Source organism: Chitinophaga rhizosphaerae (assembly GCF_003958645.1).
Lineage (GTDB): Bacteria > Bacteroidota > Bacteroidia > Chitinophagales > Chitinophagaceae > Chitinophaga > Chitinophaga rhizosphaerae.
Genome location: NZ_RXLO01000009.1, coordinates 1 through 115343, shown reverse-complemented (window position 1 = coordinate 115343; position 115343 = coordinate 1). Strand labels below are relative to the sequence as shown.

Annotated in this window: 112 protein-coding genes and 1 tRNA gene (1 of these 113 running past the window's edge); 59 read left to right on the top strand and 54 right to left on the bottom strand. The window is 55.2% G+C overall.

Annotated elements, in window-relative coordinates:
* A protein-coding gene (locus EJ361_RS19930) for a vWA domain-containing protein (protein WP_126247547.1) crosses the window boundary here: on the top strand, positions 1-1156 show its 3' portion. Its footprint begins 608 nt before the window's first position; the window shows 1156 of its 1764 coding nt (coding positions 609-1764); the start codon falls outside the window, past its left edge; its stop codon occupies positions 1154-1156.
* Positions 1157-1160: 4 nt separating this feature from the next.
* Here EJ361_RS19930 and EJ361_RS19925 read toward each other — a convergent pair whose 3' ends face one another.
* From EJ361_RS19925 to EJ361_RS19910, 4 genes are all read right to left on the bottom strand, one after another.
* Positions 1161-2552 (bottom strand): sodium:solute symporter family protein, encoded by a 1392-nt coding sequence (locus tag EJ361_RS19925; protein ID WP_126247545.1) that lies wholly within the window; start codon positions 2550-2552, stop codon positions 1161-1163.
* Between the two features lie 6 nt (positions 2553-2558).
* Positions 2559-3515: a class I SAM-dependent methyltransferase gene (locus EJ361_RS19920; RefSeq protein ID WP_240646688.1), complete on the bottom strand. Its 957-nt coding sequence runs from the start codon at positions 3513-3515 to the stop codon at positions 2559-2561.
* Between the two features lie 98 nt (positions 3516-3613).
* The gene (gene dnaJ, locus EJ361_RS19915) at positions 3614-4780 is read right to left on the bottom strand and encodes a molecular chaperone DnaJ (protein ID WP_126247543.1); all 1167 of its coding nucleotides are present in this window, start codon (positions 4778-4780) and stop codon (positions 3614-3616) included.
* 79 nt (positions 4781-4859) lie between these two features.
* Entirely contained in the window at positions 4860-5426 is a 567-nt protein-coding gene (locus EJ361_RS19910) for a nucleotide exchange factor GrpE (protein ID WP_240646687.1), read from the bottom strand.
* Positions 5427-5551: 125 nt separating this feature from the next.
* On the opposite strand from EJ361_RS19910, the gene EJ361_RS19905 reads away from it, so the two are divergent.
* On the top strand, positions 5552-6724 hold the full coding sequence (locus EJ361_RS19905; RefSeq protein ID WP_126247541.1) for a class I SAM-dependent rRNA methyltransferase: 1173 nt from the start codon (positions 5552-5554) through the stop codon (positions 6722-6724).
* Positions 6725-6870: 146 nt separating this feature from the next.
* Here EJ361_RS19905 and EJ361_RS19900 read toward each other — a convergent pair whose 3' ends face one another.
* The 4 genes from EJ361_RS19900 to EJ361_RS19885 form a co-directional block, all read right to left on the bottom strand.
* Positions 6871-7233, bottom strand: a complete 363-nt coding sequence (locus tag EJ361_RS19900; RefSeq protein ID WP_126247538.1) for a T9SS type A sorting domain-containing protein — start codon at positions 7231-7233, stop codon at positions 6871-6873.
* A gap of 162 nt (positions 7234-7395) precedes the next feature.
* Complete coding sequence (locus tag EJ361_RS19895; RefSeq protein WP_126247536.1) at positions 7396-8436, bottom strand: PorP/SprF family type IX secretion system membrane protein; 1041 nt, start codon at positions 8434-8436, stop codon at positions 7396-7398.
* Positions 8437-8440: 4 nt separating this feature from the next.
* Positions 8441-11278: a PKD domain-containing protein gene (locus EJ361_RS19890; RefSeq protein ID WP_126247534.1), complete on the bottom strand. Its 2838-nt coding sequence runs from the start codon at positions 11276-11278 to the stop codon at positions 8441-8443.
* A gap of 69 nt (positions 11279-11347) precedes the next feature.
* Positions 11348-16204: a PKD domain-containing protein gene (locus EJ361_RS19885; RefSeq protein WP_126247532.1), complete on the bottom strand. Its 4857-nt coding sequence runs from the start codon at positions 16202-16204 to the stop codon at positions 11348-11350.
* A gap of 203 nt (positions 16205-16407) precedes the next feature.
* Between EJ361_RS19885 and EJ361_RS19880 the strand changes: the two genes are divergently transcribed.
* From EJ361_RS19880 to EJ361_RS19870, 3 genes are all read left to right on the top strand, one after another.
* Positions 16408-17013: a methyltransferase domain-containing protein gene (locus EJ361_RS19880; protein WP_126247530.1), complete on the top strand. Its 606-nt coding sequence runs from the start codon at positions 16408-16410 to the stop codon at positions 17011-17013.
* Positions 17014-17077: 64 nt separating this feature from the next.
* Positions 17078-17818 (top strand): rhodanese-like domain-containing protein, encoded by a 741-nt coding sequence (locus EJ361_RS19875; RefSeq protein ID WP_126247528.1) that lies wholly within the window; start codon positions 17078-17080, stop codon positions 17816-17818.
* An 81-nt stretch (positions 17819-17899) separates the two neighbouring features.
* Positions 17900-18577 carry a rhodanese-like domain-containing protein gene (locus tag EJ361_RS19870; protein ID WP_126247526.1) on the top strand — a complete coding sequence of 226 codons (678 nt, stop codon included), beginning with the start codon at positions 17900-17902 and terminating at the stop codon, positions 18575-18577.
* Between the two features lie 90 nt (positions 18578-18667).
* On the opposite strand, the gene EJ361_RS19865 is transcribed toward EJ361_RS19870, so the two are convergent.
* A complete protein-coding gene (locus EJ361_RS19865; protein ID WP_126247524.1) occupies positions 18668-20185 on the bottom strand; it encodes a carboxypeptidase M32 in 1518 nt (505 codons plus the stop codon).
* 81 nt (positions 20186-20266) lie between these two features.
* Between EJ361_RS19865 and EJ361_RS19860 the strand changes: the two genes are divergently transcribed.
* From EJ361_RS19860 to EJ361_RS19840, 5 genes are all read left to right on the top strand, one after another.
* Positions 20267-21361, top strand: a complete 1095-nt coding sequence (locus EJ361_RS19860; protein WP_126247522.1) for a Nif3-like dinuclear metal center hexameric protein — start codon at positions 20267-20269, stop codon at positions 21359-21361.
* 3 nt (positions 21362-21364) lie between these two features.
* Positions 21365-22117, top strand: coding sequence for a zinc ribbon domain-containing protein (locus tag EJ361_RS19855; RefSeq protein ID WP_126247520.1), 753 nt, complete (start codon positions 21365-21367; stop codon positions 22115-22117).
* 76 nt (positions 22118-22193) lie between these two features.
* Positions 22194-23681, top strand: a complete 1488-nt coding sequence (locus EJ361_RS19850) for a tetratricopeptide repeat protein (protein WP_126247518.1) — start codon at positions 22194-22196, stop codon at positions 23679-23681.
* A gap of 20 nt (positions 23682-23701) precedes the next feature.
* A complete protein-coding gene (gene recN, locus EJ361_RS19845) occupies positions 23702-25354 on the top strand; it encodes a DNA repair protein RecN (protein WP_126247516.1) in 1653 nt (550 codons plus the stop codon).
* Between the two features lie 48 nt (positions 25355-25402).
* The gene (locus EJ361_RS19840; RefSeq protein WP_126247514.1) at positions 25403-26215 is read left to right on the top strand and encodes an enoyl-ACP reductase FabI; all 813 of its coding nucleotides are present in this window, start codon (positions 25403-25405) and stop codon (positions 26213-26215) included.
* 126 nt (positions 26216-26341) lie between these two features.
* On the opposite strand, the gene EJ361_RS19835 is transcribed toward EJ361_RS19840, so the two are convergent.
* Positions 26342-26563: a DUF2795 domain-containing protein gene (locus tag EJ361_RS19835; protein ID WP_012794455.1), complete on the bottom strand. Its 222-nt coding sequence runs from the start codon at positions 26561-26563 to the stop codon at positions 26342-26344.
* 97 nt (positions 26564-26660) lie between these two features.
* On the opposite strand from EJ361_RS19835, the gene EJ361_RS19830 reads away from it, so the two are divergent.
* Positions 26661-27314 carry an ABC transporter ATP-binding protein gene (locus tag EJ361_RS19830; protein WP_126247512.1) on the top strand — a complete coding sequence of 218 codons (654 nt, stop codon included), beginning with the start codon at positions 26661-26663 and terminating at the stop codon, positions 27312-27314.
* A 4-nt stretch (positions 27315-27318) separates the two neighbouring features.
* Here the strand turns inward: EJ361_RS19830 and rfbD are convergent, their stop codons facing one another.
* Genes rfbD through EJ361_RS19800 form a run of 6 tightly spaced genes read right to left on the bottom strand, consistent with a single transcriptional unit; the run spans position 27319 to position 33219 of the window.
* Positions 27319-28167 carry a dTDP-4-dehydrorhamnose reductase gene (gene rfbD, locus EJ361_RS19825; protein WP_126247510.1) on the bottom strand — a complete coding sequence of 283 codons (849 nt, stop codon included), beginning with the start codon at positions 28165-28167 and terminating at the stop codon, positions 27319-27321.
* 11 nt (positions 28168-28178) lie between these two features.
* Complete coding sequence (rfbC, locus tag EJ361_RS19820; RefSeq protein ID WP_126247509.1) at positions 28179-28739, bottom strand: dTDP-4-dehydrorhamnose 3,5-epimerase; 561 nt, start codon at positions 28737-28739, stop codon at positions 28179-28181.
* Positions 28739-29794 carry a dTDP-glucose 4,6-dehydratase gene (gene rfbB / locus EJ361_RS19815; RefSeq protein WP_126247507.1) on the bottom strand — a complete coding sequence of 352 codons (1056 nt, stop codon included), beginning with the start codon at positions 29792-29794 and terminating at the stop codon, positions 28739-28741. The genes rfbC and rfbB overlap by 1 nt, the downstream gene beginning before the upstream one ends.
* Positions 29795-29809: 15 nt before the next feature.
* Complete coding sequence (locus EJ361_RS19810) at positions 29810-30757, bottom strand: UDP-glucuronic acid decarboxylase family protein (RefSeq protein WP_126247505.1); 948 nt, start codon at positions 30755-30757, stop codon at positions 29810-29812.
* Positions 30754-32085 carry a UDP-glucose dehydrogenase family protein gene (locus tag EJ361_RS19805; protein ID WP_126247503.1) on the bottom strand — a complete coding sequence of 444 codons (1332 nt, stop codon included), beginning with the start codon at positions 32083-32085 and terminating at the stop codon, positions 30754-30756. Before EJ361_RS19805 ends, EJ361_RS19810 begins: the two co-directional genes overlap by 4 nt.
* A 6-nt stretch (positions 32086-32091) precedes the next feature.
* A complete protein-coding gene (locus tag EJ361_RS19800; protein WP_126247501.1) occupies positions 32092-33219 on the bottom strand; it encodes a DegT/DnrJ/EryC1/StrS family aminotransferase in 1128 nt (375 codons plus the stop codon).
* A 104-nt stretch (positions 33220-33323) separates the two neighbouring features.
* Between EJ361_RS19800 and EJ361_RS19795 the strand changes: the two genes are divergently transcribed.
* The gene (locus EJ361_RS19795; RefSeq protein WP_126247499.1) at positions 33324-34577 is read left to right on the top strand and encodes a 3-deoxy-D-manno-octulosonic acid transferase; all 1254 of its coding nucleotides are present in this window, start codon (positions 33324-33326) and stop codon (positions 34575-34577) included.
* Here the strand turns inward: EJ361_RS19795 and EJ361_RS19790 are convergent.
* Complete coding sequence (locus EJ361_RS19790) at positions 34547-35377, bottom strand: hypothetical protein (protein ID WP_126247497.1); 831 nt, start codon at positions 35375-35377, stop codon at positions 34547-34549. The genes EJ361_RS19795 and EJ361_RS19790 overlap by 31 nt on opposite strands.
* A gap of 115 nt (positions 35378-35492) precedes the next feature.
* Here EJ361_RS19790 and EJ361_RS19785 point away from each other — a divergent pair, with 115 nt between their 5' ends.
* On the top strand, positions 35493-36068 hold the full coding sequence (locus EJ361_RS19785; RefSeq protein WP_126247495.1) for a thymidine kinase: 576 nt from the start codon (positions 35493-35495) through the stop codon (positions 36066-36068).
* Here EJ361_RS19785 and EJ361_RS19780 read toward each other — a convergent pair.
* Positions 36044-36568 carry a GtrA family protein gene (locus EJ361_RS19780; protein WP_126247493.1) on the bottom strand — a complete coding sequence of 175 codons (525 nt, stop codon included), beginning with the start codon at positions 36566-36568 and terminating at the stop codon, positions 36044-36046. The two genes, EJ361_RS19785 and EJ361_RS19780, sit on opposite strands and share 25 nt — an antisense overlap.
* A gap of 81 nt (positions 36569-36649) precedes the next feature.
* Positions 36650-38140: an acetyl-CoA carboxylase biotin carboxylase subunit gene (gene accC / locus EJ361_RS19775; protein ID WP_126247491.1), complete on the bottom strand. Its 1491-nt coding sequence runs from the start codon at positions 38138-38140 to the stop codon at positions 36650-36652.
* Positions 38141-38212: 72 nt separating this feature from the next.
* Between accC and EJ361_RS19770 the strand changes: the two genes are divergently transcribed.
* The 4 genes from EJ361_RS19770 to EJ361_RS19755 all read left to right on the top strand — a co-directional run bounded on the left by EJ361_RS19770 (position 38213) and on the right by EJ361_RS19755 (position 41430).
* A complete protein-coding gene (locus tag EJ361_RS19770; RefSeq protein WP_240646686.1) occupies positions 38213-38875 on the top strand; it encodes a heme exporter protein CcmB in 663 nt (220 codons plus the stop codon).
* A gap of 136 nt (positions 38876-39011) precedes the next feature.
* Complete coding sequence (ccsA, locus tag EJ361_RS19765; RefSeq protein WP_126247489.1) at positions 39012-39677, top strand: cytochrome c biogenesis protein CcsA; 666 nt, start codon at positions 39012-39014, stop codon at positions 39675-39677.
* Entirely contained in the window at positions 39670-39927 is a 258-nt protein-coding gene (locus EJ361_RS19760; RefSeq protein ID WP_126247487.1) for a CcmD family protein, read from the top strand. The genes ccsA and EJ361_RS19760 overlap by 8 nt, the downstream gene beginning before the upstream one ends.
* A gap of 66 nt (positions 39928-39993) precedes the next feature.
* Positions 39994-41430: a Glu/Leu/Phe/Val family dehydrogenase gene (locus EJ361_RS19755; protein WP_126247485.1), complete on the top strand. Its 1437-nt coding sequence runs from the start codon at positions 39994-39996 to the stop codon at positions 41428-41430.
* A 73-nt stretch (positions 41431-41503) separates the two neighbouring features.
* Here EJ361_RS19755 and EJ361_RS19750 read toward each other — a convergent pair whose 3' ends face one another.
* Entirely contained in the window at positions 41504-41974 is a 471-nt protein-coding gene (locus tag EJ361_RS19750) for a type I restriction enzyme HsdR N-terminal domain-containing protein (protein ID WP_126247483.1), read from the bottom strand.
* A gap of 64 nt (positions 41975-42038) precedes the next feature.
* Between EJ361_RS19750 and EJ361_RS19745 the strand changes: the two genes are divergently transcribed.
* The 4 genes from EJ361_RS19745 to EJ361_RS19730 all read left to right on the top strand — a co-directional run bounded on the left by EJ361_RS19745 (position 42039) and on the right by EJ361_RS19730 (position 46401).
* Positions 42039-42809 carry an AMP nucleosidase gene (locus EJ361_RS19745; protein WP_126247481.1) on the top strand — a complete coding sequence of 257 codons (771 nt, stop codon included), beginning with the start codon at positions 42039-42041 and terminating at the stop codon, positions 42807-42809.
* The gene (locus EJ361_RS19740; RefSeq protein WP_205687059.1) at positions 42806-44533 is read left to right on the top strand and encodes an ABC transporter ATP-binding protein; all 1728 of its coding nucleotides are present in this window, start codon (positions 42806-42808) and stop codon (positions 44531-44533) included. Before EJ361_RS19745 ends, EJ361_RS19740 begins: the two co-directional genes overlap by 4 nt.
* Positions 44534-44599: 66 nt before the next feature.
* On the top strand, positions 44600-45649 hold the full coding sequence (gene queA, locus EJ361_RS19735) for a tRNA preQ1(34) S-adenosylmethionine ribosyltransferase-isomerase QueA (protein ID WP_126247479.1): 1050 nt from the start codon (positions 44600-44602) through the stop codon (positions 45647-45649).
* Positions 45650-45726: 77 nt separating this feature from the next.
* Positions 45727-46401, top strand: a complete 675-nt coding sequence (locus EJ361_RS19730; RefSeq protein WP_126247477.1) for a 2-C-methyl-D-erythritol 4-phosphate cytidylyltransferase — start codon at positions 45727-45729, stop codon at positions 46399-46401.
* Here EJ361_RS19730 and EJ361_RS19725 read toward each other — a convergent pair whose 3' ends face one another.
* From EJ361_RS19725 to EJ361_RS19710, 4 genes are all read right to left on the bottom strand, one after another.
* The gene (locus tag EJ361_RS19725; protein ID WP_126247475.1) at positions 46402-46740 is read right to left on the bottom strand and encodes a hypothetical protein; all 339 of its coding nucleotides are present in this window, start codon (positions 46738-46740) and stop codon (positions 46402-46404) included. It abuts the gene before it with no gap.
* 27 nt (positions 46741-46767) lie between these two features.
* On the bottom strand, positions 46768-47043 hold the full coding sequence (locus tag EJ361_RS19720; protein WP_164714334.1) for a hypothetical protein: 276 nt from the start codon (positions 47041-47043) through the stop codon (positions 46768-46770).
* Positions 47044-47266: 223 nt separating this feature from the next.
* A complete protein-coding gene (locus EJ361_RS19715; RefSeq protein ID WP_126247471.1) occupies positions 47267-47614 on the bottom strand; it encodes a hypothetical protein in 348 nt (115 codons plus the stop codon).
* A gap of 53 nt (positions 47615-47667) precedes the next feature.
* Entirely contained in the window at positions 47668-48642 is a 975-nt protein-coding gene (locus EJ361_RS19710; protein ID WP_126247469.1) for a Gfo/Idh/MocA family protein, read from the bottom strand.
* Positions 48643-48870: 228 nt separating this feature from the next.
* On the opposite strand from EJ361_RS19710, the gene EJ361_RS19705 reads away from it, so the two are divergent.
* A complete protein-coding gene (locus EJ361_RS19705) occupies positions 48871-50766 on the top strand; it encodes a T9SS type B sorting domain-containing protein (RefSeq protein ID WP_164714333.1) in 1896 nt (631 codons plus the stop codon).
* Positions 50767-50881: 115 nt separating this feature from the next.
* Here EJ361_RS19705 and radC read toward each other — a convergent pair whose 3' ends face one another.
* Positions 50882-51631 carry a RadC family protein gene (radC, locus tag EJ361_RS19700; RefSeq protein WP_240646685.1) on the bottom strand — a complete coding sequence of 250 codons (750 nt, stop codon included), beginning with the start codon at positions 51629-51631 and terminating at the stop codon, positions 50882-50884.
* A 19-nt stretch (positions 51632-51650) separates the two neighbouring features.
* Positions 51651-51797 carry a hypothetical protein gene (locus EJ361_RS25665; RefSeq protein WP_164714332.1) on the bottom strand — a complete coding sequence of 49 codons (147 nt, stop codon included), beginning with the start codon at positions 51795-51797 and terminating at the stop codon, positions 51651-51653.
* Here EJ361_RS25665 and EJ361_RS19695 point away from each other — a divergent pair.
* The 4 genes from EJ361_RS19695 (at position 51796) to EJ361_RS19680 (ending at position 54856) form a co-directional block, all read left to right on the top strand.
* Positions 51796-52746, top strand: a complete 951-nt coding sequence (locus EJ361_RS19695; protein WP_126247465.1) for a ribose-phosphate pyrophosphokinase — start codon at positions 51796-51798, stop codon at positions 52744-52746. The genes EJ361_RS25665 and EJ361_RS19695 overlap by 2 nt on opposite strands.
* 36 nt (positions 52747-52782) lie before the next feature.
* Entirely contained in the window at positions 52783-53373 is a 591-nt protein-coding gene (locus tag EJ361_RS19690) for a 50S ribosomal protein L25/general stress protein Ctc (RefSeq protein WP_126247463.1), read from the top strand.
* A 99-nt stretch (positions 53374-53472) separates the two neighbouring features.
* Positions 53473-54048: an aminoacyl-tRNA hydrolase gene (gene pth / locus EJ361_RS19685; protein WP_126247461.1), complete on the top strand. Its 576-nt coding sequence runs from the start codon at positions 53473-53475 to the stop codon at positions 54046-54048.
* Between the two features lie 196 nt (positions 54049-54244).
* Entirely contained in the window at positions 54245-54856 is a 612-nt protein-coding gene (locus tag EJ361_RS19680; RefSeq protein WP_126247459.1) for a fumarylacetoacetate hydrolase family protein, read from the top strand.
* Between the two features lie 87 nt (positions 54857-54943).
* Here the strand turns inward: EJ361_RS19680 and EJ361_RS19675 are convergent, their stop codons facing one another.
* A complete protein-coding gene (locus EJ361_RS19675) occupies positions 54944-55378 on the bottom strand; it encodes a MarR family winged helix-turn-helix transcriptional regulator (protein WP_205687058.1) in 435 nt (144 codons plus the stop codon).
* Positions 55379-55456: 78 nt separating this feature from the next.
* Here EJ361_RS19675 and EJ361_RS19670 point away from each other — a divergent pair, with 78 nt between their 5' ends.
* Complete coding sequence (locus tag EJ361_RS19670; RefSeq protein WP_240646684.1) at positions 55457-57538, top strand: alpha-ketoacid dehydrogenase subunit alpha/beta; 2082 nt, start codon at positions 55457-55459, stop codon at positions 57536-57538.
* Positions 57539-57541: 3 nt separating this feature from the next.
* Here EJ361_RS19670 and EJ361_RS19665 read toward each other — a convergent pair whose 3' ends face one another.
* The gene (locus EJ361_RS19665; protein WP_126247457.1) at positions 57542-59917 is read right to left on the bottom strand and encodes an ABC transporter permease; all 2376 of its coding nucleotides are present in this window, start codon (positions 59915-59917) and stop codon (positions 57542-57544) included.
* Between the two features lie 186 nt (positions 59918-60103).
* Entirely contained in the window at positions 60104-60481 is a 378-nt protein-coding gene (locus EJ361_RS19660; protein ID WP_126247455.1) for an SWIB/MDM2 domain-containing protein, read from the bottom strand.
* Between the two features lie 254 nt (positions 60482-60735).
* Between EJ361_RS19660 and EJ361_RS19655 the strand changes: the two genes are divergently transcribed.
* Entirely contained in the window at positions 60736-61575 is an 840-nt protein-coding gene (locus EJ361_RS19655) for an oxidoreductase (protein ID WP_126247453.1), read from the top strand.
* Positions 61576-61709: 134 nt separating this feature from the next.
* Here the strand turns inward: EJ361_RS19655 and EJ361_RS19650 are convergent, their stop codons facing one another.
* Complete coding sequence (locus EJ361_RS19650) at positions 61710-64235, bottom strand: phosphocholine-specific phospholipase C (protein ID WP_126247451.1); 2526 nt, start codon at positions 64233-64235, stop codon at positions 61710-61712.
* Between the two features lie 217 nt (positions 64236-64452).
* Between EJ361_RS19650 and EJ361_RS19645 the strand changes: the two genes are divergently transcribed.
* The 6 genes from EJ361_RS19645 (at position 64453) to EJ361_RS19620 (ending at position 74375) form a co-directional block, all read left to right on the top strand.
* Positions 64453-64998, top strand: coding sequence for an RNA polymerase sigma factor (locus tag EJ361_RS19645; RefSeq protein ID WP_126247448.1), 546 nt, complete (start codon positions 64453-64455; stop codon positions 64996-64998).
* A 49-nt stretch (positions 64999-65047) separates the two neighbouring features.
* Entirely contained in the window at positions 65048-66130 is a 1083-nt protein-coding gene (locus EJ361_RS19640; protein WP_164714331.1) for a FecR domain-containing protein, read from the top strand.
* A 106-nt stretch (positions 66131-66236) separates the two neighbouring features.
* Complete coding sequence (locus EJ361_RS19635; protein ID WP_126247444.1) at positions 66237-69650, top strand: TonB-dependent receptor; 3414 nt, start codon at positions 66237-66239, stop codon at positions 69648-69650.
* Between the two features lie 18 nt (positions 69651-69668).
* The gene (locus EJ361_RS19630) at positions 69669-71492 is read left to right on the top strand and encodes a RagB/SusD family nutrient uptake outer membrane protein (protein ID WP_126247442.1); all 1824 of its coding nucleotides are present in this window, start codon (positions 69669-69671) and stop codon (positions 71490-71492) included.
* A gap of 29 nt (positions 71493-71521) precedes the next feature.
* Positions 71522-72832 carry an SMP-30/gluconolactonase/LRE family protein gene (locus tag EJ361_RS19625; RefSeq protein ID WP_164714330.1) on the top strand — a complete coding sequence of 437 codons (1311 nt, stop codon included), beginning with the start codon at positions 71522-71524 and terminating at the stop codon, positions 72830-72832.
* Positions 72833-72839: 7 nt separating this feature from the next.
* Positions 72840-74375: a right-handed parallel beta-helix repeat-containing protein gene (locus EJ361_RS19620; RefSeq protein WP_126247439.1), complete on the top strand. Its 1536-nt coding sequence runs from the start codon at positions 72840-72842 to the stop codon at positions 74373-74375.
* Positions 74376-74380: 5 nt separating this feature from the next.
* On the opposite strand, the gene EJ361_RS19615 is transcribed toward EJ361_RS19620, so the two are convergent.
* On the bottom strand, positions 74381-74644 hold the full coding sequence (locus tag EJ361_RS19615; RefSeq protein WP_126247437.1) for a hypothetical protein: 264 nt from the start codon (positions 74642-74644) through the stop codon (positions 74381-74383).
* Between the two features lie 99 nt (positions 74645-74743).
* Here EJ361_RS19615 and EJ361_RS19610 point away from each other — a divergent pair, with 99 nt between their 5' ends.
* From EJ361_RS19610 to EJ361_RS19595, 4 genes are all read left to right on the top strand, one after another.
* A complete protein-coding gene (locus EJ361_RS19610; RefSeq protein WP_126247435.1) occupies positions 74744-75505 on the top strand; it encodes an NIPSNAP family protein in 762 nt (253 codons plus the stop codon).
* A 122-nt stretch (positions 75506-75627) separates the two neighbouring features.
* A complete protein-coding gene (locus EJ361_RS19605) occupies positions 75628-76773 on the top strand; it encodes an MFS transporter (protein WP_126247433.1) in 1146 nt (381 codons plus the stop codon).
* 124 nt (positions 76774-76897) lie between these two features.
* A tRNA-Met gene (locus EJ361_RS19600) sits at positions 76898-76971 on the top strand.
* Between the two features lie 109 nt (positions 76972-77080).
* A complete protein-coding gene (locus EJ361_RS19595) occupies positions 77081-77314 on the top strand; it encodes a hypothetical protein (protein ID WP_126247431.1) in 234 nt (77 codons plus the stop codon).
* A 142-nt stretch (positions 77315-77456) separates the two neighbouring features.
* Here EJ361_RS19595 and EJ361_RS19590 read toward each other — a convergent pair whose 3' ends face one another.
* Complete coding sequence (locus EJ361_RS19590) at positions 77457-77873, bottom strand: ADP-ribosylation/crystallin J1 (RefSeq protein WP_126247429.1); 417 nt, start codon at positions 77871-77873, stop codon at positions 77457-77459.
* 267 nt (positions 77874-78140) lie between these two features.
* Here EJ361_RS19590 and EJ361_RS19585 point away from each other — a divergent pair, with 267 nt between their 5' ends.
* Complete coding sequence (locus tag EJ361_RS19585) at positions 78141-79547, top strand: B12-binding domain-containing radical SAM protein (RefSeq protein WP_126247427.1); 1407 nt, start codon at positions 78141-78143, stop codon at positions 79545-79547.
* 53 nt (positions 79548-79600) lie between these two features.
* Here the strand turns inward: EJ361_RS19585 and EJ361_RS19580 are convergent, their stop codons facing one another.
* Positions 79601-79996 (bottom strand): ribosomal maturation YjgA family protein, encoded by a 396-nt coding sequence (locus EJ361_RS19580; RefSeq protein WP_126247425.1) that lies wholly within the window; start codon positions 79994-79996, stop codon positions 79601-79603.
* A gap of 274 nt (positions 79997-80270) precedes the next feature.
* On the opposite strand from EJ361_RS19580, the gene EJ361_RS19575 reads away from it, so the two are divergent.
* Positions 80271-81062, top strand: coding sequence for a DUF2231 domain-containing protein (locus tag EJ361_RS19575; RefSeq protein ID WP_126247423.1), 792 nt, complete (start codon positions 80271-80273; stop codon positions 81060-81062).
* A 1-nt stretch (position 81063) separates the two neighbouring features.
* Here the strand turns inward: EJ361_RS19575 and EJ361_RS19570 are convergent, their stop codons facing one another.
* On the bottom strand, positions 81064-81675 hold the full coding sequence (locus EJ361_RS19570) for a hypothetical protein (RefSeq protein WP_126247421.1): 612 nt from the start codon (positions 81673-81675) through the stop codon (positions 81064-81066).
* Between the two features lie 58 nt (positions 81676-81733).
* Positions 81734-82090 (bottom strand): hypothetical protein, encoded by a 357-nt coding sequence (locus tag EJ361_RS19565; protein WP_126247419.1) that lies wholly within the window; start codon positions 82088-82090, stop codon positions 81734-81736.
* A 156-nt stretch (positions 82091-82246) separates the two neighbouring features.
* Here EJ361_RS19565 and EJ361_RS19560 point away from each other — a divergent pair, with 156 nt between their 5' ends.
* Positions 82247-82531 carry a hypothetical protein gene (locus EJ361_RS19560; protein ID WP_126247417.1) on the top strand — a complete coding sequence of 95 codons (285 nt, stop codon included), beginning with the start codon at positions 82247-82249 and terminating at the stop codon, positions 82529-82531.
* On the opposite strand, the gene EJ361_RS19555 is transcribed toward EJ361_RS19560, so the two are convergent.
* Positions 82528-82968 carry a YqgE/AlgH family protein gene (locus EJ361_RS19555; RefSeq protein ID WP_126247415.1) on the bottom strand — a complete coding sequence of 147 codons (441 nt, stop codon included), beginning with the start codon at positions 82966-82968 and terminating at the stop codon, positions 82528-82530. The genes EJ361_RS19560 and EJ361_RS19555 overlap by 4 nt on opposite strands.
* Before the next feature lie 75 nt (positions 82969-83043).
* On the opposite strand from EJ361_RS19555, the gene EJ361_RS19550 reads away from it, so the two are divergent.
* Both EJ361_RS19550 and EJ361_RS19545 read left to right on the top strand, forming a co-directional pair.
* A complete protein-coding gene (locus tag EJ361_RS19550) occupies positions 83044-83388 on the top strand; it encodes a DUF488 domain-containing protein (RefSeq protein WP_205687057.1) in 345 nt (114 codons plus the stop codon).
* An 83-nt stretch (positions 83389-83471) separates the two neighbouring features.
* Positions 83472-83861, top strand: coding sequence for a hypothetical protein (locus tag EJ361_RS19545; protein ID WP_126247414.1), 390 nt, complete (start codon positions 83472-83474; stop codon positions 83859-83861).
* 143 nt (positions 83862-84004) lie between these two features.
* Here EJ361_RS19545 and EJ361_RS19540 read toward each other — a convergent pair whose 3' ends face one another.
* Positions 84005-84457 (bottom strand): DUF4265 domain-containing protein, encoded by a 453-nt coding sequence (locus EJ361_RS19540; RefSeq protein ID WP_164714329.1) that lies wholly within the window; start codon positions 84455-84457, stop codon positions 84005-84007.
* A gap of 71 nt (positions 84458-84528) precedes the next feature.
* Here EJ361_RS19540 and EJ361_RS19535 point away from each other — a divergent pair, with 71 nt between their 5' ends.
* Together EJ361_RS19535 and EJ361_RS19530 are read left to right on the top strand one after the other, a co-directional pair.
* A complete protein-coding gene (locus EJ361_RS19535; protein WP_205687056.1) occupies positions 84529-85332 on the top strand; it encodes an aminoglycoside phosphotransferase family protein in 804 nt (267 codons plus the stop codon).
* Positions 85333-85535: 203 nt separating this feature from the next.
* A complete protein-coding gene (locus tag EJ361_RS19530) occupies positions 85536-86984 on the top strand; it encodes an IPT/TIG domain-containing protein (protein WP_164714328.1) in 1449 nt (482 codons plus the stop codon).
* Positions 86985-87066: 82 nt separating this feature from the next.
* On the opposite strand, the gene EJ361_RS19525 is transcribed toward EJ361_RS19530, so the two are convergent.
* The 3 genes from EJ361_RS19525 to EJ361_RS19520 all read right to left on the bottom strand — a co-directional run bounded on the left by EJ361_RS19525 (position 87067) and on the right by EJ361_RS19520 (position 89190).
* Positions 87067-88194 (bottom strand): multinuclear nonheme iron-dependent oxidase, encoded by a 1128-nt coding sequence (locus EJ361_RS19525; protein ID WP_126247406.1) that lies wholly within the window; start codon positions 88192-88194, stop codon positions 87067-87069.
* 24 nt (positions 88195-88218) lie between these two features.
* Positions 88219-88386 (bottom strand): chryseobasin-related MNIO class RiPP peptide, encoded by a 168-nt coding sequence (locus tag EJ361_RS25660; protein ID WP_164714327.1) that lies wholly within the window; start codon positions 88384-88386, stop codon positions 88219-88221.
* Positions 88387-88500: 114 nt separating this feature from the next.
* A complete protein-coding gene (locus tag EJ361_RS19520; RefSeq protein ID WP_126247404.1) occupies positions 88501-89190 on the bottom strand; it encodes a GNAT family N-acetyltransferase in 690 nt (229 codons plus the stop codon).
* Between the two features lie 496 nt (positions 89191-89686).
* Here EJ361_RS19520 and EJ361_RS19515 point away from each other — a divergent pair, with 496 nt between their 5' ends.
* The 3 genes from EJ361_RS19515 to EJ361_RS19505 are packed head-to-tail and all read left to right on the top strand — an operon-like array spanning position 89687 to position 92789.
* Positions 89687-90625: a geranylgeranylglycerol-phosphate geranylgeranyltransferase gene (locus EJ361_RS19515; RefSeq protein ID WP_126247402.1), complete on the top strand. Its 939-nt coding sequence runs from the start codon at positions 89687-89689 to the stop codon at positions 90623-90625.
* Positions 90622-91650, top strand: coding sequence for a class 1 isoprenoid biosynthesis enzyme (locus EJ361_RS19510; RefSeq protein WP_126247400.1), 1029 nt, complete (start codon positions 90622-90624; stop codon positions 91648-91650). The genes EJ361_RS19515 and EJ361_RS19510 overlap by 4 nt, the downstream gene beginning before the upstream one ends.
* Positions 91647-92789, top strand: a complete 1143-nt coding sequence (locus EJ361_RS19505; RefSeq protein WP_126247398.1) for a hypothetical protein — start codon at positions 91647-91649, stop codon at positions 92787-92789. The genes EJ361_RS19510 and EJ361_RS19505 overlap by 4 nt, the downstream gene beginning before the upstream one ends.
* An 80-nt stretch (positions 92790-92869) precedes the next feature.
* On the opposite strand, the gene EJ361_RS19500 is transcribed toward EJ361_RS19505, so the two are convergent.
* Positions 92870-94210 (bottom strand): ABC1 kinase family protein, encoded by a 1341-nt coding sequence (locus EJ361_RS19500; protein WP_126247396.1) that lies wholly within the window; start codon positions 94208-94210, stop codon positions 92870-92872.
* An 8-nt stretch (positions 94211-94218) separates the two neighbouring features.
* Positions 94219-94845 carry a TetR/AcrR family transcriptional regulator gene (locus tag EJ361_RS19495; RefSeq protein WP_126247394.1) on the bottom strand — a complete coding sequence of 209 codons (627 nt, stop codon included), beginning with the start codon at positions 94843-94845 and terminating at the stop codon, positions 94219-94221.
* Positions 94846-95058: 213 nt separating this feature from the next.
* Here EJ361_RS19495 and EJ361_RS19490 point away from each other — a divergent pair, with 213 nt between their 5' ends.
* Positions 95059-95439, top strand: a complete 381-nt coding sequence (locus tag EJ361_RS19490; RefSeq protein WP_126247392.1) for a VOC family protein — start codon at positions 95059-95061, stop codon at positions 95437-95439.
* 52 nt (positions 95440-95491) lie between these two features.
* Here the strand turns inward: EJ361_RS19490 and EJ361_RS19485 are convergent, their stop codons facing one another.
* From EJ361_RS19485 to EJ361_RS19470, 4 genes are all read right to left on the bottom strand, one after another.
* On the bottom strand, positions 95492-96751 hold the full coding sequence (locus EJ361_RS19485) for an MFS transporter (protein WP_126247390.1): 1260 nt from the start codon (positions 96749-96751) through the stop codon (positions 95492-95494).
* A 42-nt stretch (positions 96752-96793) separates the two neighbouring features.
* Positions 96794-97039, bottom strand: coding sequence for a hypothetical protein (locus EJ361_RS19480; protein ID WP_126247388.1), 246 nt, complete (start codon positions 97037-97039; stop codon positions 96794-96796).
* Positions 97040-97075: 36 nt separating this feature from the next.
* Positions 97076-97669, bottom strand: coding sequence for a TetR/AcrR family transcriptional regulator (locus EJ361_RS19475; protein ID WP_126247387.1), 594 nt, complete (start codon positions 97667-97669; stop codon positions 97076-97078).
* A gap of 492 nt (positions 97670-98161) precedes the next feature.
* Positions 98162-98509, bottom strand: a complete 348-nt coding sequence (locus EJ361_RS19470; protein WP_126247385.1) for a hypothetical protein — start codon at positions 98507-98509, stop codon at positions 98162-98164.
* Between the two features lie 130 nt (positions 98510-98639).
* Between EJ361_RS19470 and EJ361_RS19465 the strand changes: the two genes are divergently transcribed.
* The 6 genes from EJ361_RS19465 (at position 98640) to EJ361_RS19440 (ending at position 105666) form a co-directional block, all read left to right on the top strand.
* A complete protein-coding gene (locus EJ361_RS19465; protein WP_126247383.1) occupies positions 98640-99833 on the top strand; it encodes a PepSY-associated TM helix domain-containing protein in 1194 nt (397 codons plus the stop codon).
* A 42-nt stretch (positions 99834-99875) separates the two neighbouring features.
* Positions 99876-100370, top strand: a complete 495-nt coding sequence (locus EJ361_RS19460) for a cupin domain-containing protein (protein WP_126247381.1) — start codon at positions 99876-99878, stop codon at positions 100368-100370.
* 82 nt (positions 100371-100452) lie between these two features.
* Complete coding sequence (locus EJ361_RS19455) at positions 100453-101871, top strand: glycoside hydrolase family 125 protein (RefSeq protein ID WP_126247379.1); 1419 nt, start codon at positions 100453-100455, stop codon at positions 101869-101871.
* A 41-nt stretch (positions 101872-101912) separates the two neighbouring features.
* A complete protein-coding gene (locus EJ361_RS19450; RefSeq protein ID WP_126247377.1) occupies positions 101913-102269 on the top strand; it encodes a PadR family transcriptional regulator in 357 nt (118 codons plus the stop codon).
* Between the two features lie 15 nt (positions 102270-102284).
* Positions 102285-103775, top strand: a complete 1491-nt coding sequence (gene glpK, locus EJ361_RS19445) for a glycerol kinase GlpK (RefSeq protein ID WP_126247375.1) — start codon at positions 102285-102287, stop codon at positions 103773-103775.
* 343 nt (positions 103776-104118) lie between these two features.
* On the top strand, positions 104119-105666 hold the full coding sequence (locus EJ361_RS19440) for a glycerol-3-phosphate dehydrogenase/oxidase (protein ID WP_126247373.1): 1548 nt from the start codon (positions 104119-104121) through the stop codon (positions 105664-105666).
* Positions 105667-105676: 10 nt separating this feature from the next.
* On the opposite strand, the gene EJ361_RS19435 is transcribed toward EJ361_RS19440, so the two are convergent.
* Genes EJ361_RS19435 through EJ361_RS19420 form a run of 4 tightly spaced genes read right to left on the bottom strand, consistent with a single transcriptional unit; the run spans position 105677 to position 107769 of the window.
* Complete coding sequence (locus tag EJ361_RS19435; protein ID WP_126247371.1) at positions 105677-106252, bottom strand: nitroreductase family protein; 576 nt, start codon at positions 106250-106252, stop codon at positions 105677-105679.
* Entirely contained in the window at positions 106249-106689 is a 441-nt protein-coding gene (locus tag EJ361_RS19430) for an acyl-CoA thioesterase (protein WP_126247369.1), read from the bottom strand. Before EJ361_RS19430 ends, EJ361_RS19435 begins: the two co-directional genes overlap by 4 nt.
* Positions 106676-107263, bottom strand: a complete 588-nt coding sequence (gene rdgB / locus EJ361_RS19425; protein WP_126247367.1) for an RdgB/HAM1 family non-canonical purine NTP pyrophosphatase — start codon at positions 107261-107263, stop codon at positions 106676-106678. Before rdgB ends, EJ361_RS19430 begins: the two co-directional genes overlap by 14 nt.
* Positions 107264-107271: 8 nt before the next feature.
* Entirely contained in the window at positions 107272-107769 is a 498-nt protein-coding gene (locus EJ361_RS19420; RefSeq protein ID WP_126247365.1) for a hypothetical protein, read from the bottom strand.
* 126 nt (positions 107770-107895) lie between these two features.
* Here EJ361_RS19420 and EJ361_RS19415 point away from each other — a divergent pair, with 126 nt between their 5' ends.
* The 4 genes from EJ361_RS19415 (at position 107896) to rpsG (ending at position 110456) form a co-directional block, all read left to right on the top strand.
* Positions 107896-109005 (top strand): branched-chain amino acid aminotransferase, encoded by a 1110-nt coding sequence (locus EJ361_RS19415; RefSeq protein WP_240646683.1) that lies wholly within the window; start codon positions 107896-107898, stop codon positions 109003-109005.
* Positions 109006-109140: 135 nt separating this feature from the next.
* Positions 109141-109440, top strand: coding sequence for a hypothetical protein (locus tag EJ361_RS19410; RefSeq protein ID WP_126247363.1), 300 nt, complete (start codon positions 109141-109143; stop codon positions 109438-109440).
* 135 nt (positions 109441-109575) lie between these two features.
* Entirely contained in the window at positions 109576-109956 is a 381-nt protein-coding gene (gene rpsL, locus EJ361_RS19405) for a 30S ribosomal protein S12 (RefSeq protein ID WP_109698242.1), read from the top strand.
* 32 nt (positions 109957-109988) lie between these two features.
* Positions 109989-110456 carry a 30S ribosomal protein S7 gene (gene rpsG, locus EJ361_RS19400; protein ID WP_126247361.1) on the top strand — a complete coding sequence of 156 codons (468 nt, stop codon included), beginning with the start codon at positions 109989-109991 and terminating at the stop codon, positions 110454-110456.
* 371 nt (positions 110457-110827) lie between these two features.
* On the opposite strand, the gene EJ361_RS25910 is transcribed toward rpsG, so the two are convergent.
* The 4 genes from EJ361_RS25910 to EJ361_RS19385 form a co-directional block, all read right to left on the bottom strand.
* Entirely contained in the window at positions 110828-113143 is a 2316-nt protein-coding gene (locus tag EJ361_RS25910) for a beta strand repeat-containing protein (RefSeq protein ID WP_240646694.1), read from the bottom strand.
* Positions 113144-113196: 53 nt separating this feature from the next.
* Positions 113197-114033 (bottom strand): hypothetical protein, encoded by an 837-nt coding sequence (locus EJ361_RS26030; protein ID WP_262707081.1) that lies wholly within the window; start codon positions 114031-114033, stop codon positions 113197-113199.
* Positions 114034-114423: 390 nt separating this feature from the next.
* Complete coding sequence (locus tag EJ361_RS19390; protein ID WP_126247359.1) at positions 114424-114852, bottom strand: hypothetical protein; 429 nt, start codon at positions 114850-114852, stop codon at positions 114424-114426.
* Positions 114853-114888: 36 nt separating this feature from the next.
* The coding region (locus tag EJ361_RS19385; RefSeq protein ID WP_126247357.1) for a PorV/PorQ family protein at positions 114889-115343 on the bottom strand (455 nt) is incomplete at its 5' end.

Genomic DNA, 115343 nt, shown 5'->3' with positions numbered 1-115343 from the left:
GGATTCGCAGTTCGCCATGTACAGCCATTATACCGGTTGCCCCTGGGAACCCCGGCACAACCTGCTCCAGGTGGCCGTGCGGGCCCGGAAGATCGAGACCGACAGTTTGCCTGCCAGTAATCTCGTGTTCCTCATCGATTGCTCCGGCAGTATGGGCCCACCCAACAAACTCCCTTTGCTGCAGGCGGCTTTCCGGGTGCTGGTCAATAATCTTCGGCCGCGGGACAAAGTGGCCATCGTGGCCTATGCCGGCACGCCCGGCCTGGTGTTGCCCTGCACTCCGGGCAACCAGAAGGAAAAGATCCTCCACGCCATCGATTACCTGAGCGCCGGTGGCGCCACGGGAGGAGAAGCGGCCATCAAAATGGCGTATCACATCGCCGGCGAAAACTTCATCCCGGGCGGTAACAACCGCGTCATCATGGCCACAGACGGGGATTTCAACGTCGGGCAAACGAGCGACCAGGATATGGAAGACCTCATCGAGCAGCAGAAAGAAGGCGGCGTATTGCTGACCTGCCTCGGTTTCGGGATGAAGGATTACAAGGATTCGAAGCTGGAAACCCTCGCCAGTAAAGGCAACGGAAATTTTGCGTATATCGACGACCTGGAGGAAGCGAACAAGGTTTTTGCCCGGGAATTCGGCTCCACGCTGTTTACCGTGGCCCGTGAAGTGCACGCCCAGGTTACGTTTGACGCGCGTCGGGTAAAGGCTTACCGCCTGTTGGGCTACGAAAACAAAATCCTCAAGGAAGAGAACGGCGATAGTTTGAAAGTGGCCGGCGGAATTGTGGGGTCGGGGCATTGCGTGGTGGCGATGTACGAGATAGAACCCGCAAACCCCGAATCGGACGGGCCACTGGCAACCGTTTCGCTCACCTGGCGGCCGGATGGGGAAGCGCAGCAATATCAGCTGGAAAAGATGATCAGTTCCCCCGTCTCCAGTTTCGACGAAGCGCCCGACGACTGCCGGTTCGCGGCTTCCGTGGCGCTTTTCGGCATGTTGCTCCGCAAATCGCAATACGCCGGCAACGGGAGCGTGGAAATGGTAACACGCATCGCGAAGCGCTCGTTGGGCCCCGATCCCGGCGGTTACCGCGGAGAATTCCTCAAACTAATTAAACAACTGAAGAAGCATACCCCGTGGCTGAAGTAGCCATTTACGCAGCAGGTACATCCTGTGGCCCCGGCTTCCAGAACAGCGACCCGATCAGCATCCCCGCAATGCTCCACAACAATCCCACGAACAGCGGCGGCGTAGCGGTATCCATCCATTCCGAATAAATATAACCGGCCGTACCGAGCAAAATAGACAAATTGGCGCCGGCCTGGTTGGCGCGTTTCCAGTACAGCCCCGCCGTAAGCGGCACGAACAGCGAAACGAGGCTCAGCACGGAAGACGAAGCCACCAGCTCGTAAATGTCCTGGCTGGCGAAGGCCATGCCGATAGAAATGAGCGAAACCACCACCACCGAAAACCGGATGATGAGCAGGAACTTTTTATCGCTGATGTCTTTGAAAAACGGTTTAACGAGGTTTTCGCCCAGCACCGTGGCAGGAGCGAGGATGGCCCCGCTGGTGGTACTCATGATGGCAGACAGCAGTGCGCCGAAGAAGAGGATCTGTATAAAAAGATTGCCGTGCTGCATCACCATGTCGGGCAGGATGGTGGAAGTATCGGCTGCGCCAAGGCCGGGATACAACTGCTTCGCGCAAAGCACGATCAGCAGCGGCAACGAACCGATCACCAGGTACATCAGCGCGCCGAGGTACGAACTGTATTGCGCCACCCGCTCGCTTTTGGAGCTCATCAACCGTTGAAATACGTCCTGCTGCGGAATGGAGCCCAGGCCGATCGTGAACCACGCGGCCATATAATGCAGCCAGCTATGCCAATCGCGGTCGGGGAAGAAGCGGAATGTGCCCGCAGGTGCGCGTTCTACCACCGCAGTAACGCCGCCCGCCTCGTTCACCACCAAAAACGTGATGACGAGAAGGCCGATGATGATCATGATGGTTTGCATGAAATCCGTAATGGAAACCGACCACATCCCGCCCATGTACGTGTAGCCCATCACGATGAGCCCGCTGGCCACCATGGCCGTTTCCTGCGAAACGCCCATCACGGTATTGACTACGATCCCCATGGCTACGATCTGCGCCGCGATCCAGCCGAAGTAGGAGGGGATCATCAGCAGGGCCGATACGATCTCCGCTTTCTTCCCGAAACGCACCCGGAAATAATCGCAAAACGTCAGCACGTTGATGCGGTACAGTTTCCTTGCGTAAAATAAACCCACCAGCAGCAAACACAGCGATGCGCCGAACGGGTCTTCCATCACCCCGGGCAAACCATGCTGCGCAAACTCGCTCGTGGCGCCCAGCAAGGTTTCCGAACCGAACCAGGTGGCGAAGATCACGCAGGTACTGATGCCCAACGGAAGGCTTCGGCCCGCCACGATGAAATCGCCGGCGCTTTTCACCCGCCGCGCAGCCCAGCGGCCGATCAGAATGGTGATGAGCAGGTAGATCAGTACGAAGGCCGTAAGCATATACTGTTATTTGGTGATGCGGAAGCAATGCCGTTGCAGCTTCCCCTGGAAATCGAAAGGAATGGTTTGCGCTGTGATATTCCTGATGGAACTGGCTGCTATGGCGGGCTCGTCCAGCTCGAAACGGCGCAGGTTGTTGCTGAAATACAGCACGCCGTCTTTCTTCATCGCCATGAGCACCTTGTTGATCAGCGTTACGTGGTCTCGCTGGATGTCGAGGAAATCTTTCATGCGCTTGCTGTTGGAGAACGTGGGCGGGTCCATCACCACCAGGTCGAACGTATTGATCTTCAATTCGTCGACATATTGCAACACGTCTGCATGCACGTAATGATGCCTGGAAGGATCGTAGATGCCGTTGAGCTCCAAGTTGTCTTCCGCCCATTTGAGATAGGTTTTGGACAGGTCGGCCGACGTAACGGAAGCGGCTCCCCCGGCAGCGGCATACACGGAAAAAGATCCGGTGTAGCAGAACAGGTTGAGGACGTGCTTGCCCGCCGATTCCTCCCGTACCATATGCCGCGTGATGCGATGGTCGAGGAAAAGACCGGTATCGAGGTAATCGGAAAGATTGACTTTGAACGTCAGCCCGTCTTCCTTCACATGGATCTCCGCTTTCTCCAGGCTGAGTTTTTCGTACTGGCTTTGCCGGTCGGCCTTGCGCTGGCGGGTACGCAGGAAAATGTCTTCCCGCGGCACTTCCAGCACTTTCCCGACGGAAACCACGCTCTGCTCGAGCCACGCGTCGTACGCATCGTCGTCCATCCCGTGCGAGCTGATGTATTCGGCTACAGACACCTTGTCTTCATACAGCTCGATGATGAGCGGGAATTCCGGCAGGTCGCGGTCGTAAAGGCGGAAACAGGTGATCCCCTGCCGCCGGGCGGTCTTGGCCAGGTGCTTGTAGACCTTGGCCAGCCGGTTTTCGAACATCTGGTACTTATCGGACATAATCGTGTGCAAATATGCGATTTTCCTCCCGGATGCGCCAGCGGGCGGCCCAAAAAGCGACAGCCGGAACGAAGTCCGTTCCGGCTGCTGCCATATCGTATGCTGGAAAATCAGCTGAAGATGTCTTTCACTTTCTCGAAGAACCCTTTTTCGGATTTTTCGGGATTGGGTTTGAAATTGCCGGATTCCTGCATTTTTTCGAGCATGGCCTTTTCGTCGGCCGTGAGCGTCTGCGGCGTCCAGACATTCACCTGGATGAGCTGATCGCCTTTTTCGTAGCTGTTGACGGAAGGGAACCCTTTGCCTTTGAGCCGGAAAATTTTACCGCTCTGCGTTCCCGGCGGAACCTTGATCTTGGCCTTGCCGTCGATGGTCGGTACTTCGAGCTGAACGCCGAAAGCCGCGTCGGGGAAGGAGATGTGCAGGTCGAAGGCGACATTGAGGCCGTCGCGCTGCAATTCCGGGTGCGGTTCTTCTTCCACGAGAATGAGCAGGTCGCCCGGAGCGCCGCCGCGTTCGCCGGCATTTCCTTTTCCGCTCATGGACAACTGCATGCCTTCCATTACGCCGGCGGGAATGTCGATCGAAACGGTTTCTTCTCCATATTGACGGCCTTCTCCTTTACAGCTGGTGCATTTGTTGGTGATGATCTGTCCTTCCCCGTTACAGGTAGGGCAGGTGGTCACGGTTTGCATCTGGCCGAGGAAGGTCTGGGTCACTTTACGTACCTGGCCGGAGCCGTGGCAGGTGGTGCACGACTGGAAAGCGTTTTTGTCTTTCGCGCCGAGGCCGTTGCAGGTGTTGCAGGTGACGTGTTTCTTGACTTTGATCTTTTTATTGGTGCCTTTGGCGATCTCTTCGAAGTTCAGTTTGATCTTCACACGGAGGTTGCTGCCGCGGGTGCCCCGCTGCCTGCGTCCGCCGCCGCCGCCACGCTGGCCGCCGCCGCCGAAGAAGCTGCCGAAGATGTCTTCCCCGAAAATATCCCCGAAGTTGGAGAAGATATCGTCCATGTTCATGTGGCCGCTGCCGCCGAAGCCGCCGCGGTTGCCCATGCCGGCATGGCCGAAGCGGTCGTACTGGCCGCGCTTGTCGGGGTCGCTGAGCACTTCATATGCTTCCGCCGCCTCCTTGAATTTTTCTTCCGCTTCCTTATTGCCGGGGTTCCGGTCGGGATGGAACTGCATCGCCACCTTGCGGTACGATTTCTTGATTTCATCCTGGGAAGCGGTTTTGGCAACCCCTAATATTTCGTAATAATCTCTCTTGGTCGACATGTTTATACACTTGAAAAGCCCATTCCGGTGGAACAGGCTATGAAAATTCTATGGGACTGGCAAAACTGCTGTCACAACGTCATTTTCCGACTACCACGCGGGCATGGCGGATGATTTTGTCGTTGAGGTAATAGCCTTTTTGCAGTACATCGAGCACCTTGCCTTTCAGATCGTCTGTAGGGGCAGGGATTTCGGTCACGGCTTCGTGGAGGTCCGGGTTGAATTCCTCTTGCATGGCTTCCATGGGTTTAAGGCCCTTGGATTGCAGAATGTGCTGGAATTTGTTGAAAACCAGCATCACACCTTCTTTCACTGCGGTGGCTTCTCCCGATGTTTCCAGCTGTTTGGCGGCTCTTTCGGAATCATCGAGCACATCGAGTAGGGCAACGATCACTTCTTTGTTGGCAGTGTTGATCAGCTCGATCCGTTCTTTGGCGTTTCGCTTCCTGAAATTATCGAAATCCGCGTTCAGCAGGAGATATTTTTTACGTAGTTCGTCGAGGTCCGAACGGAGCTTGTCGGCCTCGTCCTCTTCCGGCAGCGCATCGTTCAAGTGGGAAGATCCGGCCTGGTTTTCATCGGAATTGATGTCCATTTCACGGGGTTCCTGCCCATTTGCCTGCATATCTTTATCTTTTTCTGTCATAATCGTACTTATTGTCTGCAAGTTACCCCTCGACAATAACTTTGCCAAGCGCCCGTTTCTGGACAATTTGGCAGGATCGGGAAGGATTCCCTGCATTTTGTACCTTTGCGCTCCAATAATAAACAATGACCAAGGTATTTCTCAAGAAAAAGATAGCGAACCGCGTATTGACGGGGCACCCCTGGGTTTTCGGCAACGAAGTGGGCCAGATCGAAGGGGAAGTGAACGCCGGCGATATCGTGGACGTGTTCACGCATAACGGTATTTTCGTTGGCCGGGGATACATCAACCCCCAATCCCAGATCCTCGTGCGGCTGCTCACCCGCGACCGGAACGAGACCATCGACGAAGGGTTCTTCCTCCACCGCCTCCGCAAAGCCTGGGAATACCGGAAAAAGCTCGGGTATGTGGAAAACTGCCGCCTCATCTTCGGCGAAGCAGACGATATGCCGGCCCTCATCATCGACAAGTTCAACGACTACTTCGTGCTCCAGACCATGGCCCTCGGCATCGACCGCTGGAAACCCGCCATCGTGAACGCCCTCCACGAAATCTTCCAACCCAAGGGCATCTACGAACGGAACGACGTGCCCGTGCGCGAACTCGAAGGCCTCGAACAAAAGAAAGGCTTCCTCAGCGATCCGTTCGACACCAATATCATCATCAACGAAAACGGCCTGAAATTCCATGTGGATATCGTGGGTGGACAAAAAACCGGTTATTTCCTCGACCAGCAGGATAACCGCCGCGCTATCCAGCACATCGTGAAAGGGGCAGACGTGCTCGAAGCGTTTTGCTATACGGGCACTTTCTCCTGCCATGCGGGGCATTACGGCGCCAAAAGCGTGCTGGGCCTCGATATCTCCGAGCACGCCGTGAACACGGCCCGCCGCAACGCGGAGCTGAACGGCCTGCAGGATATCTGTAAATTCCAGGCGGTGAACGCGTTCGACCAACTGAAACAATGGACCCGCGAAGAGCGCAAGTTCGACGTGGTGATCCTCGACCCGCCGGCCTTCACCAAAAGCCGTGAAAACATCCAGAAAGCGATCACGGGATATAAGGAGATCAACCTCCGCGGGATGAAGCTCCTGAAACCGGGCGGCTTCCTGGTAACGGCGAGCTGCACCAACCTGGTAGACCCGTCCATGTTCCTCGAAACGATCGACATGGCGGCGAAAGACGCGCGCAAACGCCTCCGCCAGGTTACGTTCCAGACGCAGGCGCAAGACCATCCCATCCTCTGGAACATCGAGAACACGACGTACCTGAAGTTCCTTATCGTGGAAGTACAATAATCCCGGTCCGGGAAAACGATAATCGAAAACGGCGCTCCCGGTCCGGGGGCGCCGTTTTTCATGGCATGCAAGAGAAAGAAAAAAGGCCGACGGTGCCTGTGCATCCTGTCAGCCTTTTATATCTTAAATATTCCTACTCGTAACGGTTATTTGACGACGTTGAACTTCCCCGATTCCACCAGCGTCCCGTCTTTTTCCCTTAACTGGAAAATGTAAAGACCGCTGTAATAATTGTCCAATGGAAGTTGCGCGCGGTTGGCAAGGTTCTTCAGGTGATCCACCTTCTTGCCCAGGAAGTTATATACAATAATCTCGTAAACCTTATCGTTATTACGCTGAATTTCGAAATAAATCTTGGTTGTAGCGGGATTCGGATAGGCCTTCACTACCTTACTCGTATTCTCGCCCTCGGGGAATGTTGAGGGATTGGTAGACTTGCTTTGGGACCATGCCGGTAACGACAGGGCGCAGAAGAAAGTAAATAGGATGAGAGTAACGGTTTTGTACATAGAACCCAAAGATATAAATTTTTTTAAATATTACCCAAATTTTTGCGGTTTGGTTGCTATATAAAGATAACAAACGGTCTGCCAAATTGTGCAATTTCCCTGCTCTTTTTTCTGAAATTTTAACGTTTTTAACAATTTTTTCCACAGCCGTCCGTTGCTCACTTAAAAACTCGGGCAGGTTACGCTGTTAAGCGTTGAATTCCATCGATTTAGGAAATTCTTGAAAACCATCGACACTTCGAACCCTCCCATGGCCTGGCTGGCCGTCCGCAGCCGGCTCACATTCACATCATAGCTCACCCCGATCTCCCAGGCCCCCATATCGAGGCGGAACATGGGCACAACGGCGTCGTTCCAACGGTAAAACAGCCCGCCGTACATCCCCCGGTCCGATTCCAGCCCGTCGTCCATCAACCCGTACCCCACGAACGCACCGCCGATGAACTCGGAATACGCCCCCTGGTGCACCTGGTTGTAATGCGCGATCACCCGCACCCTTTCAGACACCGGCACCGTAAAGCCCAGGTTGAAGCTCAGCTTGGGGTCGAGCGTCACTTTATCGTCGTCGTAAAAAGACACTTTCGGTTTGTTGAAATGGTAATACGCCGCACCCACGAACCAGTTGGTAGCCTCGCCCAGCACGCCGTTGTAACTCATCCCCACACCCGCGTCCCAGTATCCGTATCCGATCTTGCTCAGGCGGCCTTCCTCGCCGGTTGGCGCCGCGGGGTCGAAGCGCCCGCCGGTATATTGATTGTTGAACGTGAGATGCGCAGGGTTGAACTGCCGCTGCACATACCCGCCCATGAAGCCCACCGATAAAAAGCTGCTCTTGTCTTCGCTGAGGGATTTATGGTAATTGAGCGCCGGCAGGAACTGGACGGATTGCAGGTTGGACGAGCCCGCCCGGTCGAACGAAGCCTGTATCCCGGCCGTAACGTGGTCGTTATACTGCCCCACCGGGAACTTCATCTCCCCGCTGAGCGTGCCGGTCTGATACGGTATCGTGACGCTGTTCCACTGGTTCCGGTATACGCCCTGGAACCGCACATCGCCCTTGAAAAGCCCGATCAGCGCGGGATTGCGGAGGATAGGCGTTTCCATGAACTGAGACAGGTGGATGTCTTGCGCGCACAGCGGCAGCCCGATGCACGCGAGCATTCCGCTTAACCAGTATTTCTTCATGCTTTTCAGCGTTTTCATGTGATTATCGTAATAAGGTTACATTTCCTTGTAAGGTGAATCGATCGCCGGTATCGCAAACCGCGTCCAGCAGCCAGATGTAGACATCGGGCGCCAGGAGTTTCCCATTCTGCAAGCCTTTCCAGCCCGCAGCTGGATCGTTCATCTGGAAATTGCTCCTGCTGAACACTTCCTGGCCGCTCCTGCTGTAAATCCGGAAAGAATTGACGCTCCGCACGCCTTTGCCGCGGGGAAAGAAATCGTCGTTCATCCCGTCGTTGTTCGGGGAAAACCCGCTGGGGAGGAACACGTTGCCCTGGTCGCAGATCAGCCTGACATTCATCACGTCCGACTTCTTGCAACCTTCGTTATTGGTCACTTCATACGCGTAATCGATGCCGGAACGCGGCGTAGCCACGGTTTGCGGACAGGTTGCGCAATCGATCCAGGTATTGGGCTTCCATTCGCCGCGCACCACATCGGCGCTATACGAGGCTTCGAGCACTACGGTATTGCCGGCCACGAGCACCTGGTCTGGCCCGGCGTTCACGGTGGGCGTGGGTTTCACCGTCACCTTCACGGGCCGCGTTTCGGTGGGGCATGCGGGACCGTTGCCTGCGGTTACGGTATAAGTGGTGGTAACAGTAGGCGTAATGAGGGGCATCGCCGTGTTGCCGCCTTCGGTTACCGTCGGAGCCCAGTCATAATAAGCGGCGCCGCTCGCCCTGAGGCGGGCGCTGCTGCCGGCGCAGATCGCGGTATCGGGGCTCACGGTGAGCAATATTTTCGGAACTACGCGCAGGGAAAGGGTGTCTTTCACGGTACAGCCGAACGTATTGATGGCCGTTGCGATGTAGGATGTGTCTTCGGTAGGGGAGGCCACCGGGGTGGGACAATTGCTGCAATTCAGCTGCCAAGCCGGTTCCCAGGTAACGTTGCCGTTGGAAATGGCCTGGAGGTTGGAAGTGCCGCCCTCGCAGATTTTGACGGCAGATGCCTGAACGTTGAGGAAAGGCGTGGGATGGACGGCCACGTTGAACGTGATGGAATCCATACAGTTCCGCGCGTCGGTGATCACCAGTTTCACGGGGAAATTACCGCTGGAATTGAAGGTGGGCTTGTCGGGCGTCGATTTGTCGGACATGGCCACATTCCCGAATTCCCATTTCCAGGCGATCAGGGGGATGTTGGGTGTGGGGACGGATTGCTGGACGAACTGCACCGGTTGCCCCGCACAGGCGGAAGCGCCGGTTGCGAAGCGCGCTTCGGGCGCCATAACGGTGAGATGGTCTTTTTTGATGATCGTGTCCGGGCAAAGCGCGGCATCGTTGTAGAAGATGATGAGGGTGTCGGAGAAAACGCCTTTGGTGTTGACCAGTCTGCGTATATCCACATCCGTAGTTACGATCCGCTCGCCGTCTCCGAACCGCCAGTCGTAGTGGCGCACCAGTGCATGGGGCACCTGCACCACGCCGTAATGCACCTGGCTGTTGCGGCAAATGGAACCTACGCCGGTGTGGTAATCCGCTGCAAACACCTGGATGGTATGGTAAATGGTGCTCATGCAGGTCTGGGCCGCATTCCGCACAATGAGGCGGACGTTGTAGGTGCCGGGTTGGGAAAAAGTGTGGGTGGGATGGATGGTGTTGACGGACGGGGAATTGTCGTCGAAATTCCATTCATAGGTGTCGCTGGCCGTGGCGGTGGACGTGTTCATGAACGTGTACGTCATCCCCCCGCTCCCGCAATCCCTCGAAAACCTGAAATCCGCTACAGGACCGGTATTCGTTACCGTAACCGGTGCGGCATCGGTATAGCAGCCGTTGTTTCCGGCGCTCATCCTGACCGTCACGTTGCCGGCTGCACGAAACGCATGGTTGATATCGTTTTCCGGGCCTTCGTAGGTGGATCCGTCCCCGAAATCCCACCGGTACCGCGACGCATCCACCGCAGTGGCGAGCAACCGCGCCATGGTGCCGGCACAATCGTCTGGCCGGGAAACGGTGAAGCTCACATTTGATGGTTTGCTGCCGGTTTTTACTTGTTTCGGGAAAGTCTGCATCACGGCGCAACCCTGCTGAGTGGTAACGGTCAGCGTCACGTTGAAATCGCCGGCGGCCGTGTATTGATGGGTGATGACGGGCGTGGTGGAACTGGCCGTGGTATTGTCGCCGAACCCCCAGCTGTAGGAGACTGCGGGGTCGCCGGCGGGTGCCTGCACCGAAGCGTCGAACACGGCGGTGAACGGGAGGCAGCCTTCCTGCGGGGCGGAATTCATGGTGATGACGGGCGCGGAAACCATGATGAAATCGTTTTTCCGCAAAGTCTGCGTACAGCCGGTGGAATTGGTCACCGTTAAGGAGACATCGAATGTATCGATCTTGCTGAAGGTATGCTGAACGGTGGGCGCGCTCGAGGTCACGGGCGCCGATCCATCCCCGAAATCCCAGGTGCGGACGGTTGCGCCGGGCGTTTCGTCGGTGAAAGTGGCGGTATAAGTGCCGCAGGCTTTTTGTTTATCCACCTTGAATGCCGCCACGGGCACGGGATATATCGTGAAATTGGCGGTAGATGTGGCCGTGGCCGCGGTATAATATGCCGTGAGCTTGATGGAAACGGGGCCCGGTGTGTTGTAAGTCACCTTGGGATCGGTTTCCGTGGAACTTCTCCCGTCGCCGAAATCCCAGAGGTACGACGCCGCGCCTCCCGTGCTGGTATTTTTCAGCGTCACCGTGGCCGGCGCGCATTGCGACACCGGCGCCACCGTATAGGTAAACCCGGCCTGCTGGGCCGAGGCGCCCGCCGGCAAAGCCAGCAACGCCCACAACAATCGGATCAGGTTTTTCTTCTCAGGTGCTTTCATTTTTTCACAGGATATGGGAAAGTATAGGTTTATGGATTATACAAATTTATTATATTTTTTCCAATTCCCCTATCTCAGTAAAGTCACATTTCCTTTGAGGGTCATGGGCTCCCCGCTGTCGCACACGATTTCCGCATAGTAAACGAATACGTCCGGAGGAAGGGCTTGTCCGGCGAAACGCCCGTCCCATCCGCATCCCGGATCGTCCGACTGGCAATTCGCCCGTTCGAACACGAGTTGCCCCCAGCGGTTGAACACCCGGAACGATTTAATGGCCCTCACGCCGCGGCCGCGCACATAGAAAATATCGTTCTGGCCGTCGCCGTTCGGCGTGAAAGTATTGGGAATGAACGCAGTACTTCCGGAACAGAACAGTTTTACGGGCAGCAGAACGGTCGACTGGCAGCCGTACACGTTGGTGGCGGTGATCTGGTAGGTGACAAGCCCCTGCGTCTGCATTTCCGGCTGCGGACAGTCGTAGCAGCTGAGCCATTTCTCGGGATACCAGGCCCAGGTGATGATATCCGGGCTGCCGGTCACCGGCGCGGGCATCACGGTGCCGCTGGGAACGTTCAGGGTCTGCGGAACGGTGATCACAGGCGGTTGGTGCACGGTTACGGTCACGCGGGCGGTATCGGTAAAACAGGCGTCGTTGCCATACCCCACCACCCGGTATTGCGTGGTGGCTTGCGGTGTGGCCACGGGGTCCTGGAGGCCGGCGTCGCTCAATCCGTCTGCGGGGATCCAGCGGTAGCGGACGGCCCCGGTGGCGCGGAGGCGGGTTTGTTTGCCTTCGCAGATCTCGGCGTTGGAGGCATTGACCGTGAAAGGATGCGATACGCGGACGCGAAGGGAATCGACCGCGCGGCAGCCGTACTGGTTGACGGCGGACACGCGGTAAAGGGTGTCCAGCACCGGACTGATCACGGGGTTCTCGGCTGTGGCGCTGGAAATATTGTAAGGCGTCCAGTTGTATTGCGCAGGCCCGCCGTTGCTGATGACTTGCAGGGATTGGCCTTCGCAAACGAGCGCCTGGCGGGGCGTTACCGCGAGCGAAGGCAGCGGGTTCACCACCAGCCTGAATTCCGCCGTGTCTGGACAGGTGCCTTCGGAATTACGGATCACGAGGCTGACGTCGTGCAAGCCGGCCTGCTGGTAAACGAGGCGCGGGGGCAGGGAAGGGCTGTTGCCGGGTTGGCCGTCTACCGTCCACGTCCAGCTGGTGGCGGGCAGCCCGCGGTTCTCGGAGCCGGAGAACTGCACAGGCTCATTCACGCAAACGGGGCCTGCCGGCGCAATGGCGGCTTCGGGTTTCGGGTCGATCTTCAATGTCAGGAAAGCGGAATCCTCGCAACCATACCGGGTAATGGCCAAAAGTTTAACGCGGTAGTCGGCCGCGCCGGTGTAGGCGAAACGCGGGTGTTCGTCGGTGCTCACGTCGTCCGTTCTTGCATCCACCCCGAAATCCCAGCGGTATTGCATGGCATCGCCATGGCGTTCGGCAGACAGGGATGTGGAAGCATTGGTGAACAGCACATCGGCCTGGTCGCAGGCCGCGAGCGTGCTCATGGTGAAGCCGGCCGTGGCCCTGTCTACCACGATGCTGTCGGGCAGGCCCTGTGCGGGCACTTTGCATCCTTTCGCGTCTTCCAGCACCACACGGGGATAGTAAACGCCGGGCTGCGTGTATTCGTAGGAGAAAGTATTGGTATTGGTGGTGGTCACGGTGCCGTTGTCCATGTCCCAGGTGTATTTGGCGGTGTTTGGCGAACTGGCGCTGAAGGAGGTGGTATGCGGTGCGCAACCGATTTTATGAGTGATGGTCTTGGTGCCGATGGGGCCTTCGATGAAGATATCCTGCGTGGTAGTGCTCACGCAATCGCCGGCGGAATACACGTTCAGGGTAATGGTATAGTTGCCGGGAAGATTATACACGTGATCGGGCTCGTCGAGGTTGGAGCGGCTGTTGTCCCCGAATTCCCATACGGCGCGAGCGTAACCGGTACTTTGGTTATCGGGCGAAACGAGGGCCGGCGGGCACTGCGCCACCTGTCCCGGAACGGTGAATTTCGCCTGCGGATCAGGGACGGTGATGAACTGGTTTTTGGTTTCGGTGGATGTACATCCTTCATCGTCCGTTACCGTCAGTTTTACGGTGTAAATACCGGCGGTGGTAAACGTTTTCAGCGGATGGCGGTCGGTAGAGGAGGAGTTATCCCCGAAATCCCAAGCATATGTGAGATTGGTGCCGGTTGAGGTATTGCTGAACTGGAACCCGGTATTCTTGCAGGCAACCTGTGCCGGCGCCTGGAACCCAGCTTCCACGTCGCGCACGGTTACCGGCCGCGAAATCGAAGTGAGGCAGCCGGCCTGGTCTTTCACCTGGAGCACCACGTTGAAAGTGCCGCTGGATGCGAAAGCGTGTTTGTAATTGGTGGGTTTGGCTGTCACGGTTTCATCCGCCGTCCCGTCCCCGAAATTCCAGGTCCAGCTTTCGATCGCATGGCCGTGGAAGGAAGTGGACGCATCGTTGAACGTTTGCTCGTCTCCCTCGCAACGCCGGCCCGTCACCGCAAAATCCGCAGTGGAACCATTCACCTGGATGTCGAGCACGTTAGACGAAGTCACGCAGTTATTGCGGTCGGTCACGGTCAGCACTACGTTATAGCGCCCAGGTTGCGAGAAAACCTTGGCGATATTGTTGCCGCCAACCGGCGCATAAGTCCCGTCTCCCCAGTTCCATTCCCAGCGAACGATATTGTTTTCGTCCACATTGCTGCGAGAGAACACGAGCGGATTGGCGGCGCAGACTGCCGGAGCAGCGCTGATGACGGGCCGCTCGTCGATAATGTCTGCCACCTGCGTCATTTCCGATTCGCAATTCCCGTCGGTTACGACCAGCCGGACGCTGTACGTGCCGGGCGTAGCGTAAACATGTGTGGGCGATTGATCGGTGGATGTGTTTCCGTCGCCGAATTCCCATCTCCAGAACCGCGGCGTTCCGGGAATGGGGCCGAAGTCGGAGAGGTCGGTGAACGTTACGCGCATTTTATCGGAGCAGGGGTTGCTCATCCCGAAATTGGCGATGGGCGGGAGGATGCGGATGAAATCGGGCTTGGTGAGCGTGCGGCGGCAACCGAAGTTGTTAACGGTGAGGGTTACATCGTGCAGGCCGAGGTTGCGGAACCGGTACACGGGGTTTTCGGTGCGCAGGATCATCCCGCCGTCTTCCGGCAATACCCATTCCCATTCGGTGCCGCGGGGCTGGGAAAGGTTGGTGAAGCTCACCGGGTCCCTTTGGCAGGGCGCTTTCGGGGCCGCGTCGAACGCCACGACCGGGATGCGGCCAGCCCGGGCGGTGGTTTGCAGATCTACCCGGCAGGTCCCGTTCACCATGAGCACCAGGCGTACCGTATAGGCGCCTTCGTTATTATAGGTGTGCGATGGGTTGGGCGAGGTAGAGGTGTTGGCGGCGCCGGAAGCCGGGTCCCCGAAATCCCACTGGTAGCCGGTAATGACGCCGGCCGTCAGCAACCGGGCGCTGAATGCGGCAGTGTGGGGGATACAGCCCTCGGGGTCCGGCACGTCGATCACCGCCTGCGGCCGCTCGGCGATGATGAAATCGTTCAAGGAAAGCCGGTCGGTACAGCCAGCTGCATTGGAAACGTCGAGCGTTACGTCGAACTGGCCGAAGTTATTGTAGGTATGTAGCGGGGAAGGGCCGGTGCCGGTGGTGCCGTCGCCGAATGTCCATTGGTAGGTAGATGCCCCGGTAGAGGTGGAGGTAAACTGCACATCGAACGGTGCGGCGCAACTGGTCCTGGGCGTTGCCGTGAAACCCGCCGCGGGCCTTGGATGTACGGTAACCGCTTTGGTGACGGTTTCGAGGCAGCCCGGCCTGCCAGACGTCAGCGTAATGCTGTACGTTCCGGGCGCCGTAAAACTAAAAGAGGCGTCCCTGCCGGAAGATGTGCTCCCGTCCGGGAAAGTCCAGCTGGAAAGGGTGGGATTCGGCGAGGTGGTGTTCCGGAAGCGGGTGGGCGCGCCGATACAGGCGGTGCCGTCTACCACGAAGTCTGTCCGCGTGCGCTGGATCACTACGAACGCCGTTTTGGAAACGGTGTTCTCGCAACCTTCGGGCGTGCGGGCCCGCAGCGTGACGGTGTAGCTGCCTTCGTTGGCGTAGGTGTGCGAGGGGTGTTGCGCGGCGGAAGTGTTGGCGGTGCCGGAGGCCGGGTCCCCGAAATCCCAGGCATAGGTCAGCCCGCCGGGCCCGCTGCTGCGGAAGTTGACGGTGAGGGGCGTGGTGCAGGAAGTCTGCACGTCAGACACGAAATCGATCTGCGGTGTGCTGCCCACGCGGATATATTGGGGCAAGGTGAGGCCTTCCTTGCAGCCGAAGCTGTTTTCCACGATGGTGGAGATGGAGAAGGCGCCGTTGACGTTGAAGGTATGGGAAACATCGGCCCCGGAAGCGGAGTTGCCGTCGCCGAAATCCCAGGTGATGGAGCGGATGGTGCCCGATCCGGGAGCGGAAGCGTCGGTGAACCGGACGGCCATGGGCGTGCAGCCCGACAGTGGCGTGGCGGAGAACCTGGGCACGGGGTTCTGGTACACCGTGATGGTTTGCGTGGCCGTGCGGGTGCCGCCGGGGTACGTGGCCGTTAACCGGACGTGATAGGTTCCGGGCGCGGTAAATACCTTGGAAGCGTGCTGGTTGGTGGAATGCGCGCCCAGCTGGAAATCCCAGTCCCAGGTGGCGCCGGCGTCGGAAGTATTGGTGAAGGAAACGGTCAGCGGTGCGCAGCCGGCGGTAACGTCGGCGGAAAACGAGGCTTGTTGTGCACGGGCCGTGAACGAACAGAGAATGGTCAGGCAGCAGCATACGGCCGCAATATGGTTTTTCAGTTGGCGTCGGTTGATCATAGGTTTACCCGAAAATTGGAGGTATAACCCGCTCGGGGCTTTTGTGTCAAAGAGGTAAAAATAATATTTAAAAAAGAATTATCTGTTTATATTAACATTATGTTTTCATCGTGTTAAGCGATTAATTATTTATTTGCCCCCGTAACGGATGTGTAAGAAGTACATTTACTTGAATTTACGTCCGGATTCCAAACCAAATGGATATGGCTGAATTGGATAAAGCTTATTGGAATGCGCGCTATGAGCGCGGGGAAACCGAATGGGACATGGGAACCGTATCACCCCCTTTGCGGGACTATTTCGACCAGCTGCCCAACAAGAACCTCCGGGTGCTCATCCCGGGCGGTGGCAACAGTTATGAAGCCAAGTATTTGTGGGACAGTGGGTTCCGCGATATTACGGTGCTGGATATTTCTTCCGTGATCATCGACCGTTTGAAGCAGAAATTCTCCGGGACCGGGATCAAATTCGAAACGGGGGATTTCTTCGAGCATGAGGCGGAGTACGACCTGATCGTGGAGCAAACCTTCCTTTGCGCGCTGGACCCGGCCCTCCGGCAAGCCTACGCGCGGCATATGTACGACCTCCTCTGGGAAGAAGGCCGCCTCGTCGGGGTGCTCTTCAACCGCGAGTTCGACGAGCCCGGCCCCCCGTTCGGCGGCGGCATCAAGGTTTACCGCAGGATGTTCGAACCGTATTTCGCTTTCAAAACCTTTGCCCCCTGCTATAACTCGCATCCCGCAAGGTCAGGCAGGGAAGTGTTCATCAATTTCCGGAAGCTCGACAGCGTAGGCCGCCGCCGGTCGTAACGTTTCCTGCAGATTGTGTATCTTTATGGATTAGCCGTTAAAGACAAAACAATCAAGGAAACCGATGAAAAATTTCATAGCCATTGCCGCTTTGCTCTGTAGCGTAACCTTTGCCAACGCCCAACAGACCGTTTCGGCCGATATGTTTGAAAAAGGCCTCCGCCGGACAGACGTTCAGCTGCTCGACGTCCGCACCGCCAGGGAATTCAAGACCGGCCACCTGCCCAACGCGCTCCAGGCCGATTTTACCAACAAGGAAGAATTCGCCCATCGCGTCAAATCCCTCGACAAATCCAAACCCGTATTCGTATACTGCCTCGTTGGCGGCCGGAGCGGCGCTGCAGCCAAATGGCTGGCAGATAACGGTTTCAAGGACGTGACCGACCTTTCCGGCGGCATCAACGCCTGGAGAGCCGAAAGCAAGCCCATCGCCGGGGGCGAAAAAGTCCCGCAAATGCGTATGGACCATTACGAACAGGCCATCTCCGGCAGCCAGTGGATCCTTGTAGACGTTGGCGCCGAATGGTGCCCGCCCTGCCGCAAAATGGCGCCCGTCGTGAAACAGTTCACCGAAGAAAAGAAAATCAAAATACTGAACGTCGACGGCGGAAACGACACCGATGTCATGAAATCCATAACCGCGAGTTCGACGAGCCCGGCCCCCCGTTCGGCGGCGGCATCAAGGTTTACCGCAGGATGTTCGAACCGTATTTCGCTTTCAAAACCTTTGCCCCCTGCTATAACTCGCATCCCGCAAGGTCAGGCAGGGAAGTGTTCATCAATTTCCGGAAGCTCGACAGCGTAGGCCGCCGCCGGTCGTAACGTTTCCTGCAGATTGTGTATCTTTATGGATTAGCCGTTAAAGACAAAACAATCAAGGAAACCGATGAAAAATTTCATAGCCATTGCCGCTTTGCTCTGTAGCGTAACCTTTGCCAACGCCCAACAGACCGTTTCGGCCGATATGTTTGAAAAAGGCCTCCGCCGGACAGACGTTCAGCTGCTCGACGTCCGCACCGCCAGGGAATTCAAGACCGGCCACCTGCCCAACGCGCTCCAGGCCGATTTTACCAACAAGGAAGAATTCGCCCATCGCGTCAAATCCCTCGACAAATCCAAACCCGTATTCGTATACTGCCTCGTTGGCGGCCGGAGCGGCGCTGCAGCCAAATGGCTGGCAGATAACGGTTTCAAGGACGTGACCGACCTTTCCGGCGGCATCAACGCCTGGAGAGCCGAAAGCAAGCCCATCGCCGGGGGCGAAAAAGTCCCGCAAATGCGTATGGACCATTACGAACAGGCCATCTCCGGCAGCCAGTGGATCCTTGTAGACGTTGGCGCCGAATGGTGCCCGCCCTGCCGCAAAATGGCGCCCGTCGTGAAACAGTTCACCGAAGAAAAGAAAATCAAAATACTGAACGTCGACGGCGGAAACGACACCGATGTCATGAAATCCATCAACGCCACCGAATTGCCCACTTTCATCCTGTACAGGAATGGCAAGGAAGTCTGGCGGAAATCCGGGACCGTAACACCGGAAGAATTCCGCAAAGCGATGAAATAAATGAAAAAGGGGCACTTCATATTGAAGTGCCCCTTTTTTAATCTATCGGAATGATGATTTGAATGATCCTGTTTACTTCCGGAAGGAATTTCACGCCCCCAGATTATACATCTTCCCGTATTTCTCCTGCGCGTACGCCATGAAATGTTTGAAATTGAGCTTCTCGCCCGTCACTTTTTCACATAACTCGTTGGAAGTGTAATACCTGCCGTGACGGTGGATATTGTCCCGCAACCAAAGCAGCAGCCCGTTGTACCGGCCGTCGGCGATGGCATTGTCCAGCCCCGTGATCTGCTTGCGGGCGGCGGAAAAGAACTGCGCCGCATAAAAACTGCCGAGCGAATACGTAGGGAAGTATCCGAAGGCGCCGTGGCTCCAGTGAATGTCTTGCAGGACCCCGTGCATATCGTCCGTCACTTTCACGTTGAGGAAATCGAGATAGTATTGGTTCCAGATGTCGCGGAGGTCTTTGGTCCGCAATTCCCCGCCGATCAGCCCCTTTTCGATCTCGTATCGGATCATGATATGGAAATGGTAGGTGAGCTCATCGGCTTCGGTACGGATCAGCGAGGGCTGCACCTGGTTGATGGCTTTATAGAAATCCATGATGGGAACGGCTTGCAGGTTGGCGCGGAACAGCCCTTGCAGGTGGCCGTAATGTTTCTGCCAGAAAATGAGGCTCCTGCCTACATTGTTCTCCCAGAGCCGGCTTTGCGATTCGTGGATGCCCAGGCTGGCCGCTTCGCCGCAGGGAAGGCCATACTGTTCCACGGGCAAGCCCTGTTCGTACAGGGCATGGCCGCCCTCGTGGATGCAGCTCCAGGTCATATTGCCGAGGTCCTGCTCGTCGATGCGCGTGGTCACGCGGACGTCCAGCGGGTTGAAGCTCGTGGTGAAAGGGTGTTCGGACACATCCTGCCTGCCCGCCCCGAAATCGTAGCCCATGGCTTTGAGGATATCGATCCCGAATTGCCATTGCTGGTCTTTGGGGTAGAGCCGGTTCAGGAACTTCTTGTCTGGCGGGGTTTGGAGGGCAATTTGCTGCAGCAGGGGGTGGAGCGACTGGCGCACGTCCCGGAAGATGGCGTCGAGCATGGCTACGTCGGCGCCTTTTTCGTATTCATTGAGGAGCGCGTCGTAAGGGTGGCCGGTATATCCGAGGATGTCTGCCTCCTTTTTCTTCAGTTCCACCATTTTGGCCAGCAGCGGTTCGAACACGGAAAAGTCTTTTTCCTTGCGGGATTTGATCCAGGCATGATAGGCGGCGTTGGAGGCGGTAGAGAGCTCGGCTACGAAGGGACCGGGATATTTCCGCTGTTTTTCGAAGTCTTCGGCAGACAGTTCCACGTTGCGGCGCTGCACGTCGTCGAGGTCCTGGCGGTTTTTCAGTTCCTGCAGGAGATCGCCGAGGGCGGGGGCGGTAGACAGTTCGTGGGAGATGGTGCTGAGTGTGGTGATCTGGCGGCCGCGGAATTCCGCGCCTTTTTCGGGGAGGTAGGTTTCCTGGTCCCATCCGAGGATGGACACGGAATTGCGTACATCTGCGATTTGCTGCATCCGGGCGGTATAGTCCTGGTAAAGGTCTGCTGAAGTTTTTTGCACTGTCATGAAAAGCGGTTTATTTTACAAATCTAATCAACTAATCCGCGCCAGCAATTGCGGATGCGGAATGTTGACTATCTTGAAGATATGACGATTCAATCCATCATACAAGTGATCGAGCGGTTTGCGCCGCCGGCTTACCAGGAAAGTTATGATAATGCGGGGCTGTTGTTCGGCCATGCCGGATGGGAAGCGAAAGGCGTGCTCCTCACGCTGGACGTTACCGAGGCGGTGATCGACGAAGCCATCGAAAAGGGTTGCAACCTGGTGATCGCGCATCACCCGATCGTTTTCGGGGGACTGAAGCGCATCACGGGCCGCAATTACGTGGAAAGGGTGGCGATCAAGGCCATCAAGAACGATATTGCGGTGTATGCCGCCCATACGAACCTCGATAATGTGCGCGCCGGCGTCAGCGCCATGATGGCAAAGCAGCTGGGGCTGGAGAAAACCCGCGTCCTCGACCCGAAACCCGGCCTTTTGCGCAAGTTGTACACCTTTGTGCCGGCCGGGCACGCGCCGGCGGTGCAGGATGCGCTGTTTGCCGCGGGGGCGGGGCATATCGGCAACTACAGCGAATGCAGCTTTTACCATGAAGGAACGGGCACTTTCAAGGGAGGCGAGGGAACTGACCCCTTCGCCGGCAAGCCCGGCGAGCGGCATGGCGAGGCGGAAGTGAAGGTGGAGGTCATATTCCCGGCGCAGCTGGAGGGAGCGGTGACGGCCGCCCTGCATAAGGCGCATCCTTACGAGGAGGTGGCGTACGACGTGGTGAAGCTGGAAAACCGCTGGGCCGAAGTGGGATCGGGGCTGATCGGCGAACTGCCGGAAGGGATGGACGAAATGGCTTTTCTCCGGATGGTAAAGGAGCGTTTCCGGACGGGTTGCGTGCGCTATACCCCCCTCCGGGGCAAAAATGTACGGAAAGTGGCGGTGTGCGGCGGTGCGGGGAGTTTCCTGCTCCGGCAGGCCCGGAGCGCCGGGGCGGATGCCTACATTTCGGCCGATTTTAAATACCATGAATTTTTTGATGCTGAAAATCAATTAATTATCGCAGATGTCGGACATTTTGAAAGCGAACAGTTCGCAGTAGACTTATTTTATCATATATTGACTGAAAATTTTAGTAACTTCGCGCCTCTAAAATCTACCATCAACACAAACCCGGTAAATTATTTATAATACATGGCTACTGTAAAAGAATACAACGTCGAGGAAAAGCTGGTTTCTGTACTGCGTTTACAGAAGATCGATTCCAAGTTGGATGAAATCCAGATCCTGAAAGGGGAGTTGCCGATCGAAGTGCGGGATCTTGAGGATGAGATTGAAGGCCTGAACCACCGTTTGGCTCATATCGAAGACGAGATCAAAGGCATCCAGGATTTCGTAGCCGCCAAGAAAAACGCCATCAAAGACGCGGAAGCGCTGGCCAAGAAATACGAGAAGCAGCAGGATAACGTGAAGAACAGCCGTGAATTCGAAGCCATCTCCAAAGAGATCGAAATGCAGCAGCTGGAGATCAAACTGGCGGAAAAGCACATCCGCGACGCTAACGACGATATCAAGGAAAAATCCCGCTCCCTCGAGGTCGCCAAGCGCACCATCGGCGACAAGGAAACCAACCTGAAACATAAGAAAGGGGAACTGGAGAAAATCATCGGCGAAACCGAAAAAGAAGAAAAAGGGTTCGAAAAGCAAAGCGAAGAAGCCCGCACCAAAGTGGATGCCCGCCTCCTCGCCGCTTACGAAAAAATCCGAAAGAACTACCGCAACGGCCTGGCCGTGGTAACCGTCGTGCGCGATTCCTGCGGCGGCTGCTTCAACGCCATCCCCCCGCAACGCCAGGCGGAAATCCGCCATCGCAAAAAGATCATCGTTTGCGAACATTGCGGACGTATCTTGGTAGATAATGATCTCGACGCCACCGTAACCATTTAAGTTCCGGTAGCCGAAATAATAACATGTTAGGAACTCCGCGCATATCCATTGCGCGGAGTTCCTTATTTTTGCCCCTATGCGTTTCATACTCCTCTTCGCCCTGATATGCAGTATAGTCGTGCCCGTGAGCGCGCAGCAGCCCCGGTACGATTTCAACGGCCGCTGCCAGCAAGCCTATCATGCGATCATGCAGCTGCGTTTGCAAACGGGCATCGGGCTCCTGGAAGCGGAAAAACGCGAAAACCCCGACAACCTCCTTCCATATTTCATCGAAAACTACGCGGATTTCTTCACCCTGTTTTTCAATGAAGACGCCAATGCCTACGCCCGGCAACGGAAGCAGCGCGCCGTGCGGCTAGACAGGCTGGCGGAAGGCCCGGAAGACAGTCCGTTTTACCTCTACACACAGGCCGTCGTAAAATTCCAGTGGGCCCTCATCAAAGTGAAATTCGGGGAAAAATGGGACGCCGTCTGGGAAGTGCGCAAATCGTACATCACCCTGAAAGACAATGAGCGCAAATATCCCGGGTTCCTGCCCAATAAAATGATCCTCGGGCCCATGCAAACCGTGTTCGGCACCATCCCCGAAGGCTATAAATGGATCACCAATATCCTCGGCCTGCGCGGCAGCATCAAACAGGGGATGGGCAACCTCTCCCAGGTCATCGATAGCCACGACCCCGTGGCCGATATTTTCCGCGAAGAATCCTACTATTACTACTGCTACCTCAAGCTGTTCATCGAAAACAAACCGGAACAACTCTGGGATTTCGTGGAGAAAAAACAGCTGGATACAAAAAATAACTATCTTTTCGCCCTGATGGTGGCCAACCTGAGCCTCAACAACCAGAAAGCCGACCAGGGCATCCGGGTGCTGGAAGAACGCCGCCCGAGCCCGGAATACGCACATCTCTGGTACAGCGAATACGCCATGGGCCTCATGAAATTCGAACGCGGCGATGCCGACGCCATCGCCCACCTCGAAAAATTCGTGAACGGCTTCAAGGGGAAATTCTATATGAAAGAAGCCCTCCAGCGACTGAGCTGGGCGTATTACCTGAAAGGCGACATATCGAAGGCGCAATATTACCGGAACCTCGTTCCCCAACGCGGGAACATGGAAACTGACGCCGACAAACAGGCACAGAAGGAAGCCAAAAGCGGCAAATGGCCCAATGCCGTACTGCTGAAAGCCCGGTTGCTGAGCGACGGCGGATTTTATACCGAAGCGCGCGACCTGCTCCTGTCCAAAAAAACGACCGATTTCTCCCTGGTGGAACAAAAGCTGGAATACGCCTACCGCCTGGCCCGGATTTACGACGAAATGGGGAACGATTCGGCCGCCCTCCGCCTGTACGACGCCACCATCAAGATCGGCACCAACCGGCCGGAATATTTTGCCGCAAGGGCGGCGCTCCAGGCCGGGTACATCTATGAAAAAGCGGGCGACAAACAGAGAGCCCGGACTTACTTCCAGACCTGCCTCGATATGGAAGGCCACGATTACAAAAATTCCCTCGACCAGCGCGCCAAATCCGGCATGCTCCGGCTCGACGGTAAATAAAACAACGGAACAACACTGATATGTTATACCGCCTGGTTATTCAGAATTACGCGATCATCGACGAGCTGGAAGTCGATTTCGCCGGCAACCTAAACGTCATTACCGGCGAAACCGGCGCCGGTAAATCTATCCTGTTGGGCGCCCTCAGCCTCATCCTGGGAGAAAGGGCAGACCCGGCCGTGCTATTCGATAAAACCCGGAAGTGCGTCATAGAAGGCGCTTTCCGTGTAAAAACGGCACAGGTGCAACCCTTTTTCGAGGCCAATGAACTGGACCTCGACGATCCTGTGATCATCCGCCGAGAGATCAGCGCCGCCGGCAAATCGCGCGCGTTCATCAACGATACACCCGTCAACCTGTCCCAACTCCAGGAACTGAGCGCCCTCCTCGTGGACCTCCACCAGCAGTTCGACACCCTGGAGCTGGAGAAATCCAACTTCCAGCGCGAAGTGGTAGACGCGCTGGCGGGGCATACGGAGCTCCTGCAGGCCTACGGCAAGCGGTTCAGCCACTATGCCCGCCTGCAACGCGAAATGCGGGAATTGACGGCCCTGCGCGACAATGCCAACAAAGAAGCCGATTACAACAGGTTCCTGCTCGACGAATTGCTTGATATCAGCCTGCAGGACAATGAAATAGAACAGCTCGAAGCCGAACAGCAGCTGCTGAGCCACGCCGAAGAGATCAAGGGCACGCTGAACCGGATCTATTTCCAGCTGAAGGAAGACGAACAACCCCTCCTCCAACAGCTCCGCCAGTTGCAGCAAAGCCTCCAGGGGCTGTCGGCTTTCCATAAAGATGTGCCGCCCATCGCCGAAAGGATGCAGTCGAGCTACCTCGAGCTGCAAGACCTCGCCGCAGAAGTGGAGCGCCTCAACGACGGCGTACAGTTCGACGGTGAGCGGATGGAACAGCTGAATGAAAGGCTGGCCCTGGCTTACAAGCTCCTGAAGAAGCACGGTGTGCAGGATACGGCCGCGCTGCTGGCCATCCGCGACCAGCTGCAGGAAAAACTGGACGGCGTCCTCAATCTCGACGACCGCATCCGCGAAACTGAAAAGCAACTGGCCGAAAGCCAGGAATCGCTGGAGAAAGACGCGCAAAAGCTATCCGACCAGCGCAAGGCACAAACGGCGCCCTTCGAAGCGAAAGTGAACGATTTGCTGGCGCAGGTGGGCATGCCCAATGCGCGCATCCGGGTGGATATCGCGGAGGGCGCGCTGCAGGCTTTCGGGAAAGATACGATCGAGTTCCAGTTCGACGCCAACCGCAGCAACCAGTTCGGGCCCATCCGCAAGGTGGCCTCGGGCGGGGAACTTAGCCGTTTGATGCTGTGCATCAAATCGCTGGTGGCGCGTTCGGTATCATTGCCCACGCTCATTTTCGACGAAATCGATACCGGTATTTCGGGCGAAGCCGCCAGGCAGGTGGGTATCATTATGAAAGAACTGGCGCGCGGGCACCAGGTGATCTGTATCACCCACCAGCCGCAACTGGCGGGTAAGGCAGACGCACACTACTTTGTGTACAAGCAGTTGGTGGATGATAAGGTGAAGACGGGGGTGCGGCTGCTTTCGCAGGAAGAGCGGATCACGGCCATCGCCAAGATGCTGGGCGGGGAGAAGCCTACGCAGGCGGCGATGGAGAACGCCCGGGAGATGGTTACGCAATAAGATTTCAATTTTCGACTTTAACTGCTAAATTTGCCCAAATTTTAATCAATGGCTCATAACTTATTACAAGGGAAGAAAGGGATCATCTTTGGTGCGCTGGATGAAAATTCCATTGCCTGGAAAACAGCCGTGCGTTGTGTGGAAGAAGGCGCGCAAATCGTGCTGACGAACGCTCCCATCGCCATGCGCATGGGGGAGATCAACAAGCTGGCCGAAACCTGCAACGCCCCGGTAATACCTGCAGACGCCACCAGCATGGACGATCTGAACAACCTGTTCACCAAGTCCATGGAACATTTCGGTGGTAAAATTGACTTTATCCTGCATTCTATCGGGATGAGCGTCAACGTTCGCAAAGGAAGACCCTATACCGACCTGGATTACGACTTTTTCCATAAAGGGAACGATATTTCGGCCATGTCTCTTCACCGCGTGTTGCAGACGGCTTACAAGCTGGATGCGATCAGCGAATGGGGCTCCGTGGTGGCGCTCACTTACATCGCTTCTCAGCGTGTATTCCCGGATTACAGCGATATGGCAGACAACAAGGCCATGCTGGAATCCATCGCCCGGAGCTTCGGTTTCCATTACGGCGTGAAGAATAAAGTGCGCATCAACACCATTTCACAGTCGCCCACCCGTACTACCGCAGGCAGCGGTGTAAAAGGGTTCGACGGCTTCATCAGCTACGCTGAAAAAATGAGCCCTCTCGGCAACGCATCCGCCGACCAGTGCGCGGATTACACCGTTACCCTGTTCTCCGACTATACCCGCATGGTAACCATGCAGAACCTGTTCCACGACGGCGGTTTCTCCTTCACCGGTGTTTCTCGCGACGTGATCGAACAAATGGAAAAATAAGCCTTGCGCCTTCGGGCCAAAAAAATAAAAACCGTCCCGGGAGTTGCTCACCAGGACGGTTTAATTTTTTGCAGCATAGGCATACGCTAAGGGGCGAATGTCAATGGGGCAGGAATACGGCGTCTTTTAGTATTCGTCTTCGTTGAAGAAGAAGTCGTCTTGTGACGGGTAGTCTGACCAAATATCCTCAATGCCCTCATAAATTTCCCCTTCATCCTCCAGTTCCTGAAGGTTTTCGATAACTTCGATGGGTGCACCGGAGCGGATGGCGTAATCTATGAGCTCGTCTTTTGTGGCCGGCCATGGAGCATCCTCCAGGTACGACGCTAGTTCTAAGGTCCAGTACATCGTATATAAATTTTTACTTTTCCAAATTTTCGCAAAAGTATTATTTAATTTGAAATAAACAACTATTACTATTTTAACGGTTATTTATCGTTCGGTTATGCTTGTTGCTCGCAATGTCACCAAAAATTATTCCAACCTGCCTGTTTTGAGGGGGGTGGATATTTCTGTCAGTAAAGGGGAGATCGTCACGATCGTAGGGTCGTCTGGCGCAGGGAAAAGCACGTTGCTGCATATCCTCGGTACGCTGGATGCGCCTTCCGGCGGGGAAATCTTCATTAACGATGTGCTAACCAGCCATTTGGCAGGCGATGCATTGGCAGATTTCAGGAACCGCCATATCGGCTTTATTTTCCAGTTCCACCACCTGCTGCCCGAATTCAGCGCCCTCGAAAACGTGTGTATCCCAGGTTTTATCGCCGGCACCCGTAAAAACGAAGTGCGCGAAAGGGCGGAATACCTGCTTGAAACGCTCGGCCTCAAAGATCGCCTCCATCACCGCCCCACGCAGCTTTCCGGCGGCGAACAGCAGCGCGTGGCCGTTGCCAGGGCTCTCATCAACAACCCCGATGTGGTAATGGCAGACGAGCCCACCGGCAACCTCGACTCCCACAATGCAAAAGAGCTGCATCAACTCTTTCTGCAGCTCCGCGACCAGTTCGGTCAAACTTTTATTATCGTTACCCATAACGAGGAACTGGCCACGCTCAGCGACCGGCAACTCGTCATGAAGGATGGGAAAATAGTCGCTTAGCGGACTATTTTCCCAGGCATACTGCCAAACTGTCTTTCCAGTAAGGGATCTCCAGTCCGAAAGCCGCTTTGATCTTGCCTTTGTTCAATACACTGTAAGCCGGGCGTGGCGCCGGTGTAGGGTATTGATCGGAGGTGATGGGCTGCACTTTACAGGCCGCGCCGGTCAGTTCCCGGATCGCTACCGCGAAATCGTACCAGGTGGCTACCCCTTCATTGCTGTAATGGTACACGCCGCCTTCGGGGGCGGGGTGGGAGAGTATCGTGAAGATGGCTTCCGCCAGGTCGGGCGCATAGGTAGGCGTGCCGGTCTGGTCGAACACTACGCTGAGGCTTTCCTTTTCCTTCATCAGTTCCTGCATGCGCTGTACGAAATTCACGCCAAAACGCGAATACAGCCACGAGGTCCGCACTACAATAGCGTTGGGATAGGAGCCCAGCACCGCCGCTTCGCCACGGAGTTTGGACGCACCGTAGATGCTCTGCGGTGAGGCATCGTCGCTTTCGGTGTAAGGGCGGTTCTGACGGCCGTCGAACACGTAATCGGTAGACACCTGGATGAAGGCGATACCCTTCGCCTGGGCGGCTTCGGCAAGCTGCAGGGCGGCCTGGAAATTAAGCAGGAAAGCCGCTTCTTCGTCGGTTTCCGCCTGGTCAACAGCCGTATAGGCGGCACAGTTCACCACTCCGTCGATCTCCTGGCTGTCCAGGAAACCGGCAACGGCGTCGGCATCGGTGACGTCGAGCGTTTCACGGTCGGCCAGCACCAGCTGGAAGTCGGGGAATTTGGCGGAAACGGCTTGCATAGACAGGCCTAGCTGACCTTTGGCACCGGTTACCAGTATTTTTTTCATGGCGTCTTTTTTTAAGGCTGGAAGGTGAAATTATGCCGGCAGTCTGCCAGCAGCGGCAAATCCGCGTCTTTCCCGGAAATAATGGCATCGGCCAGGGGGAAGCCCCAGTCGATGTTCAGCGAGGGATCGTCGTAACGGATGCCGCCTTCGCTCGCCTTGTGATAGAAATTATCGCATTTGTAGAACACTTCAGCAGTAGGGCTCAGCACGGAATATCCGTGTGCAAACCCCTGTGGTATCAGCAATTGCTTTTTGTTTTCGGCCGAAAGCTCGATGGTATATACTTGCCCGTATGTGGGCGACCCTTTACGGATATCAACCACTACGTCCCAAATGCGGCCTTCCAGCACCCGGATCAGTTTTGTTTGGGAATATGGGTCCAATTGGTAGTGCAGCCCGCGCAATACACCATAAGTAGAGCGCGCCTGGTTGTCTTGCCGGAACTGGAAATCCAGGCCTTCTTCCCGAAACGTATTGGCATTGTAACTTTCGAAAAAATACCCGCGTGCATCGGTATGCACAATGGGTTCGAAAACATATAGTCCGGGAAAGCCGGTGGCGGTTAAAGGCATTATCGTTGTTGGTATTGTTCTTCGTAATATTTTTTATAAGCGCCGCTGGTCACATGGTCCAACCAATCCTGGTTGGCCAGGTACCAGTCTACCGTCTTTTCCAATCCTTCCTCGAACTGCAGGCTGGGCGCCCAGCCCAGCGCTTTGTTGAGCTTGGAGGCGTCTATCGCATAGCGTTGATCGTGGCCTGCGCGGTCTTTCACGAAAGTGATCAGCTGTGCGGAAGTGCCCGGTTCGCGGCCCAGTTTGCTGTCCATGATCTTGCAAAGGAGGCGGATGAGGTCGATGTTCTTCCACTCGTTGAAGCCGCCGATATTGTACGTTTCGCCGGTTACGCCATTATGGAAAATGGTATCGATGGCGCGGGCGTGATCGTCCACGAAGAGCCAGTCGCGCACGTTTTCGCCGGTCCCGTAAACGGGGATGGGCTTATTGTTACGGATGTTGTGAATGGCCAGCGGGATAAGTTTTTCCGGGAAGTGATGGGAGCCGTAGTTGTTGGAACAGTTGCTCAACACAACCGGGAGATGGTAGGTGTGAAAATACGCCCGCACAAAGTGGTCTGAACTGGCTTTGGAAGCGGAGTAGGGCGACCGGGGATCGTAGGCGGTCTCTTCCGTGAAGAAGCCTTCTTCGCCGAGGGAACCATATACTTCGTCTGTAGACACATGGTAGAAGCGTTTCCCGTCCATGGCGTCTTTCCAGTATTTACGCGCAGCGTTCAGCAGCACGGCGGTACCCAGTACGTTGGTGCGGATAAACGTCAGCGGGTCCTGGATCGAACGGTCTACATGGCTTTCTGCGGCGAGGTGGATGATGCCGCTGAAGGCGTACTTTTCGAAAAGCGCGTTGATGGCGGTTTCGTCGGTGATATCTACTTTTTCGAATGTATAGTTGGGCTTATCCTGCACATCGTTCAGATTCTCCAGGTTACCGGCATAAGTCAGGGCGTCTCCGTTCACAATCTGATAGTCAGGATATTTGTTGACGAATAACCTGACTACATGGGAGCCGATAAAACCGGCTCCCCCTGTAATCAAAATGGTTTTCTTCATATGGCGTTTATTGGCTCAGGTTTTCCCGAGCGCCTGTTTGAAATACTCGTAGGTGATTTTCAGTCCCTCTGCACGGTCTACCTTCGGTTCCCATCCGAGCAATGCTTTCGCCTTGGTAATGTCGGGCTTGCGTTGTTTCGGATCGTCTTTCGGCAGCGGCTGGAAAACGATTTTCTGTTTGGTACCTGTCAGTTTGATGATCTCTTCCGCGAATTCCAGCAAGGTGATTTCTGCCGGGTTGCCAATGTTGACGGGCATATGGTAATCGCTCATCAGCAGGCGGAAAATACCTTCCACGAGGTCGGCCACGTAGCAGAAGGAACGTGTTTGCGAGCCGTCGCCGAAAACGGTGAGGTCCTGCCCGGTAAGCGCCTGGCTCATGAACGCCGGCAATGCGCGGCCGTCGTCGAGCCGCATGCGCGGGCCGTAGGTGTTGAAGATCCGGATGATGCGGGTATCCACGCCATGGAAGTTGTGATAAGCCATGGTGATGGATTCCATAAAGCGCTTGGCTTCGTCGTACACGCCGCGCGGGCCCACGGGGTTCACATTGCCCCAGTATTCTTCGGGCTGCGGGTGAACGTTGGGATCGCCATATACCTCGGAAGTGGAGGCCACGAGGATGCGGGCATTCTTTTCCTTGGCCAGCCCCAGCAGGTTATGCGTGCCCAGGGAACCCACTTTCAGCGTCTGGATCGGCATCTTCAGATAATCGATCGGACTGGCGGGTGAAGCGAAATGCAGGATGTAATCCAGTTCGCCGGGGACATGGACGAACTTGGTCACATCATGATGGAAATATTCGAATTCCTTTAAAGGAAAAAGGTGTTCGATGTTCTTGATGTTGCCGGTGAGGAGGTTGTCCATCCCGATCACATGAAATCCTTCTTTGATGAAGCGATCACAAAGGTGGGAACCGAGGAACCCCGCTGCACCTGTGATGAGCACGCGTTTTTTTGTCATTTTACTACAGAGTTTAAACGGGTAACGGCTTGTCTTCCTACACTTTCATAATGGAAACCGAGTTCCTGCATCCTGGGTACATCGAACAGGTTCCGGCCGTCGAAGATTACCTGATCTTTGAGGTGGGTACGGATCTTGTCGAAGTCGGGCGTACGGAATACGCTCCATTCCGTGGCAATGATCAGCGCATCGGCATTTTCCAATGCTTCATATTGATGGTCCACGTAACGGATGCGGTCGCCGATCAATTGTTTCACGTTGTTCATGGCTTCCGGGTCGAAAGCGGAAACGGTAGCGCCCGCCGCCAGCAACCGGTCGATGATGTATAATGCGGGTGCTTCGCGGATGTCGTCCGTATTGGGTTTGAAGGCAAGGCCCCACAGCGCGAAATGCTTTCCTTTCAGATCGTTGTCGAAATACGCTTCGATCTTGGGAAGGAGAAACACTTTCTGTTGTTCGTTCACATCCATCACGGCATTGAGGATGCGGAAATCATAATCTGCATCCTGCGAAGATTTTACCAGCGCCTGCACGTCTTTCGGGAAACAGCTGCCGCCGTACCCGATGCCGGGGAAGAGGAAGCGCTTGCCGATACGGTCGTCGCTACCGATACCGCGGCGCACCATGTCTACGTCTGCGCCCAGGCGCTCGCAGAGGATGGCGATCTCGTTCATGAAGGAAATCTTGGTGGCGAGGAACGAATTGGCCGCGTACTTGGTCAGCTCGGCGGATTTTTCGTCCATGAAGATCACCGGGTTGCCCTGGCGAACGTAAGGAGCGTACAGTTCTCCCATCACCTTGCGGGCCCTTTCCGAAGATGTTCCGATCACGACGCGGTCGGGCTTCATGAAATCTTCCACAGCCACGCCTTCGCGGAGGAATTCCGGGTTAGACACCACATCGAATTCCACTTTCGCATTCCTGGCGATGGCGTCGCGCACTTTGTCGGCCGTACCAACCGGTACCGTGCTCTTATCGACGATCACTTTGTAATCATCCAGGATGTAACCCAGTTGATCGGCAACTTTCAGGATGTAGGAAAGATCGGCGGAGCCGTCTTCACCCGGAGGGGTAGGGAGCGCGAGGAAAATCACGTCGGCTTCGCTCACGCCTTCCTTGAGTTGGGTCGTGAACTGCAGGCGGCCTTCCTTGAGATTGCGCTCGAACAATTTTTCCAAACCTGGCTCGTAAATAGTAATCTGTCCGGCGGCGAGTTTCGCCACTTTGCCGGCATCGATGTCGACACAGGTAACGTTGTTGCCCGTTTCAGCAAAACAGGTGCCGGTCACAAGACCAACATAACCGGTGCCAACCACTGTAATTTTCATGGGGGATCATTTTAAGAATGAAAGAACGGATTCAATGATGTGATTCAGTTGGTCTGCGTCCATTTCTGTATGAATGGGAAGTGAGATGACCTTGGTGGTCAGTGTATCGGTAACAGGAAGGTGTTGATGGGTTTCGGTCATGCCCTCGAACATTTTCTGACGATGCCCGGGCACGGGGTAATAGATCATTGCCGGCACTTTTTGCCCGGCCAGGAAGGCCTGTAATTCGTTGCGGTCTTTCCCTTCGATCTGGAGCGTATACTGGTGGAACACGTGCACCTGGTTAGGCGCCTGGTAGGGCGTGACGATATATTTGTTGCCCGCGAAAGCCTTGTCGTAAGCAGCTGCCACTTCGCGGCGTGCGGCGATGTATTGGTCGAGCTGTTGCAGCTTGATGCGGAGCACCACGGCCTGCAGGGTATCCAGCCGGCTGTTGACGCCCACTACGTCGTGGTAATAACGGGCAGACTGGCCGTGGTTGGCTACCATGCGGATCTTCGCCGCCAGGGCATCGTCGTCGGTAAAGAGCGCGCCGCCGTCGCCATAGCATCCCAGGTTTTTGCTGGGGAAGAAAGAAGTGCAGCCGATGTGGCCGAAAGTCCCTGCCTTTTTGGTAACGCCATTTTTCGTGGTATAATCGCTGCCGATGGCCTGGGCATTGTCTTCGATCACATAAAGGCCGTGTTTTTCGGCGATTTCCATGATGCTGTCCATTTCCGCGCTGTGACCGTAAAGGTGAACCGGCACGATGGCTTTCGTTTTCGGCGTAATCGCCTTTTCAATCGCCTGAGGATCAATGCAATATGTTTTTGGGTCGATATCTACGAACACCGGCTTCAGTTGCAGCAGGGCAATCACTTCGGCGGTAGCGATGAAAGTGAAAGACGGGGTGATCACCTCGTCTCCGGGCTGAAGCCCCAGCGCCATCATGGCGATCTGAAGGGCGTCCGTCCCGTTGGCACAGGGGATGACATGCCTGGTCCCCAGGTATTGCCCCAGTTCCTGTGCGAAATGCTGGACGGGGGCTCCGTTAATGAATGCGGCGCCGTTCAGCACTTCCAGCATGGCTGCGTCTACCTCGGGCTTTATTTTATTGTATTGGCGTTTTAAATCCACCATCTGAATTGGGACCATGAACGATGTCTTTTTATGAGAGGGCAAATTTACAAATTTTGGGTTAGGCTGCAGAGACTATCTTTGCAGGGCAAATAGTTTTTATCTGGTTAAAGTTCAATAACGTGGGCGTATCGATTTTTCTGTATAACATGGGCATCCGGATGTACCGGGCCGTGGTAGGACTGGCCGCGAAGGCCGGAAAAGCAAAGGCGAAAGCCTGGATCGACGGCCGGGAGCGGCTTTGGCCCGGATTGGAATCCGCCATGGCCAGCCCCAAACCGGCAATTTGGGTGCACGCCGCCTCGCTGGGGGAATTCGAGCAGGGGAGGCCTATCCTGGACGCCCTCCGTACGGAATATCCCGATCACCGCATTGTGCTGACCTTTTTTTCGCCATCCGGTTACGAAGTCCGTAAAAACTGGCCTGGAGCGGATTTTATCTGCTATCTCCCGCTCGATACCCCGGCCAATGCAGCCCGGTTCCTCGGCCAGGTGCGCCCCCAACTGGCTATTTTCATCAAATACGAATTCTGGTTCCATTTCCTGCAGGCCCTTTACGCCCGGCAGGTCCCCGTTCTCCTCATATCCGGTATTTTTCGTCCTAAACAGCTCTTTTTCAAGGCATATGGCGGCATGTTCCGGGATTTGCTCAAGAAAATGGACCACCTTTTCGTCCAGAACGAGACTTCCATCCGCCTGCTGCATAACATCGGCATCCGGCAGGTGACGTTGGCGGGGGATACCCGGTTCGACCGCGTTTGGGCGCTCCGCCAAAACCCCGTGAGGCTGCCCGCCATCGAAGCGGCGCTGCGGGTGGAAAAAGTGCTCGTGGCCGGCAGTACCTGGGAGGCCGATGAAGAAGCCCTGGCCAAATGGTGGTACGGCGGCGGGAAGGAAGGCCGTCAGCTAATTCTGGCGCCCCATGAAATCCATGCCGCCCATCTCGATAAAATTCAGTCACTTTTTCCCGACGCCGTGCGTTTCTCGCAGCTAAACGGCCGCCAGCCGGATGTGTTGGTGATCGATAACGTAGGGATGCTGTCCGCCCTGTACCGGTACGGCCGCATCGCTTTTGTGGGCGGGGGATTCGGGAAAGCGGGGATTCATAACCTCCTGGAACCGGCTACTTATGGCCGGCCGGTGATCATCGGGCCTATTTATCACCAGTTCCACGAAGCCATAATGCTCGTGCAGCTGAGAGGGGCCATCGTGGTGCAGGGCGCGGATGAGCTGTCGAAGGCGATCACGGCACTCAACGATCCCTTTTATTATGGACAGGCCGCGGAAATCGCCGCCCGGTTCGTGGAAGACCACAAGGGGGCGACGGGGAAAATCATGGGCTATATTCAGGAGAAACGCTTCCTGACGAGCGAGTAGAAGTGCTGTGCCACGGCATCGGATTCGTCCCATCCCAGCTTGATCTTCAGCTCCCGTTCGATCCAGTATTCGGCTTCCTGCAGCGACTGGCATTCGTTGATGGTTTTCACCGAACGCTCGTAATGATCTTTATCGCCGCGGAAAAGTTCATGCATGAACTGGAACTTGTCGTTGATGCCGATCGCGCTTTTCAGGTCGGGCACGCCCATATTGCCGATCTTTTCTCCCACTTCCATGTTTTTACTGCTGAAACGGTCGTTCAGCGAAGCGGCAGGCTTGCCTACCAGTTCGTTGAGATCGCGGCGGATGCCATTGCCTTCGGGCGCCGGAGCGGGCGGTTGCTGCACGGGCTGCGGTTGTGCAAACTGTTGTTGAACAGGCTGTTGCACGGGCTGGGCCGGTGTGGGGACCGGCGGGTCGAAAAGGGTGACGCTGGCGGCGGGTTTCTCCGCCGGGCGGCTCGGCTGTTTCACCGGCACGCGATCGGGCGCGTATCCATTGGCATGGCCGTTGGAAGACGGCGCCGCAACGGGAGGTGCAACCGCGGCGGGAGCAGCGGCAACAGGTGCGGGAGGCGGGGGAGCGGGTACCGGTTCAGGGATATGTTCTGCAACATGGACGTGCGCCGGCATGATCACGGCAACGTGACCATGGGAAGCGTGCTCCTGTTGTTTCTGAAGGCTCCGCTGGTGGAGGATCTCCGCCTGCAGCAACTGTGTGTAGTAGGACATGGATTGCAAACTGCCGGCCGAGTTTTTCAGTTCCTGCAGTTTGTCAATTAAGGCATATATCTTTTCCATGCGTTAATTGAATTTTGTTCCGTAAATCTGTGATGATAACGTAGTCCGCAAAAAATTATTTTATTTGCAACTAAGTTATACTTTTTTAACCACTTGTTTATCAAAATAGTACAATATGTTTATTGAACCTTCGCTTGCGGGAGGCCGGAGAGGATGGATCGAAGTGATTTGCGGATCGATGTTTTCCGGTAAAACGGAAGAACTGATCCGCCGGCTGAAACGTGCGAAGATCGCTAACCTGACCGTCGAGATTTTTAAACCTGCGATGGACGTCCGGTACGATGATGAACATATCGTGTCTCACAACGAATCGCGTATCCTTTCCACACCTGTCGAAAGTTCGCAACAAATCCTGCTGCTGGGGCAAGGGGTAGACGTAGTCGGTATCGACGAGGCCCAGTTTTTTGATGCAGAGTTGCCCAATGTGTGCGACCAGCTGGCGCTCCAGGGCATCCGTGTCATCGTGGCGGGCCTTGATATGAACTTCCGCGGGCAACCTTTCGGGCCTATCCCTGCCTTGCTTGCAAAGGCCGACTACATCACCAAACTACATGCCATTTGTGTGCGATGCGGTAACATTGCCACACATTCCTACCGGAAATCTTCCGGATCGCAAACGGTTTTACTCGGTGAAAAGGACCACTACGAGCCCCGGTGCCGTCATTGTTACGCGCTGGGAGAAGATGCCTGAGCCTCCGTTTCCACCAGGCTTCCGGGGTCTGCCTTCACCTTGAACGTGAATTTCTTCTGCGTGATGTAACTGAAACATACGACAACGGCCGTAGTAAGGATTTTACTGATGGTAGGATAGAAGCCGCAGTAATCCACGAAAAGCTTCATCAGCACGTAATTCATCAACAGGCAAACCGCCACCAGCAAAAAGTACCTGGCCAGCTGCACCCGCCCGCGAAGGTTGGAGTCGGAAAAAACAATGTATTTATTTAACAGGAACCCTGTCGGAAAACTTACCAGAAAAGCCATGAACACCGCCGCAATGTGCGGGCTCAGCGCAATAAAAGGCAATTGCACCACGGCTTTCTTCAGCACGAAATTGTAGAAAATGAAAAACAGGAAAATATCCAGCACGGTATTGCCCCCGCCGCATGCCAGGTAACGGAAGGTCTGGAAGGGCATCACCTTCGCGAACGGCCGGTAAAAAAGGGCCAGGATATGTAAAATCAACTGCTTCATCGTAAAAAACGGGGCAAAGCTACGAACGAAAAAGGAATTCTTCCGGCCGGAATGCGGATTTTAACATCCCTTTGCCGCGGATCAACGTGCTTTTCTCCGCTGTTTCCACTGGGACGGGGCTTTCACGCTGCCATTCACCTGTAATGGCGCCGCAGCGGGCTGTTCCCAAATAACGGCGGCCAGGATGGCGGCTGCGCGGGCGGCTTCATCGTCGGGCGAAGCGTCGAGCGCCTGTGGCGTAAAATACCGGCCGATGAAATTCGTATCAAAATTCCCGTCGATGAACGGCTCCTGCTGTAATGCCCACTTGCCGAAAGGTAATGTGGTCTTAATACCCGTGACCCGGTATTCGTCGATAGCGCGGATCAGCCGCAGGCGCGCTTCCTCCCGGTCTGCCCCCCAGGCGATCAGCTTGGAGATCATGGGGTCGTAAAAAATGGGGATGTCCATGCCCGCTTCATACCCGTCATCCACCCTTACGCCGGGGCCCTGCGGCCGGATATACGTTTCCAGTCTGCCGGTATCGGGCAGGAAATTATTGGCCGGATCTTCCGCGCAAAGCCGCAGCTCGATGGCGTGGCCGTTGATTGTCAAGTCGTTCTGCCCGAAAGGGAGTTTTTCTCCGCGGGCTACGCGGATTTGTTCCTTCACCAGGTCGAGCCCCGTGATCATTTCCGTGACGGGGTGTTCCACCTGCAGGCGGGTATTCATTTCGAGGAAATAGAAATTCAGTTTTTCGTCGACGAGAAATTCCACCGTGCCCGCCCCATAATAGTTACAGGCGCGAGCCACGTCAACCGCGCACTGGCCCATGGCCTGCCGGACGTCCGGAGTGAGGCAGGAGGAGGGGGCTTCTTCGATCAGTTTCTGGTGGCGGCGCTGGATGGAACATTCGCGTTCGAAGAGGTACACCAGGTTGCCGTGCTGGTCTCCCAACACCTGGATCTCGATATGCCGGGGCGATCCCACATATTTTTCGATGAAAACGGCATCGTCGCCGAAGGCGCTGAGGGCTTCGCTTTTGGCCAGCCTGATCTGTTCTTCCAGTTCGCTTTCCTTTTCCACCACGCGCATGCCTTTGCCGCCGCCGCCGGCGGAAGCCTTGATCAGAATCGGGAAACCGGTTTTTTTGACCACTTCCCTGGCTTCGTCGATGCTCGTAAGCGGTGTTTCGGTGCCGGGCACCATGGGGACGCCGAATTTCTGCGCGGCCTGTTTGGCGGCGAGTTTGCTGCCCATCGTTTCGATGCTGGAAGCGGATGGCCCGATGAAGATAAGCCCTGCATCGGCTACGGCCTGCGCGAATTTGGCGTTTTCGCTGAGGAATCCGTAACCGGGATGGATGGCGTCGGCGCCGGTGGATTTCGCTACTTCGATGATCCGGTCGCCCAGCAGATAACTCTGCGAAGAAGGGGCGGGGCCGATGCACACGGCTTCGTCTGCATATTGAACGAACGGCATGGTACGGTCGGCTTCAGAATAAACGGCTACGGTAGCGATTCCCATCTCGCGGGCAGAGCGCATGACGCGCAGTGCGATCTCTCCCCGGTTGGCGACAACGATTTTCTTCATATGCTTGGCATTGCGATAAAACGCTAAAGTTAATGGATTTCAAATTGGCGGATCAAAGTTATCTTTGCTGTTGTGAAAAGTCCCATTTCCCAGATTTACGCACTGGTCCGCAAGGATGTGCTGCTTGAATGGCGCCAGCGCCACGCCCTTTTCGGCATACTCCTGTACGTTTTTTCGACGGTGTTCGTCATCAATTTGATGGTGCGGGAGCCGGAGGAGCGGATGTGGAATGCGTTGTTCTGGGTGGTGCAGCTTTTCGTGTGCGTGAATGCGGTGGCGAAGAGTTTTCTGCAGGAGAGCCGTGGGCGGCTGTTGTACTTCTATTCGTTGGTACACCCCCGTTATTTCATCGCGGCGAAGCTGATTTACAATGTGTTGCTGATGCTGCTGTTCAGTGGGGTGACGCTGCTTTGCTGCATGATGTTCCTGGGGAACCCGCTGGTGAAGCCGTGGTATTTCCTGGGGGTGGTGCTCCTGGGAGGGGTGAGCCTGAGCCTGCTGTTCACCATGCTGGCGGCTATTGCGGCGCAGGCGAGCCAGAATGCGGCGCTGATGGCGATCATGGGTTTCCCGCTGATCATGCCCATCCTGATTTTGCTCAGCAACGTTTCCCAGAGCGCGTTTTCGCCGGTGGTACAGCCCGGGCTGGGGAGGATGTTCCTCATGCTGGCGGGGATGGACCTGCTGGTAGTGGCGCTGGCGCTCATCCTCTTCCCCTTCCTGTGGAAAGAATAATTTTTAACAAAATACCTTCCGGGGTGCGGATTATTCAAAGCGGAACGGATGCTTTGCAGGTTCATCAAAATCCTCAATTTGCTTTGCCGTTAGCGGAGAATCGTGTAGGTTTGCCCCCAATATTTCAATTTGAGAAATGGCTAAAAATTGGTGGAAAATACTCTCCGTGATGTTGCTCCTGTATGTGATCATCGGAGGGTTCATGGTTCCGGTGCCGGTGATCGGCAACAACCAGCAGGCTGCCCGCAGCATCTTCTTTCACTTGCCGATGTGGATGGCAATGTATACCCTGCTCACGATTTCCGTCGTTAATTCCATATGGTACCTCGCAACCAACGATCTCAAAAAGGACGTCCGTGCTTCCAGCGCGGGTAGCGTAGGCGTACTGTTTGGCGTGATGGGGTTCCTGACCGGCATGCTCTGGGCCACCTATACCTGGGGCGGCACCATCGTGAACGATCCGAAGCAGATGACCACCGCCATCGCCCTGGCGATCTACATGGCGTACCTGGTGCTCCGCATGTCGTTCACCGATATCGACAAAAGGGCCCGCGTGTCGGCGATCTACAACGTTTTCGCCTTCGCCCTGCTCATCCCCCTCACTTACATCATCCCCCGGACGGTGGATTCCCTTCACCCGGGAAGCGCCAGCAGCCCCGGCTTCAGCGATAAAGACACCGCCGGCACCATCAAAATGGTGCTCTGGCCTGCCTTCATCGGCTTTACGCTCCTCGGCATCTGGATCTACACCCTTCGCAACCGTTATAAAAGATTGGCTCTTAAAAATATCCTTCATGGTTAACAGAATATCCTTTTCCATTTTCACCGCGCTCATGCTGCTCGTAACCGCCGTTTTCGGACAGGAAAACGCCGAAACCGTACAACAAGCCGCTACCCAGCAAAATACAGAGACCGGTCCCGTGAACGAGTTTTTCCGCAGCAACAGCAAAATTTATGTGGCCGTTGGCATCCTGGTGATCATCTTCAGCTGTATCACGATCTACCTCGTAAGGCTGGACCGGAAGATCTCCAGGCTCGAAAAAGAAAAATAGCCCGCTACGCCGCCCCCATTACAAGTCTGCTTACAACACCAAAACAACATATCTAAACCGTTTTTTATGGCTAAAGCAAAAGCGCTGACGCAAGAACCGCATTATAACTTCTTCCACAGCGTGGAAATGAGTTTCGACAAGGCTGCGCAATTCACCAAATGGGAGAATGGCATCCTGGAGCAGATCAAAGCCTGTAACGCCGTATACCGCATGAAATTCCCCGTTCGCGTGGGCGACGGGATCGAAGTGATCGAGGCATACCGTGTGCAGCACTCCCACCACAAGCTGCCCTGTAAAGGCGGTATCCGCTTCAGCGACGAAGTGAACCAGGACGAAGTAATGGCCCTCGCCGCACTTATGACCTACAAATGCGCCATCGTAAACGTGCCCTTCGGCGGCGCGAAAGGCGGCATCCGCATCAATCCCCGTAACTACACCCCCTTCCAGCTCGAAAATATCACCCGCCGGTATACCGCCGAACTCGTGAAGAAAAACTTCATCGGCCCCGGTATCGACGTTCCCGCCCCCGATTACGGTACCGGCGAACGCGAAATGAGCTGGATCCTCGACACTTACATGAGCCTCCGGCCCGGAGAGATCGACGGCTACGGCTGCGTGACCGGCAAACCTGTGTCCCAGGGCGGCGTCCGCGGCCGTAAGGAAGCCACCGGCCTCGGCGTGTTCTATGGCCTGCGCGAGCTCTGCAACGTGAAAGAAGATATGAAACGCATCGGCCTCGAGCCCGGCCTCGAAGGCAAAACAGTAGCCGTTCAGGGGATGGGCAACGTGGGCTACCACGCCGCCAAATACTTCCACGAAGCCGGCTCCAAGGTAGTTTGCCTCATCGAATGGGATGGCGCTATCTACAACCACAAAGGCCTCGACCCCGACGCCGTGCTGAAACACAAATTGGAAACCGGCTCCATCACCGGCTTCCCCGGCGCCAAAAACCTGAAAAAGAACACCGATGGCCTCGAAGTGGATTGCGATATCCTCATCCCCGCCGCCCTCGAAAATGTGATCCACGCCGAAAACGCGCCCAAAATCAAGGCGAAGATCATCGGCGAAGCCGCCAACGGCCCCCTCACACCCGAAGCGGACGACATCCTCGTCAAAAAAGGCGTGATCGTTGTGCCCGATATGTTCCTCAACGCCGGCGGTGTTACCGTGTCTTACTTCGAATGGCTGAAAAACCTCAGCCACGTGCGCTATGGCCGCCTCGGCAAACGCTTCGACGAAAACATGAACATCCACATCCTCGGCCAGATCGAAGAACTGACCGGCAAAAAAGTATCCGAAAAAGAAAGGAAATTCATCGCCCACGGTGCCGACGAAGTAGACCTGGTATATTCCGGCCTGGAAGAAACCATGATCACTGCCCTCCACGAAGTGCGCGAAAAATCCCTCGAACATAAAAAGATCAAGGATATGCGCACCGCCGCTTACGTTTGCGCTATCGACAAGGTAGGCGCCGCTTACGAGCAGCTGGGCATTTTCCCCTGATCTTGCACCGAATATGGACTGTACGACAACGGCCGGGCACCTTGCCCGGCCGTTACTATTTTAACAATCGCGATCACTCTTCAGCCGGCGGCGGCACAACGGGCGGATAATCCGGCAAATCGTGCTCGAAAACCCAGCTCCCCGCCGCCCCGTCTAACCGGCAGCACCAGGTGTTCACACCATTGGTGATCACCAGCCAGGGCGCCGGCAGGGCCATGTGATAGCGAACGATCTGCTCCAGGACCGGCTGTTTCAACGGAACGCCCATTTCCTTGCACTCCACGATCATCCAGGGCATGGCCTCGCGGGAATACACGACGATGTCGCACCGCTTGCGGAGCTCCCCGAGATGCAGTTCCTTTTCGATACTAAGCAGCGCCCCGGGATACTGGCGGGATTTGACGAGGTAATTCAGGAAATTCTGCCTGACCCACTCCTCCGGCGTCAACACCACGTATTTCTTCCGGTAAGCGTCATAAATCATGTCTTTGCCGTCATTAGCCGTGATCTTGAAGTCGGGTTGCGGGAAACGGATGGAAATCATACCGTAAAACTAGGGATTGACGCCCGATTGCCGAAAAAACATTACATTCACTTGTCAAAAGGCTATGAAAACGAAAGAAGAGATAGTAGCTAACTGGCTGCCCAGGTACACGGGCGAGAAGCTGGAGAACTTCGGTTCCCACATCCTGCTGACCAATTTTTCCAACTACGTACTTCAATTTTCCCAGTGGCATAACGCGGAAATCGTGGGTGCCGACCGCCCCATGCAATGTTGTACCGCCGGAGACATCACCATCATCAATTTCGGGATGGGAAGCCCCGGCGCCGCCACCGTTATGGACCTCCTCAGCGCCATCCAGCCGAAAGCCGTGCTGTTTTTGGGGAAATGCGGGGGACTGAAGAAGAAAAATACCATTGGCGACCTCATCCTGCCCATCGCGGCGATCCGGGGAGAAGGTACCTCCAACGACTATTTCCCGGTCGAAGTGCCCGCCCTGCCTGCGTTCGCCCTGCAAAAAGCCATTTCCACAACCATCCGCGAATACGGCTGCGATTACTGGACCGGCACCTGTTACAGCACCAACCGCCGCGTTTGGGAACATGACGCCGATTTCAAAAAATACCTCGAGAAAATCCGCGCCATGGCCATCGATATGGAAACGGCGACCATCTTTTCGGTAGGTTTCTATAATAAGATCCCAACCGGCGCGCTCCTCCTCGTTTCCGATTCGCCCATGGTGCCGGAAGGCGTGAAAACCGAGGAAAGCGATAAAAAAGTGACGAGCGAATTCGTAGACCGGCACCTCCGCATCGGGATCGACTCCCTGAAAAATCTCATCAACAGTCACCAAACCGTTAAACACCTCCGATTTTGAGCCCTGTACCGCTGGTTTCCATCCGTAACCTGACTGTCGAATTCCGCGGCGACGGCCATGTGGTCACAGCCGTGAAAAGCATTTCGCTGGACGTGCAGCCCGGTGAAATTCTCGGTATCGTGGGCGAATCCGGTTCGGGAAAGTCGGTTACGTCGCTGAGCGTCATGCGGCTCATTGCCGAACCGGGGCGCATCGGCGGCGGCGAGATCGTCTATCAACCGGAAAATAAACCGCCGGTGGATTTGCTTCGCCTGCCGGAAGCGGCCATGCGCAGCTACCGGGGCCACGAGATCGCGATGATCTTCCAGGAACCCATGACCAGCCTGAACCCGCTGCACACCTGCGGTAAACAGGTGGCGGAAGCCATCATCCTCCATAAAAAAATACCTCCGCGCGAAGCCCGCCGGCAAACCATCGCCCTGTTCGAACGGGTGAAACTGCCCCGGCCGGAAGAAGCGTATGATAAATATCCGCACGAATTGTCGGGCGGCCAAAAGCAGCGCGTCATGATCGCCATGGCGATTTCCTGCGGTCCGCGCCTGCTCATCGCCGATGAGCCCACCACCGCGCTCGATGTCACCGTCCAGAAAACCATCCTGGAACTGCTGCGCGAATTGCAGCGCGAAATGGGGATGAGCGTGGTTTTCATCACCCACGACCTGGGCGTGATCGCCGAGATCGCGGACCGGGTAGCCGTTATGTATAAAGGTGAAATCGTGGAAGAAGGAACGGTGGAACAGATCTTCTCGCACCCCGGCCACGCCTATACGAAAGGGTTGCTGGCTTGTCGCCCGCCGATGGACCTTCGCCTGCGCCGCCTGCCCGTCGTGAAAGATTTCACGGGCAGCCGGGAGCCGGTGGAGGTGGAGGCGTTCGTCCGTTCGCTGGAGATGCCGGCGGCGGAAATGAAGGCGCGTACCGAAATGCTGGCGGAAAGGCCGCCGTTGCTGGAAGTGGAGGGCCTGAGCACCTGGTTCCCGGTGGGGCGATCGCTTTTCGGGAAGCCCAAGAGCTGGACGAAAGCCGTGGACGATATCAGTTTTACGGTGCGGGAAGGGGAGACGCTGGGGCTCGTGGGCGAATCCGGTTGCGGGAAAACCACGCTGAGCCGGACGCTCCTGCGGCTGGTGGAGCCTACGCAGGGGGCTATACGTTATCGCGGCCGCGACCTGCTATCGCTTTCTGCCGGGGAAATGCGGGAGATGCGCAAGCATATCCAGATTATTTTCCAGGACCCCTATTCCTCGCTGAACCCTCGCATGACGGTAGGCCAGGCCATTATGGAGCCGATGCAGGTGCACGGGATGTTCGGCAACGACCCGGAGCGCCGGGAGCGGGTGATGTCTTTACTGGAAAAGACGGGCCTGTTGCCGGAGCATTACAACCGGTATCCCCACGAATTTTCGGGCGGTCAGCGGCAAAGGATCGTGATCGCCCGGGCGCTGGCGCTCAACCCGGAGTTCATTATCTGCGACGAATCGGTGTCGGCGCTGGACGTGAGCGTGCAGGCGCAGGTGCTCAACCTCCTGCGGGAACTCCAACACGAATTTAATTTCACGTATATATTTATATCTCACAACCTGTCGGTTGTGAATTTTATGAGCGATACCATGATGGTCATGCAAAAGGGGAAGATCGCGGAAATGGGGCCTGCGGAGGCGGTGTACCACCGTCCGGCTTCGGATTACACGCGCGAGTTGATCGCTGCGATCCCGGGCCGGTGAACCTTATTTCACGATATGCGTTATTATTCCTACCTTTGCAGACTTTAAATTCATTCATACCGTAATATGAAATTATCACAATTCAAGTTCGATCTGCCCTTAAACCTGATCGCACAACATCCCTCCAAGACAAGAGACGAGAGCCGCCTGATGGTAGTAAACCGCGCCACCGGCAAAATAGAGCACAAGGTTTTCAAAGACATTCTGGGTTATTTCAACGACAAGGACGTAATGATCGTGAACAACACGAAAGTGTTCCCTGCGCGTTTATACGGCCGTAAGGAGAAAACCGGAGCGAAGATCGAAGTGTTCCTGCTCCGTGAGCTGAATAAGCAAAACCGTCTGTGGGACGTTATCGTGGATCCGGCCAGGAAGATCCGTGTAGGTAACAAACTGTATTTTGGGGACGATGAGAGCCTGGTGGCGGAAGTGATCGACAACACCACTTCCCGCGGCCGTACCATCCGCTTCCTGTTCGAAGGGAACGATGAAGAGTTCAAGGCCGTACTGGACAGCCTGGGAGAAACCCCGCTGCCGAAGTACATCAAACGCAAGCCGGAAGAAGAAGACAAGGAACGTTACCAGACCGTGTACGCCAAGTACGAAGGTGCGGTAGCCGCCCCCACCGCAGGTCTTCACTTCAGCCGCGAACTGATCAAACGCCTCGAGATCAAGGGCGTGAAATTCGCCGAAGTGACCCTTCACACCGGCCTGGGCACCTTCCGCCCCATCGAGGTGGAAGACCTGAGCAAGCATAAAATGGATGCGGAATATTTCCACATCGATGAATATGCCGTGAAAATCGTGAACAAGGCGAAAGAAGAAAACCGCAAGATCTGCGCCGTGGGAACTACTTCCGTACGTGCCGTAGAATCTTCCGTTACCGCGCAGAATCACCTGAAAGCGGCCGAAGGCTGGACCAACACCTTTATCCATCCTCCGTACGATTTCTCGATCCCTAACGCATTGGTAACCAACTTCCACCTGCCGAAAACCAGCCTCCTCATCATGGTTTGCGCCTTCGCCGGTTACGACCTGATCATGGAAGCTTACCAGCAGGCCATCAAGGAAAAATACAGGTTCTTCAGCTATGGCGACGCCATGCTCATTCTTTAATCCGGTTCCCGGATATGTAAAAGGCAAACAGTTTCCGCTGTTTGCCTTTTTTTGTCAAAATATCCTTACTTCGCAATATGCCAGACAGGAATAAGATAGCGGTCATCGTTGCCGGCGGCTCCGGCCTCAGGATGGGGAGCGCCATTCCAAAACAATTCATGGAAATCGGCGGAAAACCCGTTCTCCATCACACCATCAACGCCTTCCGGAACGCTTACCCCGACATCCGCATCGTGCTCGTCATCCCCGAAGCGCATAGCGCTTTCATCGCGCCCCTATTGGTTTCTTTCGACGTACCGCCTTCCCTGACCATCGTTCATGGCGGTGAAACCCGCTTCCATTCCGTGAAAAACGGTCTTGCCACTATCACCGGACCGGCCGTGGTGTTTGTGCACGACGGCGTTCGCGCACTTATTTCCCCGGAGCTCGTCCGCCGTTGCTGCGAAGGCGCCCTGGCGAAAGGGAACGCCATCCCCGCCATCGAAGTAAAAGACAGTCTGCGCGAGGTCGACGACGAAGGCAACCTGGCCGTTGACCGCAGCCGCTTCCGCATCATCCAGACACCGCAAACCTTCCTGTCCGAACAACTCTTACCCGCGTTCGAACAGCCCTACGATCCCCTGTTTACCGACGAAGCCAGCGTGGCAGAGCGTTTCGGCGCCGAAATCCACCTGGTGGAAGGAGAGGAGCGGAACATCAAGATCACCCGCCCGCTGGACCTTGCCATTGCGGAAGTTCTCCTGAAAAAATAATTACGGTTTCCGGAATCCCAGGTCGAGGAATTTTTGTTCCGAACCGGCCGGCGGCCAAACGTAAATGACGTTGCCGGAAGTGCAGGAGCAAGCGTAGCACATGGTCATCTTGTCCCGGAAGAACTTCATGTACGGTTTCCTGATCGCTTTGCCGGTTTTGAGTTCCAGCCAGATTTCCAGGTCTTCGAGGAAATTATCTCCCTGTTCCACTTGATTGTTCCAAGGGTCGCTGCAATAGGTTTCTGTATATTGAAAGGCCTCGTCGAGCCTAGGGATTTTACCTTTTTTGCAGGCAGTGCAAAGGGGGATGGCAAGCAAGAGTAACAATGCGTACTTCATGAGCGGAGTTTTACTGGAGTAGCGGGATTATTGTGGTTTTGTAAATCCGAGGTCGATGAATTTTTGTTCCGAACCAGGTACCGGCCAAATAAGGAGCTGATAACCGGACGTGCAGTGGCAGGCATCACAAACAATCAGGTCTTTACGGGGCGGGATGCGTTTGATGTTGTTGATGGAGGCGCCGGTTTCCTTTTCCAGCCACAGTTCCAGGTTTTGTATAAATTCTTCTGCGTTGGGCCCCGTTACTTTTCCACCCCATGGGTCCGAACATTGGGTTTCATTAAATACCAATGCGCCTTTCATGTTGAGTTTATCTTTCTTTCGGCAGGAGAAAAGAAGGAGGGATACAGTAGTGAGGAGTAACAGGAGGCCGTTTTTCATAAACGCGTGATTTATTCCTGAAACGTGCCCGGAATTCGAAAGGTTACATGGCGCCGGACGGACAAGCCTGAAAATAACAGATGATAAGCGTCCTTTTACGGCGAAAAATTGCGGAGAACTCCTTTCGGTCGAATGATTGCCTTAACTATTTAAAACCCAGCGCGGTAAATTTGGCGTCTACTCCCCTGGGCAGCCAGATGGTCAGCACATTCCCTGTTTTGCAGGTACAAGCCGAGCATGCGCCGGCGTTTCCGGGGTGGAATTTGATTTGAGGCTCGGGGATCCTGACGCCGGTTTTGGCTTCCAGCCAGGCATCCAGTTTTTTTAGAAAGTCGGGGTCCGTCCGCTGTAAGTCGTTAGACCAGGGGTCGTTGCAATAGGTTTCGGAAAATTGCAGCGAGTGGTCTAATGATGGTATCTGTTCATCTTTTTTGCAGGATGATCCGATCATCAACACCGCAGCTGCGAAAAATAGCATCCATCCGAACTTCATGATTTCTAAATTTAATTGGGGCGGGTTTTGAGTTACTATGGGGCCTGAAAAGGTTATTCCGACTGGCCTTTGCCGATCTTCTGAAGGATCTGGTGAGCCGCTTCCAGCGCCTGGAACCCGTCGCGCACGTTTACCGGCACCGGTTTGTTTTCGAGGATGCTGTCACGGAAAAATTCCAGTTCCATACGGATGGCGTTCGACTGTTTGATTTCCGGGTTGGCGATGGCGATGGTTTTTTTGCCGTTGTTGGTGGCGATGTCGAGCGTGAACAGGCCTTCGTCTTCCGGGGTTTTCAGTTTGATGATCTCGGTTTTTTTGTCGAGGAAGTCGATACCGATATAGGCATCTTTCTGGAACAGGCGCATTTTCCGCATTTTTTTGAGGGAAATGCGGCTGGACGTGAGGTTGGCGACGCAACCGTTATGGAATTCTATGCGAACATTGGCGATATCGGGCGTATCGCTCATCACGGCGACACCGCTGGCGGATATGCGGCTGATGCTGGATTGTACGATGCTAAGCACGATATCGATGTCGTGGATCATGAGATCGAGGATCACGCTCACGTCGGTTCCGCGGGGATTGAATTCCGCCAGGCGGTGCACTTCGATGAACATGGGCTTGAGATCGACCCCTTTGAGGGCGAGGAATGCGGGGTTGAAACGTTCCACATGGCCCACCTGGAATTTGATATTGGCTTCTTCCACCAGTTTCACCAGCAGCCGGGCCTCTTCCATGGTGTTGGTCATGGGTTTTTCCACAAAAACATGCTTGCCCATCCGGATTGCCGTTTCGCACAGCAGGAAGTGCTGGGTAGTCGGCGCCACGATATCGATCGCATCGGAAGCACGAATCAAATCTTCTGCAGCTTCGAACCGGCGAAGATCGGGATACGTTTCCCGGATACCTTCCGCATTGGTATCGCTGGGATCGAAGTAGCCTGTCACTTCCACGTCTTTCATCGTCGATAATTGGGACAGGTGAATTTTTCCCAGATGCCCTACTCCAAACAAGCCGATTTTAAGCATTCGCTGTTTTTTTTGTGAAAATTCCTGCAAATGTAACAAAACGACATGTTATTACTTTATATATATTCGTAGGACCCCCGTAACAACCAAATGCGATTCTTAGTATTGGCCATATTTTTACAGCTATTATCGTCGTTTCAGGCGGTCGGACAGTCATGTTCCAACCTCGGACAAACGCCCCAGAGCGCATTCCCTATTTGTGGCACGAGGAACCTGATACAGGATTCTGTGCCGCTGTGCGGCGGGCGCGTGCTCCGGCTGGACTTCTGCAGCAGGGTTGATCCCCGGACGGATTACACGGATCGTAACCCCTACTATTACAAATTTACCTGTTACCAGGCCGGCACCCTGGAGTTCACGATCACGCCGAAAGATTTGGGCGATGATTACGACTGGCATGTTTTCGACGTGACGGGCAGGAACGTAAATGATATTTTCTCCGACATGTCGATGCAGGTTTGCGGCAACTGGAGCTCGATCCCCGGCGTAACGGGCGCCAGCGCGGCGGGGCAGGGGCTCATCAATTGCGCCGGGCCTAGTTATCCGAACTTCAGCAGTATGCCGACGTTGCAGGTGGGGCATGAGTACCTTTTGCTCGTCAGTCATTTTACCAATACGCAAAGCGGCTATTCTCTCGCGTTTGGTGGGGGCACGGCCGTGATCACCGACCCTAAAACCGGAGAATTCGAATCTGCCGCCTATAAATGTCTCGATAACCGTGTGGCCGTAAAACTGTCCAAGCGCTTCCGTTGTGCCACCCTGGCCGCCAACGGCAGCGATTTCGAGCTGCTGGGTACCGCAGCGCGTATCACCGGCGTGCAGGGCGTCAACTGCGGAGGCGCGTTCGATATGGATTCCGTCGTTCTTCAGCTCGACCGGCCCCTAACACCCGGCAGCTATACGGTCCGCCTCAAACGGGGCAGCGACGGCAATACCCTGCTAGATGCCTGTGATAACCCCATGACGGCAGGGGAGACCATCAACCTGGATATTCCCATTTTTCCACCCGCGCCTTTCGATTCCATCAGGCCGGTAGCATGCCGGCCAGACAGGTTAATGGTAAGATTGAAGTCTCCCGTGCGCTGTAACTCCGTGGCAACAAACGGCAGTGATTTCGTGATCGCGAACCTGGGTACCGGTCCCAATGTTTCCGTGGTAAGCGCGAAAGTGTTCTGCGATAACCAGTTGACGGACAGCATCGAGATACAGCTCAACGGCGCCATTTTACGGGAAAGCGATTACCGCCTGAACCTCGTGCGTGGCAGCGACGGCAATACGTTGATCAACGAATGCCGCGTGGAAACTCCCCTCGGGCAATTCATACCTTTTTCAACCAGCGATACCGTGAACGCAGCATTTGCGTACCGGACGAGCCTGGATTGTGACGCGGATACCCTGTATATGCGGCACGATGGGGCCCACCAGGTTTCGCAATGGACCTGGCAGTTCGACGACGGTACTACACAAACCACCCGCGAAGCCACCAAAAAATTCGTGCGTGGGCCAAATGGTTTCCGGGACGTAAGGCTGATGGTCGCCAACAGACAATGCCAGGCCGTACATAGTGAAAGGATCACTTTGCCGGTGGAAGTGGTGGCTGCCTTTACGCCGGGTGCTACCGTATTGTGCCCGATGGATATGGTCAGGGTCACGAACGATAGCCGCGGCAACATTACGGCCTACCGATGGAGCATGGGAATCGGGCCAGGATCGATACTGCGGACCCCGGCCGCCTGGCGCTACCCGATGTCTTCCCGCGAGGAATCCTATAATGTCAGACTGATCGTAACCGATAATCTCCAATGCGAGGATACGGTAATTCATGTGCTGAAAACCGTGCCCAGCTGCTACGTGACAGTGCCCACGGCGTTTACGCCGAATAATGACGGGATCAATGATTTCCTGTACCCGGTAAATGGGTACAAGACCGCGGACCTCCTTTTCCGGGTATTCGCCCGGAACGGGCAACTCGTTTTTGAATCCCGCAACTGGCAGCAAAAGTGGGATGGGCGGATCAATGGCGCTCCCGCGTCTGTCGGCACTTATGCCTGGGTGCTAGAATTCACGAACACCGAACTGGACACCCGGATTTTCCAGAAAGGCGTCACGACGTTGCTGCGTTGATCCGGAGCCCCCCTTGTCATCCTGCTTGGCGCGTTTCACATCCACCGCAATCCCTGCAAATCACCTCCGCTCATCCGGCCGACAAGCACTTCATCAGTACCGAAAGCCCCGAACATCACAACGCCCCATCCTCCCGCAAGCTATGATAACCGCTTTCCGTGACGATCAGATGGTCCAGCACCTCGATATCGAATAGGCGCCCGATCTCCTGGAAACGGCGGGTTATATGAATATCTGCCTTGCTCGGGCGCAACGTGCCGGAAGGATGATTGTGGCATAGCAACAGCCGCGTGGCCCGGTGCTCGAGCGCAATACCGAACACGATCCGGGGATCCACGGTAGTGGAAGTGATACCGCCCGAACTGATACAGGCCTCGTGCACCACCTTGTTGGCATGATTGAGATAAAGCACGATAAAACGCTCGCAGGCATGCTCCGACAGCAGGGACCTGAAATAATCCGCGACCTCCGGGATAGACGTCACCTCCCGTTGCTCCCGCTGCTGGCTTTGCTGGCGCCGGCGGCAGAGCTCCAGCGCCGCCAGGATGGTTGCGGCCTTTTTAAGACCGATCCCCGGAAAACTTCGCAGCTGCCGGATGTTCAGGCGCCCGAGCTCCCGCAGGTTGTTGCCGCAGTAGGCCAGCACTTCCCGCGCCAGGTCCAGCGCCGATTTTTCCCGCGTTCCCGTATTGATGATGATGGCCAGCAACTCGGCCAGGCTGACCGATGCGGCTCCTGTGGAAAGCATTTTTTCCCGCGGCCGGTCATCTTCCGGCCATTCTTTCATGCGACGGCGCCTCAGCACCTTCAAATGCCTTACCGGCGCGGGTTCGCGGTAGGCGGGGTTAACAAAAACGGCTTGCATATATCTTCGGAATTGTCCATCAAAGTACGCCTTTTTTCCGGAATGCTAAAATATTTAGTAATTTTTTCCCCGCTGTCCCGGATTTTTTTTTCTGCATATCCTTGATTAAATCCTTAGTTTTGCAACCTCTTTTCTTTGTCTTTGTCTTTGTCTTTGTCTTTGTCATGAATCCATCGGTTAAAATCTTTACGGGTAACAGTAACCCCGCCCTGGCTGAGCGCATCGCCGCCAGGTATGGAAACGGTCTGGGTAAAGTGAATATCCAGAAGTTCAGCGACGGCGAATTCCAGCCGGTTTTCCTGGAAAGCATCCGCGGTGACTATGTTTTCCTCGTTCAGGGCACCAACGCCCCGTCCGACAATCTCATGGAACTGTTGCTGATGATAGATGCCGCCAAACGCGCGTCTGCCGGGTATATTACCGCGGTTATCCCGTATTTCGGGTTTGCCCGGCAAGACCGGAAAGACAAGCCCCGCGTGGCCATCGGTTCCAAGCTGATCGCCAACCTGCTGACCGCTGCGGGGGCTAACAGGGTGATTACCATGGACTTACATGCTCCCCAGATCCAGGGTTTCTTCGATATCCCGGTAGATCACCTCGACAGCTCGGCCATTTTTATTCCTTATATAGAGAATCTCAAGCTGAAAAACCTTACCTTTGCGTCCCCGGACGTGGGTTCTACCACCAGGGTGCGTGAAGTAGCGAGCTATTTCAGCGCTGAAATGGTGATCTGCGACAAGCACCGCAAGCGTGCCAACGAGATCGCTTCCATGGTAGTAATAGGGGATGTGACGGACAGGGACATCGTGCTGATCGACGATATCTGCGATACCGCCGGCACCCTCACCAAATCCGCCGCCTTGCTGAAAGAGAAAGGCGCCCGCAGCGTAAGGGCTTTTTGTACCCACCCCGTGTTCAGCGGCAAGGCGTACGAAAATATTGAGAACTCCGTCCTCGAAGAACTGGTTGTCTGCGACACCATTCCGCTCAGACAGGAAAGCGCCAAAATAAAAGTGATCAGCGTGGCCGAACTTTTCGCCGTTGCCATCCGCAACATGTACGAAAACAAATCCATCACCAGCCTGTTCATTCACAGCCAGCGCCGGATGCCTTAACCAAGTGTATTTTTTTACAACATAAATGTTTAAACAATGAAATCAATAACCATCGAAGGACAACTCAGAAGCGAATTCGGCAAAAAAGCCACCCGCCTTCTCCGTTCTGAGGAAAAAGTGCCTTGCGTTATTTATGGGGGTGCAGAAATCGTTGCTTTTTCCGCTCCGGCTACTGCCTTTAAAAACCTGGTGTACACACCTGAATTCCAGGTTGCTGAAATCAAACTGGAAGGTAAAACTTACCGTGCCATCCTGAAAGATCTTCAGTTCGACACCGTTACCGACGAACTCACGCACATCGACTTCCTGGAACTGGTAGAAGACAAGAAAGTAGTTGCTTCCCTGCCTCTCCGCGTTACCGGCCAGTCCGTAGGTGTTAAAGCCGGCGGTAAACTCGTGGTAAAACTGAAAACCCTCAAGGTGAAAGCGCTCCCGAAAGATCTGCGCGAATACCTGGAGCTGGACATCACGAACCTCGACCTGAACGAAAACCTCCGTGTGGAAGACGTGAAGGCAGAAGGCATCGAGCTGATCAACTCTCCCCGTATCCCTGTTGCTTCCGTGGTAATGACCCGTCAGCTGAAACAGGAAGAAGCTGCGGCAGAGAAGGAGTCCAAGAAGAAATAAATTGGCAAAATAATTATATTAAAAAGCCCGGCAGAATATCGGCCGGGCTTTTTATTTTTGGCATCCCGTATAACCGGGATATTTTTCATCGCCTCCCATATGAAATATTTGATCGTAGGATTAGGGAACATCGGGCCGGAATACCACCACACCCGTCACAACATCGGGTTCGATGTGGCAGACGCGTTTGCCGCCAAACATCAGGCGGTTTTCCGGAGCGACCGGCTGGCAGACGTGGCAGACGTTCGCTGGAAAGGCAAAATCTTCGTGGTCATCAAACCCACTACCTACATGAACCTCAGCGGCCGTGCCGTGAAGTACTGGATGGACAAGGAGAAGATCCCTGTCGAAAACGTACTCGTGATCATGGATGAGCTCGCCCTGCCGCTGGAAACGCTCCGCCTCCGCCCCGGTGGCAGCGACGCCGGCCACAACGGCCTCAAAAGCATACAGGACAGCATCGCCACCAACCAGTATCCCCGCCTCCGGTTCGGCATCGGCAACGATTTTCCGAAAGGCCGGCAGGTAGATTATGTGCTCGGCAAATGGTCGGCCAAAGAAGAACCGGTTGTTCAGCAGAAGATCGATACATGTGTGGAAATCGTGGAGAGTTTCGCCGCGATCGGCCTGCCGCGTACGATGAACAATTATAACAACCTTACTTTTCCATTATAGAAATGTAAATTGTATATTTCATGCCGAAAGGTGTCCCTACCTTAACCGCTATAGGTCATGATCCGTGTACCACTGATCGTTATATCAACCGGCATATTTTCTCCAAACATCCGGATGATAGTGCGTACAGTGGACAATGTGTTGTGGGCTATGGGTCTAACCATAGGCTTTATTAACCTTACAAAATACACGCATTATGAAAATTATCTGCGTTGGAAGAAACTATGCCAAACATGCAGAAGAACTGAAGAACGAAGTGCCCTCCGAACCCGTGATTTTCATGAAACCAAAAAATGCCCTGCTGCAAAACAACCATCCATTTTATTATCCGGAATTCACGGATAACCTTCATTATGAATGCGAGCTGGTGCTGAGGATTTCAAAGAACGGGAAACACATCCAGGAAAGATTTGCCAGCAAATATTACGACCATATCTCGGTTGGCATCGATTTCACCGCCCGCGATCTCCAGGAGAAGCAGAAAGCCAAAGGCCTTCCCTGGGAAATCGCCAAATCGTTCGATAATTCGGCCGTTGTCGGAAAGTTCATCCCCATCACGGAAACTATGGACCTGAAAGACATGAACTTCTGTCTTTACAAAAACAAGGAAATCGTCCAACAGGGCAACACGGCCGATCTCCTGTTTTCTTTCGACAAACTGATCGCCCATATTTCCCGATTCTTTACACTTAATATCGGTGACCTCGTCTTCACCGGAACTCCCGAAGGCGTGGGCCCCGTCGAAATCGGAGATACGCTCGAAGCGTTCATCGAAAACGACAGCCTGCTTGAATTCATGATAAAATAATTGACCCGTTCACCTGTCCGCCAGACTAAAAAGTAAAAATTAAAAAGTTAAAAGAGTACGGGCTTTTTCCTTTTTAATTTTTTCTTTTTACGGGATATTGGAATAGATCACGTCCAGGATCCGCGTCATTTCCTGAAAATCCCCTTCCGTCAGGTTCTTCCAGCCGATCTCGCGCATCTCCAGCACCAGGGGCCTCACTTCCTTATACTTGTTCACCCCCTCGGGCGTCAACTGCAAAAATACCTTCCGCCGGTCGTCAGTAGACCCCTGCCGCTCCACCAGTTCCTTCCGCACCAATAACTCGATAATCCGCGAAACCGTCGTGATATCTTTCGACGTGAGCCGGGCTAACTCATTGTGGGTTATGCGCTTATGCTTGTAGAGATTCTCGATCAGCAACCACTGGTCCACCGTAATGTCCAGCCCGCGGGCATCGAAACTCTTCTGCCAGTAATTCTTTATTTTTTTTAATGTGGCATCCAGCTTAAAAAAAGACGGATTACTCACGAAAGATTCATGCATATTCATTAATTTGCAGTAGCAATAGTTGCTATGGCAACTAATTGAACGATCCGGCCATCATCACCAAAACAATATTGCGTGCTTAAAGATAACATAAGCGTTCCTGTTTTGAAAGCCACCATGACGCACCGGGAGGAAGACCCCGATTTCCAGGCCCTCCTCCGCAAAGCGTACGGCCTCATGTGCACCGCGCGCCGAATGGCAGACCAGTACGAAGCCAACAGGCCCATCTGTAAATACGTCCACTCCACCTCCGCCGGCCACGAAGCCATCCAGGTTGCCGCCGGCCTCCAGCTCAAACCCTGCGATTACGTTAGTCCTTATTACCGGGACGATGCCATGATGCTCGCCCTCGGTTTTTCTCCCTACACCCTCATGCTGCAACTCCTCGCCAAAGGCGACGACCCCTTCAGCGGAGGCCGCTCGTATTACTGCCACCCCAGCTCGCGCGACACCGATAAACCGATCATCCCCCACCAAAGCAGCGCCACCGGCATGCAGGTCATCCCCACCACCGGCATGGCCCAGGGCGTACAATACCTGGAAAATTCCGGCCTGTTGGCAGACGATGAGAAACCCGTGGTCCTCTGTTCCCTGGGCGACGGCAGCGTTACCGAAGGCGAGGTGGCCGAAGCATTCCAGTTTGCCGCGCTGAAACAATTGCCCATCATTTTCCTCGTGCAGGACAACGATTGGGGCATCAGCGTGAGCGCCGACGAGGCCCGCGCCATGGACGCCTACGAATACGCCGCCGGGTTCAAGGGCCTGGAGCGCATCCGGGTAGACGGGGCCGATTTCGAAGCCAGCTACCGCGCCATGGAATCCGCAATTTCTTTCGTTCGCTCGGAACGCAAGCCCATTCTCGTACACGCCACCGTTCCGCTGCTTGGCCACCACACTTCCGGGGTTCGCCGGGAATGGTACCGCACGCCGGAAGACCTGGCCCGCCATCAATCCCGCGATCCGTTGCCGCGCCTCCGCAGCCAGATCGGCAGCGTCCGGGAAGCGACAGACATCGAGCTGGACGCGCAGCGCGACGTGGAAGAGGCTTTTTCCGCCGCAGTGGCCAGTCCAGACCCGGATATTTCCACCGTTCGCGACCATGTTTTCGCCCCCACGCCGGTGACGGAAGAATCCGGAGAACGTATGCCCGCCGGCGGTAGTAAAGTGGTGATGGTGGATGCGGCGTTACATGCCATCGAAGAAATCATGACGGCGCATCCGGAAGCGATCTTATATGGGCAGGATGTGGGTCGAAGGCTGGGAGGGGTTTTCCGCGAAGCGGCCACGCTGGCCGAAAAGTTCGGGGACGACCGTGTATACAACACCGCCATCCAGGAAGCATACATTATCGGCAGCACCGCCGGACTTTCCGCTACCGGCGTGAAACCCATCGTGGAAGTACAGTTCGCCGATTACATATACCCCGGTTTCAACCAGTTGGTGACCGAATTGTCGAAAAGCTGTTACTTATCCTGCGGGAAATTCCCCGTGCAATCGCTCATCCGCGTGCCTATCGGGGCTTACGGGGGCGGGGGGCCGTATCATTCGGGAAGTGTGGAAAGTACGTTGCTGACGATCAAGGGCATCAAGATCGTATACCCGTCTAACGCTGCCGACCTGAAAGGCTTGATGAAAGCGGCTTTCCTCGATCCGAACCCGGTGGTGATGCTGGAACATAAAGGGCTGTACTGGAGCAAGGTCCCGGGTACGCAAGACGCGATGACCATAGAGCCCTCGGCCGATTACATCCTGCCGCTGGGCAAGGGGCGCGTGGTCCAGGAAGCGGAAGAAGGTATGACCGTCATCACTTACGGAATGGGTGTTTACTGGGCGAAAGCCGCTGCGGCGCAGTTTCCGGGGAAGGTGGAAATCATCGATCTGCGGACGCTGTTCCCCCTCGATGAGGAGCTCGTGTTCGCATCCGTGAAGAAACTGGGCAAATGCCTGGTGCTGACGGAAGAACAGCTCGGCAATTCTTTCGCGGAATCCCTGGCGGCGAGGATTTCCCGTCAATGCTTCCGTTTCCTCGACGCACCGGTATTCACCTACGGCGCGCTAGATCTGCCCGCCGTTCCGCTCAACACCGAACTGGAAAAACAGATGTTGCCCACGCCGGAAAAAGTGACCGCGCAAATCCGCGAAATCCTCGCTTACTAAACTTTATTCCGTTTTCAGGCTGATCGCAGGGTTCATCAACGCCGCGCGGATCGACGTATATCCTACCGTGAGCAGCGTGATGCAGGCGCAGAGCAATACGGTAACGAGATAGATTTCAGGCCCCATATCGATCCGGTAATGAAATCCTTCCAGCCAACTGCTCATCAGCCACCAGGATAACGGTGCCGACAGTACGAAACCCGCTACGAGCATCCAGGTGAACTCGCGGCCGAAGAGCCACACCACCGAAGGGACGCTGGCGCCCAGCACTTTCCGGACGCCGATTTCCTTTTTCTTCTGCACGGCCATGAAGCTGATGAGCCCATATAACCCCAGGCAGCCGATCAGCACCGCCACCACGGCGAATATCTCCACCAGTTGCATCAGCATCGTTTCGGCTTCGTACATGTTGGCGATTTCCTCTTCCATGAACCGGAAATGGTACAGGTAATCGGGGAAGGTTTCGTTCCAGATTTTTTCGATGGCGGGCATGAGTGTGGATGCCTGCTGCATATCTATCCGGATCGCCATTTCTTCGAACGCCCCGATTTGGGAAAAAAGGCAAAGCGGGTCCATGTCGCTATGGAAACTATGGCTGTGGAAATCCCTGAAAACCCCGCGCACCACGGTTAGCACCTTATTGACACGGATCTGTGTACCGATAATGGCGTCGGGCGACGGGTAGTTCAGTTTCCGGAGAAGCAGCTCATTGACGAGCATGCCATTGGCCGTATCGGACATGGGAATGTTGGTGCCGGCCACGAGTTGAATATCGAACGTAGAAAGGTAATTCGCATCTGCATACTTCACAGCCACCTGGAAATCTTCGACACGCTCCTTGTCGCCAACGCGCAATGATGTGGACATGTTGCTGTTAGACAGGGGCGCCGCGCTGCAATAAGTGGTTTTTTGAACGCCGGCCAGCTGTGTGATGCGGTTGCGCAGGGTTTGCAGGGTGGAGGGATCGTGTTCGGGGACATCCACCAGGAGCACGCCTTTTTTATGCATGTTCGTATCGCTGTTGAGCGAATAATGCATTTGCCGCGCAATGACGATGGCGCCGACGATCATGACCTGCATGATAGCGAACTGTACGACAATGAGCGTTTTACGGAGCGGGAAACCTGCTTGTCCACCGGGCCCGGCCTGCGCGCGGATGGCCTTTACAGGATTGAGCCGCGCCTGTTTCACACCGGGATAATAGCCGGCGAGCAACATCACCACGAGCAACAGCAGGACGGAAAAAACGATGAGCATGCCGAGCGTTTGCCCATCCAGCGTAATATCGGTGGATAATTGTTTGTTGAGATACGGAATGGAAAATGATACGGCCGTTGCCGCGATGGCGACGGATGCGGCTACGAGCAGGAACGTTTCGGAAAGGAACTGCCCGAAAATCTGCAGGCGGGTGCTGCCTAACGCCTTTCGCACACCGATCTCGCGCAACCGGCGGATGGATTGTGCGGTGGAAAGATTGATGAAATTGATGCAGGCGGTGAAAACGAGAAATATGCCCATCCACGCCAGCGACCACAGATATTTCTTCTGGATGATGCCACTGAAGCGGGTATCGAAGTGTACATCGTTGAGCGGGTACATCACGAAATACATTTCTTCGGCCTCGTCGGGGTTGTACTTTTTAACGATTTGCGGAAAAACGGCTTCCACCTGTTCGGGTTTGACGCCGGGCTTGAGTTTCACGAAACACTGGATGGAGCTGGAGATGGAGCCCCAACTGCTGTCGCTGAACATATACGGGCTCCAGTCTTTATAACTGATATGGGACAGGTAGATATCGATACGGTGATCGGTGTTGGGCGGATAATCTTTCGCGATGCCTTTGATGGTGAAATCGCTGCCGGCTACGGTAACCGTTTTGCCGACGGGGTCCTGGCCGGGATAGAGTTTTTCCGCCATCTTTTCCGTGACGATGGCGTTGGCAGGGTCGCTCAGCACGTTGGCGTTGCCGGAAACCAGGGGAAAGTTAAGGATCTTGAAGTAGGAAGGTTCGGCGAATGCGGAGGTGGCGTCGAATTTTTTGAGGCCGCTGGCGGATTTGATACTGACGAGCGGGGAGCCGAGCCCTACGCGCATGGCCACTTCATCGAACAGCGCATATTCGTTCCGGAGCGTTTTGCCGAGCGGGTGGGGGATGCCGGCGTTGAAGTCTTCTATCCCACCATAATTGGTTTTGGAACTGATACGGTAAATGCGGTCGGCATCGGGATGGAAGTTATCGAACCGGAGATGGTAATTGATGAACAGGTAAAGCAGGATGGCGCAGGCAAGGCTTGCGCCGAGACCGGCGATGTTGATGATCGCGTAAGGTTTGTTGTTTTTGAGGCGGCGCCAGGCGGTCAGCAATTGGATTTTCCACATACATGAACGAATATGAAGCAGGTCAACGGCATAAAAAAGGCCAAAACCGTTAGTTATTGATAACCAATTCGTTGATAAGACGGAGTTGTCCGGAATGGTACAGGCAGGTGTCCGGAAACGGACATTGGGGGCATAAAAAAAGGAGGCTGTTAAAGGCCTCCTTTTCTGAAATGCTTATGGGCAGGATTACTTCAGGTGCTTGTTCACGATGCCGGCCAGTTCGAACATCGAAACCTGCTTTTTACCACCGAAGATTACTAGCAGTTTGGCATCGGCATTGATCATGCGTTTGTTTTTTTCATCCTGCAGTTTGTTTTTCTTGATGTAGTCCCAGATTTTTTTGGTGGCTTCAGTTCTGGGGACGGCTGCGGCACCGATTACGCCAGCGAGGTCAGCGCTGGGCGTCAGGGGGGCCATGAAAGCCGCATTGGGTTTGCGGGCAGTTTTGGCGGCAGCCTTTTTGGGTGCAGCTGCTTTGTCAGCGGCTTTCTTAGGGGTTGCGGCTTTTTTCGCCGTTGTGCTGGTTGCGGCCTTCTTTGCGGGCTGCTTCACCGATTTTGCCATGATACGCGATATTTAATGTGGTTAAAAAGGATTTGATAGCACTAATATAAACAGTCCAATCCTATCCTGGTTCAACTTTTCCTATCAAAATCATGCCATTCCCCCCGGAAATGCGGTTTTTTTTGCCAAAAGGGGGGATTCGGCGATTTGAATTATGCAATTTTTGGTTTCCTGCGTGTAAAGTCCCTCCCGCCTGGGCCCCTAACTTTGCATTCGTTCCTCTCACAGAACGATCACCTTTTAACTGAAAATTCATGAAAAATCAAGTATGGTTTGTAACCGGGGCCTCCAAAGGCCTGGGCCTTTCTTTGGCTAAAACCCTTATCGGCAGAGGCTTTCGCGTAGCCGCTACTTCCCGCCGCAGCGCCGATCTCGTGGCTGCACTCGGCGAAACTTCCGCCAATTTGCTCCCCATCGCCCTGGATATCCGCGACGAATCTGCCGTTCAACAGGCCGTTGCCGCTACGGTAGCGCATTTCGGCCGGATAGACGTTATCGTCAATAATGCCGGGTACGGACAAGTTGGCGCGATCGAGGAACTGACAGACGCCGAATCCCGCGCCAATTTCGACATCAACGTCTTCGGATCGCTCAACGTGATCCGGCAGGCGCTCCCGTTCCTGCGCGCCCAGGGAAGCGGTCATATCTTCAACATCGCATCTATCGGCGGTTTCACGGGAGGGTTCCCCGCTTTCGGGATCTATTGCGCCACCAAATTCGCCGTGCACGGGCTTTCCGAGTCGCTGGCCCAGGAAGTGAAACCCTTCGGCGTGGGCGTTACCGTGGTATCTCCGGGCTATTTCCGGACAGATTTCCTGGGCGGGTCGCTCGGCGTTCCGGCCACCGAAATGCCCGAATATAAGAATGTCCGTGAAATGCAGGCGCTCCATCAGCAAGACTACAACGGCCAGCAGCCCGGCGATCCTGACAAGGCGGCAGATGTGATGATCCGCGTCCTGGAAAACGGTACGGCCCCGCTACACCTGTTCCTCGGCGCAGATGCCTATCAGCTGGCGGAACAGAAGATCGCCGCCGTGGGCCTCGATCTCGCAGCCGTCAAAGCCCTGGCCACCGCCACGGCTTTCGAAAATTAATGTTGCGCGAACCTTCCATCCAACTGGATTATTTTAATCCGGACGGGCTGATTTAAACAAACCGCACCGCTATTGCATGAAACAGCCGGCATCTCCAGGAGCGCCGGCTGTTTCCATTTTATGGCAATGTAAACTTAGCTGATCGCTTTGCCCATAACGGGGTCAGTAATGGATTCCTTCCCGCTTTCGGCGCGCCCTGCGAAGCGTTGGCTCCAGCCGGGGAACTTGTCTGCCAGCACGCTGAAATCGTACCAGCCTTTATGTTCGCTTTTCGTCACGATGATTTCTTTCCTGGCACCGGGAGCGATGGTGAAGGCGTTGTCGGATTTGCCGTAACCATGGTCCAGCAGCCGCATGGCTACCGCTTCTGCACCGCGGTTTTCGAGGGAGAGGAGGAGGTTGCCGGTCGGGGATTTCTTTTTTCCCGAAGTTTCATAATTGACGTCTACACGCACGCCATGATCCTGTTTGCCGCCGCGAAACTCGCGGTAGAAGCCGTTGGGGCCGTGGAGGCGAAGTGCGTAGTTCCCCGGACCGAATTCAGCCAGGGGCCATTCGTAGGTGAACTGGTCGCCTGCTTTGGCCGCGAAGTGCCAGTTGCGGCAGGTTTCGCCGGCAAAGCTTTCCGGGGCGTACACGGTGAACGGCGAGCCCGCCGATCGTTGCCCGAATAATTTATTGCCCGCGCCCATGACGATCACGAACGCATTTTTGGAGGCGTTGTACACGCCGCTGGCATACAGTTCGTAAGGCAGGGCGGTAGACGGGCGGGTGCCGGTTTCCTGCCTGGCCAGCGGATTGGCTTTCTCCGGATGCGCGATCATGTTGTCCAGTTCGCTGCCGCTGATTTCGCGGAAACCGGACGGCAGGTCTTTGAACTGCGCGGAATAAATCTCCGTCACGAATTTTTGCTGGTCGAGGAAAGGCAGTTTCGACGAAGGAACGGCGTCGGTTTCGCTGAAAGCCGACGTGAGATCGCCGCAGATCGTGCGCCGCCATTCGCTGATGTTGCCGCTGCGGATTTTCTTTTTGAATTTCTTTTCGACGTACGTTTCGAGGAACTGAAGGGTGGATGTATGATCGAACACTTCGGAACACACTTTCCCGCCGCGGCTCCAGGGCGATGCGATCAACAACGGGACCCTGTACCCCAGGCCTATCGGGGCTTCGCGGGCGTGCTTCTCCGCAATGCCTTGCGCCACTTCGTTTTCCTTGCGCACATGCTCTATTTCCGTATCGATACCGGCGGAAACTTTTCCTGTTCCGGGCTTTTTGCTGTCGGGGATGGAGAACGGCGGTACGTGGTCGAAGTACCCATCGTTCTCATCATAGGTAACGATGAATATCGTTTTTTTCCAGACTTCCGGGTCCTTCGTGAGAATGTCCATTACTTCAGACACATACCACGCACCATACCAGGGCGCGCTGGGGTGATCGGAGAAATTCTGCGGGCTCGCGAGCCACGATACGGTCGGGAGTTTTCCTTTTTCCACGTCGTCGCGGAACTGGAAGAACAGATCGCCGGCGGGAACGGGCAGTGTGCGCTTCGTGCCGTTGTCGTCGTAATCGAGCTGCGAGAGTTTGCGGAACTGGGGATCGTTGGTATTGATCACGAAAGCGCGGTGGAACAGTTCTTTCTGCCTGTTGTCGAGCTTTGCATAGCTTTCTTTCCCCCATTTTGCCATTTCTGCGGTGGCCTTGTCCAGCACTTCCTGTTTCTTTTTGATAGCGGCCCGGTTTTTCTTCGATACCTCGTCAGACGAAGGGCTGGCTTCCGTCAGCGCACGGATTTCGGCCGGCAGCTCGTCGATCTGTTTTTGCAGATTGGTGACGTACCGGTCGGAGAACTGCACGTTATATACTTTGAAGAATTCGAGCAGATTGCAACCGAAGTTCGCGAGCCAGGAGCGCTCTTCGCCCTGGAAGCCGCCGCCGCAGGAGAGATCGTTCTGATAGAATTTCCAGTCTACCCCGTTTTGCGACAGCAGTTCGGGGAAAGTTTCCCAGCCGAGTTTGCCATAGCTGTAATCGGTGTTGCGGATGTGCGCTTTCGGCGCGCCGTTTTCGGGAACGGTGATTTTGCCTGTCCAGAAGAACGAGCGGTTGGGCGTGGTGCTGGTCATGGCGGAGCAGAAATTCTGGTCGCAAATGGTGAAAGCGTCTGCCAGGGCGTAATTGAAGGGAATGTCTTCACGGGTGAAGTAGCCGAGGGTGAGGGGCATGTTCTTCCAGCTGGCCTTTCCGGATTGTTTGACGAGGAGCCACTGGTCGTATTTGCCCTTGTTGTTGGCGTCTACCTGGTCGTGCCGCCCGTGCGGCAATGCGCCCATCCAGGTGATGCGGCTGTCTTTCAGATCGAGCCGGAAGGGCGAAAAGGTTTTGCCGTCCTTATCGGTTTGCAGCCAGACCGGTTTCCTGTTGGGGAGCGTGATGGCGCGGGGATCGTTGAACCCGCGGACGCCCTGGAGAGTGCCGAAGCAATGGTCGAACGACCGGTTTTCCTGCATGAGGATGACGATGTGCTCGGCATCGGCCCAGCTGGAGCCCGGTGCGGGCTCGATGGCCATGGCGCGCTGAATGGAAGCGGGTACGAAAGAAGACAGGCCGGCGGCGCCGGAGAGGAGCATTGATTTCCGCAGAAATTCCCTTCTGTTATCCATGATGACGTGGTTTGAGAGATATAGGACGTCAAAATATAAAAAAACATTTTTTAAGTATATTAAAATAATGTGAACGGAAATAAAACCAGAAATCGAAACAAAAAAGAGGTTGGAAAAACCCCGGAGAAATTTTCTAACTTACGGCATCCAATCAACCAGCATCATCGGGAATCGATTTCATTAGACGACAGCAATCATCGGGGTTAAGGAATACGTTATGGACCAATCTCCAGACATATTATTGGTAGACCGGCTGAAGGAGGGAGACGTTACCGCGTTCGACGCATTGTTCCTGAAATATTATAAGGTTCTCTGCGCCAATGCTTTCTGGTTCCTGCAGCAGGAACACGAAGCGAAAGACCTGGTGCAGACTTTCTTCATGGACATCTGGGACAAAAAGCTATATCTCCAGTTCAACGGGGATGTGAAGGGCTATTTGCACATGGCGGTGAAGAACCGTTGCCTCAACCACCTGAAGCGCCAGAAGATCCGCGACGGGCACCAGGAAGCGTTTTCCAGCCTGCAAGACGAAAGCTGGCGGCCGGAGCAGGAGGGCAGCGGCGGGGAGTATTACCGGCAACTGCAATCGTCGCTCGAGCAGGTGACCGGCCAGAAGCGTATGGCGATCCACATGGTATATATGGAGGGCAAGCGTTACCAGGAAGCGGCAGACGAGATGGGGATCAGCGTCAATTCATTCAAAACCCACCTGAAACGCGGGCTAAAACTCCTGCGTTCGGTCATTCATCAGAAAAAACCATAACTTGTTAACCGGCATCATGGAGTACCAGGACCAAATATTTCAATTATACATGGACAAGCTTTCCGGTGAATTATCACCGGAAGAGGAGGCCGTAATCGAGCGGAGGCTGGAGGAAGATCCCGCGTTCCGCGAAGCCTGGGAAGCCCTCTCGGCCGACGCGCGCTCGCAGCGCACGGCGGTATACGTGAAGGCCGTGGAGCCGGTGGAAGGGTTGGATGAACTGAAGCAGCGCAGGAAGCCCCGGAGGCCCCTCCGCGCCTGGTTGCCTTACGCCGCCGCCGCCGCGGTCCTGGGCGCTGGCGTATGGTTCGCGTTCCATTTCGATTCGAAAGAAGGTGCGAAAACGGCGCAAAACGCCGCGGCACCCATGCCCGGCATCAGCCTCACCATGGCCAACGGAAAAACGGTCAACTTCCATCCGGACAGCGCCGCGCAAACCGTATCCCTCGGCCAGGCCACCCTGCGCTCCGAAAACGGCAAACTCGATTACGAAAGCGCCGATACCACCATGACCGTGCTCAACGTTCCTGCCGGCGGAAATTACCGGCTGACATTGTCTGACGGTACCGAAGTATGGCTCAATGCCTCCACACGCCTACATTTCCCGTTCCAGTTCGGAACGCGGCAACGCGAGGTGACGGTGGAAGGCGAAGCGTATTTCCATGTAGCGAAAGAAACCGACCGGCCTTTCATCGTGCATACGCCGCAGGCGGATGTGCGCGTGCTGGGCACTTCCTTCAATATCAATACTTACACGGCCGGTTCCGATAAAACCGCGCTGGTGGAGGGGAGCGTGCTGCTGCAGGCGCGCAACGGCCGCCAGCTCAAACTGGCGCCCGGCCAGCAGGCGGAAAGCTCCGGCACAGGGCTCACGGCCGCGCCGTTCGACGCAGACGATGTGCTCAGCTGGATGAACGGCATCCAGTATTTCCATCATGCCAACGTGCCCGATCTGCTGACAGATGCCTCCCGGTTCTACGGGATCACGTTCGAAGCCGAATCCGGGAAGTTCGACGGCGTGAAGGTGACGGGCCTGATGGACAGGGCGCGCCTCCCTGAATTCCTCAACGATCTCGCCATCACTACCGGCGGAAAAGTGGATTACGACGGCCGGACGGTCCGCCTCCACTGATTTTTTCTTCCTTCCCCCGAAAAATTTTTTCGACCCCTGTCACCCATTCCGGTGAACCAGGTGTAGTTATGTTGATTTGATATCAACCAAAACCAATTTTTTCCACATGAGAAAATGTATGCGCAATTGCCGGCAGGCAGTGCGATCCCTGGTGATTGTATGTTTGATGTTTTCCGCGTTCATCCCCGCATCCGGCCAGGAGAAAGATCCGGCCCTGCAGAAACCGGTGACCGTGACGGGCAGCAACATGCCGATCGTCCAGGTGTTCCGCTCCATCAAGAAACAGACCGGCTTCACGCTGGTGTACAGCAATCAGCTGTTGAACGACAACGACAGGCTGAACCTGGATTTTCGTAATGCGAAACTGGAGGAAGTGCTGGATTTCGTGCTGAAAGGCCGGAACCTCAGTTACCAGGTGCGCAGCAACCGCATTGTGCTCGAGCGCAAGGCGGCGCCTGCCGCAAAGCCGGCCGTAGCGCAGGAAGCGCCAAAAGAAACCACCGTGCGCGGGCAAGTCATGGACCCGGAAGGGAACGCGCTGCCCGGGGCCACGGTGGCGGTAAACGGCACCTCGCGCGGAACGGCTACCGACGAAATGGGCGTTTTCAGCATCGCCGTTTCCGAAGGGCAGACGCTGCGCGTGGCCATGATCGGGATGAACCCGGTGGAAATCGCCTACAACGGGCAACGCACCCTCAAAGTGACGCTCACCACGAAAGTGGACAAGCTCAATGAAGTGGTGGTTGTGGGGTTCGGTAAACAGAAAAAAGTAACGGTAACCGGCTCCGTAGCCTCCGTGAACATGGCGGATATGCGCATGCCCGTTCCCTCGCTCACCAACGCCCTCGCCGGTAAAGTAGCCGGTGTGATCAGCATGGGCAGCGGCGGCGGCGAACCGGGGTACGACAATCCCACGTTCACCCTGCGTGGCATCGGCACCTTCAAAGGCAGCGTGAGCCCGCTCATCATCGTCGACGGCGTGCAGCGACAGGACGTGCACAGCACCTATGGCGGCGCTTTCAATAACATCGATCCTGAAGACATCCAGAGCATCTCGTTGCTGAAAGACGCGTCCGCCACCGCGGTGTACGGCGCCAAAGGCGCGAACGGCGTGCTTATCATCACCACCAAACGCGGTGTGGCGGGCAAACCGAAAGTATCCGCCAAGGCGGAAGCCGGCGCCAGCGGCCTCACCCAGCTCCCCCAAATGGTAGACGGCGTGAAATACATGCAATTGTATAACGAAGCGCGCACCAATATGGGCGAACAACCCCAATATTCCGACGAAACAATCGCCAAAACCGCCAGCGGCCTCGATCCATATCTTTTCCCGAACGTAGACTGGATCAACGAAATCTACAAACCCTGGACGCCGATGACCAACGCCAACGTAAACGTGACCGGCGGCGGAGAATCCATGAGGTATTATGTATCCATGTCGTTCTACAACCAGGATGGACAATACAACGTCACGAAAAAGAATGGATACAATCCGAACCTCAATTTCAAGCGATATGATTTCCGCAGCAATGTGGACCTGAACCTTACCAAAACGACTACTTTATCACTGAATCTTGCGGCGATGCTCGTCAATAGCCGCTACCCGGGCGCTTCGGCCAGTGCCATATGGTATTCGGCCTACGCCACAAATCCCATCGCCTACCCGATTTCTTACCCCGGTGATCTGGCGGCCGGCCCCCCGAATACCGCCGGTGTGAACCCGTTCAACCTCGTGCAGAACCAGGGTTACGCTACCGAGTTCAAACCATCGGTGCAATCCGTATTATCCCTCACGCAGAATCTCGATGGTATTCTGAACGGGCTTACCGCCACAGGGCGTTTTTCTTTTGACTCTTATGGCGAATTCTCGAACCAGCGCCGGGGCGTCAACGACCTGTGGTTCGCCAACAGGCGCGATGCGAACGGTAACCTGGTGCTCACGCAAACCCGCTTCGGCGACCAGTTCCTCGGATACGGCGCTTCTTCTTCGGGGGAAAGGATGATGTACCTGGAAGGGAACCTGAACTTCGACCGCACGATCGGGCAGCATACGATCGGCGCCTTGCTGGTGGGAGCGATCCGCAACCGTCAATGGGGAAATTCCGGCAACCTGAAATATTCCATCCCGTTCCGAAGCCAGAACGCCGCGGCACGCGTTACGTATTCATTCATGGATAAATACCTGCTGGAAGGCAACTTCGGCGCCACCGGTTCCGAAAACTTCGAGAAAGGCGAACGCTGGGGCTTTTTCCCCGCCGTTTCCGCCGGTTGGGTGATCTCGAAGGAAGCGTTCATGGAACAGCAGAAAGCTTTTTCTTTATTGAAGCTTCGCCTGTCTGTCGGCAAAACCGGTAACGACGCGATCGCTAACGACCGTTTCGGATACCTGACGTACCTGGAAAACGGGAAACCCGGCATCGGGTTCGGTACGCAACCGAGCGATTTCGGCGGCATCGCCGTTTCCGTTTTCGGCACCGAAGGCCTCACCTGGGAAACTTCCCTGAAAACGAACGTAGGTCTCGATGTGGGATTGTGGGATAAGTTGAACCTGACGTTCGATGTGTTCAAAGACCGCCGCCGCCAGATCCTCATCAACAGGCAATCTATTTCCGCCATCGGAGGTTACGCGGGTAGCGAGATCTATGCCAACCTCGGTGAAATGGAAAACAAAGGCTTCGACGGAAGCATCGAATACAATACCAAGCTCGGTAAGGATTTCACCCTTCGCCTGTTCGGAAATGCTACTTACGCCCGCAACCGCATCATCAACGCCGATTATCCCGTCGCCATTTATCCGTACCAGCAGTTCGAAGGCACCAGTTTCGGCGAATTCAGGGGTTACCGGAACCTGGGACTGTTCACTGACGAAGACGATGTGGCCCGCAGCCCCGAACAGCTCCGCCCCATGCACCCCGGCGATATCAAGTTCAGCGACCTGAACGGAGACGGGGTGGTGGATGCGAATGACAGGGATTACCTCGGTAAAACCAATTTCCCGATCTGGTCTTATGGATATGGCTTTAACCTCGGTTACCGCCGCTGGGAATTATCCGCGCTGTTTGCCGGCGTGGCCGATGTAGGCATCATGGCCAACGGGTCTGCCATCGACCAGGGAGATGGAACTTCCGCGGGTGTGGGTGTGGTGCCGTTTGCCGGCATCGGGCTCTATACCGCCAGCGTGCTGAGCAAAATGGAAGACCGCTGGACGAAGGATAATCCCCGCCAGGATGCTTGGTACCCCCGCCTCACGGTTGCCAATACATCAGACAATAACTACACCGACAGCGACTGGTGGTTGAAAGACGGGAGCTTCATGCGCCTCAAGCAGGCATCCCTTTCCTACAATATCATCACCTCCGCCATGCACGTGAAAGGCATCAGCAGCCTGCAGGTTTACGCCAACGGGACCAACCTGCTGACCTTTACCAAATTCAAACTGTGGGACCCCGAGCTCGGCTCCTACGGCGCGAGGTACCCGTATTCCAGGACCATCACCCTCGGGCTGAGGGCGCAATTCTAACCGTTACAAAGATCCGATATGATCAAGAAGATAATTTTTCCGCTGCTGGCCATTTGCTTCGCATCTTGTACGAAATATCTCGACAAACAGCCGGATAACCTGCTGACCGAGGAAATGGTTTGGCAGACCAAAGCCAACGCAGAAGGCTACCTGTACAACACCTACAGCCACATGTACCTGACCGATGGCGGCGACTTCGCTACCATGGGCGCTTCCGACGAATCGCACGTGTCTATCGGCACCACGGCTTCGCGCCAGATGGTTTCCGGGAACTGGAGCCCCGCGTCCGGATACTTCAACAACTGGGGCAGCATGTATGCCGGCATCCGGAAAACATTCGTGTTCGAACAGAACATCGATAAAGTGCCTTCCAACCAGCTGAGCGACGAGCTGAAAGCGCAATACAAAGCTGAAGTCCGCTTCCTCCGCGGGTATTACTATTTCTTCCTCCTCCGCCAGTTCGGTCCGTTCGTGCTCGTGAAAGACATCATGAGCCGGAACGACGATTACAACCAATACCCCCGTGCTTCGTTCGACGAATGTGCGGCGTACATCAATGAAATGATGGACGCGGCCGCCGCGGGGCTCCCTGTAGCCTGGGAATCCATCAGCAACAACGGCAGGCCTACGAAAGGGGCTTGTCTTACCATCAAGGCGAAAGTGGCCCAACTGGCGGCAAGCGAGCTGTGGAACGGCAATCCCAATTTCGCCAGCTTCAAGAACCAGGACGGCAAGCCCCTGGCACCGGCCTCCAAAAATCCTGACCGCTGGCGCGATGCCGCCGCGGCCGCCAAAGCCGTGATCGACCTGAATGCTTACAAACTGTTCGTGAACACCGACAACGGCGGAAGTTCTTTCAATCCATACGAATCCGTTCGCGACGTGCATACCACCGCCTGGAACGACGAGATCATCCTCGGCGTGATCACCTGGTGGCGCTGGGGCTTCACCAAATGCGCCTCCCCGCAGCCCGGCGGCTATGGCATGTATTGCGCCACCCAGAACCTGGTAGACGCGTTTTCCATGAAAAACGGCCGCATCATCAGCGATCCCGCATCCACTTACCAGGAAACCGGTTTCGCGGACGATAACCAGGCCGAAAGCTGGGGCCATAAGAAAGGCCAGTGGAACATGTACGCCAACCGCGAACCCCGTTTCTACGCTTTCATTCAATACAACGGCAAAACCGTCGTTCCCGCCACTACGCCCGACGAGCGCAACCGCTACTCTTCCGGCGGAAATGCAGACGGAACGGGACGGATAGAGTTTTATTACTCCGGGAAGTCGGGCCAGCGCGAGAACGGGAGCAACAGCATCACAGGGTACATGCCCCTCAAGCGCATCAGCAGCACCAGCAATATTTATACGGAGCTGGTCCCGCATAAAGCGCCGTTTATCCTTTTCCGTTATGCGGAAATACTGCTCGACTATGTGGAAGCTCTCAACGAATACGATCCTTCCAACCCCGATATCGTGAAGTATCTCAACGAAGTGCGTACCCGCGCGGGCCTGCCGGGCATTGAAACCGTGTATGGCGGCGCCGTTGGGAACAAAGACGAAATGCGAAAGCACATCCTCCGCGAAAGAATGGTGGAGCTTTGCTTCGAAGGCGACCGCTACTGGACGCTGACCCGCCGCCTCCTGCTCGGGAAAGCCGAATACTCCGCCGTGTATGCGCTCGACGTCAATGCGCCGGACAATGGGCAGGGCTTTTCCTTTACCGGTTTATATACCCGTAAACTGTTGCAGCAGCGCTACTGGAGAGATAAGATGTATCTCTTCCCCATCGACCAGGGCGATATGGAGCGCGACCGCGCGCTGGTACAAAATCCCGGTTGGTAATTTCATTCCTCATTTCAATGAAAGCAAACATGTTAAAAATATTCTCACGATACCTGCTGGCCGCCGCCGTGTTGCTGACGGCCTGCTCGAAGGACAAGGAGCAGCATGAGGCCGGGGTGCCCATGACCATCTCCGGGTTCGTTCCGCAAACGGGCGGGCACGGCACGTCTATCCTCATCTCCGGTTCCAATTTCAGTAACGATTCCAACGAGGTGGAAGTGACCATCAACGGCAAGAAGCTCGCGATCGTAGGTTGCAACACCCGGCAGATCATGGCCGTGGTCCCCAAAAGATGCGGCTCCGGCGCCATCTCCGTGAAAATCGGCGGGAAGGAAATTGCCAGTTCCGGTGAATTCGACTACATCTTCACCCGCACCGTTACCACTTTTGCCGGTAGTGGGGTAGCGGGATACCTGAACGCCAAAGGCGAAGACGCCATGTTCGACTTCGGAGGTACGGACTGGGTACGCGGTTCCGGCATCGTGACCGATAAAACCGGTAATGTGTATGTAACTGACGCAGGCAACCACTGCATCCGCAAGATCGATACAGACGGCCGCGTAACCACATTCGCAGGCAGCAATGTATCCGGCGATGCAGACGGCACAGGCACCGAAGCACGGTTCAGCCTGCCATACGGCCTGGCGATCGATAAGGACGGGAATCTCTACACCGCCGATCCCGGCACCTGGAAGATCAAGAAAATATCTCCCCAGGGCGTGGTGACCAGTTATCACAATGCTTCCCGGGAACCCTGGCACATTACCGTGAATAAAGCCACCAACGAAGTATTCTACAGCTCTACCGGCGCAGGCGGCGTTTACCGCATCAAACCCGACGGCGGCGAAGAAACCATTGTCAGCGATATGCTGTGGCCCGCAGGGATCGGGTTCGACAAAGCAGGCAACCTCTATATGTCGGGCAGCGGTCATAACGCGATCTTCAAATATGCCAAAGACACCTGGGCGCGCACCGTTGTAGCCGGGAAACTCGCGGCCGACGGGTCTGCCGCTACTCCAGGTTACCGGAACGGAACGGCGGAAGAAGCGCAGTTCTCCCTGCCCTGGGCGCTGTGCGTAGACGACGAAGGCAATATCTACGTTGCCGGGAACGGCAGTTGGAACGGAGGCTCCGGTAACGCCGATCAAAGCATCCGCTTCATAGACGGCAGGACCGGCCGCGTGAGCACCTATGCCGGCAGCAACGCTTACGGATATGCCAACGCGCTTGGTGAATCCGCAAAATTCGCCGGCCCGCAAGGCATCACTACCGATAACAACGGCATCTCTTATGTGCTCGATAAAAACAATAACCGGGTCAGAAAGATCGTATCTGAATAATTAAAGTATGAAACGGATGATTATACAAGGATTTGCGCTCATGGTGCTGCTCGCGGCTACCGCTTGCAGCAAGGGAGGGAACGGTGGGGAAAGCCCGAAACCGCAAGACGGGCCCCGAACGCTGTATGTGTCAACCACCGGTAACGACAACGCACCCGGAACGAAGGATGCGCCCTATGCGAAAATCAACGGCGCACTGGCGAAAGCCGTGGCCGGCGATACCGTGATGGTCAGAGGGGGGAGGTATTACGAAAAAGTACGCTTCCCGCGAAGCGGCCGCGAAGGGAAATCCATCACACTGAAAGCTTACCCCGGCGAAAAGCCCGTTCTTGATGGAACCGGGCTGGGCGTAAACGGGAAAGATGCCATGGTGATCATCCACAACGCCAGTTACGTGACGCTCGAAGGGTTCGATATCTGCAACCTCATCAGCAGCGCGCCCTGGGTGAACCCCAACGGCGTGTTGGCAGACGAAGGTTCCAGCAATATCATCATCCGCCGGAACAAAATCTACAACATCGAGCATAATGCAGCGCCCGCCGACGGGCGCAGCGGCCATGGCATTGAGATCATCGGCAACACGGCCGTGCCGATGAAAAACGTGCTGGTGGAAGATAACGAGATCCACGATTGCAACACGGGATACAGCGAAAACCTGACCATCAACGGATATGTAGACGGATTCATCGTCCGCCGTAACAAAATCTACAACGCCGAAAACATCGGCATCGATGCGGCCGGCGGATACGCCGGAAACCCCGTGGCAGAGCGCAACTACGCCCGCAACGGCGTCATCTCCGAAAACGAGCTCTGGAACATCGACATGACCACCGGCCCCATCGGCGGCCCCCATGGCCACGGCGCCATCGGGATTTATGTAGACGGAGCCCGCAATATCATCGTGGAACGAAACCGCGTCCGCGATTGCGACCGCGGCATCGGTGTGGTCAGTGAAACGGACGCATACCCGACCAGCGACTGCATCGTCCGTAACAACATCGTAACGGGCTGCTATCGCGTGGGCATTTACATGGGCGGATACCTGAATTACACCGGCGGCGGTTCCCGCAGGTGTTACGTGCTCAACAACACGCTCGTGGGTAATAACCGGGAAAGAGGCCACTATGGCGAGATTGAAGGAGAACTGCGAATGACGGAGCACTGCTTCGACAATGTTTTCCGGAACAACCTCGTAGTAGCCGGCGCCGACGATCTATTCTTCCACAAATACACCAACACCGGCAGCGGGAATGTGGTGGACAATAACCTCTATTTCGCGCCATTGGCGCCCGCGGGTTGGATATGGAATTCGATCGACGGTACTGCCATCACCGATTTCGCTGCCTGGAAAACGGCTTCCGGCGTAGATGCGGCGAGCATCCACGGAAAAGACCCCCTCTTACCGGGCGACTTCCGCATTCCCGCCAATTCCCCCGCGAAGAACGCGGGTTTCGTAGTGGCCGACGAAAAAGCCGGAACGGTCGATTTCTACGGTCAGTCGCGTGTCGTGAACGGCAAAACGAGCATCGGCGCGGTGCAATAAATCTTTTACAGAAGGAACGGGAGAACGGCCCCGATGCCGACCATCCCGCCAAGAATGCTGGCAAAGGCGTCCATTACATCGTAATGCCCTTTGCCAGTTATTTTTGAGAACAACTCAAATCCATAACTGATGCCGACAACCGGCATAAGCGCCAGCGCAGCGGCTTTGATGGGAGCCGATGGAAGGATGTAGGCGCAAAATCCCAGGAGCACGGCGCCCATGGGGATGCCTACGAAGAAGTGTTTCCATTTGTCTGGAGCGATTTTCATAAGGTTGGACCGGTTTACGGGCCGAAACTACATAAAAATGCCGGGCTTGCAACTTTTCCCGCCGGGCCGTAATTTGACGGTGCATTTTAAAAATTCCATATGAAACATTTCCTGTTCGCCGCCGCGCTCCTTTGCACCATGCTGGCGCGTGCCGCATCGCCCGAGATTTACGAAATCCGCATCTATCATTTCAAAACGATGGCCCAGCTGCAAAAGGTCAGCGATTACCTGCGCACCGCGCACCTGCCCGCGCTGCACCGCAACGGCATCGCATCCGTCGGCGTTTTCCGGCCGATCGTGCAAGACACGGCCGATCTGCGGATCTACGTGTTCGTCCCATTCCAATCCCTCGAACATTTCAGTTCCCTGCAATCGCGCCTTGATAACGACCAGCAGTGGCTTTCAGCCGGGAAGGATTATATTGACGCGCCTCACGACCAGGTTCCCTACACCCGGCTGGAAACCATCCTGCTGAAAGCGTTTTCCGGCATGCCAACCATGCAGGAGCCGCAATTGACCGGCCCGAAGAGCCAGCGTGTGTATGAATTGCGGAGTTATGAAAGTCCGACGGAAAAATATTACCGCAACAAAGTGAAGATGTTCAACGCCGGAGACGAGATCGGTATCTTCAAAAAACTGAAATTCAACGCCGTATTTTATGGCGAAGTGCTGGCCGGTTCCCGGATGCCGAACCTCATGTACATGACCACATTCAAGGACCAGGAAGACCGCGATGCGCATTGGAAGGCGTTTTCGGCGGATGAAGACTGGAAAAAGCTCCAGGCCGACGAGCAATACAAGAACAATGTGTCGCGCAACGAGAAGATTTTCCTCCGGCCGATGGAATATTCCGACATTTAAATACTGCATGCATATTTGCGAAGCCTCCCGGGAACCGGGGGGCTTTTTTGTTGCCGCCGGAAAAACGGTTGTCGCGTAACGGTGTGCATCGGGGAGACTGTCACATACAGAGAACTCGACCGATGCTAAGGAAAGGACACAATTACGACAAGCATTTCATATTCTGGGCGGGCTGTTCCGGGCTGCTGCTGTTGGGCGCGGCGCTGGCGATGCCGGGCGCCATGGCATTGGACCTGCGGCTGGCGTTTGCGCTGGGAGAGGCGGAGCTGCGGTCCCTTTCCCGGTGGTTGCTGCTGGGGATGCTTGGGGGGACGCTGCTGATGGGGCCGGCCAGTGAGCGATGGGGATACCGCTGGTTGCTGGGGCTTGCGGCGACGGGGTTTTTCGTGGGGTTTCGCGGGATGGCGGCGGCGGACAGTACCGCTGCGCTGACGTGCTGGCTGTTTTGCATCGGCGTTTCCGGCGGCATGATGAACGGGGCTGCGAACGCCGTGGTGGCCGACATATCCGTGCGTGAAAAGGGTGTGCGGTTAAGTCTGATGGGCGTGTTTTTCGGGTTGGGCATGTTGGCGATGCCGCAGGTGGTGGCGGGTTTGAAGCCGCTGTTGATGTGGAAGGGCGTGTTGCGGTGGATGGGCTGGCTGTCGCTCGGGCTCGCATGGCTGTTTGTGTGGATCCGTTTCCCGGCGCGCCGGCTATCCGGAGAGGGCCGCTGGCTGCGGGATCCCGCGTTATGGATCACGGGAGGGTTTTTATTTTTACAGGCCGGTTTCGAGACGGTTTTGTATAACTGGTCGACGGTATATGTAACAGCCGGCCGCGGGATGGAAGAGCGGGAGGCGCTGTATGGGCTTACGTTGTACGCAGCGGGGTTCACGGTGATGCGGATGCTGGCCGGTAGTATATTCCGTAACGTTCCGGCGCGACAGCTGCTGGCTGTGAGTATGCTGCTGTTGCCGGCGGGAATTTTGTTGTTGAAGGTGAGTGGCGGGTTTTTACCGGTGGGATTGGGGATGATATTGATGGGAGGGGGCCTGGGGGGAGGGTTTCCGATTATACTAGGATGGATGGGGGAGTGTTATCCCGGTCGTTCGGGGATGGTGTTTGGTGCGGTGTTATCTATCGCGGTGACGGGCCGGTGGTTGGTGGATGTTTGGATGGAATGGGTGGTTATGGAGCTGGGGGTTCAATTCCTGACGACGGTGATGCTTTTCGGATGGATGTTGATGTTGGTGCTGGGGGGCGCGATGGTGCGGCGGATGCGTTAAACCTTTGCGGGGCGTGTCTTTTAGGGCACGTAAAACTTTTCCATGATTTTTTTTGACTTTTAAAGGATAGCCGTTATCTTTGCACTCCGATTTTGAACAACCGGTAACGGATCAGGATCGAACCGGCGAGATAGCTCAGGCGGTTAGAGCGCAGGATTCATAACCCTGAGGTCGAGGGTTCAACTCCCTCTCTCGCTACGAAGAAAAGGCTTTTAAGCATCTGCTTGAAAGCCTTTCTGTATAGCAGAAGGTCCTTAAATTTGCTCCGCGTAATTTTTAATCAATTCAACCAAATGATCTTACTCAATTGAATTACCCCATTCCCTTATATTGGAGTCAAAAGTATGTATTTGATATTCTAGCGACGCCTGAAGATGGATTTGTTCAAATTAATACATTAAATACTGTTGATTCAACTTCTAATGAAATAGCTGGCAGGGCTAAAAGTCAGATTGGTTTGAGTAATGCGTTCGCGTTTTTAGGAGTCAAATTAGATGGCGAGATCAAAAATCAATTTAAAAAATACGGAATTGGTGACTGAATTCAAAGCTCCGGTTTTACAAGTGATTCCAGTTGCCATTTATGCCTAATATTTTTCTTGCAGCGAAAATCAAGGCATCATTCAATGTTATTAATCTTTAAGTATAAGGTTAGTTGATTCTCCCAGTTTCGTTACTAAAAAGTTACTTTTCCGCCAGGTCTCCCAGCATTTTCGCCAGTTCCGCATCGGCTGGCGGAACGTACCCTTCGCCCAGGAACACTTTCACGATCCCGATCCCTCCCCGGATATCTCCATTGAACGCTTCCAGCTCTTCCGCCGGTACCCACAATTCATTATGTATATCGCCGCCCACGTTCTGCACTTCATATTGGTGGAACAGCATTTCGGGAATATCGAACCGCGTAACGATCCCGCAAAAACCGGAACCCTCGTCTTTCGTATTCCAATCCAGCGCAATCTGCTCGGCATATGGCTGGTTTAAAACGGGATAGAAAATAGGTTGCCAGGTAAGACGGGGCGGAAAACGCTTGAAACCCGACGCGGCGATCAGCAGGAACTCTTTCAGTCCGGTAGGGCGGTATAAGGTAACGGTATTCATATCATCTAATATAGGAAATTCCAGAGACAGGAAAAGGGATACACCGCTGCCGATGAACCGGAGGGTACGGGAAATGCCATATCCATCCGAAAAACACGAAATCGGGCTCGACCCCGCTACAATCGCCAGCAAACCCCACCTGGTAAGGTTTTATATACATGAGGCCGAATGTAACGGAAAAGAAATCCGAAGTAAAAAGTACTTTGAGTTACAAAGTAAATTATCTTTGTACCGTTCAAGTTACCTCACCTTCAAAGCCGGTGGTTTATGAAAATAGACATCATCATCGCCTACCTCCAGCGGTATGAATTCGGGCACGAACGCGATTTCGTGCCGCCCATCACAGGGATCCATCTCGCCGCCATCACACCCGCCCATCACACGGTCCGGGTATTCCACCAACAGGTAGACCCCATCCCGCCAGACTCCGATGCCGACCTCATCGCCATCTCGTTCTTCAGCGGTTTCGCCATCCCCGCCTATCAACTCGCCGCGGAATTCCGGAAAAGAGGGAAAATTGTCGTAGCCGGCGGTCCGCACGTCACCTATTGCGCCGACGAAGCCCTCGGGTATTTCGACGCCGTGGTCACCGGCGAAGCCGAAAGCGCCTGGCCCGCGCTGCTCGCCGACCTGGAAAAAGGGGAACTGAAAACCATATACAAAGGCACACCCTGCGATATGCAATCGCTGCCCACACCGCGGTACGACCTCCTGCCCAATCGTTTCTTCATCAAAAAAGTGATCCAGGCCACGAGAGGCTGTCCGTTTTCATGCTCCTTCTGCACGGTGCCCTCGCTCAACCCCGGCTTCCGGCTCAGGCCCGTGGCAGACGTGGTGCGCGACGCGTCCTACGACCACTTTCCCTGGTGGTGGCAGCGGAAGATCGTCTGGTTTTGGGATGATAATCTGACCATCCGCCGGCCTTTCATCCGCGAACTGCTCCGTGAAATGGTCCCGCTGAAAAAATGGTGGCTCACACAAGCGAGCATGGACATCGCCAAAGACCCCGAACTGCTCGACCTGATGAAGGCCTCCGGCTGTATCGGGGTATTCCTGGGGATCGAATCTTTCGGGGTGGAAAGCCTGGCGGATGCGAACAAAAGGCAAAACCGGATCGAGCAGTACAGCGTGGCGGTGAAGGCCATCCGGAAGCGGGGAATCGCCGTCATGGCGGGTTTCATCGCCGGGTTCGATCACGACGACGAGAAAAGCATCGTGCAAATGGCCGACCAGCTCATGGAAATCGGTATCGACGTGCCATTCCTCAGTATCATGACCCCGTTCCGCGGAACGCCCATCTACTCCACGTTGAAACAGGAAGGCCGCATCCTGGAAAACAGGAACTGGAATTTCTACAATGGCTATAACGTAGCGTTCGTCCCGAAAAAGATTACTGAAACGCAACTACTGAACGCGCACCGCGCCCTGTGGAAGAAGTCATTTTCACCATGGTACGCCTTCCGGAGGATCGTTCGCGGAGCATTGACGTTAAGGTGGGGCGCATTCCTGATGTCGACGTTCATGAACGGTTTTTATGCATACAAAAGGATGAGGAAGAATTCCCCGATAGACATGAGCAAACGGGCCGACCTGAACCGGTTGGCAGTACAGCTGGAAATACAACGCCAGGAGGCGGTCCAGGCAAAGGACCGAGCCATCCGGGCCGCGGTGTAGGAAAGTTTGAAACGGGGTGGGATGGGAGGCCATGTTTCCGGGCCGCGCGCAGTTTATCGCGTGGGCTCCGCGGCGCGGGACCGCTTCCATACCCATTCCAATATTATCACGCCCGCGATCCCGAGGGTGTACGCCGCCATGTCCGACCAACTGAAATGATTCCCGATCACCACGTTTGCCAGGCGCGAATGGCCCAGGCCCAGGAGCTTCACTACCTGGAAGTATTGCAGCATCTCAACAACGTAAGAGAATATCAGCACGCCCAGCGCCACCGGCAACACCGGCGCTTCCACGAAACTGCGGACGAAACAGTAAATGAGCATCACCACGAGGAAATCGCCCACATACGGCCTTACGAAATCGTCGTGAACATACAGCGCAATAAGCACCTCCGTCACAAAAAGCAGCAGCGTCAACCAAAAGTAACCGGTGTTAAAACGGAATTTCATATTTGAAAAGCACTTTGAAATGCAAAGTTAATGATTGGTGGAAGATTTCCAAATAGTCTTTTTCGTCAGGTTTTTCCGAAGCAGTACACGAAGCAGGGATTATGCGGTACGATATTATCCGATCCCCATTACCCTTACCCGATGAACGCGCCAGCATCCCAGGGCCTCCCTAAAAGCATATTGATCTATGTGAAGTGGCTTGACGGTGACGGCCTGCATTTTGCTGCATCATACTGTAAGCGCATCGTTAACAACCGTATCAAAACCTCCAGCCATGAGAAGCAAAGCAAGCGTCAAAGGCCATTCACTGCATCCGATGCTGGTGTCTTTCCCCATCGCCTTCTTCACCGCCACACTCGTTTTCGACGTACTGGGGTATTTCACGGGAAAAATTTTCTACAATAGCATGGCCGTTGTACTCATCATCGCCGGCATCATTTCAGCGCTCATCGCTGCCGTACCGGGATTCATCGATTTCCTCTACACCGTGCCCCCCAAAAGTTCGGGCAAAAAGCGCGCGGCCAAACATGGCATCATTAACGTTTGCGTATTGCTGATCTTCGCCGCCTCCCTCGTTTACCGCAGCAATACCCCGGACGCCAGTATGAACGTCATTTTATTGCTGGAAACCGCCGGCGTGGTATTACTGGTTATCGCCGGATGGATGGGCGGAACGCTCGTAGCGCGCAACCAGGTGGGCGTCGACCATCGATATGCGGATGCCGGAAAGTGGAAGGAAGTGTATCTCAACGCGGAAAACGGCCGGGTGGAAATCGCCGGTTACGGCCACCTGAAAACCGGCCAGATGATGCTCGTGCATGTAGACGGGCGGCGCATCGTGGTGGCGCGGATGGAAGACGGGTTCGCGGCGTTCGCCGACCATTGTCCGCATCGCGGCGGCTCCCTCGCCGGCGGAGCCCTCATCTGCGGCACGGTGCAATGCCCCTGGCACGGGTCGCAGTTTCTTGTAAATACGGGCGCCGTCAAGGCCGGTCCTGCTACAACGGGAATTCCCGTTTATCCGTTACAGTTATCAAACGGCAAACTCTGGCTGCAGCTTGCCTGATTTACGATCTGGCGTAAATATTCGCATGTACCCAGCGTACTTCTTCTTCGGGAGAAACCCCGTCATCCTGCTGCGTGAGCCGGCTGAAAGTGGCGGGGGGATGATCGTAGGGTTCGCCGCCGGGGAAGTACGGTCCCGCCACGCCCAGCATCCAGTCTTTATCGGCGGCCCAATGCGGCGGCCGCATCCGGAACCTGAAAACTTCATATTGCACGAACTGTTGCCCGTTTCCGTCTGCGTCGATGGATTGGGTTTGCAGATGTTCCATCTCGTCCGGCAAGGCATCGAGTTCCGTGGGGAATTCCAGCCAGTTGACGAGGTGGCTTTCTGCAGCTTTTACCTGTGTGTGGAGGTTTTGCGGAAAGAGGTATTTCAGGTCGAAATTATGCAGCAGCGCAAAGGTCATCACCCGCGTGGCGGGATTGGCGGCGAAAGGCAGCACATCGTGGGAATCGAGCTCCCGGCCGTTTTCCAGCTGTTCCACCAGTTTCGCGATTCGTTGCATTTTTTTGTGGACCAATTGACGGCGTTGCCGGAGGCGCTTGAGATAAATGAAACCAAGCAAACCGGCGATTACAGCTATGATCGCGAGGATGATGAGGAAGGTCGTCATAAGCCAGGAGATAGGGATTTATTCAATGATACGATAAAACGGGGGATTGGCAAAGGGATCAGGGTTCCTGTTTCCGTTGGAGGGTATCGGCGGGCGCAGTGGTGGTGTTTTGCGTGGTATCGCGGGTTTTACCGGTGAGAAGGCTGTCTGCCTGCATGGCCGAAATGCGGGTGCCGGGCGCATCGGTAGTTTTCGGCGTGTAGCGGCCCATTTTTTCCATTTCCTTCCGTTCCTTTTTGCTCCAGAGATTTTGCGGGTGCTTCTGCCGCCGGAGCCCGTCTTCGAACCGGTATTCCGCGCCAAGCCGTGGAGGCTGGTACACCCGTTCTTTCCGCTGGAAGGCAGACCGCATGCCGCCGTTGCAACTGCATAGCACAATGGCAGACAAAACGAGGATGGAAATGCTGCTCGGCATGATGGAAGTTTTGAAGTGGAGCGGATATGGTTACTACTGCAAATCTAACGCCGGACCGGCCGCCGCTATTGTCCGGTTTCCGTAAAAGAACATCTCCTTACGCATTGATTTTCAAATATTTTGTAATTTATCATGCATTAAGAAATGACCCTAATCATGTTGCCATTTTCAACTGCGGAATACAAGGATGTCCTTTCCGGTCAGCGCCTCCGTTTCCCGCCGGGATCGCGGAACGGCGGCGTGGTTTGGACGGGGGAAGGATGGGAGAAGGTAGGTACGTGGAAACGCGCGCTACAGGGCGAAAAGGAGGTCCTGGTAATCACATATAATTTTGCGCGGGAGGAAACTTTCCTGTTGACGGTAATAGCCGTGGAAAATGGGGCCATCGCTGCATTCCGCCTCACCGGCAGGCATGATGGGAAATGGGAATTCCGGGTTTAGAAGAGCGTGGCCGCTTCGAGCAGGTCCCAGCTGCCCTCGGCGATCTCGGCATCCAGTTCCCCCTTTTCCCAGCCGCAATACCCGATAAAAATGCGGACGTCGCGTTCGGTGAGGAGGTTTTGGTTGATGAGCTCCACCGTCGTGTTGAAATCCCCGCCAAAGAAGATCTCTCCATCCACTTCCGCACCCCCGGCAATGAGATCTGGCCGGCGATGCACGAAATACAGGTGCTCCCGGTCCACCGGCCCGCCCAGGTACAACGGGAACGCTTTCCCGTGCCGGAACTCCTCCAGCTCGTTGAGCCCCCGCGAAAACGGCTGGTTCGTCACGAAGCCGAGAGCGCCTTTATCGTTATATTCGGCGATGAAAATCACCGTATTTTCGAAAACAGTGCCTTCCAGCGCCGGCGTACTGCTGATGAATTGACCTGCTTGCATGCAACAAAGGTAAGACGCTTTCGCACATCCGGCGCTATTCGTCAAACTTTTGACCGCACTCAACGTTTTACAGGTATGATCAAAACCAAACGCATTTACGAGCCGCCGGCCGCAACCGATGGCTTCCGCATCCTGGTAGACCGCCTCTGGCCCCGCGGCATCAAAAAGGAAAACGCGCACATCGATCTGTGGGCGAAAGAGGTAGCACCTTCCAACGATCTGCGGAAATGGTTCCATCATGATGCCGGTAACTGGACCGAATTCGAAAAACGCTACCGCGCGGAACTGAAAGCTTCCGGCGCCGTAGAATCCCTCCTCCCCGAGATCCATAAACACAAAGTCGTAACCCTGCTCTACGGCGCGCGCGACGAGCAACACAACCAGGCCATCGTACTGCAGGAACTACTGTCCGAACACTAAGCACGTTCATCCACACAGCAACTACCGCGGAAAACAGGTCTCCCTTCCGCCAATTCCCTTATTTTGCATCCCGTTAATCATGCTTGCTTGAAAAGATTGCGTTGGGCGGTCGCGCTGCTGCCATACATGGCTTTCGTGCAGAACGCACCCGCTTCCAGGAAAAATCCGTGATCGCTACCATCGACCGGTTCATCGGATCGCAGCGGGAAAATTACGCATACGAAAACATGCCGGAAAAAGTCGCGGACGCGCCCGATTCCGTCCGCTTTCAACCGTATCGCAACGATGCGTTCGTGATCGCGCGGAATTACGATCTGCTCACACCTGCGTTCTTCCGCGTGTTCGATCCGCATGCGCTGGCACAAATCGTTTTCGGGTTCATGACGATGTCTGCCCACGACGGCGATCCGGCCGGAAATCGCATCTCACCACAAGGGCCTGGTATGGAACACGCATTTACACGAAACGGGTGAGCCCGGCGGTACGCCCGGAAAATCAATGAGTTGGAATGGGAAGTGTTGTGGGCCAGGAAATGTCGGCCACGGTTTTTACCTGGCACATCGGCTCGGGGATGGTCAGCAATGTCAGGTACTGGATGAAAGACGGATGGGAATGATCAATACTGGTGACGATTGGAAATGCAGGGCTCCGCATAATCGAGGATGCCGCCCAACATATAGTCGTCGAGCTGCTTTTTGACGGGTACGTAGTCCACATGCACCGGCACATCCATCACGAAATACCCCGAACCGGTGCTGGCCGTTGCGCAGCCGAGGTCCTGGAACAGTTCGCGGAGAATGGCGGCATCGTTCACATCGTCCATCACGAACACCTGGATGGTGGAATGGCCCGAAGCAGACAGCAGCCGGCGGAACACCAGCGGAGCGCCGGGTTTGTCGGGCGTGGCCTGCACCACATCGCCACAGGCAAGGCCTGGCGCATAGAAAGGGATCCCGTCTATCCGGTAAAATCCTTTCGTGGCGTCTACCGGCAAAGCCAGTACGGTTTCGGCGGTTTCATCGCCGGTAACATCGCTGTGATAATATAGCAGCATCGAAACGTGAGACATATGCGTAGAATGTGTCGACTCCATCAAAAAACCGGAAAATTACGTTTTTATACACATAAATGAAGCGCGATATGGATTTTCAATTATATCTGGATCAATGGCAACTGCAGCAAGACGGGCAGCCGGTCATTACACACAGCAGCCGATTGTTGCCGGTATTGCACGGAGGCCTGCCCGCCATGTTGAAAGTGGCGGTGGAAAAGGATGAGAAACTCGGGAACGAAATCATGGTATGGTGGAACGGGCAAGGTGCTGCAAAAGTGCTGGCACATAACGGAGAAGCTTTGCTGATGGAGCGCGCCACCGGCCCGCGAAACCTGAAAACCATGTCGATGAACGGAGCCGACGATGCCGCCACCAAAATCCTCTGCGCCACGGCACTTCAGTTGCATGCCGTTCCGAAACCGCCGCCGGACGGGATGATCACGATGGACCGCTGGTTCGCGGACCTGTTTGCGCATGGGCATAAGTACGGAGGCAGTATTGCCCATGGCCTGGAACTCGCGCGCCGCCTGGTGACGGAGGAGATCGAAAAGTGCGTCCTGCATGGAGACCTGCATCACGAAAACGTGCTGGATTTCGATGGAAAAGGCTGGCTCGCCATCGATCCTAAAAAACTATATGGCGATCGTGCCTTCGACTTCGCAAATATCTTCTGTAACCCAGACCTGTCCATCGCTTCAGCACCTGCAGCGTTCCAGCGGCGGCTGCAAACCGTTTGCAGCGAAACCGGGATCGGACGGCAGCGTTTACTGGAATGGATCGTGGCCTGGGCGGCGCTGTCGGCCGTGTGGTTCATCGAAGATAATTTGGGGCCCGATGCCGCTACAGACCTCGCAGTCGGTACCCTGGCGATGGCCGAATTGAACCGGTAATGCAACTTGGGGATGTACATTTGTCAGTTCAGATAACGAGTTGTAATATTTTTGGCGGAATGCCGTTTTAAGATGTAATTTTGCAACGCAGCATAGCAGTTCCCGGGTACGGGGACTGCTATTTTTTTTCAGATGCAGACAAAACTGAAGAGCGCCCCAAACCCAAAAACAACCTCATGATGAAGCGAAACCATCTGCTTTTTATGTTTATTGTAATGTTGACCACCATCATGTCCTGCAAAAAGAAGGACAAAGTCGATATCGACATCAACAACAGCAAGCAGCCCGAAATTACGGGTTTCACGCCCGGACACGGGATTCCCGGCACGGAAGTGACCGTTTCCGGCAAGAATTTTTCCACCAACATCCCCGACAACAAATTGTTCCTCGGTCCCGATCAAATGGTGGTAACACAGGCCACGGCCACCACGCTCAAGTTCAAAGTGCCTTACCTCGCGGTTTCCGGGAAGATCAAGGTGGAAAACGGTAACAAATCCGTCACTTCCGCAAATACCTTTACCGTAGATCCGCTGCCCGACGGCATCGCGGAGTTTTCTCCGATGGAAGGGCCTTTCGGTACGGAAGTCACGATCAAAGGCGTCAATTTCCCGCTTTCCCCGAAAGTTTCGATCAACGGGCTCGAGGGAATGGTGATTTCTTCCAGCACCAGCCAGATCAGGTTCGAAGTGCCGTACCATACCGGCCTTACCAAACACAAAATCGTGGTGGAAGGCGGCGGCAAAACCTTTACGTCCGCGCAGGATTTCACGGTCACAACAACCGGCAAATATGCGGATTGGCACCTGCTGCCCGAACCGCCCAACACCGCGCCGGCCAATATCTTCGCGAACGGGACTTCTTTCACTTACAACAAAAAACTGTTTTGGGGCTTCACCGCCCTCGGCGGTAACGATAAGCGTATTTTTTACAATGTATACGACCCTGCCGCGGCGGATAAAGGTTGGCAACTGCATGAACTCACCGGTAAGTTGCCTGAATCGATCAGCTTCCTGTCGGCAGCCGTTCTGGGAAATAAAGTGTACATGGGCAACGGAAGTCCGGAAAGTAATCATGGCAAATGGTGGTCGTTCGACCCGTCTAATGATGCCATCCAGCCCATCGCGGCGTATCCGAAAGACAATGCTGTGATGGGATTCGCATTTTCCGTCAGCAATAAATTCTATGCCGCGGGCGGCCTGGGCGAAAAGCATATTTACAATTACGACCCCGCCGCCAACACCTGGACCAAAGCCGTGGATGCGCCTTACGCCCAGATCGTTGCCGGTGCGGCCGTAGTATTGAATAACGACGTTATTATCGGAAGGGCGCTGAAAACGCTGACCGGCAGCAAACAAGAATCCGTGTATAAATTCACGGCGAACGGCGCTGGCGGTACGTTGACGGAATTGCCGCTCATTCCCGACGCAGGACAGTCTTCCGGATTCAAAACGCCTTCGTTCCCGCTGAACGGCAAAGCTTATTTCGTTATCAACAAACGTGTGTGGGAATACGATCCTGCCGTTGCAAGCCCCTGGCGCATGGTGCTCCAGGAAAATATTACATCTACCATCCAGCACGTAGGGGTAATCGACGGGAAAGTGTATGGCTGGACGGGCAGGGGCCGGTTCTTCGAATTCCGCTTCCGCAATTAGTTCCGCGTGATCGGATATTGATAAGCCTCCCGCACTGCCGGGAGGCTTTTTCTTGTTCAACTGTTACGGATCGGGAAATTGTCTAATCTTTTTTCATCCATTTCCGGGCGATGCGCATCGCGGTTTCTACCATGTACGGCGACCATTGCTCTACCTGCCAGTCGGATTGTGCGAGAGACGAGGTTTCCAGCGAACGGAGCGCATCTTCCAGCGAAGCTGCGTTTTCGAGAATGGAAGACAGTTCGGTTTGCTGTCGATGAAGGTCCGGGTCTTCGGCGGGAGCGCTTTGCAGGCGGGAAGCAGGTGGGGTGAAGGGGTGGATGGATTCGTCGGACGCAGGGTTGTTCCACGTTCCGGCGATGTCTGCCATCCGTCTGAAATCTGCGCGGAAGGCGGATTTAGACGCTTCCGTCTGCAATCCGGCGCCGAGTTGTTCCATCACAACATACCGGAGATGCGGGCATTGGGGGATGATACGTTCGAGGTACTGGAAAACTTTTTCGGGAACGGCACCGTCATGGGTATCGCGGCGGATGTTTTGGGACCCGTCTGCCGATGGTTCCCAGCTGCCGCCGGAAATATGGATTTCCCGAACGCGGTGCAAAGGGTACATGGCCGCGAGGGTATCGAAATCGATATCGAAATTTTCCACCTGGCAGTACACGTTGTGCAGGTCGAGGATGAGAAAACCATTGACGGGGGCCAGCAGGTTGTCGAGGAAGTCGCCGTGCCGGCGAACTTCATCCGCAGAATAAGAAAACGCGAGATTTTCTAGCCCCACGGGCCGCCCGCAGGCCTCCGCGATCCGTTGCAACCGGTCTTGCCCGATGCGTAGCGTGGCAGCGGTATACGGAATATTGAGCGGCGCGCCGTGATGGAAATCCTGGCCGGTCATGAACCCGAAATGCTCGGTAATGTGATCGAACCGGTAGCGGTCGCAGATGGAAGAGAGCTCTTTCAGCCAGGCTTGCTGCTCCGGGTGCCATTTCCCGGAAAACAGCGAAAAGAAAATGCCATGGCCGATGAGGCGGTCGCCTTCACTGAAAGCGCCGATCAATCCATGAAACCATTCGGGCAATTCGTGGAGGCGGTACAGCGCATCGAAGCTCCACTCGATGGCGTCGGCTTCGCCGGATTCGAACAGCGGCAGGCAGGCTCCCAGCAATTGGGGGTCCAGGTTGCAGGCAACGGTAGAAAGTAAACGGGGCAAGTAATTCGGTTTGGATGGTCAGGATCAGCCCATGCTGCAGGCAGGACAGGGGAAGCGGTTATTTTCTTCTTTCTTCTTTTCCGCTTCCTTTTTGTCTTTGGGGTTCACGTCGTTGTCTTTGGAGCAGGAAGGCAGGGTGTGGATGGCGATACCGGCGATGATGGCGCCGATCAGGACTTTGGGCAATTTCATAAATCGTGTTTTTTTAAGCATGATGAAGTGGCATCTTCACTAGGCAACGGCACCGTTATGAGGGTAAAACGGTGGTTATCCAGAAAAGGTTACAACTTCATCATATCTTAACAATTAACACGATAGGAGGTGAAAAGTGATTTCGCGCCGGGTTTTGAAACCGAGCTTTTCGTACAGGCGAATCGCCCGTTCGTTGTGGCTGGCCACATGCAGGAAGGGCGTGCTGCCTTCCGCGCGCTGGCGGTTCACGAGCCCGGCGATCAGCTGGCCGGCATATCCCCGGCCGGTAAAGCCGGGGTGGGTGCAGATGGCGCTCAGCTCGGTGAGCCCGTCCAGCCGCATGCGTTCCCCGGCAACGGCCACCAGTTGGCCGTTTTCGCGGATACCGGTGTAGCGGCCCATGCGCCAGGTTTCGGGCATGAAATAGCCGGGTTGCACCAGTTGTACGAGGGCGTAGAGTTCCGCCGCCGCCTCCGGCGAAAGTTCGAGGAGGGGAATGGAAGGATCAGGAGCTTCCAGCGGGCGTTCGCTGATCATTTGCAGGCATGGCAGTTGATGTTTGATCTGCCACCCGGACTGCAAGGGCGGCAGTTCCCCGATGAGGAAAAAGGTGTCCCCCGGCACCAGGAGCCCGTTTAGTTCCTTCGCACTACTTTCATCCGGCCGGGCCACCGCGGCAAACGGCACCACTTCCGGTAAATACCGCGCGCCGCCGCCGGAAACATTGGCCAGGTGGAGCTGCGGGCCATTCAGCGCATGCCACGCGGGGTTATCGAGCATTTGCAGGTTACTTGGGTTTTGCATCCTTCAAAGTTACGTTAATGGAAATATCGTTCCGTGGCAAAGCAATGAACGTCAGGCACTTCGCGGAAAGAATCCGTCGTGTAGATCTCGTCTACCTATTCGATGGTGCCGTGGCGGCGGATGTGGAAGGTTGCCGCAGGTTGGCGCTCAGGAGGGGTTCCAGCATATTATCGAAGTCGTACAGGTCGGCAACGTCCGGCCGTTATGAAACGGTTCCGCCGAAAACCACCAGGACGGTCGTTACTGCCGGGTTTTGATAGGCATGGAAACCGGACATTTTGTTTGCGTTAATTTGACACGAACAGGGGCAATATTCCGCAAACGGCCAAATATTTTTCTTGACCGGAAACCCGGTCGGCGGCCGGGTTGTTGTATAGATGATTGGGATTGAGTAATTTTCGGGCCGGATGTGAATGTAATCGCCTGCAACTAAGATCAGACAGCGTATATCCAGTGAGCATCAGTAGAATGGACCTATAACCTTATTGCCTGTAGCATGAAGTATTGTGTATTGTTTTTCAAGTTGATACGATGGCCGAACCTCGTAATTATCTTTCTTACCCAGTGGTTGTTCCAGTATTGTGTAATCGTGCCGCTGTTGAAAGCGGCGGGACTGGAACCCAAAGTGGGAGCAGCCGCTTTTTTTATGATCACGGCGGCGTACATGCTGGTTGCGGCGGCGGGATATGTGATCAATGATTATTTCGATTTGGGGATAGACACGGTCAACAAGCCCGATAAAGTTTTCATTACCCGCGGCATCAGCAGGAGCGGGGCACTGGCAGCCTATGTGTTGATGAACTTGTTGGCGGCGGGGCTCGGTTGCGCGGTGAGCTGGCAATTGGGCGGATGGGCGCCGTTGTATTGTATTTTCGCCTGTATCGTGTTGCTGTATTTTTATTCCGCTTTCTTCAAGAAACGTTTTCTTATCGGGAACGTACTCGTGGCGGGGATTTCCGCTTCCGCCGTTCCCGTGCTCGCGCTCGTGGAAGGCGATGCGGGCGGCATTTTCCCGGAAACCCTGCGCTATATGACGATCTACACGATCCTTTATACCGGTTTCGCGTTCATCCTTTCCTTTGCCCGTGAACTGGTGAAAGACCTGGAAGACGCCGAGGGCGATCGCCGGTACGGCGGCAGAACGATGCCCATCGTACTGGGAGCGCGCACGGCGCACTGGATCGTGGCGGGTGCCCTGTTCAGCCTCATCGGCGTGCTGGCCGCCCTGCAACCTGTCCTCTGGGCGCAGGGAAGCGGCACTTCCATACTGTCGCTCTATTCCATCTGCCTCATCATCCTCCCACTGGGCTGGATTTTGCTGAAAGTCTTCGGCGCCCGGGCGGTGCAGGATTATCACCGGCTCAGCACCTGGATCAAGCTCGTAATGCTGACGGGTATATTGTCGATGTTGTTCATCCAGTTTATGATCTTATGAACATATTCCAGTTTGGCGGAAGCGTAGGGGCGAGGGTGTGGGAAATCATGTCGGAAAGGAAGAAGGAAGCCCCCCGCGCCGGGGCGCTCATGCAAAGGCTGGAAGCCCGATTCGGCGGACGCATGCCCGAAGAAGCCCGCCGCAAGGTGATCGTCAGCTACAGCATCTACCAACCCATGATCATCGACGCGTTCACCGCCCTCCGCGGCCGCAAAGCCACCCTGGAAGAAAAAGAACGACTCATCCAGTATTTTATCTGCAGCGGCGCGTTCGACGATTTCGTGGACCGCAACGAGCTCTCTCCCGAAGATCTCGACACCATTTCATTCGCCCCCGAAAAATTCCAGCCGCGCCGCATCGAGGAAAAATTGTTCCTGCATTGCCACCTGGCCCTGCGCAATTTCGTCCGCGACCGCACTTCCTACGACCAGGCCGCCCGCGGCCTCTTCCGCGCCCAGGTGGATTCGGGGAAGCAATCGTGCCCCGAGCCCATGTCTGCAGAAGAACTGCTCCGCATCACGCTGGAAAAAGGCGGATATGCGGTGCTCCTCTGCCACTTCTACCTCGATCACGACGCCTCCGAAGCCGAACGTAGCTGCTGGTACCGCATCGGCGGCATCATTCAGCTCACCAACGATCTGTTCGACATCTGGAAAGATATCCAGGCCGGCGTACAAACCCTGCCCAACAAGATGACCGACGCACACGCGTTCCACGAATTCCTGTCGGCGCAAGTCCGGGAAATGATGGAAATCATCGGCGGACTGCCGGTGCCGGAATCCCGCAAACGCGCGTTCCTCCTCAATATGATGGCGATTTGTTCCTTCAGCGACATGGCCGTTACCAGGCTTCGCCGCATTCAGGGCGCCGCGCCGCAACTGCCGGACCTCAAAACGCTCCCGCGCAAAACATTGATCGTGGATATGGAGAAACCCGCCAACATCTGGCATTGCATGCGCTACACTTTCCAGCAGTGCCGCGATGGACAGCGCCTGTTTTCATCCACCAAACCCTTCCCCGCATGAATCTCCGCCTGATCTTATTTTTTATATTGACCGGATCGATGGGCGCGCGCGCCCAGCAGGATACTTTTTCCACGCGCATGCTGCAGGAGATCGCCGCAGCGCAATGTGACCGCGACAGCTTCTACTATGCCGGCATGTTCCCCAGCCACCGCTACTACGGCGCGCCAGACGGCAAAATGAAACACGACAACAACGTGTTTTTCACCGGCCTCATCGCCATGACGCTGGGGGAATTGCAGGAAAATTTCACCGGTGCCGACAGTGCCACCTGCCGCAAAATCCGAAAAAACGCCTGCGCATCGTTCCCGAAATTCCGTAATAAATCGGGCCGCAGCACTTACAATTTCTGGCGGACCAATCCCTGCATGGTTTTCCCGAATTCCGGGTTCCTGAACCTGTTCAAAAAATGGCATTCCCTGCCCGACGATATCGACGATACATCGATCCTGCTAATGGCCATGGAAGCGGATTCTGCCACCGCGCGCGCCACCAAGGCGCTGATGGAGCAACATGCCAACACGGTAAGCTACGGCATCCGGAACACCTTCAAAAAATACCGCCATATCCCGGCGTATTCCACCTGGTTCGGCAAAAGCATGCCCATCGATTTTGATGCCTGTGTGCTGGCGAATACACTATACTTCATGCACCATTACGGGATGGCCGGCTCCCGGTTCGACAGTGCCACCGTTCAATTGCTGGATTCGTTCATTCGCAACCGTGAGTACATGACCCACCCGGCCTACATCTCCCCGCACTACGCGCGTTCCCCGGTACTGATCTACCATTTTGCGCGGCTCATCGGGCGGTATCCCGTTCCGGAACTTTCGCGGCACCGCGCGCAGCTCGCGGCCGATGCAAAGGCGCTCCTCGCCGCTACGGCAGACGATATGGATCGCGTCATACTGTCCACATCGCTCCTGTGGCTGGGTGAACGGCCGGCGGAGATCGACCTGTCAAAAGTGGATACGGACGGGGATTTCGTGTTTTTCGTAGCGGGGTTTAATTCGCTGCTGCCCGATTTCGGGAAGAAGACGTTTTCCGGGTACCATCTTGTTAGTTATTATTACCGTTGTCCTGCCTATAACAAAGTATTGCTGCTGCAACATCACCTCGTCAGAGAGGCGTTTGGTTCATGAAAAAATCCCGGTCCATAGAGGCAGACCGGGAATCATAAACGAGTCAAATTTTTCAGGACTATTCATCCAATCATGTATCGTTACCGGAGATCGGAATCCCATTCCTGTTTCCCGAGCTCGTCGATCCTTTCACGGCTGGTGTTGACCTGCGCTTTGAGATCGCTGAGAAGGGAATATAAACCGAAGTAGGTACGGTTGATGTAAAGCGAATGGCGGCTGCCGCGCGCTACTTTCGATTCACGGACTTCCTTCAGGTTGTAGAGATAATCCATGTAGGCGTAGATTTCGTTGAAATAAGCTTCGTCTCCGAAGTCGAAATGCGCTACGGTAAAGGGAAGCGTGAGCATGCGGATCATTTCCTGGAACAGGCCGGAGAAGAAAACGATGTCTTTTTCCGTGTCGCTGGGATGGATCATTTCGAGCTGGGTGTAAATCTCGCGGCGGCGGGCTTCGTCGGCCAGGATGTCTTTATCCGTAAGGTGGAAATAATTGACGTAAAAGTCTTCGGGGATTTCCTTCACGCAGCCGAAATCGAAAATACCGACGGTGCCGTCTTCGCGCAGCAGGAAGTTGCCGGGGTGAGGATCGGCGTGAACGGTGCGGAGGTGATGCACCTGGAACTGGTAGAAGTCCCACAGCGCCTGTCCGATTTTATTGCGGACTTCCTGTGAGGGATCGGTGGCGAGGAATTCTTTCAGGTGCTTGCCGTGGAGCCAGTCCATGGTAATGATCCTGTCAGACGACCATTCCGGGTAATATTCCGGGAACACGAGGTTGGGAATATGGGCGCACCGGGCGCTGAGCTCCCGCGAGCGGCGGAGTTCCAGCTGGTAATCGGTTTCTTCGAGGAGTTTGGATTCGATCTCTTCGAAATACTTGTCCATATCCACTTCGTTCATGCCCACGATCCTTACGGCGAAGGGTTTCACGATGCGGAGGTCGGATTTTACGCTGCTGGCCACGCCAGGATATTGAATTTTCACGGCCAGGGGCTTTCCGTTTTTCTCCGCTTTGTGGACCTGGCCGATGGAAGCGGCGTTGGACGCTTTCAGGTCGAACCTGTCGAACAGCTGGGAGGGCGGCTGGCCGAGGGTTTTAATGAATGTGTTTACCACGAGCGGCCCGGAGAGCGGCGGTGCGCTGTATTGGCTCATGGCGAACTTGTCTGAATAAGCCTTTGGGAGCATGCCGCGGTCCATACTGAGCATCTGCGCCACTTTCAGGGCGCTGCCTTTCAAATGGCTGAGCGTATCGTAGATATCTTCCGCATTTTCGTGATGGAGCTGCTCTTTAGACACCGAGGGGTCCATGAGCTTGCGGGTGTAATGTTTAATATAGTTGGTGCCCACTTTCAGCCCGGTGCTCACGAAGCGGCCGGCCCGCTCCACTTTGCCGGTGGGGAGGTGTTGTTGTTCTTTCATGGCGGTCGCTATTTCCGGGTGAACATGAATTTACCGAAATCGATCAGGCTGTCGATCGTATTGCTGTGGATGAGCTCGAAGCTCAGGTTCACGGCTTTTTCGATGGCCGCGTCCGTCAGTTCGAATTGCTCGCTCCTGTCGCCGATCCAGTATTTGAGGACGAACAGGGCCTGCACCCAGAATCCGTGCACATATTGGTCGGAAATGTACTTTCTTTCCTTGATCTCGGCGGTGAGATAGCCTTCTTTCACGAGGCCGGAAGCATATTCGTAAAATGCCTTCTTGAACTCCGACAACTGGCCCAGCTGGCTGAGCGGCAGCTGCGAACGGCGGTATTGCTGGAGAATGTAGCTCCTGTCGTCCTTCAGGCGTTGCACCCAAAGGAAGTAGAAGGCGAGGAGCTTTTCCCGGGAAGAATACTGCTGGTAGGTTTCGTCGCCCTTCAGCTGGTCGAGGGTGCGCTGGAAATAATCCAGCCAGACATCGGCCTCCAGGGCTTCGAAATTGCTGTAAAACTGGTAGAATTCCGCCTCCGGCACATCGAGGATTTTGCAGAGTGCGAACACGGAAACAGGCGCCTGGCCATTTTCAAGCCAGTAACGCTTGTACGCATCGCGAATGGATTGTTTTTCCATAATCTTTTTCGGTTTAAGAAAATGAATCGAAGGGGGAGGAACGGGTTATGAAGCAAAATTACGGCGCCAATCGATACGCCCATCAAACCATGTGGAAAAAATTTTCGGAATGCGGGGGAAAGTGAAGCGGGATGAGGGTTTGAGCTGAATTGTTAATTTTTTCCCAAAGGCGGGAACGGGAAAGTATTGTAATATTGGATCAAACCGGAATACATGCAAAAAAGATTCGCCGGTCTGCGGACCGTCATTTATCGCGTGCCCGACGTTGCGGCGGGCAAAGAATGGTATCGGAAGGCATTTCAGACCGATCCCTATTTCGACGAGCCTTTTTACGTAGGTTTCGAGATCGGCGGCTACGAACTGGGCGTTCATCCGCTGGCGCCCGGGGAAAAACATCCCGGGACCGGCGGCGTGGAAACTTATTGGGGAGTGGAAAACGTCCGCGAAGCGTATGATTTCCTCCTTTCGCTCGGTGCCACTTCGCATACCGGACCGCAGAACGTGGGCGGCCCCATCGAAGTAGCCACGGTAACCGATCCCTGGGGGAATATCATCGGGTTGATCTACAATCCCTTATTCCAGGTGAAATCATAAAAGAAGGGCACTTCAGGCTGAAGTGCCCTTCTTTTATGGCAGGCGATATGGATCAGGATACTGCGGCAACCGGGGCAGCCTGTTTCATGGCGGCTTCGGTGGTTACCTGGCGGTTGAGGAAGTGCATCATGACCATCGTGATCAGGAGCGCCACCGAAATCACGTAACCCAATACAGGATAATGTTCCAGGTACCCCGTTTCCGTGGAGTGCACGATGCGGCTGGCCGCCACTGCGGCAATACCGCCGGAAAGCTGCTGTATGGCTGCGTTCACGCTCATAAACGAGCCGCGGTCCTGCAACGTGGGCAGCGATGTCATGGTCGCCTGCATGGGAATGATCCTTGCGAAAACGGATACCATCATCAACACGTTGATGATCAATGCGAGGTAGAACGGCGTCAGCCCTCGGTTCGTATAAATCAGTACCATCACGAGCGTCAGCGAACTGGCGGCGTAGAAGATATTGGCGCGGCCCACTTTGTCGGACAGTTTCCCGATGATGGGCGATACCAGCAGGTTCGCCAGCCCGGAAGCCATGAACAGCAGCGTGATGTCGTGTTTGGAAATGCCCATGTTGTGTTGGGAGAACGCGTTGCCGAAGGGCATGAGCATATAACCGCCTGTCGCGATGAGCACGGTGGTGAAGAAAGCCAGCCGGTAGCGCGGGTTCTGCACCGTGTGCGCGAGGTGTTTGAATGCGTTCTTTTCGGTGCCTTTGCCGAGGTGGCCGGTGATCGGCTTCATAAAATAACCCAGCATCAGGCCGAGCATGGTGCCGAACACGGCGATCATCCAGAATGGGAAATGCCAGTTGAAACGGATGGCCAGTTCCCAGCCGATGGGGATGCCGAGGATCTGGCTGAGGGCAAATGCCATCTGGGTGTAGCCCATCACCCGGCCACGCGTTTCGGGGCGGAAGAGGTCTACGATGATGGCGAGCCCGATGGAGCTGATCACACCTCCGAAAAGCCCCGTCACGATGCGCGCCACGAGCAGCGAAGGATAATCGTTGGCCAGGGCGCAGCAATAAGTACCGATGATGAAACCGGTGTAAAATATCATGAGGATCTTCTTACGGTCGAACTTGTCGGCGAAGCCTGCCGTCGCGATGGCGGAAATGCAGGCGCTGAAAGGATATGCGGCCACAACCATGCCGAACTGTTTGGCGGAGAAATCGTGCAAAAGGATTTCGCCCAGGGGGTTCATGACCATGAAATCGAGCACCACGGTAAACTGCATGAGCGATAATAGTACGATCATGAGCACCTGGTAGCGTGTAAACACGCGTTCTTTGGGAGCGTTTGTTGTCATTGGAGGCTTTGAAACGTAGTGTGTGACTGTTATTGCAAATGGTTAATCGGGCAATTCCTCGCATAAATAACCGCAGGCTTCCACCAGCCGGATAATGGGCGTGGGGTCGGGGTTGCGGGTTTCGATGCGGAGCACCTTGTCTGTGTCTTCCCGGTCAACGGTCCATTTGTGGAGGCCGGGCGCCTCGTTGAGGACAGGGGCCACCTGCCGGAGGTCTTTTTTGAATCGCAGGTTGGTCCGGAATACGAGCACTTCCATTCCGGATGCCGTTGCATAAGCTGGGTTCATGGCGTCAGGTTTAATGGTGATTGGATAGGTTACGCGTCATGCGGGTTTCAGGGCTTTGAGCACTAACTGGAGCGTTTGTTCCATGGCTTCCGGCGTGAGCTCGAACGGTTTGTGGCCGAACGTTTTCTCCTGCGTATGGAACTTGATCAGCTGGTACAGCGGCGCGAACGCTACCGACCAATACACTTCGAAGGGCAGCGCTATCAACTCTTTCCGCTCTATCGCGTTGTGCACGAATCTTCCCATCACATCCTTGAACGCCGTATAAATCTTGCCCGAAACCTTGTTGTACAGGTGCGAATACCGCATCTTTTCCAGGAATTCCACATCCAGCTGGTGCTTCATGAAGTGGTTGGCGCGGTTCTGCCACTGCTTGCGAAGCCCTTCTTCGAAATGCATGTCGGGATCGAAATCCTGGAGGCTTTCCGCCAGCATGGTATCCGCCACGCGGTAAGTGACTTGCAGGATGAGGTCTTCCCGGTCCTTGAAATAAATGTAGATCGTGGCGGGCGAAACACCGGCCGCACGGGCGAGCTTGTTCACCCCAAACCCGTCCAGCCCTTCGCGGACGATCATCTCGATCGCCCGTTTGTGAATCTCGCATATTTTGTTTTCGTCCCTGGGTCGCATGATGCCACAAAGATAAGTGAGCGTTCGCTTACTTTTAAAATATTTTTTGGACTGGATGGGGTGAAATGCGGGGTGGGAGGGATGGGGGATTGATTTTCAATGGTATGGAATGAAAAAAGAGCCGCCCTGAAAAGGCGGCTCCATGCTTTGGCGGTCCTTCCGGCTTTCGGCCGTCAGGCAGCGCGTCAATATTTTTTCGGTAGACATTCCGCAGCCTGATCGCCGGCTGCAGTCCGGCCAACCCGGGTGCGGAATGTGGGCCGGACGCCGGTGAGGCATCCGGCCGCTCGGCCGCCTGGTTCGCGCGCCAGGCGGCTTGCCTGGAAAGTTTGAGTACGCATGCGGACGTTCGCATGCCTGCATATCTTCATTCTACCGGCGGCCTGGTTGCCGTTCGTCTGGGTCTTGGAAACTGGTAGACGTACACGTTTACCCAACCGCCTTGGTGAGGAATTAAAAATGAATGGAAATTAAAAATTGCGTGAGGAAGGGTCAGCAGGGCGGGCGGAAGATGGCGCCTGCGGCGGGAGAGGGATAGCGTTCGTCCACCCATCCCGTAAAGGGTTTCGCCCCTGCGTCGGAGACGACGGGGCGGGGGCTTTCGGTCTGCATCACAACGTCTGCAAACTTCAGCGTAACGGGGGCAGAAAGCATCTGCCGCTCTTCCGGCAAGGCGTTCCCGAAAGCGGCGGCCATAATCTTCGCGCAACCGCAATCCTCCGCGAAAGCACGGTGGTCGATCACGTAGGCTTTCACCATACACTGCATGTACCCGGTAATCCGGATCCCGAAGTGAACGCTGGTGAGCGCCAGAAGACATATGGCCAGGAAGGAACGCAAAGCAACCTAAATATAGTAAGAAAATCGGGAATATGAAAATGCGTTTTTCCCGATCGCGCAACTCAATTTCCCGATACGATCACCCCGGGCGCTTGCGCTGTCGCATTTTTGCAGAACATTTTTGCTCCATATGAGAAAGTTAGTAGGGAAAGTTCATCTTTGGCTGGGTCTGGCGTCCGGGTTGATCGTATTCATTATCAGCATCACCGGGTGCCTGCTGGCTTTTGAGTGGGAGTTGCGCAGCCTGTTCGGCAAACAATGGTTCCACCTGGAGCCGGGCGCCAAAAGTGCGCAGGCAGCTCCGCTTCCCCCGTCTGCCCTCCGCGCCATCGCCGAGAAGGAACTCGGCAAAACGGCGCAGGGCGTTATCTATGGCGGCAAAAATTATTCTTCCGTGGTGCAGTTCTACGGCCGGGGAGAAAACGCTTATTATCAGCAGGTTTTCGTTAATCCCTATAATGGAAAGGTGTTGAAGGTGTGGGACGCCAAATCGGATTTTTTCCGCGTGGTGCTGGAAGGGCACTTCAGCCTGTGGCTCCCCCGCAAGATCGGCCAGCCCATCGTCGCATACGCCACCCTCGTTTTCTTCGTGCTCCTGGTGTCGGGGCTCGTGCTCTGGTGGCCGCGCAACAAAGCCGCCCGCAAGCAACGCTTTTCCGTGAAGTGGGATGCGAAGTGGAAACGCAAGAACTACGATCTCCATAACGTACTGGGCTTTTATGTGATGAGCATCGCCCTCATCCTCGTGATCACCGGCCTCGTGTGGGGGTTCAAGTGGTGGAGCAACGGACTGTATTTCGTGACCACCGGCGGCAAATCGCTCTCCCAGGCCGTGATCCCCATTTCAGATACCACCCGCCTTACACCCGGTCATTCCGTAGCACAGAATACCGATATCGTTTGGGCGAGGGTGTGGAAATCCAAACCCGCGGAATCGGGCATGTCGATGTATTTCGGGGCAGACAAAGACCCGAAGGCCGCCATCAGCGCAACCATCAACCACCGTCCCGGTACTTATTACAAAACAGACAACTATCTCTTCGACCAATACACGCTCCAACCCCTCAAAGCCACGGGCCCCTATGCCGGCAAATATGCGGATGCGGCCATGGGCGACAAATTCCGCCGCATGAACTACGACCTGCACGTGGGCGCCGTCTGGGGCCTGCCGGGCAAACTGCTGATGTTCTTCGCCAGCCTCATCTGCGCCAGCCTCCCCATCACCGGGCTCTGCGTTTGGCTCGGCCGGAAAAAGAAAGCGAAGAAGGCAAAGAAAGCCGAAGCGAAGCGGGCGCCCGTTCAGCCGCAACCCGCATTATCTTAAATTCCTGTACGCCGGTGCCGATAAAAACAGTAAGTTTAGCAAATGAAAACATCTGCTGCCTACTGGCGGGAAACACTCCAATTGACACAACATATCGAAGGCGGCTCTTTCCGTGAAACTTACCGCGCACCGATGGCCATTCAGCCAGACGGGTTCGCCGGACCCAGGAACGTTTCCACGGCGATCTATTTTCTGCTGGAAGACGGCGATTTCTCCGCTTTCCATCGCATCGCATCAGACGAAATGTGGCATTTTTACGATGGCACACCGCTCCATATTTACGAAATCCGGCCGGATGGTACGCTGAAAGTTCATTTGCTGGGCCGAAACATCCGCAATGGAGAACAGTTGCAGGTATTGATTCCCGCAGGCAGCTGGTTCGCTTCCAGCGTCGAAGAATCGGGCGGATATTGCCTGGCCGGATGCACCGTGGCGCCAGGGTTCGATTTCGCCGACTTCGAACTGGCCAGTCGCGCAACACTGGGCGCAAGATTCCCGCAACACGCCCAACTCATCGCTTTACTTACCCGCTCGTAAAAATTCGACCCGGGATTTTTTCATGGACGGGAATGCAGTTTTCTAGTCCGGATTTTCTATTTTTCAGGTTTAATCAACTGATATGAGCAGAAGAAATTTTCTCCGACAAACCGCCATACTTTCCTCCGCTGCGCTCCTCCGCCCTGCGCTCTCCTGGGCTTCGGCCGATCCGTTTCCCGTGGTGCGCGTGCCCGAAGCGCAGCGTAAGTTCCGCAGCAAAGCCGTAGAAGATGCCATCGCCGCCGTGCAGAAAGGTGTGAAGGATCCCGAAATGGCCTGGCTGTTCAACAACTGCTTTCCCAATACGCTCGATACCACCGTCGAATACACCTCCGAAAACGGAAGGCCCGATACTTACGTCATCACCGGGGATATCGACGCCATGTGGCTGAGAGACAGTACAGCGCAGGTTTCGCCGTACCTCCAGCTGGTGGCCAAAGACAAAGATTTGCAGCATCTCATCGCCGGGGTGATCCATCACCAGGTGAAATGCATCCATAAAGACCCCTACGCCAACGCGTTCTACAAAGACGGGAACAAACGCGGCGAATGGGCGTCAGACATCACCGACATGAAGCCCGGTATCCACGAGCGCAAATGGGAAATCGATTCGCTCTGTTACCCCATCCGCCTCGCTTACCTCTACTGGAAGAAAACCGGCGACACCTCGCCGTTCGATCCCGCCTGGAAGGAATCCATCGCCCTCACCGTGAAAACATTCCGCGAACAACAGCGGAAAAACGGTCCCGGACCTTATACATTCCAGCGGACAACTTCCTGGGCTACGGATGGCGTTCCCCTCGCCGGGTACGGATACCCGGTGAAGCCTGTAGGCCTCATCTGCAGCACTTTCCGCCCGAGCGACGATGCCACCATCTTCCCGTTCCTCATCCCTTCCAACTTCTTCGCCGTGGTGAGCCTTCGCCAGGCGGCGGAAATCCTCACGGCACAAAAGCTCGACGCTTCCCTGGCTGCGGAATGCCGCGCTTTGGCCACCGAAGTGGAAAGCGCGCTGAAGAAATACGCCGTTACCACGCATCCGCAATTCGGAAAAGTATATGCGTTCGAAGTGAACGGTTTCGGCAGCTTCAACCTGATGGACGATGCCAACGTGCCCAGCCTGCTGTCGCTGCCGTACCTCGGCGCGGTGAGCCCGAACGATCCCATTTATGCGAACACGCGTAGAATGATCCTCTCTTCCGAAAACCCTTTCCATTTTTCAGGAAAAGCGGGGAAAGGGATCGGCAGCCCGCATACGGGAATGGACCGTATCTGGCCCATCAGCCTCGTAATGCAGGGGCTCACCAGCAAGAACGAAGCGGAAATCCGCGAATGCCTGCGCATCCTCAAAAGTTGCCACGCCGGCAAAGGTTTCATGCACGAATCTTTCCATAAAGACGATCCCGCACAGTTCACCCGCTCATGGTTCGCATGGGCCAATACGATCTTCGGCGAATTCATCTGGAAAGTATTCAACGAACGGCCGCATTTACTGCAATAATTACTTTACATTTAATTATTCACGCACCCGACCCCCCGTTTATGGAGCGAAAGCCAGAAGGAAACGCATATTTTATTACGCGATGGCAATCCCAGATCAAAAAGGGATTGTTCGAATATATCATTATGCTGCTGTTGCAGAAAAAGGAACGGTACGGGTATGAACTGATCAGCGAAATCAAAAAGCTGGCAGACATGGATATCGCCGAAGGCACCATTTATCCGCTGTTGAGCCGGCTCAAGAAAGAGAAACTCGTGGAATCGAGGTGGGTGGAGATGGACGAAGGCGTTCCGCGAAAATATTACCAGCTGACAGACCTCGGCAACGAATACCTGGAAACGATGTATCAGTATCTCGGAGAACTGATGCAGGCCATAACCGACCTGAAGCATGTTTAAATTAATTCCCGGCAGATGAACGGCGACAAGAAATATATCCTCTCTCTCGATCTCGGCTCCAGTGCTGCGGGCGCCGTGCTTTTTTCCCGCGAGGGACAGGTGGTGAGGCAATTGCAGAAAGAATACGAAAAATATTATCCGCAACCGGGCTGGATCGAAGTAGACCCGAACGAGATCTGGTATACGATGTTGTCGGTGATGGAAGAACTGATCGCTTCGGCGGGCATCCGGGCAGACGAGATCGCCGGGATCGGCATCGCCAACCAACGGGAAACCACCGTGATCTGGGACCGGGAGAAAGGGGAGCCGGTATATAATGCCATCGCCTGGCAAGACCGGCGCACGTCCAAACTGGTAGACGAATTCCGTTACCAGGGTTTTTCCGGGCTGGTGCAGCGTAAAACCGGACTGATTCTCGATGCTTATTTTTCCGCCAGCAAAATCTCCTGGATCATCGATCACATCCCCGACGCGCGCCTCCGGGCCGAACAGGGGAAACTCGCTTTCGGGACCATCGACGCCTGGCTGATCTGGAAACTGACCGGCGGAAAGGCGCACGTCACGGATTTGACGAACGCGTCGCGCACGATGCTCTTCAACATTCATACGTTGGAATGGGATGAAGAACTGCTGCGCCTGTTCAATATCCCCCATCAATTATTACCCGCGATCTGCTCCAACAGCGAGATCATCGGCTATACCCAACCCGGCCTCCTCGACGCCGCGATCCCCATCGCCGGCGTGGCGGGCGATCAGCAGGCCGCCCTTTTCGGACAAATGTGCCTGGAGCCCGGCATGGTAAAAAATACCTACGGGAGCGGATGCTTCGCTTTGATGAACACCGGCCCCAAACCCGTTACTTCCGACCACCACCTGCTCACCACCATCGCGTGGAAAATTGGGGACGAAACGACTTACGCCCTCGAAGGCAGCGTATTCGGCGGCAGCTCCGTTTTCCGCTGGATCAGGGATGGACTGGGACTGATCGAATCCACGGCCGAGATCGAGGCACTGGCGCAAACAGAGCCGGATAACGGCGGGGTGATGTTCGTTCCCGCCCTGTCGGGATTGGGTACCCCGCACTGGGACCCCTACGCCCGCGGCATGATCATCGGCATCACGCGCGGCACTTCTTCCGGCCACATCGCCCGCGCCGCGCTCGAAGGCGTAGCCCTCGGCATCGCCGATGCGCTCGACGCGATGGAGAAAGACAGCGGTCGCGCGATCAGCGAACTGCGGGTAGACGGCACTTCCGCCACTTACGATTTTTTCATGCAGATGCAGACCGATATCCTGCAATACCCCGTTATGCGGCCTGCCGTTATGCCGGCCAGCGCCACCGGCGCCGCATACCTCGCAGGCCTGGCCACCGGCTTCTGGACCTTGCAGGAAATCCGTGAGCGATATACCATCCAACGGGTTTTCGGTCCTGAAGAACAGCCCGGCCCCGCCCTGCGCGAACGCTGGCAGAAAGCCGTGGCCCGCGTAAAAAACTGGGATTTCTAGATTTCCGATCACCCGGGGCCGGCGTAGCCGCATCTCCGGGTCCAGCTTATATTTATTTCAGGACATTCGAAAAAAGGAGGCATTCCCGGGCATACATCCCCGGGAATGTCTTTTGTTACCCCAACCGTCCGGAAATCCGGAAGGCAATACAGCGGTAACATGGCAAAGGGAACAAATCCCCCCTGTCCGCGTTAATATTATAAACCCCTGATATGCAATGACAAGACAAAATTCACCGGCAGAATTCCAGATTTCCCGGAAATAGCGGGTAAAATCGATTAATTTTGCAAGTATCGGAATACGATGTATATTGTATAATAATGCCTTGAATCCAATAGCGAAAATGAACCGTTTAGAACAACTGCAGCAACTCGGGGAAACCAGCGAATGGGATGTAATCGTGATCGGCGGGGGCGCCACCGGCCTGGGCGCCGCAGTGGAATCCGTGACCCGCGGCTACAAAACCCTCCTCCTGGAACAATCCGATTTTGCCAAATCCACGTCCAGCAAAGCAACGAAACTCCTTCACGGCGGCGTCCGCTATCTCGCTCAGGGCGATGTTGCCCTCGTCCGCGAAGCCAGCATCGAAAGAGGGCTCCTCCTGAAAAACGCGCAGCACCTTTCCCGGAACCTGTCTTTCGTCATCCCCGCCTACAGCTGGTGGGAAGGCATTTTTTACACCATCGGACTGAAAATGTACGACTGGATGGCTGGCCGCCTCAGCCTCGGCAGCTCCCAACATATCTCCCGGAAAAAAACACTCAGCTTGTTGCCCGGCCTCAAGGAAGACCACCTCACCGCCGGTATCCTGTATCATGACGGACAATTCGACGATGCCCGCCTGGCCGTAAACCTTATGCAGACGATCTACGATAAAGGCGGCGTGGCACTTAACTATGTGAAAGTCACAGGGTTGGATAAAGATGCCGCCGGCCAGTTGAACGCCGTCAGGGCAACAGACACCGAAACCGGCCGCCGGTTCACTTTCCGCACCAAAGGCATTATCAATTGCACCGGCGTGTTCGTAGACGATATCCTCGAAATGGACGACCCCACTGTAAAACGCAAGATCGTGGCCAGCCAGGGCGTTCACCTCGTGCTCGACCGCTCGTTCCTCCCGGGCGACAATGCCCTCATGATCCCCAAAACCTCCGACGGGCGCGTGCTTTTCGCCGTTCCCTGGCATAATAAAATTGTTGTCGGCACCACAGATAATCCTGTCAACGAAATCAGCCTCGACCCTGTGGCCATGGAAAAGGAAATCCAGTTTATCCTGGAAACCGCGGGGCAGTACCTCGACAAAACGCCGCAACGGTCAGACGTGAAAAGCGTATGGGCGGGCCTCCGGCCGTTGGCCAAACCCGAAAAGAGCGAGAAAACGAAAGAGATTTCCCGCAATCATAAAATCATGGTAACGCCTTCCGGGCTCGTAACGATCCTCGGCGGCAAATGGACGACCTACCGGAAAATGGGGGAAGATGTGGTAGACCGGCTGGAAAAGGTGAAAGGATGGGCCGCCAGGGAATCCGTGACCCGCGGCCTCGCCGTCCACGGCGCTTCCATCAAACTCGACGAAAGCGATCCTTTATATTACTACGGTGCAGACGCGCAAACCGTGAAAAACCTCCATGGTGGCGGAAGATTGCTCAGCGAATCGCTGGGGATCAACAGTAACCAGGTAGTTTGGGGCATCCGTTCCGAAATGGCGCAAACGGTGGAAGACATCCTCGCCCGCCGCACCCGCGCATTGTTCCTCGACGCCGAAGAAGCCCTGCGCATCGCGCCGGAAGTGGCCAGGATCATGGCTGCGGAAACGGGTAAGAACGGGGAATGGGAAACCCAGCAGGTACGCGATTTCCAGGAATTGGCCAAAACGTACCGGCTGAGTTAATGTAACAGGATTACATCCATTTAACTTTTTCTTCAAGAGGCTTCACGCGCCGCCCGGTACGTGGAGCCTCTTCGGTATACCCGAGGTAGAGGAACCCCATCACCTTGTCTTCGTCGCGCAGGCCGAGATAATCCTGCATGGCAGGGGAGTAGGTCATGCCACCAGAGCCCCAGTACACCGCAATATTTTTTGCAGTGGCCGCGAGCCAGAGGTTTTCTACCGCGCAGGCCGTTGCCGCCACTTCCTCGATCTCGGGGATTTTCGGGTTGGCGCCGCGGCGCATCACCACGGCAATCACGTGAGAGGCCAGGTCGCCCTGGGTCTTCAGTTTCTCGTAATTCCCAAGGATGAACTGTGCGGAAGGGGTGAACTGTTTGTACAGCTCCGCGTGGTCGGTACAGAACTGCTGTACCTTTTCGCCACCGTATACCATAAAGTACCAGGGCTCGGTAAGGCCGTGGGTGGGTGCCCAGTCGGCCAGTTGCAGCAGTTCCCGGATGGTTTCGTCTTCGATCTTCTTTCCGTTCATGGCCGTCGGTTTCACCGTGCGGCGGTAAAGGATGGTATCCTGTATATTATTCGTCATGTGTTGATTTTACTGAGTTGTGTTTTCAATTCTTCGGGAAGCCGGGCCACTTTCCGGGCGGAATAGTCGAAGCAGACCATCCCGGTTTTGGCTTCGGCGAGGATGGTGAGCTGTCCGCCGCGGAAGGTGCTGATGCGGTAAAACAGGTCGAAGCCCACGGAGCTGAACTCTTCAGCCGTCAATTCGACTGTCAGTTGATCGCCGTAAAATCCCTCACCTTTATATATGATGGCCAGGTCGGCCATGATGAGCGCGGTGCCGAGGGCTTTCAGTTCCGTTGCCCCGAAAGAAGCGAGATAGCGGACGCGAGCTTCCTGGAGGATAGATACGATGGCATCGTTGCCGAGATGCCCGCCGTAATTGATGTCCGTGATGCGGACCGGCAGTTGGGTGATGAACCGGTAGCTTTCCGGCATGTCTATTTTAACTCTTGCCATGGCGTTCCTGTAAAAACGCGATGAGCTTTTTGAAGGCCTTCGCGCGGTGACTGTACTGGTTTTTCTCGCTCATCTCCATTTCGGCGAAAGAGCGGTCGCCGCCGGCCGGTTTAAAGATGGGATCGTACCCGAACCCTTTCCCGCCCGATCTTTCGGTGAGGATTTCACCTTCGGCCACGCCTTCGAACTGGTGCTCCACGCCATCGAGGAACACGCTGATGACGGTGCGGAACCGGGCAGAACGGCTGTTATTGCCTTCCAGGAGACGGAGCACTTTTTCGATATTATCGTCTGCGCTCTTGGCTTCGCCGGCATACCGGGCGGAAAGCACGCCGGGTTCGCCATTGAGGGCGTCGATTTCCAGGCCGGTGTCTTCCGAAAAGGAATCCTTGCCGGTCATATTATAAATGGTGAGCGATTTCTCGCGGGCATTCTCTTCCAGCGTAGGGTGCGGCTCGGGGATATCGATGTCGATCCCCGCTTCGCGGAGGGTAACGATGGAGAACTGATCGCCCAGCATGGAGCGGATCTCTTTTACCTTATTGTCGTTGTTCGTCGCAAAAACCAGTTCCATAAGATTGTTTATATACCGAATAATTGTTTAAGTCCCATCCAGAGGCGGCCTTTCAATGCCTTGTCGGTTGCAATGAGTTGCAGGTCGTCCGAATACAGCACGGGGATGCCCGTGAAGGAGCCGGTCTGATAGGGTTGTGCTGGCGGAAGGCCCAGTTTGGCGGGGTCGATGGCGAAATAGATGACCTGGCGCGCGGGGATCTGCCGGAGGTAATCCTGCAACCGGAGGCCGGGGTAATTTGCTGCATTGACCAATGCAACATCCTGCATGCCCAGTTTGCATGCATTTAATATATTGGCGAGGAGATTAAACGTTTCTTCGCTTAAATACGCTTCGCTTTCGTTTTGTATCAGCAGCAGGATGTTTTTTTGATTTTCGCCTAAATATTTGATTTCAGGTAACACTTTGGCCTCGGCGGGAACAACAATGATTTCCTCCGGAATGATAGGCTGGTGGTACATTTGCGCCAACAGAAACGGGTCCAGCTGTAATCGCTCAAGGCTCATAAATATTGAATTATTACTTAATGTGATAATCCCATGTGTGGGAAAAAACGTTTATTTGCGGATCGTTCGGTGGAACGGAATCATGCAAATGAGCGTGTAAAAATATTGAGATAAAATTGATTAACCATGATGGCAGTAGAATATCCCACCGCTAAATCTACCGTGATGGAAGAAGCGAAGCAGAGGATTAAGGTGACGAAGACCTCACATAGCAGGCTCTCCGAGGTAGATTTCGATCACCTGGTATTTGGGAAGAAATATGCAGACCATATGCTGGTGGCTGATTTCGACGGAAAAGAATGGAAAAACGCGGAAATCGTCCCTTTCCAGCCCTTCTCCGTAAGCCCTTCCAACGCCGCCTGGCACTACGGGCAGGCGATTTTTGAAGGGATCAAGGCGTATAACGATCAGCAGGGCAACCCCATGATCTTCCGTCCGTACGACAATTACGCGCGTTTCAACAAAAGCGCCGAGCGGATGGGTATGCCTGAAGTGCCGGAATGGCTCTTTATCGGCGGCATGGCCATGCTGATCGACCTCGACCGCGGCTGGGTGCCCTCCAACGAAGGCTGTTCCCTGTATCTGCGGCCGTTTATGATCGCGATGGACGAGTTCATTGGTGTTCGTCCTTCGGATACCTACCGGTTTGCGGTGATTAATAGTCCCTCGGGCCCTTACTTCAACAAGCCTATTCACCTGCTGGTGCAGGACAAATACATCCGTGCGTTCCCCGGAGGCGTGGGGTATGCGAAGGCTGCCGGCAACTACGGCGGGGCGATGTACCCGACCATGCAGGCGCGGAAGGATGGTTACGACCAGATTTTGTGGGTGGATGGCGCGGAGCATAAGTGGCTGCAGGAGTGCGGTACCATGAACGTGTTCGTGATCATCGGCAACCGGGCCATTACGCCCGATCTCACGAATGGGACGATCCTGGCGGGGGTGACCCGTACCAGTGTAATGGACGTGCTGGCCGATATGGGGCTGGAAGTGGAAGAGCGCCCGATTTCCATCGAGGAAGTGGTGGCGGCTCACCAGAACGGCACCCTGCGCGAAGTCTTTGGTACGGGCACGGCGGCGAGCGTGGCTTACGTGGAGCAGCTGGATTATAAGGATCACAAGATCAGCCTGGATACTGCCAAATATGAAGTGGGGCCGGAAGTTATCAAGCGTCTGGACGCGATCCGGACGGGTAAAGTTGCGGATGTTCGCGGCTGGAATTTCATAATTGACTGATAATCAGTAGATATTCATACCAAAAGCCGGGTTGTGAAAGTGCAGCCCGGTTTTTTATTTTGGGGATATCATGTATATAAAGGAGTGAGCGGGGTGCTTGCAGGGCACAGGGAATCGTCGTATCTTTGCGGCCTTATGACGCTTTCGGTATTCAAAACTACTTTGCAGCACGACGTGCCGCCGGCGGGGTTAACGCCCGCTTTGCTGGCGATGTGGTGGGATGGCAGGGGGAATTGGGACCGGAGTCACGATATCGCACAGGAGGATCATTCGCGTGCGGGGTCGTGGGTGCATGCGTATCTTCACCGGAAGGAGGGAGACGCGGGCAATGCGGCGTATTGGTATGCCCGGGCAGGGAAGCCTGTGTTCCGGGGTACTTTGGAGGAGGAGTGGGATCATCTTTCGGGGGCTTTATTGATGGAAAATACCCGTTAATTGGCCTTTTTCGGAAAAAACTTCCCTGTAATTTTGTAATGTAATAGGGAAGTGATACCTTTGCCCTCCCAAATTCCCTTTATCGGGAACATCGGGTTTCATTGTAAAACGTAGTAAAATATAAAATAGGTAAGAATGCCTACTATACAACAATTAGTAAGAAAAGGAAGAGAAATTATCCGGGCCAAATCCAAGTCCAGAGCGTTGGATGCTTGCCCGCAGCGTCGTGGCGTATGTACCCGTGTGTACACTACCACTCCGAAGAAACCGAACTCCGCACTGCGTAAGGTTGCGAAAGTGAAGCTTACCAACAAGGTGGAAGTGATCGCTTACATTCCGGGTGAAGGCCATAACCTGCAGGAGCACTCTATCGTACTGATCCGTGGTGGCAGGGTGAAAGACCTTCCGGGTGTTCGTTACCACATCGTTCGCGGTAGCCTCGATACTGCCGGTGTGAAAGACAGGAAGCAAAGCCGTTCCAAGTATGGTACCAAAAAGGAAAAGGCTAAAAAATAATTTGTAATAAATAGTCGAAATTTTTCAAATAAATGAGAAAGCAAGCTGCGAAAAAATTACCCCTGGCTCCCGATCCCAGGTTCCAGGACAAACTGGTAACCCGTTTCGTGAATAACATCATGGAGCAAGGAAAAAAGAGCATTGCCTACCGTATTTTTTATGATGCGGTTGACCGTGTAAGCCAAATGACCAATGAAAACGGTTACGAAATTTGGAAAAAAGCGCTTAGCAATGTAACTCCTGCGGTTGAAGTACGTAGCCGTCGTATCGGTGGTGCTACTTTCCAGATCCCTGCTGAAGTTCGTCCCGACCGTAAGGTATCTCTGAGCATCAAATGGCTGGTTCGTTACGCAGGTGACAGAAACGGTAAGAGCATGGCTGAGAAACTGGCGAACGAAATCGTAGCCGCCAGCAAAGGTGAAGGTGCCGCTTTCAAAAAGAAAGAAGATACTCACCGTATGGCTGAAGCCAACAAGGCATTCTCCCACTTCAAGGTATAACCATTCCGTTTTTTTAAGACGGTTTGTAAACATATTGCAGGCTGATCCGGTACTCCGGGTCAGCCTTATGTTTTTATGCGCTGCTACCGCAATGCCATCATGGCCTACATTACATTTCCATAGAAAATCCCTTCGCCGGGAATTGTTGTTCCCCCCTTTACTTCACGATGCTGTTCTAAAAAGTGTAGAAAGAACCTAAGCATGGCTTTAGACACCTATTCATGCAAACCCATTGTCTTCCCTTGTCGTGATCTGGCCTCATGGTATGCTTAACCGCCCAAAAACAGGCTTTATCAAATAGCCATGCATTAAAAAGGCAGCCTCGGGGGAGACTGCCTTTGCTGATTAAAAACAGGGAAGGAGAAGTTGAATTATTTCACATTTACGAGGACCTTGATTTTACCTGTTCCCGACTGCAGTTCCTGGAGGGCTTTGCCGAGCACCTGCCCGGTTCTCACTTTGTCGGGATCGGCCCTCATGGCGTAGCCCGGCCTGCTGGAAGTTACGAGGAGATCGCCACGGGAGATGGGGCCGCCTTCGTCGCAGACTTTGGTGGGGATAACGCCTACCACGCCCATGGGTACCTGTCCTTCCACATCGTCGGTACCTTCCTGTTCGGTAAGCAACACGCCGGGTTTGGTGGCGTATACGCCGGCAACGAGGGTAGAGTAGGGCTGCGCCGATTTTTCGACCATCCGGTCTTTGCTTTTGGAGATCACGAGCACGTCCCCGGTTTCATAGGCGTCAAGGTCGCCATGCACATCGAATGCTTCGGCAATGTCTGCACCACTGTTTTGGGTACCGCCGTTAAAGAACCCGCGGCCTGCTTTGTTGATGCGGGCAACGTTGGCGCTATTGCTTTGAAACACGGCCACGCTGCCGCTGGGGCCCTGGTGGTTGACGAGCATCGCGTTTCCGGTTCCGTTGGTAGTGATGTGAATGACCGGCTGGCCGTTGGCGCTGTTGAAGTTAGCGAAACGTCCGGCTTTACCAGTACCGAAATTGGGGATAAACCCAGAAATGGCATTGCCCGAGCCATCGCAGGATGCCTCCACGCCATCACCGTTGCCGCCTGCGTTTGCAGTAATGCCGTTACCGGTTCCTTCCGTCAGCGCAAGAACCGCAGGGCCATTACCGCCGGGATTGGAAGAATAGAACAGGCCTGCATAGCCGCCCGTTCCGGAGGATTCTCCAAATATACCTGCGGTGCCGAAGTTAGCGAACTGGGAATTCACTTCACCTTTAACGGCGGGACTTGTACCGGTGGTCCTGTCTACCATGAAGTTGCCCGCCGTACCGTTCCCCACGGTTTTGACGGTAACTACATCGTTCGTATTGTTTTCGTTGAAAATCTCGAAACGTCCTGCGCGGCCGGTCGAGAAAGTGGGGACCCATGCGTAGAGGGCATTCCCTGTGCCATCAATATTGGTTTCCACCCCGTTGCCGTTTTTGCCGGCGTTTGCGGTGATGGCATTGCCGTTCCCATCAGTGAGCGCGATCAGGGATGCGCCGTTGCCGGAAGGGTTGGATGCATAAAACAGCCCCGCCCGGCCACCTGTTCCGGAAGAAATCCCGAACACGCCGGCTGCGCCGAAGTTCCCGAAGATGGTATTTACTTCGGCTCTAACGGCAGCGCCTACACTGTTGTTGTTGTCGAGCAGGAAGGAGGAAGCGTTACCGATCGTATTGTCGGGGATGTTGCCTTTGCCGTTCGATACCACTTCGAAGGTGTTGGCATCCGTGTTGTCTGCGTTGAAGTTTTCGAATCTGCCTGCACGGCCGGTACTGTTGTTCAAACCAACCTGTCCCAGTACCCCGATACCCGTATTCGATGCGTTGGTGGCGATGAAACCGCGTACGCCATATCCACCGCCATCGTTCCGGCCAACTACCGCACCGGCGATATCGCTGGTGGTACGGCCAACTACGGCTTCGCCGCCGCCATTGTTATCACCCACTACACCTGCACTGGTCTGCGAACTGGTGATGCCATGAACACCGAATCCTCCCTGGGTGGAAGCACGCACCCCGGCGCCGTTCCCGGTCGTCGTAACATTGACTACCGTACCGTTTCCCACAGTATTGGCCACAACCACATTGTTGTTGTTCGAATTGTTGAAGATGGAGAAGTTGGCGGGAATGCCATTGTTGCTCGTTGCGTTGAGACCTGTACCTGTGTTACTATTCGCATATACGCCGTAACCGTTTGCGGATGCGTTCCCGTATACACCTAAACCATTCGGCGTAGTGCCGTAAACGCCCCATCCCGAGCCATTCTGCGATCCATATACGCCTACGCCCAAACCGCCTGTGCCATTATTGATACCGCGTACACCGGCCGAGAAACCACCCGGCGACGTCGATGAAACCACCCCACGCACCGTGGCAATATTGGACGAGGTCGTATTATTCACACCTTCCAGCGAGGCGCCATCTCCATTGTTCGTGATGGAAAACAGCGTAGCAACATTGTTTTCTACCGCCGAGTAGGGGAGCGTAAGCCCGCCACCACCGGCATTATCCGCCGAAGGTATCCAGCTCACGCCATCGTATTTCAATACCTGACCCGCTACCGGCGCCGTATTGGAAACCGGTACGGTCTGGATTTTTGCGACGTTGGGATTGGGATAATTTCCACCGAGGTCACCACCCGCTGCGCCATTCGGAGGCAAGCTAGTCGGGATCACTCCTGCCGCGAGTTTGGGCAGGGTGATGGACCCATCCGCCACTTGCGGCGTACCTACTGCATTGTTGGCAATGGTGGGATTTGGGTAGGTTCCGCTGAGCGATCCGCCTGCAGCAACGCCGTTAATATCACCGGCAGGCCCTTGCGGCCCTTGCGGCCCGGCAGGTCCGATGGGTCCAACCGGCCCCGCAGGCCCAACCGGCCCTTGCGGTCCCACCGCGCCATCAGCTCCGGCAGGTCCAACCGGCCCTTGCGGTCCGGCGGCTCCAACTGGTCCGGCAGTTCCGGCAGGCCCTTGTGGCCCAACGGCTCCGTCTGCACCGGCAGGTCCAACAGGCCCTTGCGGCCCGGCTGCTCCGTCTGCACCCGCAGGCCCAACCGGCCCTTGTGGTCCCACTGCGCCATCAGCTCCGGCAGGTCCAACCGGCCCTTGCGGCCCGGCGGGTCCAATCGGTCCGGCAGGCCCTTGTGGCCCAACGGCTCCATCAGCTCCGGCAGGTCCAACCGGCCCTTGCGGCCCCGCAGCTCCAACTGGTCCGGCAGGCCCTTGTGGCCCAACGGCTCCGTCTGCACCGGCAGGTCCAACCGGCCCTTGCGGCCCGGCGGCTCCAACTGGTCCGGCAGGCCCTTGTGGCCCAACGGCTCCGTCTGCACCGGCAGGTCCAACCGGCCCTTGCGGACCGGCAGCTCCAACTGGTCCTGCAGGCCCTTGCGGCCCAACGGCTCCATCAGCGCCGGTAGGCCCAATCGGCCCAACCGGTCCCGCTGGCCCTTGTGCTCCGGCAGGCCCGGTAGCACCGGCAGGTCCCACAGGCCCCACGGCCCCCACTGGTCCCGCAGGCCCGGCAGGCCCTTGCGGCCCGGCAGGCCCCGGGTTACCGTTCGCCGCAAATTGTGCAAAGGGAACGCTCATGAACTGATTGGTCCCCAGCGTCTGGAAACCACCGCCCGTATTCACTTCCACCTGAAGGAACTGGTTGGCGTTGCCCCAGGGAACGCCGGCGAAAGTACCGGTCACGGGCGTACCACGCCCCACCTGCAAGGTGAACAGGCCGATGGCATTGGTGGCCGTATTATGTGTTTCCTGGTATTGCACGGCGCCGTTTGGCCCGCCGCCGCGTACGGAAAACCGGACGCTGACCGCCTGGTTGGCCAGCACAGTGCCGTTACTGTTTCGCGCAACTGCCTGGTAATTGATGCCCGACAGCCCCGACTGGGCGTAACTGCCCAGCGCGATCGTCATGCAAATGAATATGGTGAATAACGTTTTCTTCATCGTGCTCAATTTTTAGGGGTATTTACTTTGGCTTTCTCGTAGTGAAGCGAAGGCTCCTTGCCTTGCGCATTGAGGTCTATGGGCTTCACTGCTGCGGCTTTTGCGCTTTCTTTATTCGCCGCGTCCGCGCCTGAGGCATTGGATGGAAGCTGTGTGCCGCCTGTATTCCTGTTCAGGAGCTGGCTCTTTTTGAAAGTAGTCTGCGGGCCCGACGGGCTGCCGGGGAAAATGTATTGCCATAAAGCCTGTTTGCTGGTGATGGCAGCTTCCGGAGATTTGGCCGTTTTGGGTTTGAACTTTTTAGGTATGCCTTCCTTGAAAAGCCGTTCCTTAACGCTTCGGCCGTCTTCCGGCTTCCATTGCGTGTTTTGCGCATACGCACCGGCAAATCCGGTGAGCAGCAGGAAAATAGTGAGTATGGAAAATCTGTACATGGATAGGTGATTTATCAATGAAAAGAAAGGTTTCATTTATCTGTTATCCCTGAAGGGAGTGTACATAATGGTAAAATTCATGCTCTTTCGCTGGCGGAGGCTCCCTCCGGTGGGCACGAGGTATGCGAAGTCGAGCTGGAAGCCCTGGACCCTGACGCCGAAGCCCGCCGAGAACTGCTGCCGGTTGCCCTTTGCAGGGTCTTCGTAGAAGTAACCGGTCCGCACGAAGAAGTTGTTCTGGTAAGCATACTCGATGCCTCCTGCGAAGGAGAACTCGCTGACTTCTTCCCGGAAGCCTCCGGGCGCGTCGCTGAAGGAAGTGAAGATGGATTCCACCACGCTCCTGTCGGGGTCTTTCCCTTTCTCGATCTCGCCCGTCGGGATGCCGTCGGGGTCTAGTTTGTAGATGGGAGGTGTGGGAACGAGGAGTTTGTTGACGTCGAGGGCGAGGGTGAACTTGTGGTCTTCCGTCCGCACGAAGGTGTATCCGC

Bases quoted from the DNA above. Each gene is read 5' to 3' on its own strand.
- EJ361_RS19560 (WP_126247417.1), top strand. From the start codon at position 82,247: ATGTTGCCATTTTCAACTGCGGAATACAAGGATGTCCTTTCCGGTCAG.
- EJ361_RS19555 (WP_126247415.1), bottom strand. From the start codon at position 82,968: ATGCAAGCAGGTCAATTCATCAGCAGTACGCCGGCGCTGGAAGGCACT.
- rfbB (WP_126247507.1), bottom strand. From the start codon at position 29,794: ATGAAGAAAACCATTTTGATTACAGGGGGAGCCGGTTTTATCGGCTCC.
- EJ361_RS19390 (WP_126247359.1), bottom strand. From the start codon at position 114,852: ATGTACAGATTTTCCATACTCACTATTTTCCTGCTGCTCACCGGATTT.
- ccsA (WP_126247489.1), top strand. From the start codon at position 39,012: ATGGCTAAAAATTGGTGGAAAATACTCTCCGTGATGTTGCTCCTGTAT.
- EJ361_RS19510 (WP_126247400.1), top strand. From the start codon at position 90,622: ATGAACATATTCCAGTTTGGCGGAAGCGTAGGGGCGAGGGTGTGGGAA.
- EJ361_RS19580 (WP_126247425.1), bottom strand. From the start codon at position 79,996: ATGAAATTCCGTTTTAACACCGGTTACTTTTGGTTGACGCTGCTGCTT.
- EJ361_RS19805 (WP_126247503.1), bottom strand. From the start codon at position 32,085: ATGAAAATTACAGTGGTTGGCACCGGTTATGTTGGTCTTGTGACCGGC.
- EJ361_RS19835 (WP_012794455.1), bottom strand. From the start codon at position 26,563: ATGTACTGGACCTTAGAACTAGCGTCGTACCTGGAGGATGCTCCATGG.
- EJ361_RS19650 (WP_126247451.1), bottom strand. From the start codon at position 64,235: ATGGATAACAGAAGGGAATTTCTGCGGAAATCAATGCTCCTCTCCGGC.
- EJ361_RS19620 (WP_126247439.1), top strand. From the start codon at position 72,840: ATGAAACGGATGATTATACAAGGATTTGCGCTCATGGTGCTGCTCGCG.
- EJ361_RS19505 (WP_126247398.1), top strand. From the start codon at position 91,647: ATGAATCTCCGCCTGATCTTATTTTTTATATTGACCGGATCGATGGGC.
- rfbC (WP_126247509.1), bottom strand. From the start codon at position 28,739: ATGCCTTTAACCGCCACCGGCTTTCCCGGACTATATGTTTTCGAACCC.
- EJ361_RS19840 (WP_126247514.1), top strand. From the start codon at position 25,403: ATGGCTCATAACTTATTACAAGGGAAGAAAGGGATCATCTTTGGTGCG.
- EJ361_RS19610 (WP_126247435.1), top strand. From the start codon at position 74,744: ATGAAACATTTCCTGTTCGCCGCCGCGCTCCTTTGCACCATGCTGGCG.
- rpsL (WP_109698242.1), top strand. From the start codon at position 109,576: ATGCCTACTATACAACAATTAGTAAGAAAAGGAAGAGAAATTATCCGG.
- EJ361_RS19665 (WP_126247457.1), bottom strand. From the start codon at position 59,917: ATGTGGAAAATCCAATTGCTGACCGCCTGGCGCCGCCTCAAAAACAAC.
- EJ361_RS19830 (WP_126247512.1), top strand. From the start codon at position 26,661: ATGCTTGTTGCTCGCAATGTCACCAAAAATTATTCCAACCTGCCTGTT.
- rdgB (WP_126247367.1), bottom strand. From the start codon at position 107,263: ATGGAACTGGTTTTTGCGACGAACAACGACAATAAGGTAAAAGAGATC.
- EJ361_RS19515 (WP_126247402.1), top strand. From the start codon at position 89,687: ATGAAGTATTGTGTATTGTTTTTCAAGTTGATACGATGGCCGAACCTC.
- EJ361_RS19435 (WP_126247371.1), bottom strand. From the start codon at position 106,252: ATGACGAATAATATACAGGATACCATCCTTTACCGCCGCACGGTGAAA.
- rpsG (WP_126247361.1), top strand. From the start codon at position 109,989: ATGAGAAAGCAAGCTGCGAAAAAATTACCCCTGGCTCCCGATCCCAGG.
- EJ361_RS19730 (WP_126247477.1), top strand. From the start codon at position 45,727: ATGCCAGACAGGAATAAGATAGCGGTCATCGTTGCCGGCGGCTCCGGC.
- EJ361_RS19635 (WP_126247444.1), top strand. From the start codon at position 66,237: ATGAGAAAATGTATGCGCAATTGCCGGCAGGCAGTGCGATCCCTGGTG.
- EJ361_RS19550 (WP_205687057.1), top strand. From the start codon at position 83,044: ATGATCAAAACCAAACGCATTTACGAGCCGCCGGCCGCAACCGATGGC.
- EJ361_RS19715 (WP_126247471.1), bottom strand. From the start codon at position 47,614: ATGAAGTTCGGATGGATGCTATTTTTCGCAGCTGCGGTGTTGATGATC.
- EJ361_RS19895 (WP_126247536.1), bottom strand. From the start codon at position 8,436: ATGAAAACGCTGAAAAGCATGAAGAAATACTGGTTAAGCGGAATGCTC.
- EJ361_RS19860 (WP_126247522.1), top strand. From the start codon at position 20,267: ATGACGATTCAATCCATCATACAAGTGATCGAGCGGTTTGCGCCGCCG.
- EJ361_RS19440 (WP_126247373.1), top strand. From the start codon at position 104,119: ATGAACCGTTTAGAACAACTGCAGCAACTCGGGGAAACCAGCGAATGG.
- EJ361_RS19565 (WP_126247419.1), bottom strand. From the start codon at position 82,090: ATGCCGAGCAGCATTTCCATCCTCGTTTTGTCTGCCATTGTGCTATGC.
- accC (WP_126247491.1), bottom strand. From the start codon at position 38,140: ATGAAGAAAATCGTTGTCGCCAACCGGGGAGAGATCGCACTGCGCGTC.
- EJ361_RS19490 (WP_126247392.1), top strand. From the start codon at position 95,059: ATGCAAAAAAGATTCGCCGGTCTGCGGACCGTCATTTATCGCGTGCCC.
- EJ361_RS19755 (WP_126247485.1), top strand. From the start codon at position 39,994: ATGGCTAAAGCAAAAGCGCTGACGCAAGAACCGCATTATAACTTCTTC.
- EJ361_RS19520 (WP_126247404.1), bottom strand. From the start codon at position 89,190: ATGCAAAACCCAAGTAACCTGCAAATGCTCGATAACCCCGCGTGGCAT.
- dnaJ (WP_126247543.1), bottom strand. From the start codon at position 4,780: ATGTCGACCAAGAGAGATTATTACGAAATATTAGGGGTTGCCAAAACC.
- EJ361_RS19540 (WP_164714329.1), bottom strand. From the start codon at position 84,457: ATGTCTCACGTTTCGATGCTGCTATATTATCACAGCGATGTTACCGGC.
- EJ361_RS25665 (WP_164714332.1), bottom strand. From the start codon at position 51,797: ATGACAAAGACAAAGACAAAGACAAAGACAAAGAAAAGAGGTTGCAAA.
- EJ361_RS19575 (WP_126247423.1), top strand. From the start codon at position 80,271: ATGAGAAGCAAAGCAAGCGTCAAAGGCCATTCACTGCATCCGATGCTG.
- EJ361_RS19500 (WP_126247396.1), bottom strand. From the start codon at position 94,210: ATGAAAGAACAACAACACCTCCCCACCGGCAAAGTGGAGCGGGCCGGC.
- EJ361_RS19645 (WP_126247448.1), top strand. From the start codon at position 64,453: ATGGACCAATCTCCAGACATATTATTGGTAGACCGGCTGAAGGAGGGA.
- EJ361_RS19420 (WP_126247365.1), bottom strand. From the start codon at position 107,769: ATGAGCCTTGAGCGATTACAGCTGGACCCGTTTCTGTTGGCGCAAATG.
- EJ361_RS19475 (WP_126247387.1), bottom strand. From the start codon at position 97,669: ATGCGACCCAGGGACGAAAACAAAATATGCGAGATTCACAAACGGGCG.
- radC (WP_240646685.1), bottom strand. From the start codon at position 51,631: ATGCAAGCCGTTTTTGTTAACCCCGCCTACCGCGAACCCGCGCCGGTA.
- EJ361_RS19675 (WP_205687058.1), bottom strand. From the start codon at position 55,378: ATGCATGAATCTTTCGTGAGTAATCCGTCTTTTTTTAAGCTGGATGCC.
- EJ361_RS19785 (WP_126247495.1), top strand. From the start codon at position 35,493: ATGTTTATTGAACCTTCGCTTGCGGGAGGCCGGAGAGGATGGATCGAA.
- EJ361_RS19890 (WP_126247534.1), bottom strand. From the start codon at position 11,278: ATGAAAGCACCTGAGAAGAAAAACCTGATCCGATTGTTGTGGGCGTTG.
- EJ361_RS19725 (WP_126247475.1), bottom strand. From the start codon at position 46,740: ATGAAGTACGCATTGTTACTCTTGCTTGCCATCCCCCTTTGCACTGCC.
- EJ361_RS19455 (WP_126247379.1), top strand. From the start codon at position 100,453: ATGAGCAGAAGAAATTTTCTCCGACAAACCGCCATACTTTCCTCCGCT.
- glpK (WP_126247375.1), top strand. From the start codon at position 102,285: ATGAACGGCGACAAGAAATATATCCTCTCTCTCGATCTCGGCTCCAGT.
- EJ361_RS19625 (WP_164714330.1), top strand. From the start codon at position 71,522: ATGTTAAAAATATTCTCACGATACCTGCTGGCCGCCGCCGTGTTGCTG.
- EJ361_RS19850 (WP_126247518.1), top strand. From the start codon at position 22,194: ATGCGTTTCATACTCCTCTTCGCCCTGATATGCAGTATAGTCGTGCCC.
- EJ361_RS19535 (WP_205687056.1), top strand. From the start codon at position 84,529: ATGGATTTTCAATTATATCTGGATCAATGGCAACTGCAGCAAGACGGG.
- EJ361_RS19430 (WP_126247369.1), bottom strand. From the start codon at position 106,689: ATGGCAAGAGTTAAAATAGACATGCCGGAAAGCTACCGGTTCATCACC.
- EJ361_RS19680 (WP_126247459.1), top strand. From the start codon at position 54,245: ATGAAAATTATCTGCGTTGGAAGAAACTATGCCAAACATGCAGAAGAA.
- recN (WP_126247516.1), top strand. From the start codon at position 23,702: ATGTTATACCGCCTGGTTATTCAGAATTACGCGATCATCGACGAGCTG.
- EJ361_RS19660 (WP_126247455.1), bottom strand. From the start codon at position 60,481: ATGGCAAAATCGGTGAAGCAGCCCGCAAAGAAGGCCGCAACCAGCACA.
- EJ361_RS19745 (WP_126247481.1), top strand. From the start codon at position 42,039: ATGAAAACGAAAGAAGAGATAGTAGCTAACTGGCTGCCCAGGTACACG.
- EJ361_RS19640 (WP_164714331.1), top strand. From the start codon at position 65,048: ATGGACAAGCTTTCCGGTGAATTATCACCGGAAGAGGAGGCCGTAATC.
- EJ361_RS19615 (WP_126247437.1), bottom strand. From the start codon at position 74,644: ATGAAAATCGCTCCAGACAAATGGAAACACTTCTTCGTAGGCATCCCC.
- EJ361_RS19630 (WP_126247442.1), top strand. From the start codon at position 69,669: ATGATCAAGAAGATAATTTTTCCGCTGCTGGCCATTTGCTTCGCATCT.
- EJ361_RS19925 (WP_126247545.1), bottom strand. From the start codon at position 2,552: ATGCTTACGGCCTTCGTACTGATCTACCTGCTCATCACCATTCTGATC.
- EJ361_RS19530 (WP_164714328.1), top strand. From the start codon at position 85,536: ATGTTTATTGTAATGTTGACCACCATCATGTCCTGCAAAAAGAAGGAC.
- EJ361_RS19900 (WP_126247538.1), bottom strand. From the start codon at position 7,233: ATGTACAAAACCGTTACTCTCATCCTATTTACTTTCTTCTGCGCCCTG.
- EJ361_RS19690 (WP_126247463.1), top strand. From the start codon at position 52,783: ATGAAATCAATAACCATCGAAGGACAACTCAGAAGCGAATTCGGCAAA.
- EJ361_RS19750 (WP_126247483.1), bottom strand. From the start codon at position 41,974: ATGATTTCCATCCGTTTCCCGCAACCCGACTTCAAGATCACGGCTAAT.
- EJ361_RS25660 (WP_164714327.1), bottom strand. From the start codon at position 88,386: ATGAAATTGCCCAAAGTCCTGATCGGCGCCATCATCGCCGGTATCGCC.
- EJ361_RS19780 (WP_126247493.1), bottom strand. From the start codon at position 36,568: ATGAAGCAGTTGATTTTACATATCCTGGCCCTTTTTTACCGGCCGTTC.
- EJ361_RS19870 (WP_126247526.1), top strand. From the start codon at position 17,900: ATGAAAAATTTCATAGCCATTGCCGCTTTGCTCTGTAGCGTAACCTTT.
- EJ361_RS19810 (WP_126247505.1), bottom strand. From the start codon at position 30,757: ATGACAAAAAAACGCGTGCTCATCACAGGTGCAGCGGGGTTCCTCGGT.
- EJ361_RS19865 (WP_126247524.1), bottom strand. From the start codon at position 20,185: ATGACAGTGCAAAAAACTTCAGCAGACCTTTACCAGGACTATACCGCC.
- EJ361_RS19760 (WP_126247487.1), top strand. From the start codon at position 39,670: ATGGTTAACAGAATATCCTTTTCCATTTTCACCGCGCTCATGCTGCTC.
- EJ361_RS19790 (WP_126247497.1), bottom strand. From the start codon at position 35,377: ATGGAAAAGATATATGCCTTAATTGACAAACTGCAGGAACTGAAAAAC.
- EJ361_RS19465 (WP_126247383.1), top strand. From the start codon at position 98,640: ATGAGAAAGTTAGTAGGGAAAGTTCATCTTTGGCTGGGTCTGGCGTCC.
- EJ361_RS19590 (WP_126247429.1), bottom strand. From the start codon at position 77,873: ATGAATACCGTTACCTTATACCGCCCTACCGGACTGAAAGAGTTCCTG.
- EJ361_RS19460 (WP_126247381.1), top strand. From the start codon at position 99,876: ATGAAAACATCTGCTGCCTACTGGCGGGAAACACTCCAATTGACACAA.
- queA (WP_126247479.1), top strand. From the start codon at position 44,600: ATGAAATTATCACAATTCAAGTTCGATCTGCCCTTAAACCTGATCGCA.
- EJ361_RS19910 (WP_240646687.1), bottom strand. From the start codon at position 5,426: ATGACAGAAAAAGATAAAGATATGCAGGCAAATGGGCAGGAACCCCGT.
- EJ361_RS19855 (WP_126247520.1), top strand. From the start codon at position 21,365: ATGGCTACTGTAAAAGAATACAACGTCGAGGAAAAGCTGGTTTCTGTA.
- EJ361_RS19605 (WP_126247433.1), top strand. From the start codon at position 75,628: ATGCTAAGGAAAGGACACAATTACGACAAGCATTTCATATTCTGGGCG.
- EJ361_RS19800 (WP_126247501.1), bottom strand. From the start codon at position 33,219: ATGGTCCCAATTCAGATGGTGGATTTAAAACGCCAATACAATAAAATA.
- EJ361_RS19655 (WP_126247453.1), top strand. From the start codon at position 60,736: ATGAAAAATCAAGTATGGTTTGTAACCGGGGCCTCCAAAGGCCTGGGC.
- EJ361_RS19885 (WP_126247532.1), bottom strand. From the start codon at position 16,204: ATGATCAACCGACGCCAACTGAAAAACCATATTGCGGCCGTATGCTGC.
- EJ361_RS19570 (WP_126247421.1), bottom strand. From the start codon at position 81,675: ATGACGACCTTCCTCATCATCCTCGCGATCATAGCTGTAATCGCCGGT.
- EJ361_RS19720 (WP_164714334.1), bottom strand. From the start codon at position 47,043: ATGAAAGGCGCATTGGTATTTAATGAAACCCAATGTTCGGACCCATGG.
- EJ361_RS19905 (WP_126247541.1), top strand. From the start codon at position 5,552: ATGACCAAGGTATTTCTCAAGAAAAAGATAGCGAACCGCGTATTGACG.
- EJ361_RS19875 (WP_126247528.1), top strand. From the start codon at position 17,078: ATGAAAAATTTCATAGCCATTGCCGCTTTGCTCTGTAGCGTAACCTTT.
- pth (WP_126247461.1), top strand. From the start codon at position 53,473: ATGAAATATTTGATCGTAGGATTAGGGAACATCGGGCCGGAATACCAC.
- rfbD (WP_126247510.1), bottom strand. From the start codon at position 28,167: ATGAAAAAAATACTGGTAACCGGTGCCAAAGGTCAGCTAGGCCTGTCT.
- EJ361_RS19695 (WP_126247465.1), top strand. From the start codon at position 51,796: ATGAATCCATCGGTTAAAATCTTTACGGGTAACAGTAACCCCGCCCTG.
- EJ361_RS19480 (WP_126247388.1), bottom strand. From the start codon at position 97,039: ATGAACCCAGCTTATGCAACGGCATCCGGAATGGAAGTGCTCGTATTC.
- EJ361_RS19495 (WP_126247394.1), bottom strand. From the start codon at position 94,845: ATGGAAAAACAATCCATTCGCGATGCGTACAAGCGTTACTGGCTTGAA.
- EJ361_RS19585 (WP_126247427.1), top strand. From the start codon at position 78,141: ATGAAAATAGACATCATCATCGCCTACCTCCAGCGGTATGAATTCGGG.
- EJ361_RS19415 (WP_240646683.1), top strand. From the start codon at position 107,896: ATGATGGCAGTAGAATATCCCACCGCTAAATCTACCGTGATGGAAGAA.
- EJ361_RS19450 (WP_126247377.1), top strand. From the start codon at position 101,913: ATGGAGCGAAAGCCAGAAGGAAACGCATATTTTATTACGCGATGGCAA.
- EJ361_RS19880 (WP_126247530.1), top strand. From the start codon at position 16,408: ATGGCTGAATTGGATAAAGCTTATTGGAATGCGCGCTATGAGCGCGGG.
- EJ361_RS19710 (WP_126247469.1), bottom strand. From the start codon at position 48,642: ATGCTTAAAATCGGCTTGTTTGGAGTAGGGCATCTGGGAAAAATTCAC.
- EJ361_RS19410 (WP_126247363.1), top strand. From the start codon at position 109,141: ATGACGCTTTCGGTATTCAAAACTACTTTGCAGCACGACGTGCCGCCG.
- EJ361_RS19485 (WP_126247390.1), bottom strand. From the start codon at position 96,751: ATGACAACAAACGCTCCCAAAGAACGCGTGTTTACACGCTACCAGGTG.